This window comes from Ilyobacter polytropus DSM 2926, from assembly GCF_000165505.1.
GTDB classification, from domain to species: domain Bacteria; phylum Fusobacteriota; class Fusobacteriia; order Fusobacteriales; family Fusobacteriaceae; genus Ilyobacter; species Ilyobacter polytropus.
In genome coordinates, this window is sequence record NC_014632.1 from 1,785,951 (window position 1) to 1,901,293 (window position 115,343).

99 protein-coding genes, 3 tRNA genes, 3 rRNA genes and 1 riboswitch (2 of these 106 cut by a window edge) are annotated in these 115,343 nt (G+C 35.8%); of the genes, 17 read left to right on the forward strand and 88 right to left on the reverse strand.

Translation table 11 applies throughout. The features are described 5' to 3' along the window. The 15 genes from smpB to ILYOP_RS15830 all read right to left on the reverse strand — a co-directional run. Positions 1-89 carry the 5' portion of an SsrA-binding protein SmpB gene (gene smpB, locus ILYOP_RS08380; RefSeq protein ID WP_013388106.1) on the reverse strand. 355 nt of this gene lie to the left of the window's left edge, so only the first 89 of its 444 coding nucleotides appear in the window; the start codon lies at positions 87-89; its stop codon lies beyond the left edge, outside the window. A 31-nt stretch (positions 90-120) separates the two neighbouring features. Then, a complete protein-coding gene (rnr, locus tag ILYOP_RS08385; RefSeq protein ID WP_013388107.1) occupies positions 121-2,253 on the reverse strand; it encodes a ribonuclease R in 2,133 nt (710 codons plus the stop codon). 3 nt (positions 2,254-2,256) lie between these two features. Then, on the reverse strand, positions 2,257-2,823 hold the full coding sequence (yqeK, locus tag ILYOP_RS08390) for a bis(5'-nucleosyl)-tetraphosphatase (symmetrical) YqeK (RefSeq protein WP_013388108.1): 567 nt from the start codon (positions 2,821-2,823) through the stop codon (positions 2,257-2,259). 101 nt (positions 2,824-2,924) lie between these two features. Further along, entirely contained in the window at positions 2,925-3,503 is a 579-nt protein-coding gene (locus ILYOP_RS08395; protein ID WP_013388109.1) for a GerMN domain-containing protein, read from the reverse strand. A gap of 15 nt (positions 3,504-3,518) precedes the next feature. Further along, a complete protein-coding gene (locus tag ILYOP_RS08400) occupies positions 3,519-4,445 on the reverse strand; it encodes an N-acetylmuramoyl-L-alanine amidase family protein (RefSeq protein WP_245546501.1) in 927 nt (308 codons plus the stop codon). A gap of 151 nt (positions 4,446-4,596) precedes the next feature. Continuing rightward, positions 4,597-4,902: a preprotein translocase subunit YajC gene (gene yajC, locus ILYOP_RS08405; protein WP_013388111.1), complete on the reverse strand. Its 306-nt coding sequence runs from the start codon at positions 4,900-4,902 to the stop codon at positions 4,597-4,599. Between the two features lie 80 nt (positions 4,903-4,982). After that, positions 4,983-6,143, reverse strand: a complete 1,161-nt coding sequence (dnaJ, locus tag ILYOP_RS08410; protein ID WP_013388112.1) for a molecular chaperone DnaJ — start codon at positions 6,141-6,143, stop codon at positions 4,983-4,985. Positions 6,144-6,240: 97 nt separating this feature from the next. Next, complete coding sequence (locus ILYOP_RS08415; RefSeq protein ID WP_013388113.1) at positions 6,241-6,705, reverse strand: methylated-DNA--[protein]-cysteine S-methyltransferase; 465 nt, start codon at positions 6,703-6,705, stop codon at positions 6,241-6,243. 8 nt (positions 6,706-6,713) lie between these two features. Continuing rightward, positions 6,714-7,169, reverse strand: coding sequence for a GNAT family N-acetyltransferase (locus ILYOP_RS08420; RefSeq protein ID WP_013388114.1), 456 nt, complete (start codon positions 7,167-7,169; stop codon positions 6,714-6,716). Positions 7,170-7,882: 713 nt separating this feature from the next. Beyond that, positions 7,883-9,703 carry a molecular chaperone DnaK gene (dnaK, locus tag ILYOP_RS08425; RefSeq protein WP_013388115.1) on the reverse strand — a complete coding sequence of 607 codons (1,821 nt, stop codon included), beginning with the start codon at positions 9,701-9,703 and terminating at the stop codon, positions 7,883-7,885. A gap of 48 nt (positions 9,704-9,751) precedes the next feature. After that, positions 9,752-10,336 carry a nucleotide exchange factor GrpE gene (grpE, locus tag ILYOP_RS08430; RefSeq protein ID WP_013388116.1) on the reverse strand — a complete coding sequence of 195 codons (585 nt, stop codon included), beginning with the start codon at positions 10,334-10,336 and terminating at the stop codon, positions 9,752-9,754. Next, positions 10,337-11,359: a heat-inducible transcriptional repressor HrcA gene (hrcA, locus tag ILYOP_RS08435; protein WP_013388117.1), complete on the reverse strand. Its 1,023-nt coding sequence runs from the start codon at positions 11,357-11,359 to the stop codon at positions 10,337-10,339. Between the two features lie 126 nt (positions 11,360-11,485). Next, entirely contained in the window at positions 11,486-13,402 is a 1,917-nt protein-coding gene (locus ILYOP_RS15200; protein ID WP_222838857.1) for a sensor domain-containing diguanylate cyclase, read from the reverse strand. 345 nt (positions 13,403-13,747) lie between these two features. Continuing rightward, on the reverse strand, positions 13,748-14,737 hold the full coding sequence (gene galE / locus ILYOP_RS08445) for a UDP-glucose 4-epimerase GalE (RefSeq protein ID WP_013388119.1): 990 nt from the start codon (positions 14,735-14,737) through the stop codon (positions 13,748-13,750). A 98-nt stretch (positions 14,738-14,835) separates the two neighbouring features. After that, the gene (locus ILYOP_RS15830; protein ID WP_187288104.1) at positions 14,836-14,994 is read right to left on the reverse strand and encodes a hypothetical protein; all 159 of its coding nucleotides are present in this window, start codon (positions 14,992-14,994) and stop codon (positions 14,836-14,838) included. A gap of 342 nt (positions 14,995-15,336) precedes the next feature. Between ILYOP_RS15830 and ILYOP_RS08450 the strand changes: the two genes are divergently transcribed. From ILYOP_RS08450 to ILYOP_RS08470, 5 genes are all read left to right on the forward strand, one after another. Further along, entirely contained in the window at positions 15,337-15,912 is a 576-nt protein-coding gene (locus ILYOP_RS08450) for a TetR/AcrR family transcriptional regulator (protein WP_013388120.1), read from the forward strand. Positions 15,913-16,275: 363 nt separating this feature from the next. Further along, positions 16,276-17,676 (forward strand): MATE family efflux transporter, encoded by a 1,401-nt coding sequence (locus ILYOP_RS08455; RefSeq protein WP_013388121.1) that lies wholly within the window; start codon positions 16,276-16,278, stop codon positions 17,674-17,676. Between the two features lie 380 nt (positions 17,677-18,056). Beyond that, the gene (nhaC, locus tag ILYOP_RS08460; RefSeq protein ID WP_013388122.1) at positions 18,057-19,484 is read left to right on the forward strand and encodes a Na+/H+ antiporter NhaC; all 1,428 of its coding nucleotides are present in this window, start codon (positions 18,057-18,059) and stop codon (positions 19,482-19,484) included. Positions 19,485-19,516: 32 nt separating this feature from the next. Continuing rightward, positions 19,517-20,608: a histidinol-phosphate transaminase gene (gene hisC, locus ILYOP_RS08465; RefSeq protein WP_013388123.1), complete on the forward strand. Its 1,092-nt coding sequence runs from the start codon at positions 19,517-19,519 to the stop codon at positions 20,606-20,608. 32 nt (positions 20,609-20,640) lie between these two features. After that, positions 20,641-21,624, forward strand: a complete 984-nt coding sequence (locus ILYOP_RS08470) for a D-isomer specific 2-hydroxyacid dehydrogenase family protein (protein WP_013388124.1) — start codon at positions 20,641-20,643, stop codon at positions 21,622-21,624. Positions 21,625-21,677: 53 nt separating this feature from the next. On the opposite strand, the gene thrS is transcribed toward ILYOP_RS08470, so the two are convergent. Together thrS and ILYOP_RS08480 are read right to left on the reverse strand one after the other, a co-directional pair. Continuing rightward, entirely contained in the window at positions 21,678-23,600 is a 1,923-nt protein-coding gene (gene thrS / locus ILYOP_RS08475; protein ID WP_013388125.1) for a threonine--tRNA ligase, read from the reverse strand. 547 nt (positions 23,601-24,147) lie between these two features. Then, on the reverse strand, positions 24,148-27,753 hold the full coding sequence (locus ILYOP_RS08480; protein WP_013388126.1) for an LPS-assembly protein LptD: 3,606 nt from the start codon (positions 27,751-27,753) through the stop codon (positions 24,148-24,150). Between the two features lie 186 nt (positions 27,754-27,939). On the opposite strand from ILYOP_RS08480, the gene ILYOP_RS15205 reads away from it, so the two are divergent. Further along, positions 27,940-28,614: a hypothetical protein gene (locus ILYOP_RS15205; protein WP_013388127.1), complete on the forward strand. Its 675-nt coding sequence runs from the start codon at positions 27,940-27,942 to the stop codon at positions 28,612-28,614. Positions 28,615-28,843: 229 nt separating this feature from the next. Continuing rightward, the gene (locus ILYOP_RS08490) at positions 28,844-29,179 is read left to right on the forward strand and encodes a DUF3870 domain-containing protein (protein ID WP_013388128.1); all 336 of its coding nucleotides are present in this window, start codon (positions 28,844-28,846) and stop codon (positions 29,177-29,179) included. A 671-nt stretch (positions 29,180-29,850) separates the two neighbouring features. On the opposite strand, the gene ILYOP_RS08495 is transcribed toward ILYOP_RS08490, so the two are convergent. After that, the gene (locus ILYOP_RS08495) at positions 29,851-30,873 is read right to left on the reverse strand and encodes a branched-chain amino acid aminotransferase (RefSeq protein ID WP_013388129.1); all 1,023 of its coding nucleotides are present in this window, start codon (positions 30,871-30,873) and stop codon (positions 29,851-29,853) included. Between the two features lie 197 nt (positions 30,874-31,070). Between ILYOP_RS08495 and gdhA the strand changes: the two genes are divergently transcribed. After that, complete coding sequence (gdhA, locus tag ILYOP_RS08500) at positions 31,071-32,411, forward strand: NADP-specific glutamate dehydrogenase (RefSeq protein ID WP_013388130.1); 1,341 nt, start codon at positions 31,071-31,073, stop codon at positions 32,409-32,411. Positions 32,412-32,435: 24 nt separating this feature from the next. On the opposite strand, the gene trxA (ILYOP_RS08505) is transcribed toward gdhA, so the two are convergent. Beyond that, positions 32,436-32,750, reverse strand: coding sequence for a thioredoxin (gene trxA, locus ILYOP_RS08505; protein ID WP_013388131.1), 315 nt, complete (start codon positions 32,748-32,750; stop codon positions 32,436-32,438). Between the two features lie 54 nt (positions 32,751-32,804). Further along, positions 32,805-33,119: a thioredoxin gene (gene trxA, locus ILYOP_RS08510; protein ID WP_013388132.1), complete on the reverse strand. Its 315-nt coding sequence runs from the start codon at positions 33,117-33,119 to the stop codon at positions 32,805-32,807. 239 nt (positions 33,120-33,358) lie between these two features. On the opposite strand from trxA (ILYOP_RS08510), the gene ILYOP_RS08515 reads away from it, so the two are divergent. The 5 genes from ILYOP_RS08515 to ILYOP_RS08535 all read left to right on the forward strand — a co-directional run bounded on the left by ILYOP_RS08515 (position 33,359) and on the right by ILYOP_RS08535 (position 39,824). Beyond that, complete coding sequence (locus ILYOP_RS08515) at positions 33,359-34,063, forward strand: tRNA threonylcarbamoyladenosine dehydratase (RefSeq protein ID WP_013388133.1); 705 nt, start codon at positions 33,359-33,361, stop codon at positions 34,061-34,063. A gap of 21 nt (positions 34,064-34,084) precedes the next feature. Continuing rightward, positions 34,085-34,585, forward strand: a complete 501-nt coding sequence (locus ILYOP_RS08520; RefSeq protein ID WP_013388134.1) for a flavodoxin — start codon at positions 34,085-34,087, stop codon at positions 34,583-34,585. Between the two features lie 267 nt (positions 34,586-34,852). Continuing rightward, complete coding sequence (recG, locus tag ILYOP_RS08525; RefSeq protein WP_013388135.1) at positions 34,853-36,907, forward strand: ATP-dependent DNA helicase RecG; 2,055 nt, start codon at positions 34,853-34,855, stop codon at positions 36,905-36,907. Positions 36,908-36,922: 15 nt separating this feature from the next. After that, complete coding sequence (locus tag ILYOP_RS08530; RefSeq protein WP_013388136.1) at positions 36,923-38,032, forward strand: type IV pilus twitching motility protein PilT; 1,110 nt, start codon at positions 36,923-36,925, stop codon at positions 38,030-38,032. A gap of 79 nt (positions 38,033-38,111) precedes the next feature. Continuing rightward, positions 38,112-39,824 carry a proline--tRNA ligase gene (locus ILYOP_RS08535; protein WP_013388137.1) on the forward strand — a complete coding sequence of 571 codons (1,713 nt, stop codon included), beginning with the start codon at positions 38,112-38,114 and terminating at the stop codon, positions 39,822-39,824. A 155-nt stretch (positions 39,825-39,979) separates the two neighbouring features. Here ILYOP_RS08535 and ILYOP_RS08540 read toward each other — a convergent pair whose 3' ends face one another. The 4 genes from ILYOP_RS08540 to ILYOP_RS08555 all read right to left on the reverse strand — a co-directional run bounded on the left by ILYOP_RS08540 (position 39,980) and on the right by ILYOP_RS08555 (position 42,611). Continuing rightward, on the reverse strand, positions 39,980-40,732 hold the full coding sequence (locus tag ILYOP_RS08540; protein WP_013388138.1) for a YebC/PmpR family DNA-binding transcriptional regulator: 753 nt from the start codon (positions 40,730-40,732) through the stop codon (positions 39,980-39,982). A gap of 156 nt (positions 40,733-40,888) precedes the next feature. Beyond that, on the reverse strand, positions 40,889-41,470 hold the full coding sequence (locus ILYOP_RS08545; RefSeq protein WP_013388139.1) for a uracil-DNA glycosylase: 582 nt from the start codon (positions 41,468-41,470) through the stop codon (positions 40,889-40,891). Between the two features lie 5 nt (positions 41,471-41,475). Then, positions 41,476-42,252 carry an MBL fold metallo-hydrolase gene (locus ILYOP_RS08550; RefSeq protein ID WP_013388140.1) on the reverse strand — a complete coding sequence of 259 codons (777 nt, stop codon included), beginning with the start codon at positions 42,250-42,252 and terminating at the stop codon, positions 41,476-41,478. A 152-nt stretch (positions 42,253-42,404) separates the two neighbouring features. After that, entirely contained in the window at positions 42,405-42,611 is a 207-nt protein-coding gene (locus tag ILYOP_RS08555) for a hypothetical protein (protein ID WP_013388141.1), read from the reverse strand. Between the two features lie 170 nt (positions 42,612-42,781). Between ILYOP_RS08555 and ILYOP_RS08560 the strand changes: the two genes are divergently transcribed. Further along, positions 42,782-43,480, forward strand: a complete 699-nt coding sequence (locus ILYOP_RS08560) for a helix-turn-helix domain-containing protein (RefSeq protein ID WP_013388142.1) — start codon at positions 42,782-42,784, stop codon at positions 43,478-43,480. Between the two features lie 344 nt (positions 43,481-43,824). Beyond that, complete coding sequence (locus tag ILYOP_RS08565) at positions 43,825-44,730, forward strand: DMT family transporter (protein ID WP_013388143.1); 906 nt, start codon at positions 43,825-43,827, stop codon at positions 44,728-44,730. 65 nt (positions 44,731-44,795) lie between these two features. Here ILYOP_RS08565 and ILYOP_RS08570 read toward each other — a convergent pair whose 3' ends face one another. Both ILYOP_RS08570 and ILYOP_RS08575 read right to left on the reverse strand, forming a co-directional pair. Next, positions 44,796-45,767, reverse strand: a complete 972-nt coding sequence (locus ILYOP_RS08570) for an SPFH domain-containing protein (RefSeq protein ID WP_013388144.1) — start codon at positions 45,765-45,767, stop codon at positions 44,796-44,798. A 4-nt stretch (positions 45,768-45,771) separates the two neighbouring features. Then, positions 45,772-46,176, reverse strand: a complete 405-nt coding sequence (locus ILYOP_RS08575; protein ID WP_013388145.1) for an NfeD family protein — start codon at positions 46,174-46,176, stop codon at positions 45,772-45,774. Between the two features lie 203 nt (positions 46,177-46,379). Further along, a riboswitch (Lysine riboswitch) is annotated at positions 46,380-46,557 on the forward strand. Positions 46,558-46,736: 179 nt separating this feature from the next. Between ILYOP_RS08575 and ILYOP_RS08580 the strand changes: the two genes are divergently transcribed. Next, positions 46,737-48,467 (forward strand): Na+/H+ antiporter NhaC family protein, encoded by a 1,731-nt coding sequence (locus tag ILYOP_RS08580; RefSeq protein WP_013388146.1) that lies wholly within the window; start codon positions 46,737-46,739, stop codon positions 48,465-48,467. 54 nt (positions 48,468-48,521) lie between these two features. Here the strand turns inward: ILYOP_RS08580 and folP are convergent, their stop codons facing one another. The 53 genes from folP to ILYOP_RS08845 all read right to left on the reverse strand — a co-directional run bounded on the left by folP (position 48,522) and on the right by ILYOP_RS08845 (position 102,467). Continuing rightward, positions 48,522-49,736: a dihydropteroate synthase gene (gene folP, locus ILYOP_RS08585; protein ID WP_013388147.1), complete on the reverse strand. Its 1,215-nt coding sequence runs from the start codon at positions 49,734-49,736 to the stop codon at positions 48,522-48,524. Between the two features lie 13 nt (positions 49,737-49,749). Beyond that, positions 49,750-50,571 (reverse strand): NAD+ synthase, encoded by an 822-nt coding sequence (locus tag ILYOP_RS08590; protein ID WP_013388148.1) that lies wholly within the window; start codon positions 50,569-50,571, stop codon positions 49,750-49,752. Between the two features lie 10 nt (positions 50,572-50,581). Further along, positions 50,582-51,475, reverse strand: a complete 894-nt coding sequence (ylqF, locus tag ILYOP_RS08595; protein ID WP_013388149.1) for a ribosome biogenesis GTPase YlqF — start codon at positions 51,473-51,475, stop codon at positions 50,582-50,584. 16 nt (positions 51,476-51,491) lie between these two features. After that, complete coding sequence (gene rsmI, locus ILYOP_RS08600; protein WP_013388150.1) at positions 51,492-52,157, reverse strand: 16S rRNA (cytidine(1402)-2'-O)-methyltransferase; 666 nt, start codon at positions 52,155-52,157, stop codon at positions 51,492-51,494. Positions 52,158-52,214: 57 nt separating this feature from the next. Next, positions 52,215-53,516 carry a S41 family peptidase gene (locus tag ILYOP_RS08605; RefSeq protein ID WP_013388151.1) on the reverse strand — a complete coding sequence of 434 codons (1,302 nt, stop codon included), beginning with the start codon at positions 53,514-53,516 and terminating at the stop codon, positions 52,215-52,217. A gap of 6 nt (positions 53,517-53,522) precedes the next feature. After that, positions 53,523-54,329, reverse strand: coding sequence for a TlyA family RNA methyltransferase (locus tag ILYOP_RS08610; RefSeq protein ID WP_013388152.1), 807 nt, complete (start codon positions 54,327-54,329; stop codon positions 53,523-53,525). 20 nt (positions 54,330-54,349) lie between these two features. Then, positions 54,350-55,171 (reverse strand): HD domain-containing protein, encoded by an 822-nt coding sequence (locus ILYOP_RS08615; RefSeq protein WP_013388153.1) that lies wholly within the window; start codon positions 55,169-55,171, stop codon positions 54,350-54,352. Then, positions 55,158-56,975, reverse strand: a complete 1,818-nt coding sequence (gene dxs / locus ILYOP_RS08620) for a 1-deoxy-D-xylulose-5-phosphate synthase (RefSeq protein ID WP_013388154.1) — start codon at positions 56,973-56,975, stop codon at positions 55,158-55,160. Before dxs ends, ILYOP_RS08615 begins: the two co-directional genes overlap by 14 nt. 15 nt (positions 56,976-56,990) lie before the next feature. Next, entirely contained in the window at positions 56,991-57,452 is a 462-nt protein-coding gene (locus tag ILYOP_RS08625; RefSeq protein ID WP_013388155.1) for a divergent PAP2 family protein, read from the reverse strand. A 19-nt stretch (positions 57,453-57,471) separates the two neighbouring features. Further along, positions 57,472-57,777 carry a ribosome assembly RNA-binding protein YhbY gene (gene yhbY / locus ILYOP_RS08630; RefSeq protein WP_013388156.1) on the reverse strand — a complete coding sequence of 102 codons (306 nt, stop codon included), beginning with the start codon at positions 57,775-57,777 and terminating at the stop codon, positions 57,472-57,474. 11 nt (positions 57,778-57,788) lie between these two features. Next, positions 57,789-59,603 (reverse strand): ribonuclease J, encoded by a 1,815-nt coding sequence (locus tag ILYOP_RS08635; RefSeq protein WP_013388157.1) that lies wholly within the window; start codon positions 59,601-59,603, stop codon positions 57,789-57,791. Positions 59,604-59,702: 99 nt separating this feature from the next. After that, a complete protein-coding gene (mrdA, locus tag ILYOP_RS08640; protein ID WP_013388158.1) occupies positions 59,703-61,466 on the reverse strand; it encodes a penicillin-binding protein 2 in 1,764 nt (587 codons plus the stop codon). Between the two features lie 22 nt (positions 61,467-61,488). Further along, positions 61,489-61,908, reverse strand: coding sequence for a hypothetical protein (locus ILYOP_RS08645; RefSeq protein ID WP_013388159.1), 420 nt, complete (start codon positions 61,906-61,908; stop codon positions 61,489-61,491). Between the two features lies 1 nt (position 61,909). After that, positions 61,910-62,245 carry a ribosome silencing factor gene (gene rsfS / locus ILYOP_RS08650; RefSeq protein WP_013388160.1) on the reverse strand — a complete coding sequence of 112 codons (336 nt, stop codon included), beginning with the start codon at positions 62,243-62,245 and terminating at the stop codon, positions 61,910-61,912. Positions 62,246-62,258: 13 nt separating this feature from the next. Then, positions 62,259-63,239 (reverse strand): LytR C-terminal domain-containing protein, encoded by a 981-nt coding sequence (locus ILYOP_RS08655; protein WP_013388161.1) that lies wholly within the window; start codon positions 63,237-63,239, stop codon positions 62,259-62,261. Then, complete coding sequence (gene mtaB / locus ILYOP_RS08660; protein ID WP_013388162.1) at positions 63,220-64,533, reverse strand: tRNA (N(6)-L-threonylcarbamoyladenosine(37)-C(2))-methylthiotransferase MtaB; 1,314 nt, start codon at positions 64,531-64,533, stop codon at positions 63,220-63,222. Before mtaB ends, ILYOP_RS08655 begins: the two co-directional genes overlap by 20 nt. Beyond that, a complete protein-coding gene (locus ILYOP_RS08665) occupies positions 64,520-65,233 on the reverse strand; it encodes an RsmE family RNA methyltransferase (RefSeq protein ID WP_013388163.1) in 714 nt (237 codons plus the stop codon). The genes mtaB and ILYOP_RS08665 overlap by 14 nt, the downstream gene beginning before the upstream one ends. A 12-nt stretch (positions 65,234-65,245) precedes the next feature. Beyond that, positions 65,246-65,668: an RrF2 family transcriptional regulator gene (locus ILYOP_RS08670; protein ID WP_013388164.1), complete on the reverse strand. Its 423-nt coding sequence runs from the start codon at positions 65,666-65,668 to the stop codon at positions 65,246-65,248. Further along, positions 65,665-66,666 carry a Holliday junction branch migration DNA helicase RuvB gene (gene ruvB, locus ILYOP_RS08675; protein WP_013388165.1) on the reverse strand — a complete coding sequence of 334 codons (1,002 nt, stop codon included), beginning with the start codon at positions 66,664-66,666 and terminating at the stop codon, positions 65,665-65,667. The genes ILYOP_RS08670 and ruvB overlap by 4 nt, the downstream gene beginning before the upstream one ends. A 17-nt stretch (positions 66,667-66,683) precedes the next feature. Beyond that, positions 66,684-67,286, reverse strand: coding sequence for a DUF445 domain-containing protein (locus ILYOP_RS08680; RefSeq protein ID WP_013388166.1), 603 nt, complete (start codon positions 67,284-67,286; stop codon positions 66,684-66,686). A 193-nt stretch (positions 67,287-67,479) separates the two neighbouring features. After that, positions 67,480-68,286: a hypothetical protein gene (locus ILYOP_RS08685; protein WP_013388167.1), complete on the reverse strand. Its 807-nt coding sequence runs from the start codon at positions 68,284-68,286 to the stop codon at positions 67,480-67,482. Positions 68,287-68,548: 262 nt separating this feature from the next. After that, the gene (locus ILYOP_RS08690; protein ID WP_013388168.1) at positions 68,549-69,442 is read right to left on the reverse strand and encodes a glycine betaine ABC transporter substrate-binding protein; all 894 of its coding nucleotides are present in this window, start codon (positions 69,440-69,442) and stop codon (positions 68,549-68,551) included. A gap of 90 nt (positions 69,443-69,532) precedes the next feature. Further along, positions 69,533-70,423 carry a glycine betaine ABC transporter substrate-binding protein gene (locus ILYOP_RS08695; protein WP_013388169.1) on the reverse strand — a complete coding sequence of 297 codons (891 nt, stop codon included), beginning with the start codon at positions 70,421-70,423 and terminating at the stop codon, positions 69,533-69,535. 86 nt (positions 70,424-70,509) lie between these two features. Then, entirely contained in the window at positions 70,510-71,157 is a 648-nt protein-coding gene (locus tag ILYOP_RS08700; RefSeq protein ID WP_013388170.1) for an ABC transporter permease, read from the reverse strand. Between the two features lie 3 nt (positions 71,158-71,160). Then, positions 71,161-72,309: a betaine/proline/choline family ABC transporter ATP-binding protein gene (locus tag ILYOP_RS08705; protein ID WP_013388171.1), complete on the reverse strand. Its 1,149-nt coding sequence runs from the start codon at positions 72,307-72,309 to the stop codon at positions 71,161-71,163. 290 nt (positions 72,310-72,599) lie between these two features. Further along, positions 72,600-74,210 (reverse strand): S1 RNA-binding domain-containing protein, encoded by a 1,611-nt coding sequence (locus tag ILYOP_RS08710; protein WP_013388172.1) that lies wholly within the window; start codon positions 74,208-74,210, stop codon positions 72,600-72,602. Continuing rightward, complete coding sequence (ispH, locus tag ILYOP_RS08715) at positions 74,203-75,072, reverse strand: 4-hydroxy-3-methylbut-2-enyl diphosphate reductase (protein WP_013388173.1); 870 nt, start codon at positions 75,070-75,072, stop codon at positions 74,203-74,205. The genes ILYOP_RS08710 and ispH overlap by 8 nt, the downstream gene beginning before the upstream one ends. 9 nt (positions 75,073-75,081) lie before the next feature. After that, the gene (locus ILYOP_RS08720; protein ID WP_013388174.1) at positions 75,082-75,351 is read right to left on the reverse strand and encodes an HPr family phosphocarrier protein; all 270 of its coding nucleotides are present in this window, start codon (positions 75,349-75,351) and stop codon (positions 75,082-75,084) included. A gap of 21 nt (positions 75,352-75,372) precedes the next feature. Continuing rightward, complete coding sequence (gene ptsP, locus ILYOP_RS08725; RefSeq protein WP_041921032.1) at positions 75,373-77,097, reverse strand: phosphoenolpyruvate--protein phosphotransferase; 1,725 nt, start codon at positions 77,095-77,097, stop codon at positions 75,373-75,375. Positions 77,098-77,422: 325 nt separating this feature from the next. Further along, positions 77,423-77,770 (reverse strand): DUF1667 domain-containing protein, encoded by a 348-nt coding sequence (locus ILYOP_RS08730; protein ID WP_013388176.1) that lies wholly within the window; start codon positions 77,768-77,770, stop codon positions 77,423-77,425. Between the two features lie 22 nt (positions 77,771-77,792). Further along, positions 77,793-79,052, reverse strand: coding sequence for an NAD(P)/FAD-dependent oxidoreductase (locus tag ILYOP_RS08735; RefSeq protein WP_013388177.1), 1,260 nt, complete (start codon positions 79,050-79,052; stop codon positions 77,793-77,795). Positions 79,053-79,066: 14 nt separating this feature from the next. Continuing rightward, positions 79,067-80,494, reverse strand: a complete 1,428-nt coding sequence (locus tag ILYOP_RS08740; RefSeq protein WP_013388178.1) for an NAD(P)/FAD-dependent oxidoreductase — start codon at positions 80,492-80,494, stop codon at positions 79,067-79,069. Between the two features lie 239 nt (positions 80,495-80,733). Then, the gene (gene glpK / locus ILYOP_RS08745; RefSeq protein ID WP_013388179.1) at positions 80,734-82,245 is read right to left on the reverse strand and encodes a glycerol kinase GlpK; all 1,512 of its coding nucleotides are present in this window, start codon (positions 82,243-82,245) and stop codon (positions 80,734-80,736) included. Positions 82,246-82,285: 40 nt separating this feature from the next. Then, the gene (locus ILYOP_RS08750) at positions 82,286-83,005 is read right to left on the reverse strand and encodes an MIP/aquaporin family protein (RefSeq protein WP_013388180.1); all 720 of its coding nucleotides are present in this window, start codon (positions 83,003-83,005) and stop codon (positions 82,286-82,288) included. Positions 83,006-83,062: 57 nt separating this feature from the next. Then, positions 83,063-83,410, reverse strand: a complete 348-nt coding sequence (locus ILYOP_RS08755) for a DUF1667 domain-containing protein (RefSeq protein ID WP_013388181.1) — start codon at positions 83,408-83,410, stop codon at positions 83,063-83,065. A 261-nt stretch (positions 83,411-83,671) separates the two neighbouring features. After that, entirely contained in the window at positions 83,672-84,019 is a 348-nt protein-coding gene (locus tag ILYOP_RS08760; RefSeq protein ID WP_013388176.1) for a DUF1667 domain-containing protein, read from the reverse strand. A 22-nt stretch (positions 84,020-84,041) separates the two neighbouring features. Continuing rightward, positions 84,042-85,301, reverse strand: a complete 1,260-nt coding sequence (locus ILYOP_RS08765; protein ID WP_013388177.1) for an NAD(P)/FAD-dependent oxidoreductase — start codon at positions 85,299-85,301, stop codon at positions 84,042-84,044. Between the two features lie 14 nt (positions 85,302-85,315). Then, positions 85,316-86,743 (reverse strand): NAD(P)/FAD-dependent oxidoreductase, encoded by a 1,428-nt coding sequence (locus tag ILYOP_RS08770; protein ID WP_013388178.1) that lies wholly within the window; start codon positions 86,741-86,743, stop codon positions 85,316-85,318. Between the two features lie 239 nt (positions 86,744-86,982). Next, complete coding sequence (gene glpK / locus ILYOP_RS08775; RefSeq protein ID WP_013388179.1) at positions 86,983-88,494, reverse strand: glycerol kinase GlpK; 1,512 nt, start codon at positions 88,492-88,494, stop codon at positions 86,983-86,985. A 137-nt stretch (positions 88,495-88,631) separates the two neighbouring features. Continuing rightward, positions 88,632-89,351: an MIP/aquaporin family protein gene (locus ILYOP_RS08780; protein WP_013388182.1), complete on the reverse strand. Its 720-nt coding sequence runs from the start codon at positions 89,349-89,351 to the stop codon at positions 88,632-88,634. 402 nt (positions 89,352-89,753) lie between these two features. Continuing rightward, complete coding sequence (locus ILYOP_RS08785) at positions 89,754-90,320, reverse strand: glycerol-3-phosphate responsive antiterminator (protein ID WP_013388183.1); 567 nt, start codon at positions 90,318-90,320, stop codon at positions 89,754-89,756. Positions 90,321-90,516: 196 nt separating this feature from the next. Further along, a complete protein-coding gene (gene gltA, locus ILYOP_RS08790) occupies positions 90,517-92,823 on the reverse strand; it encodes an NADPH-dependent glutamate synthase (RefSeq protein WP_013388184.1) in 2,307 nt (768 codons plus the stop codon). A 199-nt stretch (positions 92,824-93,022) separates the two neighbouring features. After that, a tRNA-Asn gene (locus ILYOP_RS08795) sits at positions 93,023-93,098 on the reverse strand. A gap of 12 nt (positions 93,099-93,110) precedes the next feature. Next, positions 93,111-93,227: ribosomal RNA gene (gene rrf / locus ILYOP_RS08800) — 5S ribosomal RNA — on the reverse strand. Positions 93,228-93,300: 73 nt separating this feature from the next. After that, a 23S ribosomal RNA gene (locus ILYOP_RS08805) occupies positions 93,301-96,231 on the reverse strand. A 140-nt stretch (positions 96,232-96,371) separates the two neighbouring features. Continuing rightward, positions 96,372-96,447 (reverse strand) — tRNA-Ala (locus tag ILYOP_RS08810). A gap of 7 nt (positions 96,448-96,454) precedes the next feature. After that, positions 96,455-96,531: transfer RNA gene (locus ILYOP_RS08815), tRNA-Ile, on the reverse strand. 56 nt (positions 96,532-96,587) lie between these two features. Next, positions 96,588-98,109, reverse strand: a 16S ribosomal RNA gene (locus ILYOP_RS08820). The 16S, 23S and 5S rRNA genes sit together here with 3 tRNA genes alongside, the layout of an rRNA operon. 345 nt (positions 98,110-98,454) lie before the next feature. Next, complete coding sequence (locus ILYOP_RS08825) at positions 98,455-99,561, reverse strand: D-alanyl-D-alanine carboxypeptidase family protein (protein ID WP_013388185.1); 1,107 nt, start codon at positions 99,559-99,561, stop codon at positions 98,455-98,457. 103 nt (positions 99,562-99,664) lie between these two features. Then, positions 99,665-100,033, reverse strand: a complete 369-nt coding sequence (nifU, locus tag ILYOP_RS08830) for a Fe-S cluster assembly scaffold protein NifU (RefSeq protein ID WP_013388186.1) — start codon at positions 100,031-100,033, stop codon at positions 99,665-99,667. A gap of 22 nt (positions 100,034-100,055) precedes the next feature. Then, on the reverse strand, positions 100,056-101,228 hold the full coding sequence (nifS, locus tag ILYOP_RS08835; protein WP_013388187.1) for a cysteine desulfurase NifS: 1,173 nt from the start codon (positions 101,226-101,228) through the stop codon (positions 100,056-100,058). A 125-nt stretch (positions 101,229-101,353) separates the two neighbouring features. Then, the gene (gene nth / locus ILYOP_RS08840; RefSeq protein ID WP_013388188.1) at positions 101,354-102,013 is read right to left on the reverse strand and encodes an endonuclease III; all 660 of its coding nucleotides are present in this window, start codon (positions 102,011-102,013) and stop codon (positions 101,354-101,356) included. Continuing rightward, positions 101,991-102,467 (reverse strand): family X DNA polymerase IV, encoded by a 477-nt coding sequence (locus ILYOP_RS08845; RefSeq protein ID WP_013388189.1) that lies wholly within the window; start codon positions 102,465-102,467, stop codon positions 101,991-101,993. Before ILYOP_RS08845 ends, nth begins: the two co-directional genes overlap by 23 nt. A gap of 231 nt (positions 102,468-102,698) precedes the next feature. Here ILYOP_RS08845 and ILYOP_RS08850 point away from each other — a divergent pair, with 231 nt between their 5' ends. Next, positions 102,699-103,901 carry a pyridoxal phosphate-dependent aminotransferase gene (locus ILYOP_RS08850; RefSeq protein WP_013388190.1) on the forward strand — a complete coding sequence of 401 codons (1,203 nt, stop codon included), beginning with the start codon at positions 102,699-102,701 and terminating at the stop codon, positions 103,899-103,901. A 139-nt stretch (positions 103,902-104,040) separates the two neighbouring features. Here ILYOP_RS08850 and tyrS read toward each other — a convergent pair whose 3' ends face one another. The 9 genes from tyrS to ILYOP_RS08895 form a co-directional block, all read right to left on the reverse strand. Next, positions 104,041-105,258 (reverse strand): tyrosine--tRNA ligase, encoded by a 1,218-nt coding sequence (gene tyrS, locus ILYOP_RS08855; protein ID WP_013388191.1) that lies wholly within the window; start codon positions 105,256-105,258, stop codon positions 104,041-104,043. A 251-nt stretch (positions 105,259-105,509) separates the two neighbouring features. Then, positions 105,510-105,986, reverse strand: coding sequence for a GNAT family N-acetyltransferase (locus ILYOP_RS08860; protein ID WP_013388192.1), 477 nt, complete (start codon positions 105,984-105,986; stop codon positions 105,510-105,512). A 211-nt stretch (positions 105,987-106,197) separates the two neighbouring features. After that, entirely contained in the window at positions 106,198-107,610 is a 1,413-nt protein-coding gene (gene pykF / locus ILYOP_RS08865; protein WP_013388193.1) for a pyruvate kinase PykF, read from the reverse strand. Positions 107,611-108,012: 402 nt separating this feature from the next. Further along, complete coding sequence (gene eno, locus ILYOP_RS08870) at positions 108,013-109,320, reverse strand: phosphopyruvate hydratase (protein WP_013388194.1); 1,308 nt, start codon at positions 109,318-109,320, stop codon at positions 108,013-108,015. Positions 109,321-109,485: 165 nt separating this feature from the next. After that, positions 109,486-110,262: a TIGR00266 family protein gene (locus ILYOP_RS08875; RefSeq protein ID WP_013388195.1), complete on the reverse strand. Its 777-nt coding sequence runs from the start codon at positions 110,260-110,262 to the stop codon at positions 109,486-109,488. Positions 110,263-110,384: 122 nt separating this feature from the next. Continuing rightward, the gene (locus tag ILYOP_RS08880; RefSeq protein ID WP_013388196.1) at positions 110,385-112,112 is read right to left on the reverse strand and encodes a peptidylprolyl isomerase; all 1,728 of its coding nucleotides are present in this window, start codon (positions 112,110-112,112) and stop codon (positions 110,385-110,387) included. Between the two features lie 118 nt (positions 112,113-112,230). Beyond that, the gene (locus ILYOP_RS08885) at positions 112,231-113,619 is read right to left on the reverse strand and encodes a sigma-54-dependent transcriptional regulator (protein WP_013388197.1); all 1,389 of its coding nucleotides are present in this window, start codon (positions 113,617-113,619) and stop codon (positions 112,231-112,233) included. Between the two features lie 210 nt (positions 113,620-113,829). Further along, positions 113,830-114,135, reverse strand: coding sequence for a PG0541 family transporter-associated protein (locus ILYOP_RS08890; protein ID WP_013388198.1), 306 nt, complete (start codon positions 114,133-114,135; stop codon positions 113,830-113,832). A gap of 28 nt (positions 114,136-114,163) precedes the next feature. After that, positions 114,164-115,343: the 3' portion of a TolC family protein gene (locus ILYOP_RS08895; RefSeq protein WP_013388199.1), read on the reverse strand. Its footprint extends 83 nt past the window's final position; only the last 1,180 of its 1,263 coding nucleotides appear in the window; its start codon lies off the right edge, out of view; the stop codon is at positions 114,164-114,166.

Below are 115,343 nucleotides of genomic sequence, written 5' to 3' on the forward strand. Positions count from 1 at the left end.
ACTTCACTTCCGATTAATTCTATACCTGCTTCATACCTTTCATCTATAAAAAATTCATGAAATGCTTTTTTATTTTTGGCTAAAATCATCCCAATTACTCCCTTTTATCATTCTAGTATTTTATCTGTACCTCTTAAAATTGTCTTCCATTTCCTTTGTATAAGGGACAACTTCAACCTCTAGTTCATTGAGATCTGCCCTTGCGATCAAGACCTTCATTTTATCTCCTAGGTTCATTACATCTCCCTTATCACGGTTCTTCATAACATAATCAACTTCATCAAATTCATAATAATCGTCAGAAGATACCACATCCCAGAAACACTCTACATACTCCTCTGTTTCAAAGAATACCTTTTTATTGCTAAATCCTACTATTCTAGCATCATATACTTCTCCTACCCTATCCATCATATACTCCACCACTTTTATTTTTACACTTTCATCCTCTATCTTCATTGCATCTCTCTCAGTTTTTGAGATATGCTGGCATACACTGTCTAGAGTCTTAGACCACTTGGCTATATGCTTCTTAGAGGGGTATCCGTTTAGTGTCGTCCCGAGGATTCGGTGTACAAGTAAATCTGAGTATCTACGTATAGGGGAGGTAAAGTGTGTGTAATAATTTGATGCAAGTCCAAAGTGACCGGTATTATCTACAGTATATCTTGCCTGTTTCAAAGACATTAAAATGAACTTATGAACTATCATACTTATATCTTTGTCCTTAGAATCCTCTATAATTGACTGAAATCTCTTTGGGTGTAGGTCTTCAAAAGAGTGTATCCTGTAGTTGAATTTTGCCAGAGTATCATTTAGAGTTTTTATCCTTTCTGGATCAGGCTTGTCATGAGTTCTGTAAACAGAAGGTATCTCCAACCAGAATAATTTTTCAGCCACAGCTTCATTTGCCGATATCATAAAGTCTTCTATTATTTTTTCCGCCTCTCCTCTTTCACGTTTTTTGAGACTTTCAACTTTCCCCTCACTGTCTAGCACCACTTTTATTTCAGGTAAGTCAAAATCTATACTTCCTCTTTGATATTTTACATCTCTCAATATTTTAGAAAGTTCAAGCATGGTGAAGAGCATATCTTTTATGTCCTCATACTCTTTTGTAAGTTCTTCATCACCGTCTAATATTTTATTTACACCGCTATAGGTCATTCTATGAGCAGTTTTGATCACTGATTTATAAGTCTCACTGTCCACAACTTTTCCAGATGGATCTATCTCCATTTCACATGTAAAAGTCAGTTTATTTTCCCTAGGATTAAGTGAACACACACCGTTAGATATCTCCTTTGGAAACATCGGAAGCACTCTGTCTACCAGATAAACCGAGTTTCCTCTTTTTTGAGCCTCCTTATCCAACAGGATTCCGTCTTGGATATAATGAGATACATCTGCTATACTTACTATCAGCCTGTAATTCCCGTTTTTAAGTTTTTCCACATAAACTGCATCATCTAGATCCTTTGCATCTTCTCCGTCTATTGTTATTATCGGCAAATTTCTAAGATCTTTTCTTTTTTTAATTTCATCTTCTGTTATGGTTTCTTCTACATTACTTACTTCTCTTATTACCTCTGGAGGAAATTCTCCAGACATCCCTTCCCTCTTTATAAGTGCCTCTATCATTGTATTGGTATTATAGGGATCTCCTAAAACCTCTTCTACTTCTCCCTCTGGTTTTTTGCCCTCTCCTCCCCAGAAAGTTACCCTCACTAGTACCAGTTCTCCGTTTTTTGCATTTTTCATTCCCCTTTTAGGTATGAAAATATCTTTTCCAAAAGAATGAGTTGGCTTTACAAATCCAAAGCTTTCACTTTTTTCGAATATCCCGATTATTCTGTCCTTTGATCTTTTTATTACCTTTTCTACTTCTCCCTCTTTTTTCTTTCCTCCGTCTGTTTCCTTCGTTACACGTATCAGAACTATATCTCCGTCAAGGGCTGAATTGAATTTCGATCTAGGTATAAATATTCCCTCAGTTTCAGTATCTACAAAGGCAAACTTGTCCTTTATCACTGTAAAATTACCTTTTATAAATCCCAGGTTCTCAGGGACATTGTATTTACCTCTTTTATTTCTCAGTAGGTCACCACTTTCGATCCACTCCTCTAGTATCTCTCTATTCTGTTTTTTATATTTTGTAGACCATCCTAAAAATCCTGATATCTCATTGAGAGTCAGTGCCTTCTTCCCCCTGATATGTTCTTTTAATTTTTCCAAATCTTTCTCTTTATCCATATATTAAATCTCTCCTCTTTTTACTTTTGCAAGTAACCAGTTCCTCATATCCACTGTATTAGGATGAATCACTGCCTCTCTTTTTATAAGATATTCTATTTTCCTGTCTGCTTCGTGAAGTATTGCCATATCTATATTTTCAAAAGCCAGATGCCTTATATGCTCTACGTCAGCATAATCCCTATTCGGTTCTATAGCATCAGCAAGGTAGGTTATCTTTTCTACTAGAGACATATCCCGCCTTCCTATTGTATGATATCTTATAGCATCTAGTATCTCCTGGTCAGTTATTCCAAATTTCATTTTTGCATACACACTTCCTGCAAATCCGTGTATTAGCTCTCCCAAATGTCCGTAATTTTTTAAAGTCTCGTCACAGTCACAAAGTTCTCTCATCTTGGTAATCGTAAACTGTTTAGAGCAATCATGAAGTAAGGCTGCCTTTCTCACTTTCTCTATATTTGCACCGTATCTGCTTGCAAGCTCTATGGCCACTTCTTCTACTCCTAGTATATGTTTATATCTTTTAGGTGTGAGCATAGACTTTATGTCACTTTTTATTTTGTCCATCTTTTATTCCTCCAGTCTGCTGAAAATATTTTCATCTCAACCTCTAGCTATCTCAAAAGAAATATACTTTAAAATTAAAGGGTGACCTTTTTTAGGCCACCCTATATTTCAAGGTTTTTTTCATAGAACTTAGACAGCCTATAAAAATTAAGCTTATCTATCTCTTTGTTGTTAACAAGGATTTTTACTCTTTTATAATCTGATGACTGGGTAATGCTGTTTACTATAGAATATACTATCAATAATTCTTGTCCGGAAGTCTTCATATTCTCTTTAAACTTATAATTGAAATTAAGATAAATATCATTTCCGTCTCTGTAGATATTTAGAAGTTTTACTCCCCCATCTAAAAAAGGGGCTTCTAATTTATCTCCTGATTTACTCTTATAGATAAATTCATAATCCATCTCAGATTTTAGAAGTTCAAAAATTATATCTATTTCATCATAAGACTGATCATCTAGTTCTACCTCTTTCTCTTTTAATTGGAGTTTTTCGAGGTTCTCATCAGGAATATACAGAGTAAACTTTTCCTTCTTGAGCTCTTTTTCAAGATGTGGTTTTTCAAATATTACTTTAGGCGGGATCTTATAATATCTTCCAACTACAAGATAATATGCTATACCTGTGGTTAGAAGTACTGCTCCCAAGAATCCAAGAGCTATATTTTTCTTATTCAAATCTTCCACCTTTCATCAATAAAAATATTTTCTGATATTATCTGCTATATCTTTAGCCATCAACCGCTGATATTTTGATTGTTTCAGCTTCCATACATCATATTTATTACTTATAAATCCAAGCTCTAAAAGTACCCCAGGCCCATCAAATCCCCTCAGCACAGCAAAATTTGCCCCATGAACTCCACGATTTTTCATTTTTAGCTTTTTAGAATAAGTACTTGCCAGATTTTCTCCCAGTTTTATAGATTCTTCCTGATTTTTTTTATATGCCAGCTCACCCATTATCTGAGCTATATCTCCAGAATCTTCTCCATATTTTGCTCCGAAACTATTTTCAAATGAAGCTACTCTTTCTGCATAAGGTGATGATTTTTTAGAGAAATAAAAAGCCTCAAATCCTGAACCTTTTCCGCTCTTATCGGCATTGGCATGTATACTTATAAACATGTCACCCTTACTATTATTTCCTTTTCTTGGCCGCTGAGCTAGACTTACGAAATTATCAGTTGATCTGGTCATTATCACATTAAAATCTCTTAAAAGTTCATTTCGGAGATAATTTGCCACTGAAAAAACAATATCTTTTTCATGATATTTATTGAATCCCACTGCCCCGGGATCTTTTCCTCCGTGCCCTGCATCGATTACTATAGTATACTCTTTTTTGTTCACTTTTCCAGAAAAATCCATTACAACTCTTACAGGATCTGTTCTGTAGGATGTTTTAAAATTTACATTTTTATTTAGAAATGCAAAAACCCCAGTGGAGTTACTGTATTTTACTACACTTACTTTCTCTATATAATTACCATTTAACACTCGGCTTTTAAAATTATCTCCTGCCTCTGTACCTGGGAGCTCTATAAACAAAAGTCGACTGGCCTCATCGTAATCTATAGAAAATCTAGGTTTTATCGCCCCGTCTACATCTATAACCATTTGAGGCGGATTACCGTTAAACCTTATCCCTTTTAAGTTAATAAGTTGGGAAAATGATAATGTATATAACAATATTGTCAATAAAAAAACTAGATGTCGCTTCATAATCCGCTCCTTAATAGAGAAAAAACGACAATTATAAATTGTCGTTTTATTTGCTGTAAACATTTGCTATTGAACTCTTTTTCATAGTAAGGTTTACACCCTTATCTACTCTTATAACTACAAACTCATCATTTACAGATACTACCTCACCTTTGATTCCTCCAGCTGTGATAATCTGAGTTCCTGCATGAAGTGAAGACATCATTTCCTGATGCTGTTTCTGTTTCTTTTTGTTTGGTCTTATCAATAAAAAGTAAAATACAGCTGCCCATACAACAACAGTAACAATCATACCTGTATAGTTTGCAGGTTTAGCTCCATCTGCAGCATAAGTTATAAAATTATTTAACATTCTTGTCCTCCTTGGGTTCTAAAAACTACTCTATATTTTGAGTATATCACAGATAAACTGCTTTTTCAACTTAGCTGCTTTTATACAAATAAATTTTTTATTTTATCAAAAAATGTTTTTTTCATATTATAGTTTTTATCTTTTAGACTCTTGTCAAAGGACTTTAAAAGTTCTTTCTGGCTGTCATTTAGATTTGTAGGTATTTCAATTACTATCTTAACCAGCTGATCCCCTCTACCATATCCTCTGGTATTAGGCATTCCTTTTTCTTTTAATCTGAATACCTTTCCATTTTGTGTTCCTGCAGGTATTTTCATTTTTATTTTGCCATCAATAGTTGGTATTTCTAGGTCTCCTCCGAGAGTTGCGTGGGCATATGAAATAGGTATTTCACACACTAAATCATCATCTATTCTCTCAAAGATACTATGCTGCTTCACTTTTATATAAATGTAAAGGTCTCCATTTGGTCCTCCTGAAGGGCTAGCCTCTCCCATTCCAGAAAGTCTCAGTCTCTGACCGTCATCTATACCTGCTGGTATTTTAACAGTTTTTTCAACGACCTCTTTTTCTATACCTGTTCCGCCACAGTTACTACATTTCTTTTTAGGAACTTCTCCTTTACCATTACACTGATCACATTCCACTACAGTCTCAAAGTTCCCAAGCATTGTTCTCTGAGTCTGCTTGACTCTTCCCTGACCATTACATTTGCTACAAGTCTGCATACCTGATCCAGGCTCTGCACCTGTTCCGCTGCATTTATGACATTTACCATTTTTTTCATATTTTATATGTTTTTCAACACCTTTAGAAGCTTCTTCAAGAGTTATCTCCACACTATATCTTAAATCAGCTCCTGGCTGTACAGTTCTTCTTCTCCCTCTTTGATCTCCAAATCCGGAACCACCAAAAAACGAACTGAATATATCTCCTAAATCCTCAAAATCTCCGAATCCACCGAATCCACCAAAACCTCCGGCTCCTCCAGCTCCTCCCTGTTCAAAAGCTGCATGTCCAAATCTATCGTACTGCGCCCTCTTTTGAGAATCTGAAAGTACCTGATAAGCATCATTTAATTCTTTAAATTTTGCCTCAGCGTTTTTCTTTTCATCATCGTTGGCATTGGTAAATTTATCTGGATGGTATTTCATGGCGGCCTTTCTGTAGGCCTTCTTGATTTCAGCCTCTGATGCATCTTTTGAAATACCCAGTATTTCGTAGTAATCTTTTTTAGCCATAAAACGCTACCTCCGTAATTTATCACAAAATATTATAACATAAATTCAATTTTTTTTACAGGCTTACTTCCCCTCTATACATACCTTAAACAAGGTATTATCGACCTTTTATCTCTCCCTCTCTTTTGAGGAGATATTCCTTCCGCCATAGACCACTTGCATAGCCTGTCAGTTTCCCATTTTTCCCTATCACCCTGTGACAAGGGATTATTATGCTGATAGGATTCTTACTATTAGCTCCTCCCACAGCTCTGACAGCCTTGGGATTTCCTATATTTTCAGCCTGTACCTTATAAGAGATACTTTTCCCGTAAGGTATTTTAGACAGTTCTTTCCAGCATTTCACCTGAAAATCCGTTCCGTGCACATCCAATGTGACTGAAAACTTTATTCTGTCTCCGTAAAAATATTCTTCTAGTTCTTTTTTGCACTTTAGAACCAGAGGGCTTTTTATCTCTGATTTTTTACCATTTACAAACTCCACCGAGCTTATGCCGTCTGTTTCTTCACAGATCTCGATTATACCTAAAACAGGATGTTCTAAATAGACTCTTCCCACCATAAGAAGACCTATATTTTCTTATTCATATATACATCTGTTATCTCATAGCCCATTTTTCTGTAAGATGCTATTGCACCCTCATTATATCCGAAAGAGTGCAGATTTATTTTCTTGGCCTTGTATTCGTAAGATTTCTCTTCTAATGCTTCTACTACTTTTATCTCATAGTCATTTCCCTTAAATTCATCGTATATGCATAATGCATTTACAAACACAGATTTATTAAAAATATTAAACCAGATAAACCCTACTTTTTTTTCTTCATCTTTATATGCAGTCATTAGGTAGTGATTGTTTGTATCTACACCGTCTTTTAGTATTTTTTCCAGTGTTTCTTTAGAAAGTTCTATAGCTTCATTTTCCTGCCAGTGTCCTACTCTGACTTTTTCCTTAGCATAGTCAGATATTAGTTTACCTTTTATAACATCGTATTCATTTTGTTTCATTTTAACCAATTTAAGCATAGTATCAAAGCCTCCTTTTTTTAAACCTTTTCACTGAACATCTTACCATAAATCAAGTTTTTATTTAACTTAAGTTGTCTTTTGAATTCTAATTATATTATTGAATTTATCGGGATTCGTTACTTTTCTCTTGAAAGAAAAGTAATCAAAAGTTCAAGAATTTTCAAACGTCTAGGAAGTTGATATTTCCTTTATCGCCTTTGTAAGCTACAGTCCTAGGTTCCCTGCGGAACTTATTCTGTAGGACGGCTGAGTGCAGGTTCTTTCTTGTATAAGCCCTGCGACTTGAAATTCAAAAGACATAAAAATAATAAAGCCCAAACAAATAGCATGCACACAGTTATTTTTTAATTTTTGACTATTATTAATTCTGATTTTAGCCATAGTATAGGAAGAGGAATAAAAAACCTCTCGTAAAAGAAAATGTATATACTTTAGTCTTAACTCTGTGAAACTCTCTTTTTTTCTCTGTGTCCTCTGTGGCCAAAAGGTTTTATCTTTATTCGTGTTAATTTTTTTGCTTTTTATTGATTTTTATTCGTGACAAAATCCCTTGATTCTAATATTCTTGTAAATTCAGTAATTCATAAAAATCAAAAAAAACTTATATTTTCTATAAAAACTTTAGAATAATTTTCATAATTATCTTTGAAAAAGGGAATAGAGCCTAAAACTCTATTCCCTGTATTCTAAGCTTTTGCTTAAATATTTGATTAGTCTATGATTTCAGCTTCTTCTACGTCATCCTCAGATTTTTTAGTTTCTCCGCCTTCAGCTTCACCATCTGCTGTTGCATTTGCCTGAGCCTCTTTGTAGATCTCTTCAGCTAATTTGTGAGCTGCTTTAGAAAGATCTTCCATAGCCTTGTCTATAGCTTCTTTATCTTCACTGTCTTTTACCTTTTTAAGTTCCTCAAGAGCAGCCTCAATATTTTTCTTATCTTCCTCTGTTACTTTATCAGCATGATCAACTAGTGTTTTCTCTGTAGAAGAGATAAGCATATCAGCTTTATTTCTAGTTTCTACAAGCTCCTTAAACTTCTTGTCTTCTGCTTCGTTTGCCTCTGCATCTCTTTTCATTCTTTCGATCTCTTCTTCAGTAAGATTAGTCGATCCTGTAATAGTTACTTTATTTTCCTTACCAGTTCCTAGGTCTTTAGCACCTACATGAACGATTCCGTTAGCGTCGATATCAAATGTAACTTCAATCTGTGGTACTCCTCTTGGAGCAGCAGGGATTCCTTCTAAGTTAAATTCTCCAAGCTTGTGGTTGTCTGCAGATTTAGCTCTTTCCCCTTGTAGTACATTGATTGTTACTGCAGGTTGATTATCCACTGCTGTTGAGAATATTTGTGATTTTTTTACAGGAATAGTTGTGTTCTTTTCGATAATTTTAGTGAATACTCCACCAAGAGTTTCGATTCCTAGTGAAAGAGGAGTTACGTCTAGTAATAGTACGTCTTTTACATCTCCCATAAGTACTCCACCTTGAATAGCAGCTCCTGCAGCTACTACCTCATCAGGGTTTATACCTTTGTTAGGTTTTTTACCAAAGAACTTTTCTGCCCATTCTTGTACCGCAGGGATTCTAGTAGAACCTCCTACAAGAAGAATCTCGTCGATGTCAGAAGGATTAAGACCAGCATCTTTCATAGCTGTTTTTGTAGGTCCTTGAGTTGCCTCTACAAGATCAAGAGTAAGTTCGTTGAATTTAGCTCTTGTAAGTTTCATCTCTAAATGCTTAGGTCCAGTTGCATCCATTGTGATGAATGGAAGAGATATAGGAGTTTCCATTGTTGTAGATAATTCTTTTTTAGCCTTTTCTGCTGCATCTTTTAGTCTTTGGTATGCCATTTTATCATTAGAAAGATCTAGTCCAGTCTCTTTCTTAAACTCTGTTACAAGCCAGTCGATTATCTTCTTATCGAAGTTGTCTCCTCCAAGGTGGTTGTTTCCTGAAGTAGCTAGTACTTCTATTACACCGTCTCCTATCTCAAGGATGGATACGTCAAATGTTCCTCCACCAAGGTCAAAAACAAGTACTTTTTCTTCACCTTTTTTATCAAGACCATAAGCTAGTGCCGCAGCTGTAGGTTCGTTTATGATTCTTTTTACGTCAAATCCTGCGATCATACCGGCATCTTTTGTTGCCTGTCTCTGAGCATCAGTAAAGTAAGCCGGTACTGTTATTACTGCTTCTTTTACTGTTTCTCCAAGATATGCTTCTGCGTCACTCTTAAGTTTTTTAAGGATCATTGCAGAGATTTCCTGTGGAGTGTAATCTTTTCCGTGCATTGCTACTTTGTGATCCTCACCCATGTGAGTTTTTATAGATTGTACAGTCGAATCAGTATTTGTGATCGCCTGTCTCTTTGCAATCTCTCCTACTATGATTTCTCCGTTATCTTTTACGTTTACTACTGAAGGAGTAGTTCTTGCTCCCTCTGAATTACTAATGATAGTGAAGCTTCCACCTTCCATTACAGCTACACATGAGTTTGTTGTTCCCAAATCAATTCCGATTATTTTACTCATTCTTATTTCCTCCTAAAAAATTAATTTTTAATGTTTATCTGAAATATACTATTTTTTACAAACTTTGACCATAGAAGGTCTGATTACCTTACCTTTTAATTTATAACCTTTTTGAAGCTCTAATATTATATCATCATCTTCATGTTCAGGACTGTCCTCAGCGATTACAGCCATATGCAGATTAGGATCAAACTTTTGCCCCTCTGTTTTTATAGCCTCTACACCTTCTTCATTCATGATTCCGTGCATCTGACTTAGTGTCATTTCTACTCCCTTTACAAGTGAATCAAAGTCCTTTGTTTCTGATGAAGCAGCTACTCCTCTCTCAAGGTTGTCTACAGCTTCTATTACTTTTGACATTACTTTTTCAGAAGCATATTTTCTGAGTTCTTCTGCTTCTTTCTCTTTTCTTTTTGTAAAATTCTGAAAATCAGCTTGTTTTCTAAGGTAAGCCTGTTTCCACTCCTCTACTTCTGCTTCTATCTTGTCTATTTTATCAGTCAATGTTTCTGCCTCTCCATTTACCTCTTCTGCGTCCATTATTTTTTCATCTTTAGAATTAGCTTCTTTTTTTCCCTCTTTTTCAAGTTCATCTAAAATTTCATCGGATTTTTTCTTCATTTTTTCTGCCATTTACCTCTCCTTTTTATGCTCAATTTCTTCTATTACTTTATTCACCTCTTTAGTCACATACTTTACCAGACCCATGGTCTTTGAGTAAGCCATTCTTCTCGGTCCAATAACCCCTATAACTCCCTGGGACTCACCCATCTTATAGACTGAGTATACAAAACTAAAGTCCTCTAAGCCTTTTATATTTAACTCATCTCCGAAAACAACGTTTACATCTCCGTAATCATGTTCTCGGGATTTTACCAGAATTTCAAAAATCTCTTTCATCCCCTTTTTCTTATTGAAAAGTTCAAGGGTTTCTCTGGCCTCCTCTACACTTTTATTCTGAAATATGCTAGATGCATTATTCATATAAAATTGACCCTCTATATCCTGAAAAACTTCATTTTCAAGATTGCTAAGTACCGGGTTATCCTTTTCTAGAATAAAATCCTCAACTTCGTAACTTTTAAGCTCACCTTTTCTTAATTTTTCATTTAATTCCTTTGACACAGCCGCCACTTCTTCACGGCTCAATCCATGTTCGAGGGATATTTTTTTTGTTCTGACCGCCATGTTATCCATTACTATGACTGCCATTATCAAGTAGTCTTCTATATGAACCAACTCTACTTTTTTTATACCTTCTCTTTTTATATCTGGCTCTACAACTATCCCTGCATAGGAAGTAAGTTTTGATAGAAGAGTCGATGTCTTCTTGAGAATGTCCTCAAGTTCACTCACCCTGAGCTCATAAGCCATATCAATTTTTTTTCTTTCCTCTTTTGATATTTTCTCTACCTTCAACAACTCATGTAGATAAAACTTATAACCTTTATCAGTGGGAATCCTCCCTGAAGATGTGTGTGTCTTAGAGATATACCCCATATCCTCAAGATCCGCCATTACATTTCTTATAGTTGCTGAAGACAGCTCGATATTATATTTTTTTACCAAAGTTCTCGAGCCTATTGTATCCCCAAAGGTCAGATAATAATCAATTATGACTCCAAGTACAAGCTTTTCTCTGTCTGAAATAGCCATATCACCACTCCTTGTTAGCACTCATTTTGAAAGAGTGCTAATTCACGCTAATAATATAACATTTAAACTTATTTTTTGTCAAGGGTTTCAGCAAAAAAATTAGCCACCTTTTTACAAGGTGGCTAATCACTCTGTTCTATGAATCGTAATCATGTTTCTTCCATTTCTTTTGGCTGTGTATAAGGCTTTATCCACTTTCACAAAATATCTTCTGAGATCCAAATCCCCTTCAGGGACTACCCCAAAGATCCCTACACTGACCGTAAGCTGTTCTCCATTTTTATTTATAGGTATCTTAAGTTGCTCTATTTTTTTTCTTATATTCTCACCTATACCAATAACTTTTTTTTCATCCTTGCTTCTTACTCCTCCTACAAACTCATCTCCACCGTATCGACCTACGTATCCTTCTTTTAGTTCACTACTAAAAATCTTAGATGCTTCTATAAGTGCCCTGTCTCCAGAATGATGTCCAAAGTTATCATTTACTTGCTTAAAATTATCAAAATCTACAAGAATTATATATAGTCTCTCCTTGTTATCCCTTGCTTTTCTCCAATCAGCATGAAATTTTTCATAAAAATATCTTCTGTTGTAAAGACCAGTAAGGTGATCTGTTACAGATAAGGTTTTCAGTATCTCATTGGCACTTTGTAATTTTTTATGCTCCTGACTATTATTTACAGCTATACTCAAAGTTGGAATAATTTCATATAAAATTTCTAACTCATATTCACTGAAAAATTCTTTTCCAAAAGCTCTGCAGCTGAAACATCCCACAGTATTTTCACCAAATTTCAAGGGAATATGCAGCTCAGAAAAAGTTTCTTTCCTCACCACAAACTCCTTATTCTCCTTTATACACTTAGCTTCTTTACTCTCATGATCATCTAAAAGAAAATTTTCTTCCTCCAAAGCTTCTTTTTTTCCATAAGTATGGTATCTTATCACCTTTTGGTTTTCATTTATACCTATTCCTATGTTATAAGACCTCAACTCTTCCTCTAATATCCTGTGTATCTCTATTAGCATTTCACCTACGGTCTTTCTAGAAATAACTGTTTCTCCTATCTCCCTTACTATATTTAGTTTTTTGTTTATGGCACTTAGCTCATCTTGAGCTGCTTCTCTTTTTGCTATCTCCTTAGATAATTCCTTGTTATTCTTTAGTTTTACCAGTGCAGATACCAGCATTTCTCTGGCTGTACTTATAAAGTTAAACTTTTTACTGTCTAGAGAATAGTCTTTTTTTTCATCGCCAAATATCAGATACCCTATATGTTCTTTATTCTCCACAAGATACATAATCAAATCCTCATCATCTTTAGAGTAACTTTCCACATCACTTATGTATTTTATTTTTGAATCTAATGAAATCTTTCTTTTTACCGGAAGGTAGTTATTTTCTTCTAAATATCTATATTCAGTTATTTTACCCTCTTTCCAGATTATCCCCATGATCAGACTTCCTTTGTATTTTTGGAAATTTTTTAGATTTTTTACAAAATTATAACCAATCTCCTCTATACTTTTAGAATCATTAAAGTCCCTTGCCATTTTCCATAAAGCTTTCACATTGTGATAATTTTCAATGAGAAGTTTTCGCTCTGTTTTCTCCACAAAAAAAAGCTTAAGTACTCTTTTTGCAAAGTAAAGCATCTCCATATTTTCATCAGTAAAGGCGTCTTTCCTTTTAGACTGAATAGTTAGAAATCCTATTACTTTTCCATCCACCTCTATATCTGTAAAATATCCCGAACCCATTTTTTCCTCTGTGATGATCCGGTTAAAGGAATACTTTTTCATCCAGGTTTCGATATCATTAATAATGATATCTTTTTTATTTTTCAGACACCACCAGGAAACACTTTTTTCTTTGTCTAGCTCAACTGTTAAAGCCTCATTCCATTTCCCGTCCTCTATTAGATGTTTGTATTGGACCTCTCTCTTGTCTTCCCTATATACCCCAAGTCCCACAACGTTGACTCCGCATTTATTTTCCAGTAGGTCATAGACCTCCTTCACAACGCGTCCTCTTTCCATTTTTTCACCCCATAAAAAAATCATTATTACCCAAACCCCACATATACCATTATACCTATTTTTTTTAATTCTTCCAAAAAAAATATAGCTCTATCCTGAATTTTGGATAAAGCTATATTATATTACTAAAACGAATTATAAAACTAATTTGCAATAAAGTTGTACCATCTCACATGTATCTATATCTTCACCCATTATAACCGATTCAAACTCACTCAAGCCCAAAATATCCATAACGGAATTTCTAGATAGAGTATATCTTTTTTACATAAGGCCCTATTTTAATCCTAATTTATAAGTCTTTCTATCTAAACATTTATATTCATCACCAGGTCATTTAAAATTTTAATTTTTATACCCTTCTGAATTATTTTTATGCCATTTCCAGGCAGACTCTATTATTTTCTCCATTGTGTCATGCTCTGGTTTCCACCCTAGTTCTTTCATGGCCTTTTCTGAACTGGCCACAAGTTTTGCAGGGTCTCCTGCTCTTCTAGGCGCCACCTCAGCAGGGATAGGATGACCTGTCACCTTTCTGCTTGTTTCTATGACCTCTTTTACAGTGAATCCATTTCCATTCCCCAGGTTGTAGATGCTGCTTTTACCATTATTTTTTAATTTTTCTATCGCCAGAATATGGGCATCAACTAGATCCATAACATGAATATAATCTCTTATACAAGTTCCGTCATGGGTGTCATAGTCCTCTCCGTACATGAATATTTTTTCTCTTTTTCCAAGAGCTACCTGAAGTACCAGAGGAATAAGGTGTGTTTCTGGACTGTGGTCTTCCCCTATACGTCCAGACTCATGAGCCCCGGCCACATTAAAATACCTCAAAACAATATGATTTATACCATAGGCTTTTTCACACCATTTCAACATTTTTTCCACTGCCAGTTTACTCTCCCCGTAAGGATTCGTAGGCTCTGTCTTATCTGTTTCAAGAATAGGTATATTCTCAGGCTCTCCATAGGTGGCTGCAGTAGATGAAAAGACTATCTTATTCACCCCGAATTTTTTCATTGTTTTCAGAAGACAAAGGCTTCCGTAAACATTATTCTCATAGTATTTTAAAGGCTTTTCCACACTTTCCCCAACCAGGGAATAAGCTGCAAAATGCATTACAGCATCGATCTTATTTTCCTGAAAAACTTTATCCATAAACTTTTCGTCTGCCAGATTTCCTATACAAAGTTTTACTCCTTCTGGTACAGCATCTCTGTGCCCAGTATATAAATTATCCAAAACTACTACTTCTTCACCCTTTTCAACAAGTCTAGCTACTGCATGACTTCCTATATATCCTGCTCCACCACAAACTAATATTGTCATTTTATCCTCCTATTTTATAAAAAGTTTCCATTTATTTTTCTAGAGAAAATACCCCTATATTTAGAACATCTGGATAAACCTTAGTATCAATGTAGATTCTAATATTGTTTATTTTCACCAAGTTTCAGAGTATCTTTCAGACAATTCACCAAATAAAAAACAACTCTTTTCTGAGCTATCTCAAGTTCCATGGTTCTTTTACTTTCTAAATACTTGTTCTTATATGAAAGTATTATACCATTTTCTCTTTTTGACATCTTATAATTTTTTACTCAGTTCTTCTAGATCTCTGTAGATATTTTTTATTCACTTATTTTTATACAAATTGTATAACAAAATTAATTAATCCAGTCAAATTTTTATACAGTTTTTTATTAAAATTCCCTTTTAACATCTTAAAAAAACTCTCAATCAACTAAGAAATTCAGTATAAAATAAATTTGGTAGCTGATATTATTTATAAAAACTTATACTAATTCACATAATAATTAAATTATAAAAGATAAGCTATTATTTGAACTATAGATTATTTGACAAAAAAGTTTCTATAACTTAATATGAATGTACTAATATATATTCATAAAAAAAGGAAGGTGTTTATGCCTAAAATAATCAAAAATTTAAAAGAAAAAATACTTATAAGTGCTATGGAGTTGTTTAATGATTTTAAGTATAAAGATGTAACCATGAGTGGAATAGCCAAAAAAACTGGAATTGCAGTTGGTACCTTATACAATTACTATCCAAATAAAAAAAATCTTTTTGTGGATGTTTTCAAAATGAGTTGGGAAGAAACTTTTACAAAATTAGATGCTATATTGATTGAAAATATAACCTTTAGAGAAAAACTCGACAACTTTATTGAAATTTTATATACAGAGACAGCCAATAGAAAGGGTCTAGGAGAAGAACTTCTTAAAGTTGACGCTTTTAAACTAACAAATGTAGATCGTTCCAACGGTGCCTTTGGAATAAGAAAAGAAATTTATGAAAGAATCGAGAATATTATAGAAGAAATAAAAAAAGAAGAGAATCTCTCTGTAAATCCTAACTTTGAATTAAGGTTCAAAAAAAATATTTTTGACTATATCCTTGCAATTATAAAAGCCTTTCCAGATGAAAAAGAAATTAATATAGAGTATTTAAAACATCTGATAAATTCTGCTTTAATATAAATTTCAAAGCATCTAAATCGAATTTTATTGATTTTTTATGGTGGCAAATCTTTTGACTATAATATTCTTATAAAATATATACCAAGACTAACAGCTATCTCTTTAACATGGGAAATAGCTCTTTTTTTTTGCTCTTTTATCAAATAAACAGCCCCTGCAACATATATTGGTTGAATGGATATCGAACAAAGAATTAATTTTTTAAATATATCCATTGACAAATTATAAAATTTAATTTATAATGAATGTATATTCATAAAGAAAGTCGAGGAATAAATTTTAAATGAATACCCATTCACTTAGGGGTGTTGCAGTTATTTAAAGTGAAAATTAATCTTAACCAAGATCTGATGGAGGTGATGAATGAGTCACAATAATAAAATTGAAAAGACAAAAATGATGGGTGAAGGGGAGATCTCAAAGGTTCTGACAAAAATGTCTGTACCTGGAATAATTGCCATGCTCATAAATGCCATTTACAATATAGTGGATTCTATGTTTATAGGAATGCTTGGAAATACAGAAGCCATGGGAGCTACCTCTGTAATATTTCCTCTGTTTATGCTTATCGCTGCCCTAGGTCAGATGTTTGGTGTAGGAGCAGGGTCTTATATAGCCAGACTTTTAGGAGCAGGAAATAAAAATCAGGCAGAAAAAGTCGTTTCCACTACTTTTTATACAACTATCATTATGAGTATCTTATTCACAGTGTCAGTACTGACCCTTATAAACCCAACTCTAAGAATACTTGGTGCAACAGATACAATAATGCCCTATGCTTTAACTTATGGAAAGATTCTTGTAACAGGAGCTATTTTTACAATTATCAATATGACTCTAAACAATACCATAAGAGCCGAAGGCAATGCTAAGTATAGTATGATAGCAATCTCCCTAGGAGCAGTCTTAAATGTAATACTCGATCCACTCTTCATGTTTGGTTTTGATATGGGCATAAAGGGAGCAGCTATATCGACTGTACTATCTACATCCATTTCATCAATATATCTTTTAAGATATTATTTTTCAGGAAAAAGCTTTATTAAAATAACCAGAGAGAAATTCACTCCGAAACTTTCATTATATTCAGAGATAATGAAGGTGGGAGGTGCTACATTTGCCAGGCAGGCTTTAGCCAGCTTGTCTCTCGGAATTTTAAACTCAAAGGCGGCTTTTTACGGAGATTCCACAGTTGCTGCCATGGGAATATCTACTCGGGTTACAAGTGCAGTTCTCTATATCGTCATCGGATACAATCAAGGATTTATGCCAATTGCAGCTTATAATTACGGGGCTGAGAAATACGACCGTTTAAAATCTGCAATAAGAATATCCCTTATTAGACTGACAGTATTTTGCACCTTTGCTACTTTTATATTCATGTTTTTTACAGAAGATATCTTGAGACTTTTCAGCAGCGACCCTGAGGTTATAGAAAGAGGTAAGGCAATCTTAAGAGCCATGAGTATTTTGATTCCTACTCTGGGGTTTCAGCAGATATATGCTGTACTATATCAAGCACTTGGCAAGAGTGTGGGAGCCTTGGTACTTTCAAGTGCCAGACAAGGTACATTTTTAATACTTGCACTTATGATTTTACCTTCACTTTTAAATTTTAGAGGCTTAATCTACTCACAGGCATCTGCAGATATTTTTACCGTTATAACTACGTTAATATTTGCCATAAAAATATCAAAAGAAATTAAAGACAAAGAAGACATTTATAAGCCAAGTAATAATTTAGTTTTAGAATCCAACGGTTAAATTAAAATCCATAGAAAAATATCTTTCTAGAAAAGATAAAGTTCAGCTTTATTATGCCCTATAAAGATATTGTATAAATATGAGATTTATAGTAAAATTTGCTAATATTTTTAAACAAATAGAATATTTCAAGTAAAGGGCATCTTTCTAGAAAAGGTAAAGTCTAGCTTTATTATACCCTAAGAAGATATAAAGTCGTTTTACTTTCATTGAATTTCAGATGGGAGTATTGCGACTTTTTTTATTAAAAATTTTTATAAATCCGGGACTATTTCTAACAATTCATAATTCTATTCCTTTCTAAGCTCTTCTATCCTGACTTAGTCCTTAAAATAAAATAAGTCATTTTTATCTATTATTAAAAATTGGAGGGGATCAAAATGGAAAAAGAGAGAAATAATAAACCAACATTAAAAGAAGCGGTTTTAGGATTTATCATCACAATGGGAGTTATCGTATTAGGTTTGAGAATGAAGGCAGGAATGGAGATGCCTTTGATGCTAGGAGCAATTACAGCTGCAATGGTGTCACTTTATCTTGGAAATAAGTGGAATGATATCCAGGACAGTATAGTTGATGGTATAGCCAATACTGCAGTTACTAACATAATCCTTATCTTCTCAGGTATCCTGGTAGGAGTTTGGATTTTAGGAGGGGCTGTCCCAACTCTCATTTATTACGGTATTCAACTTATATCACCGAAATTTTTTCTTCCAATCACATTTTTACTGGCATGCCTAACCTCTGTTGCCACAGGAACATCTTTTGGAACAATAGCTACCATAGGTGTAGGTTCTTTGGGAATAGGAACAGGACTTGGTATTCCAACTGCAATGACTATAGGAGCTGTTGTTTCAGGATCATTTTTCGGAGATAAAATGTCACCTATATCTGACACTACAAATATAGCTCCGGCAATGGCAGGAGGAGATCTATTTGAACACATCGGTTCTATGCTTTGGACAACTATTCCAGCAGCAATAGTCGCGGCAGTTGCCTATACTTTCCTAGGATTAAAGCATTCCGGTGGAAATATCGACTATGAACTGATAAATCAAATTTCAGCAACACTGGATAATAATTTTAACATTTCATTATTAACTTTACTTCCTTTTGTTCTGTTGCTTATTTTATCCATAAAAAAAGTTCCAGGTATAATCACCTTAGCAGTAGTATCTGCCTTTAGTTATCTCTGTGCTATATTTACTCAAGGAGTAACATTTAGAGAACTTATGAAAGCTTCAGTTTCAGGATACAAATCACAGACAGGTATGGAACTTATCGACAAGATACTCTCTAGAGGAGGTATCTCTATGCTGATGGGAGTTATAGTTCTTATCATAATATCCACATCAATTGGAGGTATACTCGAAAGATCTAAAATACTTCAGGTAATAGTTGAGGCTATGCTAAAAAAAGTAAAAACTCATACAGGTTTAATTCTTTCAACTATGTTGTCTTGTTATGCTGTTGTCGGAGCTACGGGAAATATGGTAGTAGGTATGATCCTTCCAGGAAGAACATTTAGACCGGCTTATGAAAAAATGGATGTTCATTCAAAAGTTCTTTCGAGAACCTTAGAAGATGTATGCACACTTGGAAACTCTATTATACCGTGGGGAGGAGCGGCCCTCTTTATTCAGGGGGTATTTGGAACAGACCTTAGCTATATACCCTATGCAATTTTAAATTACACTGTACCTCTTTTCTCTATTATACTTGCAGTTACAGGTATAGGGGTTTGGAACAGAGAAGGTACTCCTGTTAATGAATTAAAAACTACAGCTATATTAGAAACAGAACATTAAAATATAATGTAAGGTAAAAAGGAGATAAAATTATGGATGGAATTATTTTAAGAGAAGAACTTGAAAATATAAGAGGTTATATTCCCGGTAGATCAATAGAAGAAGTTCAAGAAGAATACGGTTTAAGTGATATTGTTAAACTAGCTTCAAATGAAAACCCTATGCCTCCATCACCAAAGGTATTAGAAGCTATCCAAAAAGCTGCTTTGGATATAAATATTTATCCCGATGCACTTGGAGATGCACTTAGAAAAAAACTATCTGAAAAATATGGTGTAGAATCTGAAAATATAGTTGTGGGAAACGGCGGAATGGAAGTTATACTAGCCATGGCAGGTACAATAATAACTAAAGGTGACGAGATCATAATGCCTGCAACAACATTCCCGGGATTTGGATTTAAATCCAGTTTGCTCGGGGGTAAATTAGTCAAAGTACCCTTAAATAAATATGACTTCGATCTAGATAAAATGCTTGAATCTATAACGGAAAAAACAAAAGTAATATATATTTGTAACCCAAATAATCCAACGGGAAAAATTATACCAAAAAATAAATTAAAAGAATTTATTGATAAGGTACCAAAAAATATAGTTGTATTTATTGATGAAGCTTATTATTATTACGGGGTAAAAAATTCTGAATATTTAGATTCAGTAAGACTTCTTAAAGACAGAGAAAATCTTATTATATTAAGAAGTTTTTCAAAATCTTCAGGGCTAGCAGGTTTAAGAGTGGGATTTGGACTTACAAATAAAAAACTTGCAGAAAATTTCAGAAAAGCACTGGGACCTTTCACCGTCAATAAACTGGCTCAAGCAGCTGCTATAACAGCTTTAGACGATGAAGAATATTTAGAAAAAACAGTTGAATTAAATTATAAATCCTTAGGAATAATGGAAGATTTTTTCAAAAAAAATAATCTGGAATATATCGAATCCAATGCCAATTTTATATTTGTAAATGTGAAGCAACATTCAAAAATAGTTTTTCATGAACTTATGAAAAGAGGAGTTATCATAAGGCCAGGATTCCAGTGGGGATGGGATAATTGGATCAGAGTGAGTACAGGTACAGAAGAAGAGACTCATATGTTTATAGAAAAATTAAAAGAGATTTTATAAATAATACTTAAAATCAGAATTGGGAGAAGATCATGAAAATAATAGCTTTTGTTGTAAGGGATGACGAATTAGAAGCCTTTGATAAGTTTTCCAAAGAATTTAATATTCAGGTTGTTCTAAAAAAAGAAATACTGACCCTTGAAAACATTGACAGTATAGAGGGCTATGACGGAGTTTCTATAACTGGAAAATGTAAGCTTAATAAAGAAATTTTAGATAAGTTTAAAGAATATGAAATTAAATTTATTACAACTAGAACTGTTGGATATGATAATGTAGATATCGATTATGCCAAAAAATTAGGCATAAAATTTAGCAATGTTTCCTATTCACCTGATTCAGTAGGGGAATTTACAGTGATGTCCATATTGAGCCTTTTAAAAAAATTACCTTATTCCAGAACAAAAATGGACTCTAATGATTTCACCCTGTCTGGCTTACAGGGAAAGGAACTAAAAAGTCAGACAGTGGGAATAATAGGCACCGGTAAAATAGGTCAAAGTGTCATTAAAAACCTAAGTGGTTTCAGGTGTAAGATTATTGGATACGACCCATACCCTTGTGAAGATATGAAAGATTTAATTGATTATGTAAGCTACGAAGAGTTGATTTCTACTTCTGACGTTATAAGTCTGCATCTGCCTCTGACAAAAGAAAATTATAATCTCTTCAACAAAGAGGCTTTTGAAAAAATGAAAGATGAAGTTCTAATTATAAACAATGCCAGGGGAGATTTGGTAAATACAAAGGATCTAATTTGGGCCCTTGAAAACAACGTAATTTCAGGAGCTGCAGTAGATGTAATTGAATACGAAACTGAGTTTTTTAGGAGGGATTTTTCTTCAAAAGAATTATCTCATGAAGAATTGAAGATATTAAAGACTATGCCTAACGTACAGGTCACAGCACACCATGCTTTTTTCACAAAAGAGGTTGTTTCAGATATTGTAGAGGGTTCTCTTAAAAATTTGAAATCACTTTTTACCACAGGAATTTCAGAAAATGCAGTATGCTAAATTTATTTAATATACTCGATAAAAATCCGGGGTTTAAACCCCGGATTTTTTTATTATTTATTTTCATAAAATTTTATTTTAGATTCCTCTTTTATCATCTTCACAAAGTCATCTAATTTCATAGATTCCTGATCTTTAGACCCGAATCTTCTTACGTTTACCTCTCTGTTGGCAACCTCGTCTTTCCCAAGGATTACCTGTACAGGAACCTTAAATTTACCATTGGCTTCCCTTATTTTGTACCCTATACTTTCTGTTCTGCTGTCTATTTCTGCCCTTATTTCTTCCTCTTGTAGTTTCGCCATGATCTCCTTGGCATATGGCACTACCTCATCGTTTATCGTAAGAATTTTTACCTGTGTTGGTGCTATCCATAGAGGGAAAGCCCCTGCATAATGCTCTATAAGTATTCCTATAAATCTTTCTATAGAACCATAAACAACTCTGTGAATCATTACCGGTCTGTGCTTTTCTCCGTCTTCTCCGATATAGTTTATGTCAAATCTTTCTGGAAGATTAAAGTCTAACTGTATAGTTCCGCACTGCCAAGTTCTGCCGATTGCATCTTTGATTTTAAAGTCTAACTTCGGACCATAGAATGCACCGTCTCCAGGATTAATTTTGTACTCTTTTCCTAGTCTTTTCATAGCACCTTCTAGTGCAGATTCTGCTTTTTCCCATATTTCATCAGACCCTATTGCTTTTTCAGGTTTGGTAGAAAGCTCTATGTTGTATTCAAATCCAAATAAACCACTGTAAAATTTGTCTATCAGTTCTATTACCCCTATAATCTCATCTTCTATCTGCTCAGGAGTCATAAATATATGTGCATCGTCCTGGGTAAATGACCTTACCCTCATAAGGCCGTGAAGTGCCCCTGAGAACTCATGTCTATGAACTGTCCCTAATTCCCCTGCCCTTATTGGCAGATCCTTGTAAGAATGCATCTCCTGCTTATATGCAAGGACTCCTCCTGGGCAGTTCATTGGTTTTATGGCAAATTCAGTTTCGTCTATTTCAGAAGTATACATATTCTCTCTATAGTTGTACCAGTGACCAGATGTTTCCCACAGCTCTTTATTAAGCATAATAGGAGTCATTATCTGCTCATATCCCGCCTTAGTATGCTCTTTTCTCCAAAGGTCTATCAAAATGTTTCTTATTGTCATTCCCTTAGGCATAAAGAAAGGGAATCCCGGACCATATTCGCTCATGAAAAACAGGCCAAGTTCTTTTCCTATTTTTCTGTGATCTCTTTTTTCAGCTTCTTCAAGAAATTTCAGGTGAGCCTTAAGCTTCTTTTCATCAGAAAATGCAAATCCGTAGATTCTCTGAAGCATTTTATTTTTAGAGTCACCTCTCCAGTATGCTCCTGCTAGAGATTTTAGTTTAAATGCCTTTATATACTTTGTAGAAGGTACGTGTGGACCTCTGCAAAGGTCCATGAATTCTCCCTGTTTATAGAAAGAAAGCATCTCTCCCTTGGCAATATCTGTTATTATCTCAACCTTATAGTTTTCCCCTAGTTCTTCGAAGTGCTTTATAGCGTCTTCTCTAGTCATTTCTATTCTTTCGACTTTTATATCTTCTTTGACGATTTTTTTCATTTCAGCTTCGATTTTTACAAGGTCTTCCTCTGTAAACTGCTCTTTAGGGTCAAAATCATAATAATACCCGTTTTCTATTGCAGGTCCGATGGCAACCTTTGTTTCGGGAAAAAGTCTTATAACAGCCTGAGCCATAAGGTGGGCTGCAGAGTGTCTTATTACCTCTTCTCCCTCTTCTGTATCTGGAGTCACAAGTTCTACTTCTGCATCTTTATCTGCGATATATCTCATGTCCACATATTCTCCGTCTACCTTAGCTGCAATTGCCTTTTTTGCAAGGGAATTACTTATACTCTTGGCAACTTCAAACATATTTGGAGCATGGTCAAATTCTTTTATATCTCCGCTTGGAAGTGTTATCTTCACCATAATAATCTCTCCTTTTCTATCTTTAATTTTTTATTAAACTTCTCAAAATAATATCCAGTAAAAAAGACCACCTGGTTTTGTCCAGATGGCCTTTCTATCTTAACTTCTAAGATTTCCCCACATAGACACTCACCATTTTAATAATACAACACGGGCTCGTATCCTCAAAGATACAAACCCTTATTTGTTGGTCAATGTGGTTGTTGTGTCAAAAAATACACCGTACAACATAGAAATCTCTCCTAATATTACCTTTTTAAAAATAATATCAAAAACTACTTATTCTGTCAAATTTTTCCACGTGAAACTTGAAAAAATACACCATCTTAAAAGCCCTAAAAAAATCACTCTGAAGTCTTTTTTTGTCACGAATTACACATATAGATACGAATAAGAAAATAAATCAGAAGTCTTAATTATCTCATTATTCTTTATTTTATTCGTGTTTATTCGTGACAAAATCTTTTAACCTTTTATTAACTATATTCATCTGGTTCAATATTTTTATTTCAATTTTTAAATGACATCATAGAATCATTGAAGTTAATTACTCTATATCATCTACATTTACACCGTCAAATAAATAGGTCTGTGGCGATGTATTCTCTCCGTCATTTTCCGCTCCAAAACCAAATATAGGCATATTAGGAAAGGTAAGAAGTGTAAACTGAAGTGCAACTTCCCATTCATAATCATCCGAGGAACTTACATACTCCCTTGTCATAGCTACTGCCCACTCATAATATCCTTTTTCCTTACCTATTTCAACCCCTATACCATCTAAAGTTTCTCTGTTAGAGTCATCCCCAGAAATAGGCTCATTGATTCTTACAAATGTCTTTAGTCTCCATCCTTCACTTGGTTTACCAACCTTGGCACTTAGACTTATCTCATGGTCTCTGTCTGTCTCTGACCAATCGTCACTACTGTCATATTCAGCATCCTGATTAAACTCATAGCCTATACCCAGTCTGTTGTATGAATAGTATAAACTTGCATCTACACCCTCCATAGAATCCCAGTAATTTCCTGTTTCAGAATACCTCTCACTGTTTCTCTGGAACATAAGATATAGGGAGAACTTTTTCTTATATTCCCCGAGATCCATCTTCTCATCTCCTATGCTACTGAGGTTAAAGTCAAGAGAATTACTCTCTCTGTCCTCAAGGATATCACGTATTTTTTCTATGTCTTCCTGACTCAGTTCATCTTCATCTTTACCTGTTTCCTTTGATCCGTATTTTTTTAAGTCTTCTTCTGTAAATCTTTTATCCCTGTATTCATATCTGAACGATACAACATCAGATGAGTAAATATCATTTTCATCCTCGTTGTGCACATAATCTTCATAAGTTCCCTTGTAGTAATGCTCTACATCTCCTCCCTTTAAATAAGAAAGGCTGTATATCTGATTGTCTACATCTATATCTACCTCATCATCAGTCTCGTTATATCTGTAGTCTTCACCTCTTATGAATTCAAACTGCCATTTGTCCAAACCATTTCTAAGTTCATAACCGTATATATCCTCACTGATATTCTCTCTAGAGTCGTCAGTGTCCTCCATATCCCAGATATCATAATCAATTTTTTCCTTTTTATAGTAGAACTTGTGATCTCCCAGAGAATAATCTATACCATACTGTCTGTTTGTCAGATCATTGAAGTTTTCCTCTGATTCATTTTCATCTGTAAAATGTTCATCAAAGTTATAATAAATTTTTGCTATCTTTGTGTCGTCTATTTTCACATCAAGACTGTTTTTTATTAAATCTCTTTTTTTACGGCCTTCATCAGCTGCATCATAGATGTTGCTGTAGTCTATTGTGTATCCTGTCTCTGTGTTTCCCACACCCATTGTAAGGGTATCCTTGTATTGGAATATTCTGTCTTTATTTTTCAGCCTGATATCAGCAGCTTCATCAGCGTCTCCAAGGTCACTATCTCCCTCTTTATAATCGTAGTCCTGATAATAATAGGTAAATTCGTTGGCTAAATCTATATCGGCTTTTCTACTGTAATTTTGGGCATTATCATAAATATCAGTTTTCAAATTCAGTGTGAGTTGGTGTCTAAGAGTCTCATCTCCTCCGTTTGTGTAGCTTAAAGTATCGGGATTGTAACCGACATCATATTGATCATGCCTAAGGTTATACTTTACTCCGAAGTCCCCTAAGTAGCCAAGTCCCAGTCTGCTTTTTCCCACACCTACCTCATAATAGTCAGATTCATTTACGTATTTATTGTAGGCATCTCCCTCTTCATAGTCATCATAATCATAGATACCCTCTCTGTCCCAGAATTCCTCTTCAGTTCTTCCTGCAGCAAAGGTAAGTCCGAAGTTTTCACTTGAGAGATCCATACTGACCCTGTCCTCTTTTTTGTCCTCATAAACAACATCTTCAAATCTATTATACTGAGTATCTCTGCTGTTATCTTTATTACTGGTTATAGTTGAAGATCTGTAAGGATCTTCTGTGACATCAAGTTCTTTTTCCTCTGTCTTGAAGGAATAATTAATCTTATAATCTAAACCTGTATCTAAGAACTCATAATCCCCTAGTCCCAGATAAAGATTTTGACTGTCATTTTGAGAGTATTTTGAAACAGTCCAAGGTACATATTCCACATCATCTTCATAAATCCCAGATAGGTTTATAATATCATCTAGATTAGGATCCCTTTCCCAAGACCTAAGTTCCCTGTATTCATCACCTGTTTTCTCGTCATACTTTAAAGTCAGTTTATTATTTTTATCTGTTATTTCAAATCCAAAATTTTCTGCCTTTGACTGAAGATCGTCCTTTGTAGAACCTGCATCTAAATCATCAAGATACTCATAGTAGGCACTCATCTTATAATCATCGTTACCTTTTGAAATTCCCAACTCAGAGAATAAGTCGCTATCCATCTCTTCATCGTAATCTAGATCATCTAGCCTATCGTCAACAATCTCCTTGTATGAATCTTTGTCCTCTACAAGTTTTACTTTTCCATATATACTTGTATCTTCATTTTCTTCTAGTTTTTCAAGCTTTGTATCTAAAGAAACAAAACTCATATAATCTCCGCCGTCAGGTCTTTCCCCTATATAGTTTGAACTAGATGAATCATAGTATCCGTCATCTTCATTGTCATCTCTTATACTTTCTAGCTCACTTACCATATTTTCAGTGACATTTCTGTAGGTAAAATTCAGATATCCCTTATCACTGTTATAACTATGAGAATACTCTGCATCCCATCTGTCCTCTTCACTGCTGTCTTTTTTATATAAAAGAGCATCTGTTACGTCTAACTTTGCAGTACCGTAATTGTCTGTCTTATATTCATTTTCCCATCTTCCGACTAATATTCCCATTGTGTCAGCAAACTTTGGAGCAAATCCCCCCTTATATTTGCTGTCACTGTCTCCATAAAGAAGCCCCCAGCTGGTGTACCATCCGTAATCATCATCTGATCCCCACATAGGGAAAAGAGGAACTTCTGATCCTGATCTTATATTTACCGCATACCAAGGCATGGTAAATGGAAGTACGTCTTTAGATCCTATGTAAAGGTCTGTGTCTTTGAAAACGACCTGTTTATCAGGTTCTATGACTATCTCTTTTGTTCCAAGATGATAACCTGCACTGTTGATATCATCACTCTGGGTAATTTTCGGGTCTGTAGTGAACCAGGCATTGCTAAGAGTTAGATTTCCACCTCTATACTCAGCAGTTTCCCCACCGAAAAATATCCTGTCACTTGGTGCTTCTGCCCCTGTCAGGCTTCCTACCTTTAGATACCCTTTACTGTCATAAAATCTGGCATATTCTCCATCAAGGGAAACCTCAGCATCTCTCGTCTCAATCTTCCCCTGGGCTCCTCCTTCTTGAAACTCCATTATAACGTCGCCATTGGCCGTTACCTTGTTTTCTTCCTTATTTCTCTGAAGTTCATAGGCCTTCATTTTGAGGTTCCCGTATTGCAGGTTTACCCCTTCTTCTGATTTTATGGTCTCAGTTCCGAGATCTATCTCCACCTCGTCTGTGGCACCTGAAATTTCCTCAGAACTTGCAGCCTGATTAAGTGATTCTTCATACAAATTTTCCTGGCCAAATGCATATATACATGCTATTATAAATGCTGCCAAAGCTATTTTTTTTCTCATTGTCATCTTTCCCCCATCCAAATTAAGCATTACAAGTATATCACATATTTTATCGTAAATAAATTGGTGATCTTAAGGATTTTAGTTTTTTGCAGAATTAAATTTACTGCCTTGCTGTCTGCAGTGCTTTAATAAAATATAAATTTTAATTTTTTAATATATTATTTTTTAAAGGGAGGATTTGTTTTGAAAAAGTTTTTAATTTTATTCTTTATTCTAATCTCTACAACAGTTTTTGCAGAAGAAAAAGTTGAAAAGGAAAACCAGTATATTATCCGTTTGGTCCATGGAGAGGGATCATACTCGACTTTTGGAAATATCATATCACTCCAGGAAAACATACATGATGAACAAAACAGCTCATTAGACGGTATTCAGCTGGAAAAATACATAGCAAGAAATCTTGTCAACGATTCCTTGGATTTCACTCTTTTCACTAGCTTTTTCTACCACAGTCAGGATATTGAAAATCCAAATGGAAGTTATACTTCTCCAGAAACTCTTTCAGGAATAGATACATTTCAGGTAAACGGAGGAGTAAAAGCCTACTGGAAAAACTTCCCTTGGAAAAATTTCGTAAGAACAAGGGTCGGTCTCGGAGAGGGGATATCATACGTAGATGAAAAACTCGATCTTGAGATACAAAACACCAACAGAAAAGAGAGAAAAAGTGACTCTTATTTTCTCAACTATATAGATCTTACAGTCGCCTTTAACCTGCGAGACATCACAAGGTGGAACGCCTTAGAGAACTACTATGCAGGTATAGGGGTTTCTCACCGTTCTGGAATATTCGGAACAATAAACAATGTAGACGGCGGATCAAATTTTTACACATTTTTCCTAGAGGCAGAATTTTAAAAATTCTGCCTTTTTTTTATTTTTTTCAAAATTTCTTGTACTATATGAGTTCTTTAAATTCTCGTTGTAAACTTATTGTACTGATGAAAGTATATGTTTGATTAAAATCATTTTTTGTGGTAATATATACCTTATATATAATAAAAGGTCGAAAATTTAGTAATTATTGGAATATAGGATTGATGGTGTATTTATCAAAATATTTTATAATGATGTTGGGGTGGGCTTAATGGAAAATAAAGTTTTGGTTACAGGATATTCAAAAATTCCGGGGGGAATTGCAGGTTCTGACGTTTATTCAGTTATAGGCTTAAGTTTATTGGTAGATGCTACCACCGGAAAGATCTTAGAAGCTGACACCAATCTGGTTATTTCGTTGGCAAGACGGCATATTAATGACATTCTTGTGGGAGAAAAGATAACAGACCTTCAAGCTCTAGAGTACCGGTTTAAAAGCGAATATCATGGTTCTGCAAGAAAGGCTCTTATTGTCGCAATGAAAATATGCTATGACAGATATCTAAAGGCTATTGAAAACAGAAAGAATTTAGAAGAAAAAAATTAAAATTATAACTCTTAATTTTAAATACTCTTTCAATGATTTAAAGTAAAATTTTTTAGTCGGACCGCTTTTTTAACAATTCGTTAAAAATTCAGTCTGACTTTTTTATTTTATTTCGAATTTTTAGTAAATTACTGACTTTATCCAAAGTTCCGTTACTTTTCCTTGATGAAAAGTAACCAAAAATCAAGGCCTGTGAAAAATAAGCTAAATAACCTTGAAAATCCAAGAAAAACTCGAAACTCGCTTTGCTCAGACAGTCGATTTTTTCTAAGGATTTCACTGCGGTTATTCTTAACGCTTATTTTATCAATGGCCAAAAGAATTTCAAAAGATTTAAAAAAATTATTTAAAGATTTTAATTCCCCCCTTTAAAAAATACCGTTAAGAAATCATCTTGTGAAATCCACTTTCATTGAAATAAGGAGGTTTACCGACTATATTTCAATAGAAAGTTAGTTCAGAAGTGATTTTAGGTATTTTTTTGGGGTGCCTTTTCTTTGGTTACTTTCTTTGGGCAAGCAAAGAAAGTAACACAGCCTTTCGGAGAAATTCAATAATTTAATTAAAAATCAAAAAAAAGGAGCTCCTCAAAGGATAATAATTCTAAAAATCCCCTGGGAAACTCATCTCAAATTTCAATATAAAAATTTTCTATGTTTAAAAAATAAAATTTATAAATTTACCTTTTCTATCCAACCTTCAGGAGCTTCGACATCTCCAGTTTGTATTCCTGTAAGAGTGTTATATAATTTCTTTGTAACCTCTCCAACTTCAGTTTCACTGTAGAAAACATGTTTTTTCCCTTTGTGACTTACTGCTCCGATAGGAGATATAACTGCTGCCGTTCCACATGCACCGGCTTCGATAAACTCATCTATACTGTCTATAGGTACATCTCTTTGCTCTACCTTCATTCCCATATAATTTTCTGCAATGTATACCAATGATTTTCTTGTAATACTTTGTAAAATAGAAGGTGACTTCGGTGTTACAAAAACATTGTCCTTTGTAATCCCAAAGAAATTAGCTGCCCCAACCTCTTCAATTTTTGTATGTGTGGCAGGATCTAGATATATACAGTCAGCATACCCCTTTTTTACTGCTTCCTCATGTGGCATCAAACTTCCTGCGTAATTCCCTCCGACTTTTACAGAACCTGTTCCCATAGGAGCAGCTCTGTCATATTCTGTAGTTATGAAATTAACCGGACTCATTCCACCTTTGAAATAAGGTCCCACTGGCATTACAAAAATTCCGAATATATATTCCTTAGCAGGAGAAACCCCTATATTGTCACCTACACCTATAATATAAGGTCTTATATAAAGTGTGGCTCCGCTTCCATATGGAGGAACAAATCTTTCATTTGCCTTTACCACTCTCTTACATGACTCTATAAAAAATTCTTCTGGTATTGTAGGCATAAGAATTCTTTCACAGCTTATATTCATTCTTTTTGAGTTTTCATCAGGTCTAAACATGCATATTTCCCCATTTTTATGCCTGTAAGCCTTTAGTCCCTCAAAACACTGCTGTCCATAATGAAGACATGGAGAAGCCTGACTTATAGTTATCTTATCATCTGTTACAAGATTTCCATCATCCCATTTCCCGTCCTTGTAGTAAGCTACAAAACTATAGTCTGCCTTGATATAGCTAAACCCCAATTCTTTCCAGTCAATCTCTTTATTCATTGAAAATCCCCCCTGTTTAGTTTAACAAATCAAATATAAATTATACTATAATATGCTTCTTTGTCAAATTAATCAACATAATTTTTTCAACAATAAAAAAAGATAAATGCTATAATCTCTAATATATAATTTGGATAAAAAAATAAAACAGCTTCAAACCTGATTATTTCTAGCTTAAATATAAAGGAGGTCACAAAATGAGTATCTTATCAGAAGTTCTTTCAAATGTAAAAAAAAGAGATCCATACGAACCTGAATTTCACCAGGCTGTAGAAGAGGTTTTTGAATCATTAGAACCTGTTGCAAAAATGCATCCTGAGTGGGTTGAGGCAGGAGTATTTCAGAGAATAGTTGAACCTGAAAGACAGATTTTTTTCAGGGTTCCTTGGATAGATGACAATGGAAAAGTACAGGTAAACAGAGGTATGAGGGTTCAATTCAATAGTGCCATAGGTCCTTACAAAGGAGGACTTAGATTTCACCCATCTGTATATCCCGGAATTATAAAATTTCTGGGATTTGAACAGATTTTTAAGAATTCCCTCACAGGACTTCCTATGGGTGGAGGAAAGGGAGGCTCAGATTTTGATCCTAAAGGAAAGTCAGACAGAGAGGTAATGAGATTCTGTCAGAGCTTCATGCTAGAGTTATCTAGACATATAGGGGCCGATACAGATGTCCCTGCAGGTGATATAGGGGTCGGTAAAAGAGAGATCGGCTATATGTTCGGAATGTACAAAAAAATTAAAAATGAATTTACAGGAGTATTAACCGGAAAGGGTCTAAATTATGGAGGAAGTCTCGTAAGAACCCAGGCCACAGGTTACGGAGTATGCTACTTCATGGAAGAGGCATTAAATAACATCAAGAACAAGTCCTTCAATGATTCTATCGTTGTTGTATCTGGATCTGGAAACGTTGCTATTTATGCTGCAGAAAAAGCATCTCAGTTAGGTGGAAAGGTTGTGGCTATGAGTGATTCAAAGGGTTATATTTATGACTCTCAAGGAATCAATCTAGAAACAATGAAAAAAATAAAAGAAGTGGGAAGAAAAAGAATAAATGAATATCTGAAATACCACCCAGAAGCTGTATACACAGAAGGAAGTTCTAATATATGGAGTGTCAAATGTGACATTGCCCTTCCTTGTGCCACTCAGAATGAACTAGACGAAAATGCCGCCAAGACTCTTATTGAAAACGGATGCTTTGCTGTGGGAGAGGGGGCAAATATGCCTTGCACTCCAGAGGCAGTTCATCTTTTCATAAAAAAGAATTTAGTTTTTGCTCCTGGAAAGGCATCCAATGCAGGAGGGGTTGCTACTTCGGGGCTTGAAATGAGTCAGAATAGCATGAGATATTCCTGGACTTTTGAAGAGGTTGATTCAAAGTTAAAAGAGATTATGAAAGATATTTTTAAAAACACACATGAAACTGCAAAAAAATATGGCTTTGAAAACAATCTGGTAGCCGGTGCAAACATTGCCGGATTTGTAAAAGTAGCAAGTGCCATGTATGATCAAGGAATAGCATATTAAAAAAACTCCCACAAGGGAGTTTTTTTAATATGCTTCAAGTTTTTCTCTGAGATCATCCTTATGCATGAAACCAGTCAGTTGATCTATTTTATGGCCATCTTTAAATACCAGCATTGCCGGTATACTCCTAATACCATATTCAGATGCAATAGCCGGATATTCATCTACGTTTACCTTACATATTTTAGCATGAACTTCGTCTGATAGCTCATCAAAAAATGGTTCCATCATCTCACACGGACCACACCATGGGGCCCAAAAATCCACTAATACTACCCCTTTTCCTTCTAGTGCCTCTTTTTTAAAGGCAGCTTCATTTAGTTCTATAGCCTTACCCATAATTTATCCACCTACTCAAATTTATATATTAAAAAACTCCCTAAGGGAGTTTTTTTAATATGATTCTAATTTTTCTTTAAGAGCAGGCTTTTGCATAAGACCTACTAATTGATCTACTTTTTTTCCATCTTTAAATACTATCATTGTAGGTATGCTTCTGATTCCGTATTCAGCTGCAAGACCTGAATACTCATCAACATTCACCTTACATATATTGGCTGTAACTTCTTCTGAAAGTTCCTCTAAAATTGGTCCCAGCATTTTACAAGGTCCACACCAAGATGCCCAGAAGTCTACTAATACGACTCCCTTTCCTTCTAGTACTTCTGTTTTAAATGTAGCTTCGTCTAACTGGATAACTTTACTCATTGTTATTCCTCCTATCAATCAAATTACTACTTTGAAAACATTATATTCTCATAATGTATCATCCACTGAAACTTTTGTCAATCAATTCTACACTCATAATTCCTTTTAACTTTATATTAAATTAACCTTATTTTTCCTCTAAAAAACTTTGAAATATAAAGTTAATTATTGAATTTTTTTATAAGTTCCTGTATAATCTTTATTAAAAAGATAAATAATTATTTATTATAGGTGGTTATATGCAGTTTCAAAGATTAGAACTTTTAATAGGAAAAGAAAAAATAGAAAAACTGAAAAATTCTCACGTTATTATTTTTGGTCTGGGAGGAGTAGGTGGATTCACTGTTGAGGCCCTTGTTAGAGCAGGTATAGGGGAGATCTCAGTGGTGGATTTCGATTCTGTAGACATCACAAATCTAAACCGTCAGATTATCGCAACTCATGAAAGTATCGGAAGAAAAAAAGCAGATTTGATAAAAGAAAGGGCTCTTTCAATAAACCCAAATGTGAAAATCAATTCATACATAGAAAAATTTTCCAAAGATACAGAAGAGATGTTTTTTCAAAACAAAGACTATGATTATGCCATAGATGCCATCGACTTGGTGTCATGCAAACTTGATCTTATAGAGATATGCAAGAAAAAAAATATACCTGTGGTCTCTTCTATGGGAACTGGAAACAAATTAAATCCAACGATGCTGGAAGTAGCGGATATTTCCAAAACATCTGTTTGTCCCCTTGCAAAGGTTATGAGAAAAGAACTGAAAAAAAGACGTATTGGTAAAGTAAAGGTTATCTTTTCAAAAGAGGTCCCAAAAAAGCCTTTAAACGACCAAAACAGCAGAGAAAAAAAAATCAATGTTGGCAGTGCCTCTTTTGTCCCTTCTGTGGCAGGACTTATAATTGCCTCTGAAGTTACAAAGGATCTCTGCAGAATTTAATCCATAAAAAAGGAGAATTTTATGAAAAAAATAGGTCTATATTACGGATCCACTTCTGGAAAAACAGTAGGTGTGGTAGATGAGATAGAATTTAATCTAGGAGAACTTGCAGATGTACACAATGTAGTCGATGGAATCTCTGATCTTTCTAAGTACGAGAACCTTATTTTAGCTGTCCCCTCTTACGGAGTAGGGGAACTGCAGGATGACTGGGTAAAAGTCTTTGAAGAATTTAAATCGGTTGATTTTACTGGAAAAACAGTTGCCCTTGTGGGAATAGGAAACCAGACCACCTTTGGTGAAACTTTTGTAGGTGCTATAAAAATACTCTATGATACAGTTATTGAAAATGGCGGTAAAATAGTTGGTTTTACTTCAACAGATGGGTACTTCTTTAAAGAGTGTGAAGCTCTGGTAGACGGAAAGTTTATGGGCTTGGTTTTAGATGAAGAAAATCAAGATGACTTGACTCCAGACAGGATATATGACTGGTTAGAAGATATAAAACCATTGTTTAATTAAGGAGCTGATGCTCCTTTTTTTATTTCAGAAAAACCACTTATGGCAAGCTTTTTCCTGATATTACGTTTTTCATAAAAATAATCCGTTCATAAGTTTTAGAATATAGTCACAGGATATTTTAAAAATAGTGGTAAAATTAAATAATGGAATGAAAAATTTATAATTAAAATATGATCACCAAACTTATTTCGTTGAACTTTTGACAAAGATGACTCTTTAAGATAATATCTATTTAATATATGTATAAACCTTTGATTGGCGGTGGATATGGAAAGATACGACAGAGTTTTTGAACCCTTGGGCAACTTTGAACTCAAGGGTATTACAGATAAAAGCATAGAAAAACTAAAAAATCTTGGGATAGTTACCTTATACGACCTTTTTTACTATTTCCCCAGAAATTACGAAGACAGAACTAATTTTAAAAGTATTAATCAACTAAAAGAGGGAGAGTACGCCGTTATAAAAGGTAAACTCTTTGGTATAGAAACTTTGAGAACAAGAACCAGAAAAACCATGATAAAGGCAAAAGTCTCTGACGGAACAGGTTTTGTAGAACTTGTGTGGTTTCAGATGCCTTATTTGAAAAAATCCCTAAAAATGGGAGACGAATATATATTTATCGGAAATGTGAAAAGAGGATACAATTATCAGATGACTAACCCTGAATACAGAAAATATGCTGAAAGTAAGGGGGTTAGCAAGGAAATCCTGCCTATATATAGCTCCAACAAAGACTTCAACCAAAGATCCCTCAGAAAAATAGTAAAAACAGCTCTTGATTCTTATACTGAACTTTTCCAGGAAAACATTCCAGAGGAGATATTAAAAAAATACAGTATAGCAGACCGAAAAAAGGCTTTGAAGGATATACATTTTCCCAAAAACACAAGAGATATAGAGGAAGCTAAGAGACGTTTTGCTATAGAGGAACTCTTAATTTTAGAAACTGGAATTTTAGAAAAAAGATTTGCAATAGATTCAATGAATAATGAGATGTACGTTTTAGAAGACAATAAAAATCTCGTAAAAAAATTCCTAGGAAACCTGGGTTACAGCCTTACAAAGGCACAAAAGAGAGTCGTTACAGAGATTTATAAAGAGCTAAATAACGGAAAAATTATAAACCGATTGCTTCAGGGAGATGTGGGAAGCGGAAAGACCATTGTGGCAGTGATAATGCTCCTATATATGATAGAAAACTCCTATCAGGGTGTTTTTATGGCTCCTACAGAGATACTGGCCACCCAGCACTATCTTTCCATAGCAGATACCCTCCTCGAGCTAGGGATAAGGGTAGAGCTACTCACAGGAAGTGTAAAAGGCAGGAAAAAAGATGCCATTCTAGAAGATATTAAGAACGGTAAAATAGATCTTATTGTAGGGACTCACTCCCTTATAGAGGACAACGTGGAATTTCACAAACTCGGATTAATCGTTATAGACGAACAGCATAGATTCGGAGTAATTCAGCGAAAAAAACTCCGGGAAAAGGGAGTCATTGCAAACCTTATTGTAATGAGTGCAACCCCTATACCACGTTCTTTAGCCCTTAGCATCTACGGGGATTTAGATGTATCCATTATAGATGAGATGCCTCCAGGAAGGACTCCTGTAAAAACCAAATGGATAAATAGCAGCAGTGATGCAGAAAAGGCCTACTCTTTTATCCAGAAAAAACTAACGGAGGGAAGGCAGGCTTACTTTGTTGCCCCCCTTATAGAGGAGAGTGAAAAACTCAGCTTCAAATCGGTCCAAGAACTGTTTAAAGAGGTTACAAGAAGGTTTCCCCAGTGCAGGGCAGGTCTCCTCCACGGAAGGATGAAAAACAGCGAAAAGGACGAAATAATGCATTTTTTTAAAAATCACAAACTGGACATTCTGGTTGCTACTACAGTTATAGAGGTGGGAATAAACGTCCCCAATGCCTCTATAATGGTCATAAACAACACCGAAAGATTCGGTCTGTCTGCCCTTCACCAGCTGAGGGGAAGAGTGGGGAGAGGAATACATCCCTCCTACTGCTTTCTTTTTTCTGAGACAGACAATGACGTCTCAAAATCAAGGCTTATGATTATGGAGTCTACAACTGACGGATTCAAAATAGCTGAAGAGGACCTTCGCCTTAGAAAGCCAGGTGAAATCTTCGGTATAAGGCAAAGTGGTTTCAGCGACCTTAAGTTTATAGATATAATACATGATGTGAAAACAATTAAAATGGTCAGGGATATTGCCTATGAATATCTGAGAAAAAACAGCGGAAAGATAAAAAACACCCATCTCAGAATTGATATAGACAACAAGTTTCTAGAGAATCTTTAATTATTGGAGGTAGCTATGAAAATACAGATGTATACGCAAAAACTCGTAGATTTAAAAGGATCCGATCTTCACCTTAAAGTAGGAATCAGACCTGTAGTCAGAGTAAATGGTGAGCTGTTTTATCTCGAAGGAGAAACTATAACAAAAGATTATATGGAAGAGTTGATAACTCCCCTCATGAACCCAAAGAGGGAAAAAGAACTAAAAGAGGAGCTTACCACTGACTTTGCCTATGCAGTTCCAGGTCTTGCCAGATTCAGGGTAAATCTTTCCTACCAGAGAGGATCATATATGATGGTAATGAGAATGATAAATAATGATTCTCCTGATATCGATGAACTCAATCTTCCAGCTTCTCTAAAGGATATCGTCGATACGAAAAATGGTCTTGTTCTGGTAACAGGAGCCACAGGAAGTGGTAAGTCTACTACTGTTGCGGCTATGATAAACTTTATCAACAGCCACTATACCAAAAACATAATAACAATAGAAGACCCTATAGAATACCTTTTTAAAGATCAAAGCTGTATTGTGGCACAAAAAGAGATCGGTTCAGACGTGGTATCCTTCGAATCTGCCCTAAAGTACGTATTGAGACAGGACCCAGACGTGATCTTTTTAGGGGAGCTTAGAGACAGGGAGACTATGGAAGCTGCCATAAAGGCATCTGAGACAGGACACCTTGTTATATCTACCCTTCATACAATAAATGCATATCAGACAATCTCTAGAATAATAGATTTCTTCCCAGAAGAGAGACATAAGCAGATCAGATATCAACTTTCTGAAAATATAAGAGGTATAATCTCTCAGAGACTGGTTCCTACTGTAGATGACAAAAGAAGAGCCGCCAATGAAGTTATGATAAACTCTCCTACCATAAGAGAGCTCATCTTAACAAGTGAAGGAACTGCTCAAATACCAAAGTATATTGCCGACGGAAAAGACAGTAACGGAATGCAGACTTTTGATCAGTCTCTTATTGACTTATATAATGAAGGGGTAATCACATATGATACTGCCCTAAAATTTGCAACAGTTAAGAAGGATATCGAGCTTCTGAGAAGAGGTGTGAGCTTTTCTTCCATGGCAGATATGTTCAATGAAATGGTTGAAGAAAACTAAAAAATATAGTATACTGGCTAGGTTAAACTAAGGATTTATAAAGTTTTCACATACATAATATAGAAACGGAGGGAAGGGAATGAAATTTAGCAATCTTTACGTAAAGACGCTAAAAGAGACCCCTAAAGATGCAGAGGTAATCAGTCACAAACTAATGCTCAGAGCAGGAATGATAAAAAAACTAGCCAGTGGTGTTTATACTTACCTACCTTTAGGATATAAAGCGCTTAGAAAAGTTGAAAAAATCGTAAGAGAAGAGATGGAAAGAGCCGGGTCTCAGGAGATATTCATGCCGGTACTTCAGCCATCTGAAATATGGCAGGAGTCAGGAAGATGGGACACTATGGGTCCTGAAATGATGAGAATAAAAGACAGACATGACAGAGAGTTTGTCTTAGGACCGACTCATGAAGAGGTTATAACCGATATCGTAAGAAATGATATCTCTTCATATAAGTCCCTTCCTATGAACTTATATCAGATACAAACAAAATTCAGAGATGAAAGAAGACCTAGATTTGGTCTTATGAGAAGTAGAGAGTTTCTGATGAAAGATGCCTATTCTTTCCACGCATCTGAAGAGTGTCTTGATAATGAATTTGAAAATATGAAGGCAGCTTATACTAGAATATTTGAAAGATGCGGACTAAAATTTAGGTCTGTAGAAGCAGATTCAGGTGCTATCGGTGGATCTGGTTCTCAGGAATTCCATGTTCTTGCAGAATCTGGTGAAGATGAGATAATCTACTGTGACTCATGTGGATATGCTGCAAACCTTGAAAAAGCTGAAAGTGTAGCTTTTATTCCTGAATATGAGAAGGAATTACTGCAGGCAGAGCTTTTGGATACTCCAAACATCTCAAAAATAGAAGATATAGCAGAGCATCTCGGGATTGAGACATCTCAGACTGTAAAGGCTATAATGTTTAAAGATATAGGTTCTGAAAAGGTGTATATGGTTCTTATGAGAGGGGACTATGAAATAAATGAAGTTAAGCTGAAAAACCTTCTTAATGCAAGTGAATTGCTTATGCTTACAGATTCTGAACTTGAAGATCTCAATCTGAAAAAAGGGTACATGGGACCATATAATTTAGATGCTGATAATATTTTTCTCGTTGCTGATGAGACTGTACTTAAGATAGTTAATCACACAGCTGGCGGAAACAAAATGGACACCCACTACATCAACGTAAACTACGGAAGAGATTACGAGGCTGATATCATAGGAGATATCAGAACTGTAAAAAAAGATGAGGGATGTCCTAGATGTTCCGGTACTTTAAGCAGTGCTAGAGGTATCGAAACTGGACACGTATTCAAGCTAGGGACAAAATACTCAGAATCTATGAAAGCAACTTTCCTTGATGTAAATGGAAAAAGCAATGTAATGATGATGGGTTGCTATGGTATAGGGGTCTCTAGGACAACTGCAGCTGCCATAGAACAAAACTACGACGAAAACGGAATAATCTGGCCATCGGCAATAGCTCCGTATGTTGTAGATGTAGTTCCTGCAAACATGAAAAACAAAGATCAGGTCGCTCTTGGAGAAAAAATCTATACCGAACTTCTAGAAGCTGGAATAGACACAGTGTTAGACGATAGAAATGAAAGACCCGGGTTTAAATTTAAAGATGCAGACCTTATAGGATTCCCTTTCAAAGTTGTTTCTGGAAAACAGGCCGCAGAAGGTATAATAGAGATTAAAATAAGAAAAACCGGTGAAACTTTAGATGTTAAATCAGAAGAAGTTGTAACTACAATAAAAGAGCTTATGAAAAAATATTAATATATAAAAACATGAGACGGTCTTAAACCGTCTCTTTTTTTATTCTATATTTTTCAGATATCCCGAGAAATAGCATAGGAAATTCCGAAAAAATATTAATTTTCATAATATCCATAAAAATAAAAATACCTGTAAAATACAGGTATTTTTTAGATTTATCCCATTATTTTTTCCATTATCTCATCTGGAATGTCAAAGTTTGAGTAAACGTCATCTACATCATCGATGTCTTCTAAGGCTTCAAAAAGACCAAAAACTTTTTTCGCTGTATCTTCATCTGTTATCTCCACTTTGTTTTCAGGAATCATAGTTACCTCTGCTTCCTCATACTTATAGCCAGCTTCTACAAGAGAATCTAATACAGTCTGAAAATCTGCCGGGTCTGTAATCACTTCAAAGGTCTCATCTTCAAGCTTTACATCCTCTGCTCCTGCTTCTAATGCAGTCATCATAAGTTCTTCTTCATCTATTCCCTCAGCAGGTATTTCTATAAGTCCGTTTTTATTAAACATCCATGCTACAGCTCCGTCAGATCCTAGATTTCCTCCTCTTTTGGAAAAAGTAGATCTCACTGAAGATGCTGATCTGTTTTTGTTGTCAGTAACTACGTCAACTATAAAGGCAGTTCCTGATGGACCGTATCCTTCATATCTTATCTCTACGTACTCAACTCCTTCAAGTTCTCCGGTACCTTTTTTTATGGCTCTATCTATATTATCCTTTGGCATATTTCCTGATCTTGCTTTTTCTAAAGCCAGTCTAAGTCTAGGGTTGAAGTTTATATCTCCTCCCCCTTCTTTTGCTGATATTGTAAGTTCTTTTCCAAGTTTTGTGAATAATTTGGCTCTTTTTTTATCCTGAGCACCTTTTCTATGCTTTATGTTCGACCATTTACTATGTCCTGCCACGATAATACCTCCCAATTTTATTTAAAATTCACTAAATATTTTATCACATCATTTTTTATTTTTCAACTTAGCGAAAACTTATTTGTCTTTCTAGCTTCATATTATCAAAAATTATTTTTTAATAGACAAAAAGTCCCGTGTGTACAGGACTGGTTTTTAAATCTCAGTTTTTATCATTTTCAGATCATTCCAAAATTCCACAGCAGGTCTAGCTTTTTTCCCGTCAAGACCCCTCACACGTTTTACATATCCCGGATCATAGGTTGGAATGACTTTTATATTCCCCTCCCAGTTATAGACTTTACCTCTCATATCTGATATATTCGATTCCTCATTGAGAAGCACCGTTACTACCTCTGGTCCTAATGCCACTATTATTTTTGGTTTTATAAGAGCTATCTGCATATCCAGATACTCCTTCATAACTTTTTTTTCCTCTTCAGAAAGCTCTCTCCATTTTAGTATACACTTGGAAATATTTGTTATATAGTATTTTTCAGGCGATAAATCTGCCAGATCGCAAAGCTTTATAAAAAATTCTCCACTTGTTCCTGGAAGTACTCTCATGTTCTCATCTTCAAAAAGGTCTGGGTCATCCCCTATAAATAGAATATCCCCCTTTGTGTTCCCTCCTCCTAAAAGAAGTTTTCTGTCTTTGACTCCGTCTAATTTCGGCATCTTCATTCCGCCTAGATCAAACTTTAGCTCTTCCCACAACTCTCTAATCTCCAATTTCATCACCACTATACCTTAAATATATTTGTGTTCTTTTCCTGATATGCTATCTCAATCTCAACCTCTATACACTGCCTCTTAAGTTCATCTCTCACAGTATTTATAGCCGTTTCATAGCTATTACTGTCCCGACTCACATGAGCAAGATAGACTTTTTCAAGTCCAGGATGATTTATATCCCCTATAAACTTGGCTGCATCTGTATTTGACAGATGGCCGTTTCTTCCCTTGACCCTAGCCTTTAAGTCCCAAGGATAGGAGCAGCTCATAAGCATCTGATAGTCATAGTTGCACTCTATCACCACTATGTTTACATCCTTAAAATGTTCCCTCACTATATTGTTTATATATCCTATATCTGTCGAAATAGCCAATTTTTTCCCACGGCTATTTTCTATCTTAAAACCTATGGTTCTCTCTGCATCATGCATAACATCAAAGGGAGTTACTTTCACACTTTCCATCAATCTGAAGTCCCCGTCTACAAGCCTGAGGTTATTTTCTGAGATCTTCCCCAATTTTTCTGCACAGACTTTGTAACTTTCACCTGTAATATATATAGGAATATTATATTTTCTAGACAAAACTCCAGCTCCCAATATATGGTCTAAATGCTCATGTGTGATAAGCAGAGCTCCTAATTCCTCTATGTTTTCTCCTATAAGTTCAAGTTTTTCTTTTATTTTCTTACCGCTAAAACCTGCATCCACCAAAAATTTAAATCCGTCAACTTCTAGAAAGGTAGCATTTCCAGAGCTACCACTTCCCAGTATAGATATTTTCATATGATTTTTCCCCTCTAAACTCCTACTCAAAAAATAAAAAAAGCAAGTAGGGTTACTACTTACTATATATTAAGATTTTTATTTTGTCAAACTGTGAAACTCTAGAAAAATCAATCTCTGAAAGATACAGCATACCTATAATCACAATGAGTCTAACAGTAGTTATGGCTGTTCCTCCTGTTAAATATTTTTTCCAGTGTTTTAAAAGTTTCATCAAGGTAGTGGGTTTTTAATCTTATTCTTTTATTTTCAAGGGAAAAGGTAACTATAAAGAGATCATCATTTTTTTCAATATCACACTCTAAAATCATCGTGTTAAAAGATACCAGCCATTTTTCATTTTTTATTCTGATTTTCAAAACACCCACCACCTCAAAAAGTTATCTATATTTATATATAACTAGTATAGCTTCCTTATCTATGATTGTCAATAGATTTGTATTTTTTATCTCTAATCTAAGATAAAAACTTGAAAATAAAAGGTAAAAATACTATACTTAACTATAAGTATGTATAAGGAGATGAGAATATGGATTTTAAAAAATTCCTTAAAGACAGAAGAAAAAATTTGGGATACAGTCAGAATAAATTTGCAAAGTCTATAGGAATAACTCAGTCCTATTTCAACACCATCGAGAGGGGAGAGGTAAAAAATCCTCCCAGCGAAGAAGTTTTAGACAAAATATCACAAGGGCTTCAGCTAAATGAAAAAGAAACTGAAACGCTGAAATACCTTGCTGCCCTAGAAAGAACACCGGATATTATAATGAAGGAACTTTCAAAACTAAAAAAAGAGCTTACTTCGGCAGAATCTTTAAAGGCAAATATCAACCTAAAGGAAAGTCTCCCTCTGATAAAGGGAATACCCGTGTATGAAAGAATAAGTGCAGGTATAGGGGCTATAAACGATGGAGAAGTGACAGACTATCTCTCTATCCCAGGGATAAAAAATGCCCAGGAAGTCTTTGCTGTTAATGTTTGGGGTGATTCTATGGAACCAAATATAAAAGATGGATCGGTTATCATATGTAGAAAGGATGTTGAGATCAGAGACGGAGAGATCGGAGCGTTTTTATTAAATGATGAGGCTTACGTTAAAAGAATAAAGGTGACCAACCAGTATGTTGCCCTTATGAGCGATAATCCAAATTATCCTCCTATTTTTATCGGACCTGGAGAAAATCTGATAGCTGTGGGAAAAGTTATAAAAGTATTGAGTGATATATAAAAAAACAGGTATTCAAAACCGGACTTACCTCTTAGGAGATAATTGATCCAGTCTTGAATACCTATTTTATTTACTCGCTTTTGTAAAATAATGTTGTCTTTTAACAGGCGAGCTTTCCGATAAAAATACAAAGTGTAACTTCAGAATACTGGCTCTCAGTTATCCCAGCTTGATCCCATTCCTAATAAAAAGACTATCACCTTAAATATATTTTGTCAATAGATAATGTTATTTTTTTATTAAAGAAATAAATTGACTTCTCAAAAATTAGGAACTACAATGGTTTGTGAACTTTATGTTCAATTTTTTTTAATATATACATTAAAAGTTTCTAGGAGGATTTAATGAATAAAAATCATAACAGTATCTTTGCAGACATTGCCCTTCTTCTCGTAGCTGTTATATGGGGTTCTGGATTCACAGCCACTCAGGTGTCATTAGATAGTGGTTTTCTTCCCTTTACCACAATGGCTATTAGATTTGGAATTGCTGCAATTTTAATGAGTGTTATATTTATAAAAAAACTAAAATATATAAACAAAAAAGACATTATAGCAGGTTCAGTGGTTGGTTTTTTTCTTTTTACAGCCTTTGCATCCCAGACAATAGGACTTCAGTTTACTACTCCCTCAAAAAATGCGTTTCTTACAGCTACCAACGTTATTTTAGTTCCTTTTATTTATTGGTTTATGTCCAAAAAAAAACCTGATATTTATTCTGTCACAGCAGCTTTTATTTGTGTCTGCGGCATAGCTTTTATCTCTCTAGAAAAAGATCTGACTCTTGGTATAGGAGATTCCCTGTCTTTACTGTGTGCAATTTTATTTGCCTTTCATATAAGTTCTACCGGATTTTACAGTCATAAGGTGGATACTACAGTGCTTTCTGTTACCCAGATGTGGTTTGCATCAATCTTATCCTTTATAGGGGCTTTTTTCACAGAAACTTTTCCTAATTCAGTACCTGTAAATGGTGTCTTATCAGTAATTTATATAGGGGTTTTCGGTACCATGATAGCTTTTTTTATCCAGACCACAGCACAAAAATATACAACACCTACAAAGACAGCTATTATATTGTCTACCGAAGCTCTTTTCGGAACTATCTTTTCAGTTATAATTTTGAAGGAGATAATAACAGCTAAAATGATAATCGGTGGAATCTCAATATTTCTAGCTATAATTACCGCTGAAACAAAATGGAAATTCTTTTATAAAGGAAAAGCAAAAATTATAAAATCAGACCTCTGATATTCAATTTCTTTATCAAAAAAAATTAAAAATAAGGCCTTCAGGGTATGAAGGCCTTATTCAAATCATAAATTATTGTTTTTTTCCTGAGTATACTTATCTTCATTCTCTTTTTTTTCTTCTGTATCTTTGTTTATATTTTCTTCTTTGGTGTTTGTTATCTCAGTAAAGGCTGTTGCTATATTTGCAATACTTTGAAGTTCAGATGGTATTATGATCTTTGTAGATTTTCCGTCTGCCACTTTTTCAAAAGTTTCCATAGCTTTTAGAGAAAGAACCTCTTTAGTTGTATTGGCAGCATTAAGCATTTTTATCGCCTCTGCCTTGGCCTTTTGAGTTTTGAGAATAGCCTCTGCTCTTCCTTCAGCTTCTCTTATATAGGCTTCTCTTTTGGCTTCTGCTCTCAGTATGGCAGCTTCTTTTTCTCCTTCAGCCACAAGGATTGCAGATTTTTTCTGACCTTCTGCTCTCAAAATTGATTCTCTTCTTCCCCTTTCTGCCTTCATCTGCTTTTCCATGGCGTCTTGTATCTCTTCAGGAGGAAGGATGTTCTTTAGTTCCACCCTGTTGACTTTTATTCCCCAGGGATCTGTTGCCTCATCTAAAATCGCCCTCATCTTTGTATTTATAGTATCTCTAGAGGTTAATGTTGTATCCAACTCCATCTCTCCTATTATATTTCTAAGTGTTGTAGCAGTTAGATTTTCAATTGCATTAATAGGATTTTCTACTCCATAGGTATATAGTTTCGGGTCAGTTATCTGGTAATACACCACAGAATCGATTTGGATTGTTACATTATCCTTCGTTATTACAGGTTGAGGAGGAAAATCAACTACCTGTTCCTTTAAGGATACTCTTTTGGATATTCTATCCAAAAAAGGAATAAGAATATTCAGTCCTGTTTCCCAAGTTGTAAGATACGCACCTAGCCTCTCTATTACATAGGCCTTTGACTGAGGGACTATTTTTACGTTGAATATTATAAGAAAAACTATTACCAGTATAAATAAGAAAAATATAAGCATTTGAAACATTTTATCACTCCTTCTCCAAAATTAATTTTATTCCCTGGATTCTAAGAACCCTGGCTTTATCTCCTATATGAAGCTCCCTATCACACTTTGCTTTCCAGTGTTTACCGTCTAAGTAGGTCTCATACTCCCCAGAAGAGATAACTTTTTTTATCTCTACAGTTTGACCGATTATCCTGCTCTCTATCTTCTCTTTTCTCTTAGAAAGAAGTTTCTTACTGAGTGGCCTGGTAACTATTATAAAGACAAACGAAAGAGCCACAAAAAAATAAAACTGCTTCATTATATCTGGAATATAGCCAGAAGTTAGAGTCAGAATACCAGCTGCCAGAGCAAACCATATACTTATCAGTGCTGTGGTGTAACCTTCCAAAATTAAAAATATTACTGTTAATATCAGCCATATATACATTTTTACCCCTCCTATTACTTATAATTCGTATTTTAAAGATCATTTCCTTTTGATAAACATAAATATTATATTGTACTATTTTTATACAATTTAAAGTCAAAACTTTTGTTTCCAAAGATTTTTTTACATTATTCTGTATGGATTTTCACTTTTTTGATTGACACTAGAACTGCCTTTTGTTATAATTAAGCTAAATTTAATATTTTTAAGATAGAGGTGCAGTGTTCAAAAGTATCTACTGGAATCCGGGCAGGATAATGAAGGTAAGAGAAAGGGAAGGCTGCCGAAGGAAAGACTATAGCCCATTGTCAATCCTGGTGTTACCGATAATATTGATAACACTGTCATTAAGTTTTCACCTGATGAAGTGCTATCGGAATTTTGTTGATTGCAAGGTTGCCGTATGTATTTCGGCAGCCCTTTTTTTTATTTTTTCAATATTTAATTTGCAAAATGAAAATTATATGTAGAAAGCACGAGTTTTAAATAGGGCTATTGATCGAAAACAGAACTTGTTCCAACATTTTATTAAGTTTCAAACTATTTTTTAGGAGGATTTTATGAAAAGATCTAGTATTTCATTACTTTTATTTTCACTAGCTCCTGCCATAGCAATGGCTGGAGATGCAGCTGCAAATGCTGATCATTATGGTATTCTTACACTTTTACCGCCAGTTTTGGCTATAATTCTGGCATTTACTACAAGAAACGTTATTTTATCACTTTTCATCGGGATATATTCCGGTGCCTTTCTATTGGGAGTTCAGAACAACGGAGTCCTTGGTGGATTTTTAGATGGATTTCAAGATATTATAAGCAGAGTTATTAACTCAATGGCTGACTCATGGAATGCAGGTATAATACTTCAAGTGCTTACAATAGGTGGTCTTATCGCACTTATTTCAAAAATGGGTGGAGCCAGAGCAGTAGCAGAAGCTCTTGCAAAAAAGGCCAAATCACCTGTATCTGCCCAGCTTATCACATGGCTGATGGGAATCTTTATATTCTTTGATGACTATGCTAACGCTCTTATTGTAGGACCTATTATGAGGCCTATAACTGATAAAATGAAAGTTTCAAGAGAGAGGTTAGCCTTTATTATCGATGCCACTGCTGCACCTATAGCAGGACTTGCCTTGATATCAACTTGGATAGGTTATGAGATCTCTGTTATAAAAGAAGGATACGCCATGATCGGTATGGAAAACATAAATGCGTATAGTGTTTTCGTAGAAACTATACCTTATAGATTTTACAATATTCTTATGCTTGCATTTGTATTTATTTCTTCTTTTCTGTCTAGAGATTTTGGACCTATGCTAAAAGCGGAAAAAAATGCAAGAGCAAATGGTATCAGCAGCAACTCTAAATCAAAAACTGTAAGTGCTGATGATCATATATCTGCTCCTAAGGAAGGAATAACTTATTCCATATATAGCGCTATTATACCTATAGGGGTATTAATTATAGCATCTTTTGTAGGTTTCTATTACAACGGTTTATCAACTCTCGAGGGAGATGTTCTAACTGCTGTTAATGCTTCGCCACTTTCTATTTATGCCATTAGAGAGACCTTTGGAGCATCTGATGCATCGGTGGTTCTTTTCCAGGCTGCCCTGTTTGCATCGATAGTAGCTATAGTCATGGCTCTTGCCAAAAGAACCCTTTCATTAGGAGAGGCTTTGGAAACATGGGTAAACGGAATGAAACCTCTTATGATAACTTGTGTGATATTACTTTTAGCATGGTCTCTTAGCTCTGTTATAAAAGACCTAGGTACTTCGACATATCTTGTCTCCCTTTTATCAGATACTATACCAAAACAGGCGCTTCCAGGTATTGTATTCGTTATGGCTTCCTTTATAGCCTTTGCTACAGGAACCTCTTACGGTACCATGGGAATCTTAATGCCTCTTTCCATTCCTCTTGCGAATGCAATAGGAATTACTGGAGGATTAGCTGCAGAAGACCTTCACAGCTTCACTGTTGCCTCTATAGGAGCTGTTCTAACAGGAGCAATCTTCGGGGATCACTGCTCTCCTATATCTGACACCACTATTATGTCATCTATGGGTGCTGGTTGTGACCACCTTGAGCACGTTAGAACACAGCTTGTTTATGCTTTGGCTGTTGCTGGTATCTCTCTTGTATTCGGATACCTTCCTGCAGGACTAGGCTTACCTATCGGCATGATTTTACCTCTTGCTGTCCTGGCAGTTTATCTCTTAGTTAGATTTGTAGGAAAACCTGTAGATCAAACAGAGGCAGAAATTGAAAGTGTAATTCAATAACATAAATATAAAAATCCGCCTTTCAAGGCGGATTTTTATATTTAAATAATAAGTTTATTTTATCCTGGTATTTTTGATTGCATCTGCTACCTTTAGAACCTTTGCTGTTTCCTTCACATCGTGAACTCTGAGTATAGAGGCACCTTTAGATGCAGATATTGCAGCTACTGCCAGACTTCCCTCTAGTCTTTCATTTACTTTAGATCCTAAAATATCCCCTATAAATTTTTTTCTAGATGCTCCCACCAATATAGGCTTCCCAAGAGTTTTAAACTCTTCAAGTCTGTTTATAATCTCAAGATTGTGATCAAATGTTTTTCCAAACCCAATTCCAGGATCTAAAATTATATTCTGACTTTCAATACCTGCTTTTTCACCTATATCAATACTTTTTTTAAGTTCATATATAAGGTCATCTATCAGATCATCATATTTAGGATTTACCTGCATAGTCTTAGGTGTTCCCTGCATATGCATTAATATACAGTATGCACCTGATTCTGATATCACTTTTGCCATCTCGCTATCGCTTCTTAGTCCACTTATATCATTTATTATATGCGCCCCTTTTTTAAGGCACTCTTTGGCAACTTCAGATTTATAGGTGTCAATAGATATCGGTACATCTATCTCCTTTACGAGTCTTTCTAAAACAGGGAGAATTCTGTCTAACTCTTTATTTGCAGGAATATATTCTGCACCAGGACGTGATGATTCACCACCTATATCAATTATATGAGCACCATGTTTCACCATCTTCTTTGCGTTTTTGACAGCCTCTTCTAAAGAAGTGTTTTTCCCCCCGTCAGAAAAGGAATCTGGAGTTATGTTGAGTATCCCCATTACATAGCTTTTCTTTGCAAAATCAAACTCTTTTCCACCTATTACAACAGGAGTGATTTTAGTATCGTATTTTATAAGGACATTTTTTATTTCTTCTGCTATCCTTTTAAGGTTCATCCGACTTTCAAAAAGTTTATGATAGAGTCTGTTATATTGTGACAGATTTGCAGAAATTACAACGTCTGTCATCTCAATATTCAATTCTCCTAGTTCCTTTGCAACAGATGCATCAGCCCCCACAGACAAGGTCATCTGCTTGATTGCATTGGCACTTCTAGAATCTAGATTCTTTATTTTGAGATTTCTAAAGACAGATTTTTCAGCCATCTCTCTTAGTTCTCCATCGTAAACCCCTATACCCTGAAGCTCACGTTTAGCTTCATCTAGATTTTCAAGATTTATTACTCTGGTATAATAATTTTTCATATAAAACTCCTCTCTATATACCCCAGTCCCTAGGATAACGGAACTCTCTTCCTATAGTTCTTCTTGATATTTTTGCTATCAAAGGAAGTTTTCTTTTATATTGGGAAAGCTTTATCTTTCTTATTATAGTATCTACTATCCACTCTTCGAAGCCTTCTTCTATAAGTTCACTTCTCTCATATCTTTCATCTATAAGTCTATAGAGTATCCTGTCTGCCATATTATAAGAAAATCCAAGTTCATTTTCGTCACTTTGACCCTCCCAAAGGTCGGCACTTGGCTTTTTAGCTATTATCTCTTTAGGCACTCCCAGTCTTTCAGAAAGCTCCCATACATGCGTCTTGTAGAGGTCTCCTATAGGATTTATGGCAGAAGCCGAATCTCCAAATTGTGTGCTGTACCCAAGTAAAATCTCGGTTTTATTAGATGTCCCCAAAACAAGAGCTCTTTCCTTTGCAGACCTGTCATATAAAATTGTCATTCTTTCTCTGGCCATCTTATTTCCCTTCCTCATATTATCCATATCAGGATTTTTTTCAAAATAAGCATCCACCATATCAGTTATTTCCATAAGCTCAGTTTTTATTCCAGTTGCTTCCACTAGAAGTTTGGCATGTTCTACACTCTCTTTACTAGAACTTTTATAAGGCATCATTACACCTAATACATTTTCAGGACCTAAAGCCTTGGCTGCAAGTGCCGCCACCAGTGCCGAATCTATTCCACCTGAGAGTCCTAGTACCACTTTTTCAAATCCTGCCTTGCCTATTTCCTCTTTGATAAAATCAATCAATACATTTTCTACTGTTTCCATATTGAGTTTTAATTTTTCCATACGTCCCCCGTTAATTTTCTATTATATCTTTTTGAAGCATCTCATTATCCAAAACAAATTTACCTAGTTTTGAGTTTCTATAATCTCTCAAAATTGTAAGTGCTGCCTGTATAAGGTTAACTTTATCACCTTTTACCAGCATGTTCATTCTATATCCGATTTTTTCAAGAACTTCCTGAGGAACCCCATCAAAATCTTCCTCATGAAGCTTATACTTTTCTTTAAGGGTATTTTTCATACCAAGTGAAAGCATCTTTTCTATTAGTTTATATGCCACCTCTTCCACAGGAATTACCTCATCTTTTATAGCTCCTGCTATTGCCAAGCTGTAACCTACCTCATCATTTTCAAATTTAGGCCAAAGTATCCCGGGAGTATCCAAGAGCTCTAGTCCCTCTTTTATTCTAACCCACTGTTTACCCCTTGTAAATCCAGGTTTATTACCTACCCCTGTACTTTTTTTACCCACTATTCTATTGATTAGCCTTGACTTCCCGACATTTGGTATTCCTGCCACCATAAGTCTAGTATTTACTGTTCTCAGACCTTTTTTCATCATCTTTTCTTTTTTCTCTTTAGACAATTTCTCAATTATTGCAAAGAGTTTTTTTACATTAAATCCTGTTTCAGCACTTAATTCTATAACCTCTTCTGCAAAATTATTTTTTATAAAATAATCTTTCCATACTTTCAAATCCTCTTTGTTTACAAGGTCAGCTTTATTTAAAATAATTATTCTTTTTTTGTTTTTAGCAAATTTTACGATATCTGGATTTTTACTAGAAAGTGGTATTCTAGCATCAACAATTTCCAAAACTATATCTATTATTTTCATATTTTCCTGGATCATATCTTTTGTTTTTTTCATATGTCCGGGATACCAGTTTATTTTTGCATTTGACATTTCTAAAGTGTACCTCCTAATTTTCTTGAGCCTTTATTATAAGTACAATTTCACCCTTTATAGGCTTTTCCTTGAGTCTCTTGGCAACTTCAGTTGTAGTTCCCCTTATTATTTCTTCATAAATTTTAGTTATCTCTCTCACAATAACTATCTCTCTTTCTCCTATAAATTCATGGATATCTCTTACTGTTTTTTCTATTCTATGAGGAGATTCAAAAAGTATAATTGCTCTTTCTTCACTAGCTAATTTTTTCAACAAAGTCTGCCTTCCCTTTTTTTTAGGAAGAAACCCTTCAAAGGCTATCCTTTTCATGTTTAGACCGGCTACAGAGGCAGCCGCAGTCATAGAGCTAGGCCCAGGTACAGGAACTACCTTTAAATCATTATTAAGAGCTACGTCAGCTAACTCAAATCCAGGATCAGATATGCACGGCGTTCCTGCATCAGTTACTAAGGCGATGCTTTTTCCACTCTTCAAAAGATTCATTATATTTTCTATCTGGTGCCCCTTGGTAAACTCATCATATCTATAAACTATAGTTTCTATCTCATAGTGTTTGAGAAGTCGTTTTGTCACTCTCGTGTCTTCTGCAAAGACATAGTCAGCTTCTTTTAATATTCTAACGGCTCTATAAGTTATATCTTCGAGATTTCCTATTGGTGTCGCTACTATGTACAGCATTTCAGACCGCCTTTCAATTATTATTAAAGAGTGAACTCACGCCCACTCTTTAACTTTTTATTTTTTATTATTTAGAAGTATCCCTTTTAACACTCCTATTGCACTTTCAAGCTGAATATCTTTCTGATTCTCTAGTTTCTCAGCTTCCTCTTTACCCTTGAGTTCTTCCAATAATTCCTTTTTGTTTTCCTTTGTTTTTTCCTCATCTATGTTGGTAACGAATCCGTCAAAAAACAGATAATCAGAATCTTCTACCACTTTTATATCGGGCTCTATACCTACTCCGTGGATGGATATTCCACTAGGAGTATAATATTTAGCAATTGTAAGTTTTATACCATCTCCGTCTGGAAGCGGTAGCAGACTCTGGACACTGCCCTTACCAAAACTTTTTTCTCCTAAAAGAACTGCCCTTTTATTATCTTTTAAGGCTCCTGACACGATTTCAGAGGCTGAGGCACTTCCTTCATTTATAAGTACTACCATAGGAAAATCTCCATAATATTTTCCTTCTCTCATGTAAATCTGTTCCTCGCCTGTTTTTCCTTTTACACTTACTACTTTTCCCTCTTTGATAAACATAGAGGATATTTTTATCGATTGATCCAAGGCCCCGCCTGGATTACTTCTTAAATCCAGTATCAAAGCTTTCATTCCTTGTTTAACTAGTGAATCCATAGACTTTCTTACATCAGGATATATATCTTCTCCAAATTGAGTTATTCTGAGATATCCTATTTTATTGTCAAGCATCTTGTTTTTTACATATTTCAGCTCTACGATGGCCCTTGTCAGAATTATCTCTTTAGATTCTTTAGATGAATCTCTGTATATTTTAACCTTAACTTCTGTACCAGGTTCACCTTTTAACTTTTTCACACATTCGTTGCTTGTAAGGGTATAAGTAGATTCTCCGTCTATCTCTATTATTTTATCCTTAGGCTTTATCCCGGCCTTATATGCTGGGGTATCTTCTATAGGCGACACAACAACTAGTGGGTCGTTTTCCTTTTTCTGTATGACCATACCTACACCGGCATATTTTCCTTGTATATCTTCCTTAAAGCTTTCCATCTCAGTTTTATCAAAGTATGTAGAATATGGATCGTCTAAAGATTCCACCATTCCTTTTATAGCCCCATGCATCAGCTCTTTTTTACTTGTTTCTTTTTCTCCTACATGGTTTGCCACTATTATATCCATAATATCAGAGACCTCTTTCAGATGGTTTAGATTTGAAAGAAATCCTCTTTTGGTGTTCGTCAGTTGTTTGTCTGTTTTAGTATTTGCATACACCAAGCTAAATATTACAATAGACAATACAACTACGATTATTTTCATTCTGGTATATTTTTTCATTAAAATTTACCCCCCGGTTTTTAGAGATTTACCCATGTTTATAACCTCATCTATATCAATTTCATTATTCCCATTTTCTAGAGAAAAAAGAGATAAGTATTCCACATTTCCTTTACCGCCTGTTATCGGCGAATAATCTAAAAACTTTAAATATAGACCGTGGGAATTTGCTGAATCGATTATTTTTTCTATAGCCATCTTATGTTTTTTAAAATCTTTGACTATTCCGCCTTTTTCTATATTTTCTCTTCCCACTTCAAACTGAGGTTTGATTAGGGCCATTAATTCAGAGTCACTTTTCATAAATTTTATAAGATGTTCAAAAACCTTAGTTATTGATATAAATGATACGTCCATTACCAAATAGTCAGCCTTATTATCATCTAAATGTTCAAGTGTAAGATCTTTTATATGGGTATTTTCAATAGATTTTACTCTCTCATCATTTCTGAGTTTCCAGTCTAGTTGATTAGATCCAACATCTGCTGAATACACATATTTTGCACCATTTTGAAGGGCACAGTCTGTAAAACCTCCAGTTGAAGCCCCTATATCCAAGACAACCTTGTCCTTTATGTCCAGCCCAAAAACTTCAATGGCTTTTTCAAGTTTCAGTCCACCTCTGCTGACATATTTCAAAACTTGCCCTTTTATTCTTATTTTAGGTTCCTTATCTATTTTTATCTGTGTCCCTGGCTTTTCGATTTTTTTATCATCTACAATCACAATTCCAGCCATTATAGCTCTTTTTGCTTTTTCCCTTGTTTCAAAAAAACCTTGTTCCACCAGAAGCACATCCAGTCTTTCCTTCATAAAACACCTCTTAGTTTTAATTATTCAAAAATCTTATCATCATCCAAGTATTTTATAAGTATGGAGTTTTTTATAAGATTCCTAAATCCTACCTTTTCAACTGAATTAATAAGTCTCGAGGTTTCTCTTATTCTCTTTGTAAAAAAATCATCACCAATTGGAATTCTTTTATTTTTACCGTAATAATTCACAAGCTGTTTGGTACTCTTTAGTCCCAGTTCTACCTTTGCTCTTTTGAGCCTGTCCTTTAATATCCCACTTGTACAGTCTAACTTTTTGCAGATTTCATCTGTCTGCATTCCCTCTGCCATATGCCTTAGTATCTCATCGGCACCTATAGGGTTTATTCTGTGGTACTTAGCAGAATAAACATCTGCTTTATGAACTATGTTGGCCTCTTTTGTACTAGGCTTTATTTTCCCCCATTTACCATGGTGGGATATTACTATATGAACAACATTCTTTCTTATTTCATCATGAATCTTAAGACCTGTTTCTTCCTCAATATCGTCCATGATTTTTTCAGTCTCTCTTATTATGTAATCCGGCCTTTTTATCATCATTTGAGAATGGGACAGTTTTTCTCCATTGATCCTTATGCTACCCTTACTTATATCGTGTATTATTATCCCTACAATGATTGCAAAAACGTCTATTGTTTTTGAATATTCATCAAGGCCTATAAACTCTCTTTTCATCTCATCCTCAGATATTTTAAGTACGTCATAAGTATGTGTAGAGACTTTTACTCCTTGATCTTCTACAAGCTCTAGCTGACGCACGAGAGGATGTTGAAGGAGAGAATTTATATACAGTTGTGCCTTTTTATTATTTATTTGCATTTATACACCCTTCTATCCTATCAACTAATTTACTTCCTCTAAGACCATTTTCAAAGAGGAGGTCATCCCTTTTCCCATGAGGTATTTTAGCACTTTCAAGGGAGATTTTATAAACTTTTTTATATAATCCCCTGTCATTTAAAAATTCTAAAATAGAAGTTCCAAAGGAATTTTTGTCATAGGCTTCTTCCAAAACAAAAATATTATCATAATTCTTCACATTATCAACCAAATAATTTTCATCTAGAGGGCTTATGAAAGCAGCACTCACAATGGTTCCCCCTATACCTCTCTTACAAAGCTCATCTTTGACTACCATAAGCTCATTTAACATACTCCCTGTTGCTATGTAAAGGTTCTTTTTACCCTTTTCCATTTCTTTCCATTTACCAAACTCCAAAGGTTTGTCTCCATCTATATCATAGCAGGTAGACCTCGGTATTCTTATCGCCATAGGCCCATTTGTATGGTTTCTAGATATTTCTAAAGCCTCTTCTAATTCTCTGCACGTAGTCGGTGCAATTACTGTAAATCCCTCTATACTCAGAAAATAACTTATATCATAGACTCCCTGGTGTGTTTTTCCGTCTTCTCCTACTATTCCAGCTCTGTCTACTATAAATCTCACAGGAAGATTCTGCAGTGATATATCATGTATAAGCTGACTGTAGGCCCTTTGAAGAAAAGTTGAATATATTGCAACGTAAGGCTTTTTTCCTGAGATAGCTAGACCTCCTGCAAAGGTCACAGCATGTCCTTCAGCTATGCCTACATTATGGCTTCTTTCTGGAAACTTTTCAAAAAAATTAACTAACCCTGTACCTTTTACCATCGCCGCTGATATTGCATAGATATCCTTGTCTTTTTCACCCATCTGGCAGATCTTTTCACCAAATATTTGAGAATAAGACGACGATCCCTTTCTTACATTACCCGTCTGTACATCAAAGGGAGATATTCCATGAAATTTTTCCTGATTTTTCTCAGCAAATGAATATCCCTTACCCTTTTGAGTTTTCACATGTATCAGTATAGGTCCTTCCATGATTTTGGCTTTTTCAAAAGTTTCAATAAGCTCATTTGAGTCATGGCCGTCAATTACTCCTAAAAATTTAAATCCGAGGTCCTCGCATATGCTCATAGGTGCAAAAAATTGTTTTACAGAATGTTCGGCCCTTTTCAAGACACCTCCCACCCTTTTCCCGATTTTAGCCTTTCTCACGAGAGTTCTTACTTCATCCTTGAGGTTCATATAGGTCTTACTCACTAGGAGTTTTGAAAAAAATCTTGAAAGCGATCCCACATTCTCCCCTATAGACATCTCATTGTCATTTAAAAGAATTATCAGGTTTCGGAATCGGCCTCCTATATCATTTAAAGCCTCTAAAGATGTCCCGTTTGCTATAGATGCATCTCCTACTACCACAATGACTTTTGAGTCTGGATTTGCTGCCGCTATTCCGCTAGCCGCAGAAAGTCCAGAGCCTGCATGACCCGATATAAAAGCATCGTGTTCACTCTCTTCAGGGTTTAGAAATGGACCCACCCCACCTCTTGTTCTCAAGGTGGAAAATTCTTTGTCCCTTCCTGTGACAATCTTATGAACATAAGACTGATGTCCTACGTCAAAAAGTATTTTATCCTTAGGAGAATCAAAAACTTTATGAAGTGCAAGAGTTAATTCTACAACTCCTAGATTTGGAGCTAAATGCCCCCCGTTTTTACTTACAACATCTATGAGCTGCGTCCTTATCTCTTGAGCTAATTTTTCAATTTGATTTATGTTCATCTCTTTTATATTCATAGAAATTTTCCTACCTTAGGCTAGCAGATATTTTTTCATAAGAAGTCCCACTATAATTCCTAGAAGAGCACCGATCAAGACTTCAAATGGTGTGTGCCCCAGTAACTCCTTTAGATTCTCATCATGAATTCTTTCCTCAATTTTCTGAGTAAGTCTTTCTACTATCTTATTTAATACCCCAGCTTGTTTTCCTGCGGCTCTTCTTATACCGGCTGCATCATACATGACTATTCCCGAAAAAATTACTGCTATTGCAAAATAGCTGCTTGACATCCCCTCGACTATAGCTATGGAAGTTGCCAGAGACGTGGCCGTAGATGAGTGAGAACTAGGCATTCCCCCAGTCCCCCAAAATCTTTTAAAATCCAATGTCTTATCAAAAATTATGGCACTTATTACCTTGTAAAATTGAGCTATAAACCACGCAATAAATACAACATCGATTATCCTATTTCCAAAAATTATTCCTGGTTTCATAATTCTCTCCCAATATAATTTATATTTTTTTCAATACCTCTGAAACAACAGGATTGTCTTTGTTTTCCTTATAAAATATCAGTGTCTTACCAATTATTCCCACAAGTTCAGATCCGGTTTTTTCTGCCAACTCAAAGGCGACCTCTTTTTTATCTACTTCAGAATTCTGAAGGATCTTCACCTTTATAAGTTCTCTAGACTCTATTGCTTGAAGAAAACTCTCTACAAGGTTGTGCGACATACCGTCTTTACCAATCCTTACAATAGGATCTAGGTCGTGGGCCTCTTTTCTCAAAAAATCTCTTTGTTTACTGTTAAGTTTCATTTTTCTCCTCTCTATACTTCCATTATTATCGGTAAAATTACCGGATTTCTCTGAATTTTGTCATAAAAATATTTAGATGCGACATCTTTTGTCACAGTTTTTAAGGCTGCCCATTCTGTAATTTTCTTTTCTTCGTAAGATTTCAGTTTTTCTTTGATGCATAAAGCTGCCTCATTTATCATCTTTTCAGACTCTCTAGAATATACAAAACCTCTTGTAACTATATCAGGTCCTGCCAGTATCATTCCAGTTTCTTTAGATATAGTTAGAACCACTATTACCACTCCGTCTTGTCCTAACTGTTGTCTGTCACGAAGAACGATATTCCCTATATCACCGACTCCTAATCCGTCTACGAGAATTGCTCCGGCACTTACCTTTCCTGCTATTTTAGCATAGGACTTTGTAACCTCTATTTTGCTTCCGTTTACTGCGATAAGTATTTTCTTCTCAACAACCCCTGTCTCAATAGCAGTTTGTTTATGAGCCTTAAGCATCTTATATTCTCCATGAACAGGCATAAAGTGCCTTGGTTTTATGAGATTTAACATCAGTTTCTGCTCATCTTTACTAGCGTGTCCCGACACGTGTATTCCAGCTATTTTTCTAAATACAACTTCAGCATCATGCTTTAGTAGATTGTTTATATTATTATATACAGCCCTTTCATTTCCAGGTATTGGAGTTGCAGATATTATTACAGTATCTCCCTTTCTGAGCTTTATATGTTTATGCATGTCTTTAGCTATTCTAGAAAGTGCAGCAAGTGGTTCTCCCTGTGTACCTGTACACAGTATAACTACCTTGTCCTCTTTTAATTTTCCCACTTCATGAAGAGACACCATAAGTCCCTCTGGAATTTTTAGATATCCCAGCTTAGAAGCTATCTCAAAAACCCTAACCATGCTTCTTCCGTCTATGGCTATTTTTCTTTTATACTGGTGAGCCACATCTATTATCTGTTGAAGTCTGTGTATATGTGAAGCAAAAGAAGCTGCGATTATCCTTCCCTTGGCTTTTTCAAACTCCTGTCTAAAAGCCTCTCCCACACTTTTCTCAGAAGGTGTAAATCCCTCTACTTCTGAGTTGGTGGAATCTGAAAGAAGTAGATCTACTCCTTGATCTCCTAGCTGTGCAAGTCTTGAGAAGTCTACTCCTACTCCGTCTACAGGGGTAAGATCTATTTTAAAATCTCCCGTATGAACTATTACTCCTGCAGGTGTTGTTATTGCAAGGGCATAGGCGTCAGCTATTGAGTGAGTTACCTTTATAAATTCAACTGTAAAATATTTACCTACCTTTATCTTGCTTCTTCCTTTTATCTCTTTCATTTTAGGGAGTACTTTTGAAAATCCAGGATTGTCAAATTTAGACTTTGCAAGGGCTAAAGTTAGCTTTCCCCCGTACATAGGAACTGATTTATCTATCTTATTATATAAATAAGGAATTCCACCTATGTGATCCTCGTGCCCGTGAGTTATAAACAACCCTTTTATCTTATTTTTATTGCTTTCAATATATGAAAAATCAGGAATTACAAGGTCGATTCCAAGAAGTTCATCATCTGGGAAAGTAAGTCCAGCATCTAAGATGATTATCTCATCTCTGTATTGAACCAATGTCATATTTTTCCCTACTTCATCTAGTCCTCCTAGAGGAATCACATACATTTTCTCCTCTTTTTTTGCTTTTACCACCTCTGAACTGTCCACAACTTTAACTGCAGACACCTCTTCCGTTTTAGGTTTTTTTATATCTGTATTTTTTTCTCTACGTACAGCAGGTCCCTTTCCATGGACCTCCTTTTGTTGATTTTTTATGCTCATGCTTTCCCTCCATAAATAATAGGAGAGTTTTAAAACGGTCCCCTACACTGTTTTAAAACCCACCTTCATTTTCTATTATAATTAAAATGTTCAAAAAAACTACTCTTTTCCTTTTAATTCAAGATACTTGTCCACCATGGATTTTGCAGCAGGTCCGGCTATACTTCCTCCGCCCCCTGCTCCTTCTGCAAAAACAACAAACACAACCTCAGGATTATCTGCCGGAAAATATCCAGCTACCCATGCATGGGATTTTTTATACTGAGAATTTTGTGCTGATCCTGTCTTTGCTGCGACTTTTATACCTTGAGTTCTGAGGGCTTTTGCAGTACCGTTGTCTTGTTCCACCGTTGCTATCAGATCTTCATTTAATATATCAAAATATCTTTGTGAAACATCAGTTTCCATATATTTATCTCTTAAAACAGATTCTATACTATCAGAACCTTTAAAATAATTTACCACGTGAGGTCTGTAGGCGTATCCCTTGTTTGCAAGAATACAATATGCCATTGCTGCTTGAAGAGGTGTCATAGTAAGGTATCCCTGTCCTATAGAGAGATTTACCGTATCTCCCCTATACCAGCCCTCTTTTACATATTTTCTTTTCCACGATTCGTCAGGAAGTCTTCCGGATCTTTCTCCTGGAACGTCTATTCCTGTTTTTTTACCTATACCAAACTTTGTAGCCGTTTTAACTATAGGCTCATAACCCATCTCATCCCCAAGCTTATAAAAATAAGTATTCACAGATTCAACCAGGGCTTTTTTCAGATTCACAAATCCGTGTCCGCCGTGTTTCCAAGATTTCCACTTCCATTTACCGATCTGATAATATCCCGGGTCATATATAGTTTCGTCTGGATTCAGGCCTTTTCCAAGAAGAGCTGTAGCAGTTATTATCTTAAATATTGACCCCGGAGGATACTCTCCCGTTATAGCTCTGTCACTTAGAGGTCTTCTTCTATCGTTTGTAATCTTACTCCATTCTTTAGGTGAAATTCTAGAACTAAACATATTCAGAGAATATGTGGGATAACTTACCATTGCGAGAATTTCACCGTTTTTGGGATTAATAGCAATAGCAGATCCTTGTAGTTTCTTACTTTTAAAATATTCTTCCATATGACTCTGCAGCTCTTTATCTATCGTTAGATAGATATCCTTTCCTTGATCAGGTTCTCTGGTCTTGAGTTTCTTCACAATTCTGTTAAGAGCGTTTACCTCTATATATTCATACCCTGCCTTACCTTGAAGTTGTAGATCATACTCCTTTTCCACGCCGTTTTTTCCTATTATATCTCTTTGTGTATAACCCAATCCCTTGAGTTTTTTGTACTCTGCTGCTGAGATTTTTTTTACATACCCTAAAACGTGTGAAGCCAGAGTATCATAAATATACTTTCTCTTAGAATATGTCTGAACCTGCAAGTAGGGGTAGTCAGAAAGTTTTTCCATTATTCTATGAGCTTCTTTTTCATCAAGGTCTTCTAAAAGTATATTTTCTCTTGTATAGGGAAAAATTTCCCCGTATTTTATTCGTTTTTCTATATATTCTTTTTCAAAACCTGTAAGATGAGATATTTCCCTTACTATCTCATCGTCAAATTTTCTTTCTTTCATATAAACTAGCCTGTAGCCAGCCTCATTTGTTACAAGTAACTTTCCTTTAGAATCAAATATTTTACCTCTTGGAGCCTCGATTCTTTTTAGTTTAACTCTGTTTTTCTCAGAAAGATTTTTGTACTTTTCTCCCTTTATGATCTGAAGATAAAATAGCCTAGACCCGAGAAGTGCAAATATCACAACAACAAATATCTGAAATATGTTGCATCTGCTGCTATTGTTTTTTCCAAGTCTCACTTCAAAACTTTTTTTTTCTTCATTACATACTCCCGAAAAACTTATCGTCTTTTTTCATGTATAGATAATTAAAGATCCCGTATGACATCATCAGTTTAATCAATATAAAAAACGTGAAATAACCTGTCTTAAAATATACCATTCCACAGTATAGTACTGCCTGAATTAATATAATAAAGGGAAGGTTATATTTTTCATAGGCTATAATTTTAGATACCCAGTGAAAAACAAGATAAAATACTGTCCCTGCCATAGCTGCAGTTGTAAAACTTACACTTTGAAATGACACTATAAAGGCCACTAAAAGAATAAGAAAAATAGAATCCACATTTTTTTTATAAACTAGATAAGTTATATAGGGAATAGCTATAAAATTATAAGGGTAATCCAAAGCCAGACTATTTTCCAAAAATATCAGTATCAGGGAGAAATAATTTATCATTTTATCTCTTGATTATCTCCTTAGCTTCATTCCAAAGGACTTCAAGTTTATAATAATCCCTGGTTTCTTCATCCATAATATGGACCACTATATCGTCTAGGTCTACTAGAACCCACTTAGCTTCATCGTATCCCTCTATACCCAGTCGAATCTCCCCTGACTCTCTTATTTTTTTGTCCACTTCATCAGTTATTGCCTGTATATTTCTGTTAGAACTTCCTGTGCATATTACAGCATAGTCACATAATGAACTTTCCCCTTGAAAATCAAGTACTAATATGCCCTTTGCCTTTTTACTTTCTATTGCATCAACTACTGTTTGTAACTTCCCGGTCATTTTGCCTCCCGAATTATTTTATGAAAATATTTATTTTGTTTTTTAACTCCTTATTTTCAACCATATTTTTTATTCCAAGCTTTTGAGAAAGTTTGTATCCCGTATAATAATCTTCACTGTTATACTCTATAAGACTCTCTTCTGCTTTAGATGAATTCTTGTTAGCCTCTACATTTTTATAGCCTATCTTCTTTAATTTTGCTACGGTTTCACCTGTTCCTTTAGAATCTCCAAACACGTCTATTTCAAGAAGCCCCTCTTGCTCTTTTCCTAGCACAAATACTACATTTGCAAGGGTAGGAAGACTTCCTTCTTCCTTTACTCTAAAGTACTTCTCGTCTAATTCTAAGATCATCTCTTTCAATTTATCTTCAGGAAGATCTTTATTCATAACATAACTATACTGTTCAAAGGCCTCATAGTTAGCGCTATTATACTTTACAGAAAAAGCATCTTTCAGCTTTTCTCCAGCCTGTCTTGCGTAACCTCTTCTTCCGTTGGCATTCAATATATCAACTATGGCATTTTGTACCTCTCCGCCTCCGGTCACCTCATAATAAAGCGCTAGAAACATTGAGTTCAGGCTAGACGTCAGCACATACCTTTTATCTCCCATTGATATCTCAGGGATATTTTTCATATGTTTTGTATTTACATCTACCTCTTTTCTTTTTACTACTTTAAAGTTTTCTACCTTTTCAGGAAGTATCTCATTTAATCTTCTTACAACTTCCTCATAATTTTTAGTATTAACAATATCTCCTAGAGTCTCATTCTTATTGATGCTGATCTCAAAGGGTATCTTAATGGATAATTTTTCTCCGTATACTACAAAAGTGTTTTCTTTTCCTATTACTATATATTTATCCCACTCCTGAAATTCCTTGTCATTTCTTTTTCCTACATTTACAAGGAGAGTTACTGTTAGAATCAAAATCACAGAACAGATAAAGAATAAAAATTTAACCTTATTTTTATTTAATCTTCTTGCCACCTCTTAGCCTCCCGTTTTCTACTCCAGATATTAAGACTTCAACCAGTTCATTTACTTTGCCTAAATAATCTACTATTTCAACTTTTATATAATTCCTGCTGTATCCATATGTGTTCCCATTTTTAGTCTCTTCTACCAAGACCTCCATTGTTTTCCCCACATATCTTTCTCCTAGTAATTTCTGCATATTTACTTTCAGATTTTCTAGTTTTTCAGCTCTTGATTTTTTTGTTTTAGAATCTACCTTTTCAGGAAGTCTGCTAGCTGCTGTATTTTCTCTATCAGAATACTGGAATATATGAAGATCCGAAAAACCAACCTCTTTTATCACAGAAACGGTGTTTTCAAAATTTTTCTCATTTTCTCCTGGAAATCCCACTATAACATCTGCAGTATATTCTATATTTTCCACAGTATTTTTTAGCTTCAGCAGCCTTTCTTTTATTAGTTGACTGTCATAATTCCTGTTCATAGCCTTCAAAATTTCATCATCACATGACTGAAGGGAAATATGTAAATGTGGCATAAGTTTTGAATTATTTTTCATAAGTTCTATAAATCTGTCACTTATTTTATCAGGATACATCGACCCTATTCTGATTCTCTCTATTCCGTCTACCTTAGATATTTCGTCTAAAAGAGTTTCAAAGTCTCCGTTTTCAGGGATATCTTCTCCGTAAACACCAAGGTTTATCCCTATTATTATAATTTCTTTGAATCCTTCTTTGGCAAGAATAACAGCCTCTTTCAGTATGCTTTTTAGTTTTCTAGACCTGCTTTTTCCCCTTGCAAATGGAATTTTACAGTAAGAGCAGAAGTTATTGCATCCATCCTGTATCTTTATATATGCTCTAGACATTTCTCTGAGAGTTGAAAATTCAAGTTCTTCATATTCTTTTGCATCAAAAATATTTCTATGTATCACACGCTCTGAGGTCTTCTCTGACTCTATATTATTTATGAGATTTATTATCCCACTTTTATCACTGTTACCTATTACATAGTCTATCTCTTTTATTCCCTCTAAATCCTTTGCATTGGTTTGAGCATAGCATCCTGTGGCTATCACCAGAGAGTCTGGATTGTTTTTTTTTGCCCTTCTCAGCATATTCCTTGTTTTTCTGTCTGCTATAGTTGTCACCGTACATGAATTTACTATATATACATCTGCCTTATCATCAAAATTTACCTCATCATATCCTAAATCTGACAGCTGTTTCTTTATACTTTCTGTTTCATACTGGTTTACCTTGCACCCTAGAGTACAAAAAGCCGCCTTTTTATTCGAGATCATTGATCAAAACTCCTCCTACTACAATTGCCGCTGTTTCCGCTCTGAGAATTCTTTTCCCCAGAGTAATTACCTTTGCATTATTTTCTTGAAGGTAAGCTACTTCTTCTTCCGAAAAGCCCCCTTCAGGTCCGATAAGATATAAAATTTTCTTCAGAGTTTTTTCAGAGTTATTTAAAACATCTTTTATTCTGGTGTTTTCAGCACATTCATAAGGTAGAAGCACCAAATCATAATCAGAATATTCTATTTCTGAAAGCTTTAGAGGTTCACTGATCTCCACTAATTTTACCCCTTGACACTGTTTCAAAGCTTCCTTTGAGACTGTGTCCCATTTGCTCTTTTTCCCCTTCAACTTTACTATAGTTCTCTTAGTAAGAGTTGGGATTATTTTATTTATACCTATCTCTGTTAATTTCTGTATTACCAGATCCATTTTATCATTTTTTAAAATTCCCAAGGCTGCATCTATTCTTATTTTAGAAGAGTATTCATCACTTTTTTTATCATTTATTTCCGCAGTAATCTCTTTTTTTTCTAAAATAACTATAGTACAAAAATATTCATACTCTCCGTCTACAACTCTTAGTTGGTCGCCCTCTTTCATTCTAAAGACATTTTTTAGATGATTTACATCGGCTTTTTCTGTTATCTTTATAATATTTTCAGATATATTTTCTTTTTCTACAAAAACACTTATCATATTTACAGACCCCTACATCATTTCTTTATTGTTAATAAGGTCATCAAGTGTAGTCTCTTTTAGAATATCACTTAGAGCATTATCTAGCCTGCTCCAAAGACACGATGTTCTGCACTTTTCCTCTACACAACTTTTATTCTCTGTGTTTTCATTGCAGTCTACGATTTTTACATCTGAGTCAAGTATCTCATAAAGTCTGAATACATTTATTTTTTTGGGGTCTCCTATCAGCTTATACCCTCCGTTAGGTCCTCTTTTTCCCTCTATAATATTTTCCTTTTTAAGCTTAAATAATATCTGCTCTAAATACTGTACAGAGATATTTTGGTCCTTCGATATCTCTTTTATCCTTACTAGTCTATCAAAATCTCTATTTTGTTCAGCAATGTATACCAAGGCTCTGAGTCCATATCTGATTCTAGTGCTTATTTTCATTTTTGATTTTTCTCCTTTATATTTAAATGTTCATAGGCTTTTGGGGTTACCACTCTTCCTCTGTGGGTTCTTTTTATAAAGCCTATCTTCACAAGGTAGGGCTCATAGACCTCTTCGAGGGTTTTTCTGTCCTCACCCAAAACAAGAGACAGAGTCTCTATCCCTACAGGTCCTCCGCCGTAATTTTCAATCACTGCACCTAGTATCTCCCTGTCAAGTTCGTCTAGTCCGAACGAATCAATTCCTAGTAAACTCATAGCTTCTTTAGCAAGAGGTTTGGTTACAACTCCGTCTCCTCTTATCTCAGCATAGTCTCTTACTCTTTTCAGAAGTCTGTTAGAGATTCTAGGAGTTCCTCTGCTTCTAAAAGCTATCTCTTCGGCTCCTTCTAACCTTACGTCAACCCCTAATATGCTTCCGCCTCTTAGTATTATTTTTATAAGTTCTTCACTTTTATAGTAATCCATCCTGTGAACCACTCCAAACCTGTCCCTCAAAGGCGAGCTCAGAAGTCCGGCTCTGGTGGTGGCCCCTATAAGTGTAAAATTAGGAAGTTCTATCCTTATAGAACGGGCAGAGGGACCCTTTCCTATTATTATGTCAAGCTCCCTGTCTTCCATAGCTGGGTATAGTATCTCTTCTACAGAGGTGTTCAGCCTGTGGATTTCATCTATAAACAATATATCGTTTTCCTCTAAGGATGTTAGTATTGCAGCTAGGTCTCCTGCCTTATCTAATACAGGCCCAGAAGTTATCTTGAGGTTGACCCCCATCTCTGTTGCTATAACTCCTGCCAGTGTTGTTTTACCTAGTCCCGGAGGACCGTAAAGCAACACATGATCCACAGCTTCTCCTCTTCTTTTAGCAGCCTCTATAAAAATAGACATCTTTTGTTTGAGGTTATCCTGTCCTATATATTCATCAAATCTCTTTGGTCTCAAACTCTTTTGAATATCAACCTCGTTTTCAAATTCTCCGGCAGATAGCACTCTGTCCATAATTTACTGACCACCTTCTACAAAAAGTAACTTACTCCAAACTGAACCGCACCTATAATTGCACCTAATACCGCTCCTACAACCTCTATATGTCTCAGTTCATTCTTTGCTATTTTAAAAGTCATCTCCTCCATGTAATCCAGAGAAAACCCTTCCATTTTATCCACTACCATTTTTTTTATGTCTACATTTTCCTCTAACTTGTTTATTACTATTCCCACAAACTCATTTTTATTTTCTTCTATAGCCTCTTTAACGATGCCCTTGATCTTGTCCATAAGGGATCCGTTCAAAAACATCCCTGCCATTGGAAACTTAGCCATTATCTCTTTTTTAAGTTTTGTGTCTACCACAACGTCTACTATCTTATCTATTTCGTCTTCTATCTCTATAGAATCAAGTGTTGCAGTTATATCTTTCATCGATATTAGCTCTGCATCTATTGTTTCAGCTATGCTTTCGGCAATTTCTGTCCTTCTTTTAGGTATCAGTCCCTGTATTTTAAACCCCAAAATATTTATCTCTCTGTGAGGTCTAAACAGCATCTTAATGGCAAAAAAATTCGTAACCCATCCTATCAAGGATCCTATCAGTACAATCAAAATTCCCTTTATCAACATCTTTTCTTTTCCTCCGTTTATCTGTGTATAACTACATACTCGTCAGTAAAGTATTCTATCATAATTTAAGGTTTTTTTCAATTCCCTTATTTTTTAGTAAAGATTTTTCTGGCACATTTTATAAAGACTTTTTGATGCAGTTTATACTCTTTTATACAAAACAAAGGGCAGGTATAATCCTGCCCTTTCCAATCTATTGTATTACAATTTCTTTTATAAAGTTTAAAGTGGTTTCTCCTGTCTTACTGTAACTTTCAAGCTCTAAGACCACTACATTTTCATATTCAAGGGTTTTATATATATCCCCGTTGCTGTATTTTTTATTAAAGAGATTTTCATCAGAATTAAATGAACATACTTTCTTGAATATAAGTTCCTGAAGATTTTCATAAAAATAAGCCAATACATCCTCCTCAGCCAAGGATATATAACCCAATTCATCTACACTCTCTTCTAAAACCTCATTTTTACACTTTATTATAAATTCACTACCCTCTCTGGTAACAGGTAGAATCACAAGATAATCATTTTTTTTCAAGAATATATCAACTCTTAAAACCTCAGACTCATTCCACTGAAAATCTATATTTTGTAAAAACCAATCAAATTTTTTCAGTTCATCAAAATTTTCAAGATTTTCAATCATCTTTCTGTTTTTTATCTCATACTTCATTCTCATATCGTTTTTTAGGCTGCTCTCCAGAAGAAATTTAGTTTTATTTAAACTCTTCCATTTACCAGCTAGTTTTTTAAATACAGCATCTGCTTCTTCTAAGGAGGAAAACTTTTCAAGCTTATAAGCCTTTCTTCTCTTTACCATATTTATCTTTTCACTTTTAAACTTAGTAAGAAGGTATCTCAGCTTATCGCTAGAGTTCTTCCCTATACCTTTTTTGTCCAAAACCTTTAGATCTTCCATAGAAAGTCTGAAGTTTGCAACCTTCAGCACCTCTTCTTTAGGTTTTCTTCCAGCTCCTAAACGTGCTCCGCCTTTTGACATATCTATATCCTCCTAAAATAAACATACAACAATACCCTGGCAATCTACCATACCATTATTTTTTTGTCAAACATAATTTAAGTTAAAGTAATACTGAATTTTATTATTACACCATTCTTTTCTACTTTCTCTACCGCTGCTCAGCTATCTACAACTATATTAAAGTTGTAGACAACAAAACATCTGTCATTTAAAATCAAAGCATCGGAACAATTTATGTCTCCGATGCTCTGCAAAAATAAATTTGAAATTCAATTTAAGATTATTTTATAAGTCCTCTTTCCTTCAAAAATTCCTCTGCAACTACTCTAGCAGGAAGCCCCTCTTCATCAGCTCTGTAGTTTAACTGCTGCATCTCGTCTTCGCTGATCTGACCCGCTAGTTTTTCAAGAGCTGCTACAACCTCAGGATGACTGGCTGCAAATTCCCCATTTAATAATGGTGCTACATAATAAGGAGGGAAGAAATTCTTGTCATCTTCTAATATAACAAGGTTATATGTGATCAGTTTCCCGTCTGTAGAGAACGCATCGGCAACATCAGTTTTACCGTCTTTTATAGCCGTATAACGAAGTCCACCGTCAAGACCTTTTTCATCTTTAAACTCCATACCAGGATAAGTTTTTTTAAGCCCTAGCATACCATCTTCTCTTTCAAGGAATTCCATTGTAGCTCCTATTACTAGATCTCCTGCATTTTCTGCTATATCAGAAAAAGTTTTCAAATTATATTTTTCAGCAGTTTCAGGTCTTACTGCCAAAGTGTAAGTATTGTTGTAACCTAATGGATTTAGAAAATCTAAGTTGTCATTCTCTTTTAGTTTTTCCTTTACATGGTTATATACCTCATCTGGGTCCTTCATTCCACTTTCACCTAAAAGTGCTCCGTATACTGTTCCGGAATATTCTGGATAAAGACTGATATCCCCAGTTTTCAAAGCTTCATATGCAATCTGTGTTCCCCCGAGTTCTCTTACATCGGTGTTATAACCAGTATTGTCCTCGATCATAACTGCGAAAAGCTGACCTAGCACCCTTGCCTCAGTATAGTTTTTGTGCCCTATAACGATTGTCTCTACCTCAGCCTCTTTTTTACCACAAGCAGCAAATACAACTATTGCAGCCATAAGCAAAATAGTTCTTACTAATTTAATCATTTTGTTCCTCCCTCTTTTTTTATAAAAATAAAATTTATGATCACTCCCGCTATACATTTACTCTGACCTAAAAATCAACAAACTAAAATCTTATATAAATCCTTTTTCCTTTAAGAATTCTTCTGCCACAACTCTTGTAGGAATTCCCTGCTCATCAGCTCTGTAATTCATTTTCTGTATCTCTGCCTCATTGATCTGACCAGAAAGCTTTTCTAGAACTTCCACTACATCTGGGTAAGCCTCTGCAAATTTACCGTTTAAAATTGGTGCCACATAAGCTGGCAGAAAGACGTTTTTATCGTCTTCTAGTATTACCAAGTTGTACTCTAAAAGTTTCCCATCTGTAGAGAAGGCATCTGTAACATCTATCTTAAGCTCTTTTATAGCAGTATAACGGAGTCCTCCATCAAGAGGTTTTTGCTCTTTAAACTCCATACTCGGAAACGCTTTTTTCAGACCTAAGATTCCATCTTCTCTTTCTAGAAATTCCATAGTTGCTCCGATTACCAGTTCACCAGAAACTTTTTCTATATCTGAAAATGTTTTCAGATTATACTTTTCAGCCGTTTCAGGTCTTACTGCCAAAGTATACGTATTATTAAAATTTAATGTATTTAAATAATCTAAATCGTACTCTGCTTTCAGTCCCTCTTTTGCCAACCTATAAACTTCATCAGGATCTGTTAGTCCACTTTTACCTAGAATAGCTGCGTAAGCCGTCCCGCTATACTCAGGATAAAGATCTATATCTCCGTTTTTTACCGCTTCAAAACAAATCTTTGTTCCACCTAATTCTTTTACATCGGTCTTATAATCAGTATGATTCTCAATCATAACTGAAAATATCTGTCCAAGTATCCTTTCTTCAGTAAAGTTTTTATGACCAATCTTAATTGTTTCAACCTCAGCCTCTTTTTTACCACAAGCAGAAAATACAACTATTGCGGCTACTATTAAAATATTTCTAACTAATTTACTCATTTTGCCCCCCAAAATTTTTTAAAAAATAGATCGGCTTTAAAAATAAAAATCATTTATTTACTCTTATTCCCAATTCTAAACTTTAATTAAGCACTCTTTACCCCAAGAGGAGTAAGTTTGTTTTCTAAAATACCCAGTATAAAATCAATTGATATGGCTAGCAGTGCTGTAGGAACAGCTCCTGCAAGTATCATGTTGTTGTTACTCATAGATATACCCTTAAATATAAAGTCTCCCAATCCTCCTGCTCCGATAAGTGCTGCTATCGTTGCAGTACCTATATTGATTACTGTAGATATTCTTATACCACCCATTATAATAGGAAGAGCCAGAGGTATTTCTACCATTGTAAGTATCTGAGACTTTGTCATACCCATTCCCTTTCCTGCTTCTATTATAGAAGGTTCTATACTGTTTATTCCTATATAAGTATTTTTTATAATCGGAAGTAATGCATAGAGAAAGAGTACAAATATAGCAGGTTTAAACCCTATACCCATTATCGGTATTATAAGACCAAATAACGCCAAACTCGGCAGTGTCTGAAATACATTGGCAGTATTTAAGACAGCAGAGGAAACTTTTTTATTTTTTGTTATGTAAATACCTAGAGGCACACCTACAATAACTGCCAGTAAAACCGCAATTCCTGTTATCCTTATATGTTGCCCCGTCAATTTAAAAATATCCGCACTTCTATATTTTAAAAATTCAAAAAAACCTAATTTATTCATATCTTACAGCTCCCCTCCCTCAATAGTTGGCGATATCTCAGTAATAACGTTTAGCAGACTCACTGGAGTAACTGCTCCAACTAAGAATCCCTCATCATTAACTATTGGTATTGATCTAAAATTTATTTTTGACATTATGTTTAGCACTTCTACCATATTTGTATTTTCATGCACCATGAAATCATTACTCGATTCCATTATATCTTTCATTTTTATACTGTGTAACGTGTTTTTCATTATCATATTTCTTGTTACTACTCCAACGGGCTTTTGTCTGTTTACACCCTCTTTATCAACTACTATAAGAGTATTTATCTCTCTGTCTTTCATTATCTCAATAGCTCTTGCCGGACTTCCGTTAATTCCGATTTTACCAAACTTTTTCTTCATTATATCCCTTGCAAGAAGCATCTCAGGAGTTTTCCACATTCTGTCTTTTCCTAGGAAGTATTCTACGAATTCATCCTTAGGATTTTTCAGAATTTCCTCTGGAGTATCAAATTGAATGACCTTTCCGTCTTTGATTACCGCTATCTTATCTGCAAGCTTCAAAGCCTCATCCATGTCATGAGTTACAAAGACAATTGTCTTTCCTAACTCATCCTGAAGCTTCATCATCTCGTCTTGAAGTTTTTCTCTGGTTATTGGGTCTAGAGCACTAAAAGGCTCATCCATAAGAATTATGTCAGGGTTTACAGCCAAAGCCCTTGCTATACCTATTCTCTGCTGTTGACCTCCACTTAACTCACTTGGATATCTGTCATAAAAATCTTCTCCTGGAAGATCCATAAGTTCTAGAAGCTCAATCGCTCTCTCTTTTTTATCCTCTTTTGACCACTTATTAAGGGTAGGTACAAGTTCTATATTCTCCCCTATAGTCATGTGGGGAAACAATCCCACCTTTTGGATAACATAACCTATATTTCTTCTCAGGTCTTTTACATCCTTACTTTTTACACTTTCTCCGTCTATAAGGATCTCTCCTTTTGTGGGTTTTTCCAAGAGATTGATCATTTTCATGGTTGTTGTTTTACCACATCCACTTTCTCCGATCAAAACTACAAATTCTCCCTTTTCGATTTTTAAATTAAGATTGTCTACCACTTTATTTTTTCCATCGAAACTTTTCGTTACATTTTTCAATTCTATCATGTTATATTTTCCACCTCTCATTTGACATATTTCAATTTAATAATAACACTTTTTCAAAACAAAGTCAACATTATTTTGAAAAACGTATTTCAAAATTCAAATTAAGTATTTTACACCCCATTTTCTAACAAAAAAATAGATTTTCTCTTTAATTTTACCTCTTTTAAAAACTGTTTGGTATCTTAATAGTAAATACTCGCCTAATACAATTCTGCAAATAACAGATTTTTCCTTTTTATATTTCTGATATATTTATAGATAAAAAAAAGACCTGTTTCCAGGTCTTTTAATTACTCTCCTACTGTTCCGTACTTTTCTATAAGTTCTTGAGTTTCTTTCTTTTCATCAGCTATTTCAGCTTTTTTTATAGATAGTTTTACTCTTTTCTTTCCAGTATCTATCTCGATGATTTCAGCCTTTACCTCTTCTCCCACTTCAAATCTGTCGCTAAGGTTTTTTATGAAATCCTTAGATGCTTGAGAAGCATGGATCATCCCGTCTACACCTTTTTCCATTTCCACAAAAAGTCCAAAATCAGTTATGCTTGTTATTTTTCTGTCTACTATATCTCCAACCTTGTAATTTTCGATCAAGCTGTCCCAAGGACTCTTTACAAGCTGCTTTATTCCACCTTTTATTTTTTTCTCACTTGCATCAAAAGACAGTACTTTAAGCTCCACTTCATCCCCGATCTCGTATCTAGGCTGAGTTTTTTCCCAAGAGAAATCAGATTGATGGATAAATGCATCTATTCCGTCTTCTAACTGTGCGAATATTCCGAAAGGTTTTATCTCTACAACTTTACCTTTTACAATACTTCCCTCTCCGTATTTAGATTCTGCTGTATCCCAAGGATTCTCAGAAAGCTGCTTGATACCAAACTTTAGTCTCTTAGCAGGTTTATCCATTTCTATAACTTTAACCTTTACTATGTCTCCGACTTTTACAAATTCAGAAACATTTATCTTCTTTTTGTTCCATGTGAAATCAGAAAGATGCACAAGTCCTTCTACACCTTCTTCTAGTTCAACAAAAGCTCCGAAAGAAACTAATTTAGTTACCTTTCCTTCTATTTCAGTTCCAACTGGATATTTTTCATCTGCAGTTACCCAAGGATCTTGAGTCAACTGTTTTACAGATAATTTTAATGATTTCTTTTCTTTATCTAAAGATATTATTTTAGCCTGAAGCTTATCTCCAGTTTTATATATATCAGATATCTTATCTACTTTACCCCAAGATAATTCTGAGATGTGGATAAATCCATTTGATTTTCCTACTCTTACAGATATTCCAAAGTCTAGGATGTTTTTAACTTCTACTTCCATTACATCCCCAAGATTAAGTTTGTTGAAAAACTCCCCTTGTTCCTTTAGACGGATATCTTTTTTGGAAACTAGGATCTTCTTTCCTCTTCTATCTTCTTTTACATCTTTAATCATTACCTCTATATCGCTGCCTACGAATTTGTCTCCGTCCTTCATAGGTATTTCAGATAGAGAATTAGGAAGGAAAGCCTGTTGGAAAAGTATATTTACAACATATCCACCCTTTACTCTTTTAGCTATTTTACCTTTTACTATATCTTTATTTTCAAAGGCTTTTACAAGTTTTTCCCAGTTTTCTTCCATATCTATTTTTCTTCTAGAACCAATCAGAAAATCTCCGTCTTTCGTCTCTCCCATTAGAAGAATCTCAACTTCGTCTCCCTCTTCGTATCCTTCTAATTCCTCGGTTCTTACTCTCACAGCTGTGGCTTGGCCTACTACATCAAGATAAGTATAGTTTCTGTCTACCTGAGAAAGTATTCCTTTAACTTTTTTACCTGTTTCCTCTTCATCTGGCAGGTAGTCGTTTAGTAGTGCCTCAAACTCGTCGTAAGCATTGTTATTATCAAACATCAATAATCCCCCTTAATTTATTTTCTATTTTTATTATTATTTCTTCTGGTGTTGATGCACCGGCTGTTATACCTATCTTTTCAATTCCGACAAGCCAGTCCGTGCATATATCTTTCGCCTCCTGGATCAGGTAGGTGTTAGAGTTTATACCCTTTGATATATCATATAATTTTCTTGTGTTAGAGCTCCTCTTTCCTCCTATTACAAGCACCAAATCTACCTCGCCTGCAAGTTTTTCAGCAGCTTTCTGCCTTACAAAAGTGGCTCCACATATCTTGTTAAATATCTCTGCATTAGGGAAATAATTATTGATGTACTCCCTTACTTTTTCAAAATTATTTTTATTCAAAGTAGTCTGAGTCAATACGGCATATTTGCCGTTTTTATCAATTCCAGAATCTATAAGTTCATTTAAATCCTTAAAAATATAGACTCTTTCTCCAAAAGATATTATTCCCTTAACTTCAGGATGATTCTTGTCACCAATAAAGATAATATCATAACCTTTTTTTTCCATTTCAACAAGGGTATTTCTTATCTCAGTAACAAAGGAACATGCTGCATCATGTACTTCTACTTTTTTTTCTTCCAGTCTATCATAAATTTCCTTTATTGTTCCATGGGCTCTTATTATTACAATATCACCCTCTTTAAGATCATCCTCATTTTTAAGGAGTGTTTCTTCTTCTAGTATTTCTATGCCTTTATTTCTCAGGTCTTCTATTACGTGTTCATTGTGCACTAGCATTCCAAGCATAAAAATCCTTTTGTTTTTTTCTTTTCTAGAGAGAGCCTCTGAAAGTTCTACAGCTTCTCTTACTCCAAAACAAAAACCCATTTTTTCAGCTCTTATTACTTCCATATCTGCCGATTACTCCTCATTGAATTTTTTGACTTCTATGAGATCTCTCAGTGCTTCCAACAAATGATTTTCATCTTCTCCGTCAGCCTCGAGAACTAGAGTTCTCCCTTGCTCTGCAGCCAAAAGCATAAGACCCATTATACTTTTACCATTAACCTCTTCATCATCACATTTTACTGTTACATCTGAATCAAATTCGCTAGCAGTCTGAACAAAAAGAGAGGAAGGTCTAGCATGAAGTCCGGCCTTGTTTTTAATCTGTACCTCTATACTCTTCATAAAGTGGTCCTCCTAAATATATCACATCACATAATTTTTTAACAAATCTTTTACTTCATTCGAATCCCTACAGGATAATATTTTATTCTTTAATTTTCTTATATCATTCATATCGCTGTTTCTTATCAAGTGTTTCGCCCTTGGTAAAAAAGAAGCGAGCATACTCAAATCCTTAATTCCAAAACTCATAAATGCTATTATAGCCATAGGATCTCCAGCCATCTCACCGCAGACACTTACTTTTTTCCCGTGTCTTATCCCGGCTTCTGCCACCATATTTATTGCCCTTAGTACTGCAGGGTCATAGCAGTCATAGATATGAGCTACATCGTCACTCAGCCTGTCTGCAGCGAGTATATACTGCGTCAGGTCATTGGTTCCTATACTAAAGAAGTCTACCTTTTCTCCAAAAACATCTGCCAAAAGTGCAGCAGAAGGAACCTCTATCATTATCCCTACCTCTATATCATCTTTATAATCTACTTTTGCAGCCTTCAATTCATTCTTGACCTCTTGTAGAATTTTATCAGCTTCTTCTATCTCCCATAGATTTGTCACCATAGGATACATTATCTTGATATTTTTTCCGTAAGCTACCCTCAGTATCGCCTTTAGTTGCTCTTTAAATATACTTTTATGGGATAAAGTAAACCTTAGACCTCTAAGCCCTAGAAATGGGTTTTCCTCATCGTTCATCTCATAGTAGGATAGATGTTTATCTGCACCTATATCTAGAGTCCTTATTATTACAGGTCTGTCTCCACCTAGATCATTATAGACTTTTTCATATATTTCCATCTGTTTAGTTTCACTTGGAAAAAATTCAGAATCCATGTATATAAATTCCGACCTAAAAAGACCTATTCCGTCGGGGTTTTTCTTTTTCAGATCCAGCATATCCAGATCTCCGCCAACGTTTATACTCAGATCTAATTTCCCGCCGTCCAAAGTCTCAGCAGGAAGTTCTATTAATTTTTCAAGTTCACAGACCTTCTTGTAAAGCTCTTCCTGTTCATTTTCATAACCTTCAAAGACCTTGTCTGTCGCATCTATTATAACACAAGAGCTTGATTTTCTGGTATCAAGTATTATTTTACCGTCCCACTCTCTCTGCATTATACTTTTAACACCCATCAAAGTTGGGATTCCCAAAGCCTTAGCCAAGATTGCCACATGGGATGTCTCTCCACCATATTCAGTTATTATACCTAGAATATTTATATCAAAGTGATGTATTTTTAGCAATTCTGTTGGAAAAAGTTCTTTTGTTATTAAAATTTTACCTTCTATATCCTCTAATTCCCCTTCTTCACTTAGGAGGTTCCTTATAAGCTTTTCACCTACATCTTGTATATCTAGACCTCTTTGCCTATACACAGGATCATTCAATTGATTAAACATGTCCACATATTTTTCAATTACACTTTCCAATATTTTTTCCACATTTATCAGATCCGATGTTATACGGGTGTTTATCTCTGATAAAAGTACAGGGTCATCTAGAATCATCAAATGCACATTTAAAATTTTAAGCTCATCACTATTTATTCTCCCCTTTAGAGATTCTATGAGAAACTTTATCTCCTGTTTCGTCTCCTTGAGGGCGAACTTAAATCTGTTGATCTCTTCATCAACTTTGTCTTCGTCTATTTTATACTCTGTAACGTCAACCTTTTTCTTTTTTCTCAAGTAAGGCTGTCCTATTACAATCCCTTCAAATATAGATTTTCCTTCTAGCCTTTCCATGGACATAACCCCTTCATTAAGCATAATCACTTAAATACATTATATCCTATTTTAAAGTAATTTTCAATTTATTTGAATCTCTTTAATGTACAAATCCAAGTACAAACTAACCTTTTTAGCACTTTATTTTCAATGGCCTGCAAACAAACTGTACTTTTTACAGGATAACAATTTTTTTTATCCCTCTTTTATAGGGCTATTTTTTTATCCAAATACCCTTTTCAAGACATTTTTTTCTATAATTTCTCTTTTCTGTCTAAAACCTTTTTATCTCTAAAAAAGCAGAGGATTAACACCCTCTGCTTTAATAATTTTATTTTTTTTACTACATGTTACGGGTGATTACAAGATTTACACCTGTTCCAAAAATATCCTCAGCTATTACATCACCCATTTTTACCGGTCCCTTTGCTGATATACTGTTTATCAGTTCCATGCATTTTACATTTAGTTCCTTTGGTATTGCTCCGTCTGTTTTTACAGGAACTCTGTTATGCAGTCCGTCTGTTATCTTTATCGTAGAAGTTATTACTCTTGTAGGTGCTGTAAGCTCTACAAATCCATATTTTTCTCCTCTAGGACATAGATTCCCTGTCACTTTATAATCATTTTCTACATCTACTTCCAAGTGACATCCCATAGGACACACTATACAAATCAATTCTTTTTTCATCAAATATTCACCTTCCTTTTCCTTACTTAACTTCAGCTATTGATACCTTTAATTCGTCTCCGATTATTTTATCAAGTATTTTTTTAGGTAATATTATTTTCTCCATCTCTCCTGGAGCAAGATGTTTTTTAGTGAGGGATACAAGAGTCTGATCTCCGTCTTTTACCTCTAATTTTACATCTCTGTAGACATTATTTACTCTCATAAATATTTCTAATTTATCATCTATATTTTCAAGTCTGATTTTCTGTGGAACAGTATAACTAACTCCAAAGTCAGCCTTAACTTTTTTGTATACATCACTCTGTTTTACATTTCCGCTTATATATTTTGCGGCAGCTTTTCCTGCTCTTCTAGATTCTGCGCTCACAAAGTCTACAAGGTCATGTACGTGTACTACGTTTCCGCATGCAAATATTCCTGGAACACTTGTTTCCATTAGTTCATTTACAATAGGTCCCGAAGTTCTCTGATCTATATCTATTTTTGCAGTTCTAGAAAGTTCATTTTCAGGTATTAGTCCCACTGAAAGTAAAAGAGTGTCACAATCATAATTTATCTCAGTTCCAGGAATAGGTCTTCTGTTGGCATCTACCTTAGCTACAGTTATCCCCTCGACTCTCTCTTTTCCCTTTATATTTGTTACAGTGTGGCTAAGTAAAAGTGGTATGTCATAGTCCTCTAGACACTGTACTATATTTCTTGTAAGTCCTCCTGAGAAAGGCATAAGTTCAACCACTGCCTCTACCTTAGCACCTTCTAGAGTCATTCTTCTGGCCATTATTAGACCTATATCTCCCGATCCCAAGATTACTACTTTTTTACCTACCATGTAACCTTCCATGTTTATGAATCTCTGAGCGGCTCCTGCTGTAAATACTCCTGCAGGTCTGTCTCCAGGTATAGAGATCGCTCCTCTTGTTCTCTCTCTGCATCCCATGGCCATTATTATAGCTTCAGCCTCAACTTCCATATATCCGTCTACAGTATTTATCAGTTGAAGCTTTTTACTGTTATCCATATGCAGTACCATAGTATCTAGTTTATATTCTATCCCTAGTTCCATCATTTGATTTATGAATCTCTGGGCATATTCAGGTCCTGTAAGTTCCTCTTTAAATTCATGAAGTCCGAAACCATTATGAATACACTGCTGTAAAATTCCGCCTAATTCTTTATCTCTCTCTATTACCAATATATCTTTTACTCCGTTATTCTTTGCCTCTATTGCCGCTGCAAGACCAGCTGGTCCTCCTCCTATAACTACAAGCTCACGTTTCATTATATAATACCTCCCTATTTCGTTTCCCCTGTTAGGATGTAAGAGTTCTTCTTATCCAAAACAACTTCTTCCAAGCTTACATTCAGTTCTCTTGCCAATATCTCTTGAACTCTCGGACCGCAGAATCCTCCCTGACATCTTCCCATACCAGGTCTGCATCTCTTCTTAACTCCGTCTACAGTTCTTGCTCCTACTTTTCTATGAATAGAGCTTACTATTTCACCCTCAGTTATATTCTCACATCTGCATATTACTCTTCCATACTGTGGATTTTCTTTTATCAGTTCTTTTTTCTCTTCTGCATTTAGTTCCATAAATATTATCTGCTCTCTTTTAGGATTGAAGTCTGATTTTTCTTTTACTTCTCCTAATTTTTCTACCGCCATCTTAGCAACGTCAAGTCCAATAGCAGGCGCCGCAGAAAGTCCTGGAGATTTTATACCGGCCACATCAAAGAATAGTGGCGCACCAGGTGCTTCCTCTATTATGAAGTCTCCCCTGTCTCCTTCAGCTCTAAGCCCTGCAAAACTTCTTATTGACTCTCTGAAGTGAATTCCAGGAACAGATTTTACTGCATGCTCCTTTACAAATTCAAGTTGTTCTGTAGTTGTAGAGATATCATCTCTGTCATCCATATCCTGCGCGTCAGGTCCTAACAATAGGTTCCCGTGAACTGTAGGAGTTACCAGTATTCCTTTTCCAAGTTCTGTTGGACACTGGAATATTACCTGCCCTACAAGTTCTCCCTGTGTCTTATCCATTACAAAGTACTGACCTCTTCTAGGTTTTATCTTAAAAGTTTCTTCAGATACCATGTTGTGGATTTTATCTGCATAAACTCCAGAAGCATTTATTACTACCTTTGCCTCAAAGTTTCTTTCTTGAGTTATTATTCTGTATCCTGTTTCTAGCTTTTCTATATCAACAACGTCTTGATTTAATTCTATATTCACACCATTTTCTGCTGCATTTTCAAGCATCGCTATAGTCAGTTCCCAAGGTCCTACAATCCCTGCTGTTTTAGCGTGAAGAGCTGCTACTACCTCATCACTTATGTTTGGTTCTAGCTTTTTTATCTCATCTTTTTCTAATAATTCCATTTCAGGTATATTATTTACGATTCCTCTTTTATACAGTAAATCTAAGTGTTCTCTTTCCTCTTCAGAAAAGGCAAGAACCAAAGATCCGCATCTCTCAAAAGGAACAGACAGCTCATCGCATATTTTATCAAACATGGCATTTCCAAGAGCGTTGTATTTTGCCATAAGTGTTCCCTCATGAGCATCATATCCAGCATGTACAATCGCAGAATTTGCCTTTGTTGTTCCGTTCGACACATCATTTTCTTTTTCTATAACTACTACATTCAGGTCATATTTAGAAAGCTCCCTAGCAACAGAAGCACCTATAACCCCAGCCCCAATTATCGCAACATCATACATATCTCTTCTACCTCCCTAATAAATAACTACATTCAAGGATCTTTATCTAAGAAAGAATACCAGATCAATAAAAAATGCCAAGTAAACAGGAAGGTACAATGGTACCCCTGCATACTTGGCTCTCATAATCTCTCTTGCCTTTATTATGTTCTTTTTTATATTATACTATTCTTTTGCTCACAGTCAATGTTTTTTTATCTTTAAATTTCCTAAGGCATAAAAACCAAGTTCTGTTTAGACTATTCTTTTTCTTCCCAGGCCATTGATCTTTCTACAGCCTTTTTCCATCCTTTGTACAATTTCTCTTTACGTTCTTCACCTATAGCCGGATCAAACTTAGTTTCAACCTGCCATCTGTTTCTTATCTCTTCTTTACTTTTCCAGAATCCAACAGCAAGTCCAGCCAGATAAGCTGCTCCTAAGGCTGTTGTCTCAGTTACCATTGGTCTTAGCACGTCTGTTCCTAGTATGTCTGATTGGAACTGCATTAAGAAGTTATTCTTTACTGCTCCTCCGTCTACTTTCAGAGCCGCTAGTTTAATGTTAGAGTCATCTTCCATTGCGTCTATAAGGTCTCTAGATTGATAAGCTACAGATTCTAGAGTTGCTCTGATTATGTGATTTCTGTTAGCCCCTCTTGTAAGACCAACTATTGTTCCTCTGGCATACATATCCCAGTATGGTGATCCTAGACCTACAAAGGCAGGTACTACATATACACCGTTACTGTCCTTTACCTTCTTGGCAAAATACTCTGTGTCTGCTGCGTCATTTATAAGTCTGAGTTCATCTCTAAGCCATTGTACAGAGGCTCCTCCTACAAATACACTTCCCTCTAAGGCATATTCTACCTTGTTGTCTATACCTATTGCTATTGTTGTTAGAAGTCCGTTTTTAGACTCTACTGCGTTTTCCCCTGTATTCATAAGAAGGAAACATCCAGTACCATATGTATTTTTAGCTTCTCCCTTTTCAAAACAAGCCTGTCCAAATAATGCCGACTGCTGATCTCCTGCAGCTCCTGCGATTGGTACTCTTATTCCGCCTGTTCCTCCTACTCCTCCGAGGTTAGCCTGACCATATACTTCACTGGAATTTTTCACTTCAGGAAGCATAGATTTTGGTATGTTGAGCTCTTCTAACATCTTTTCATCCCACTTAAGATCTCTTATGTTAAATAACATAGTTCTTGAGGCATTTGTATAATCTGTTACGTGAACTTTTCCGTTAGTCAGTTTCCAGATAAGCCATGTATCTACAGTTCCGAAAAGTAAATCTCCTTTTTCAGCTTTTTCTCTCGCACCCTCTACGTTGTCGAGAATCCACTTAACTTTAGTTCCGGAGAAATAGGCATCTATTACAAGACCTGTATTATGTCTTACGTACTCTTCTAAACCTCTTGATTTCAATTCATCACATATATTTGCAGTTCTTCTGCACTGCCAGACAATTGCATTATATACAGGTTTCCCGGTATTTTTATCCCATACAATAGTTGTCTCTCTTTGATTTGTTATTCCTAGAGCTGCTATCTCGTCATTTGTTATTCCAGTCTTAGCTATTACCTCTGTTACAACTGAACTCTGGCTTGCCCATATTTCCATTGGATCATGTTCTACCCATCCTGCCTTTGGATATATCTGAGTAAACTCCTTTTGAGATACTCCTACTTCATTTCCGTCTTTATCAAACACTATTGCCCTTGAGCTTGTTGTCCCTTGATCCAATGCGATTACGTACTTTTTATCCATTTAACTTGACCTCCCAGAATTTTTTTATATAAAAATCAACTTAACTCCAAACACTTAAACATATCATATATATATTTGCCCCTATAACTCCTCCCACAATAGGAGCCACTATTGGAACCCATGCATATCCCCAGTCAGAATCTCCCTTTCCTTTTATAGGAAGTAACGCATGAGCTATTCTAGGTCCCAAATCTCTTGCTGGGTTTATAGCATATCCTGTAGGTCCTCCAAGACTTAGACCAAGTGACCATACAAGTATACCTACAAGTAAGGCAGCCATAGGTCCTACATTGTTATTTCCGTTTGTTATCCCCATAACTCCCAAAACAAGCATAGCTGTTCCTATTACTTCAGTTATAAAATTCCATTTGGCTCCTCTTATAGCAGGACCCGTAGAAAACGTAGCAAGTTTACCTCCAGCATCCTCTGTCTCATCATAATGCTGTTTATATGTGAGATATACAAGAATCGCTCCGGTGAATGCCCCGGCCACCTGAGCCACTATATATCCAGGAACCATCCCCCAGTCAAAAGCTCCCACAGAAGCCAATCCAATAGTAACCGCCGGATTTATGTGAGCTCCGCTTACCCATCCTGTTACATATACCGCTATTGCAACTGCAAAACCCCAACCAGTCGTTATAACTATCCATCCACTGTCGTTACCCTTACTCTTGTTCAGAACCACATTTGCAACCACTCCGTTACCAAGTAATACCAGGATCATCGTACCTATAAACTCTGCTAAATAAACCCCCATTTTTCTGTTCCTCCTTTTTTATTGTATTTTAAACAATTTATAAAATTATATTCTTAGCTACATATCCCGTGTTATGACAAGGTTTACCCCACTACCCAGGATATTTTCCACAACTATATCCCCCATTTTCACTGGAGCCTCCACTTCCAACTCGCTTATTATCTTCATGCATTCAAAATTAAGCTCTTTCGGTATCCCACCATCTGTTTTTACAGGAACAACTTTATGAATGCCTCCTTTTACTTTTATTGTAGAAGTTATAATTCTCTTCGGTGCAGTCAGCTCCTCTTTTGCATATATTTCACCTCTAGGACACTTGTTTCCACTGACTTTAATTCCATCACTGTCATCAATTGTCATATGACACCCTATAGGGCATACTATGCACACCATTTCTCTTATCATTACTCCAACCTCCTTATAACAGTCGTGTCAAAATTTAAATATTATTTTCTAATTAAAAATTTATTGTCCACTTATAAATCATTAAGTTTTTATTTCAGTCAAATATCATTCACGATTTATTCTTTCTACACTTTCACAATTTTTCATTTTTTTTATTTGTTTTTTTTTATTCTTTATAAATCAGCTACATTTTAATTCATTACATCCATAAAAAAAAGCAGAGGATCAATACCCTCTGCTTTAATAATTTTATTTTTTTTACTACATGTTACGGGTGATTACAAGATTTACACCTGTTCCAAAAATATCCTCAGCTATTACATCACCCATTTTTACCGGTCCCTTTGCTGATATACTGTTTATCAGTTCCATGCATTTTACATTTAGTTCCTTTGGTATTGCTCCGTCTGTTTTTACAGGAACTCTGTTATGCAGTCCGTCTGTTATCTTTATCGTAGAAGTTATTACTCTTGTAGGTGCTGTAAGCTCTACAAATCCATATTTTTCTCCTCTAGGACATAGATTCCCTGTCACTTTATAATCATTTTCTACATCTACTTCCAAGTGACATCCCATAGGACACACTATACAAATCAATTCTTTTTTCATCAAATATTCACCTTCCTTTTCCTTACTTAACTTCAGCTATTGATACCTTTAATTCGTCTCCGATTATTTTATCAAGTATTTTTTTAGGTAATATTATTTTCTCCATCTCTCCTGGAGCAAGATGTTTTTTAGTGAGGGATACAAGAGTCTGATCTCCGTCTTTTACCTCTAATTTTACATCTCTGTAGACATTATTTACTCTCATAAATATTTCTAATTTATCATCTATATTTTCAAGTCTGATTTTCTGTGGAACAGTATAACTAACTCCAAAGTCAGCCTTAACTTTTTTGTATACATCACTCTGTTTTACATTTCCGCTTATATATTTTGCGGCAGCTTTTCCTGCTCTTCTAGATTCTGCGCTCACAAAGTCTACAAGGTCATGTACGTGTACTACGTTTCCGCATGCAAATATTCCTGGAACACTTGTTTCCATTAGTTCATTTACAATAGGTCCCGAAGTTCTCTGATCTATATCTATTTTTGCAGTTCTAGAAAGTTCATTTTCAGGTATTAGTCCCACTGAAAGTAAAAGAGTGTCACAATCATAATTTATCTCAGTTCCAGGAATAGGTCTTCTGTTGGCATCTACCTTAGCTACAGTTATCCCCTCGACTCTCTCTTTTCCCTTTATATTTGTTACAGTGTGGCTAAGTAAAAGTGGTATGTCATAGTCCTCTAGACACTGTACTATATTTCTTGTAAGTCCTCCTGAGAAAGGCATAAGTTCAACCACTGCCTCTACCTTAGCACCTTCTAGAGTCATTCTTCTGGCCATTATTAGACCTATATCTCCCGATCCCAAGATTACTACTTTTTTACCTACCATGTAACCTTCCATGTTTATGAATCTCTGAGCGGCTCCTGCTGTAAATACTCCTGCAGGTCTGTCTCCAGGTATAGAGATCGCTCCTCTTGTTCTCTCTCTGCATCCCATGGCCATTATTATAGCTTCAGCCTCAACTTCCATATATCCGTCTACAGTATTTATCAGTTGAAGCTTTTTACTGTTATCCATATGCAGTACCATAGTATCTAGTTTATATTCTATCCCTAGTTCCATCATTTGATTTATGAATCTCTGGGCATATTCAGGTCCTGTAAGTTCCTCTTTAAATTCATGAAGTCCGAAACCATTATGAATACACTGCTGTAAAATTCCGCCTAATTCTTTATCTCTCTCTATTACCAATATATCTTTTACTCCGTTATTCTTTGCCTCTATTGCCGCTGCAAGACCAGCTGGTCCTCCTCCTATAACTACAAGCTCACGTTTCATTATATAATACCTCCCTATTTCGTTTCCCCTGTTAGGATGTAAGAGTTCTTCTTATCCAAAACAACTTCTTCCAAGCTTACATTCAGTTCTCTTGCCAATATCTCTTGAACTCTCGGACCGCAGAATCCTCCCTGACATCTTCCCATACCAGGTCTGCATCTCTTCTTAACTCCGTCTACAGTTCTTGCTCCTACTTTTCTATGAATAGAGCTTACTATTTCACCCTCAGTTATATTCTCACATCTGCATATTACTCTTCCATACTGTGGATTTTCTTTTATCAGTTCTTTTTTCTCTTCTGCATTTAGTTCCATAAATATTATCTGCTCTCTTTTAGGATTGAAGTCTGATTTTTCTTTTACTTCTCCTAATTTTTCTACCGCCATCTTAGCAACGTCAAGTCCAATAGCAGGCGCCGCAGAAAGTCCTGGAGATTTTATACCGGCCACATCAAAGAATAGTGGCGCACCAGGTGCTTCCTCTATTATGAAGTCTCCCCTGTCTCCTTCAGCTCTAAGCCCTGCAAAACTTCTTATTGACTCTCTGAAGTGAATTCCAGGAACAGATTTTACTGCATGCTCCTTTACAAATTCAAGTTGTTCTGTAGTTGTAGAGATATCATCTCTGTCATCCATATCCTGCGCGTCAGGTCCTAACAATAGGTTCCCGTGAACTGTAGGAGTTACCAGTATTCCTTTTCCAAGTTCTGTTGGACACTGGAATATTACCTGCCCTACAAGTTCTCCCTGTGTCTTATCCATTACAAAGTACTGACCTCTTCTAGGTTTTATCTTAAAAGTTTCTTCAGATACCATGTTGTGGATTTTATCTGCATAAACTCCAGAAGCATTTATTACTACCTTTGCCTCAAAGTTTCTTTCTTGAGTTATTATTCTGTATCCTGTTTCTAGCTTTTCTATATCAACAACGTCTTGATTTAATTCTATATTCACACCATTTTCTGCTGCATTTTCAAGCATCGCTATAGTCAGTTCCCAAGGTCCTACAATCCCTGCTGTTTTAGCGTGAAGAGCTGCTACTACCTCATCACTTATGTTTGGTTCTAGCTTTTTTATCTCATCTTTTTCTAATAATTCCATTTCAGGTATATTATTTACGATTCCTCTTTTATACAGTAAATCTAAGTGTTCTCTTTCCTCTTCAGAAAAGGCAAGAACCAAAGATCCGCATCTCTCAAAAGGAACAGACAGCTCATCGCATATTTTATCAAACATGGCATTTCCAAGAGCGTTGTATTTTGCCATAAGTGTTCCCTCATGAGCATCATATCCAGCATGTACAATCGCAGAATTTGCCTTTGTTGTTCCGTTCGACACATCATTTTCTTTTTCTATAACTACTACATTCAGGTCATATTTAGAAAGCTCCCTAGCAACAGAAGCACCTATAACCCCAGCCCCAATTATCGCAACATCATACATATCTCTTCTACCTCCCTAATAAATAACTACATTCAAGGATCTTTATCTAAGAAAGAATACCAGATCAATAAAAAATGCCAAGTAAACAGGAAGGTACAATGGTACCCCTGCATACTTGGCTCTCATAATCTCTCTTGCCTTTATTATGTTCTTTTTTATATTATACTATTCTTTTGCTCACAGTCAATGTTTTTTTATCTTTAAATTTCCTAAGGCATAAAAACCAAGTTCTGTTTAGACTATTCTTTTTCTTCCCAGGCCATTGATCTTTCTACAGCCTTTTTCCATCCTTTGTACAATTTCTCTTTACGTTCTTCACCTATAGCCGGATCAAACTTAGTTTCAACCTGCCATCTGTTTCTTATCTCTTCTTTACTTTTCCAGAATCCAACAGCAAGTCCAGCCAGATAAGCTGCTCCTAAGGCTGTTGTCTCAGTTACCATTGGTCTTAGCACGTCTGTTCCTAGTATGTCTGATTGGAACTGCATTAAGAAGTTATTCTTTACTGCTCCTCCGTCTACTTTCAGAGCCGCTAGTTTAATGTTAGAGTCATCTTCCATTGCGTCTATAAGGTCTCTAGATTGATAAGCTACAGATTCTAGAGTTGCTCTGATTATGTGATTTCTGTTAGCCCCTCTTGTAAGACCAACTATTGTTCCTCTGGCATACATATCCCAGTATGGTGATCCTAGACCTACAAAGGCAGGTACTACATATACACCGTTACTGTCCTTTACCTTCTTGGCAAAATACTCTGTGTCTGCTGCGTCATTTATAAGTCTGAGTTCATCTCTAAGCCATTGTACAGAGGCTCCTCCTACAAATACACTTCCCTCTAAGGCATATTCTACCTTGTTGTCTATACCTATTGCTATTGTTGTTAGAAGTCCGTTTTTAGACTCTACTGCGTTTTCCCCTGTATTCATAAGAAGGAAACATCCAGTACCATATGTATTTTTAGCTTCTCCCTTTTCAAAACAAGCCTGTCCAAATAATGCCGACTGCTGATCTCCTGCAGCTCCTGCGATTGGTACTCTTATTCCGCCTGTTCCTCCTACTCCTCCGAGGTTAGCCTGACCATATACTTCACTGGAATTTTTCACTTCAGGAAGCATAGATTTTGGTATGTTGAGCTCTTCTAACATCTTTTCATCCCACTTAAGATCTCTTATGTTAAATAACATAGTTCTTGAGGCATTTGTATAATCTGTTACGTGAACTTTTCCGTTAGTCAGTTTCCAGATAAGCCATGTATCTACAGTTCCGAAAAGTAAATCTCCTTTTTCAGCTTTTTCTCTCGCACCCTCTACGTTGTCGAGAATCCACTTAACTTTAGTTCCGGAGAAATAGGCATCTATTACAAGACCTGTATTATGTCTTACGTACTCTTCTAAACCTCTTGATTTCAATTCATCACATATATTTGCAGTTCTTCTGCACTGCCAGACAATTGCATTATATACAGGTTTCCCGGTATTTTTATCCCATACAATAGTTGTTTCTCTTTGATTTGTTATTCCTAGAGCTGCTATCTCGTCATTTGTTATTCCAGTCTTAGCTATTACCTCTGTTACAACTGAACTCTGGCTTGCCCATATTTCCATTGGATCATGTTCTACCCATCCTGCCTTTGGATATATCTGAGTAAACTCCTTTTGAGATACTCCTACTTCATTTCCGTCTTTATCAAACACTATTGCCCTTGAGCTTGTTGTCCCTTGATCCAATGCGATTACGTACTTTTTATCCATTTAACTTGACCTCCCAGAATTTTTTGATGTAAAAATCAGCCGAATTATCAAATGTTAATATAAAAACACCGTAAATAATTTGATAATGAACCTCTTTATATCTTTAAAACCTTTATTTTTATCTTTAAAATATCAGATTAACTCCAAACAGCTAAGCAGGCCGCATATAACTGTGCCCCTATAATTCCTCCTACAATAGGAGCCACTACAGGAATCCATGCATAAGCCCAGTCAGAATCTCTCTTTCCTTTTATAGGAAGTAATGCATGAGCTATTCTAGGTCCCAAATCTCTTGCTGGGTTTATAGCGTATCCTGTCGGTCCTCCAAGACTTAGACCAAGTGACCATACAAGTATACCTACAAGTAAGGCAGCCATAGGTCCTACATTGTTATTTCCGTTTGTTATTCCTAATACACCCATAACCAGCATAGCAGAACCGATTATCTCAGTTGTTGCATTCCATTTAGCTCCGCTTATTGCAGGACCTGTAGAAAAAGTAGCAAGTTTACCGTCTGCATCTTCTGTTTCGTCATAATGTTGTTTATATGTCAGATATACAAGTACTCCTCCAGTAAATGCCCCGGCTACCTGAGCCGCTATATATCCAGGAACCATTCCCCAGTCAAATGCACCTATAGTTGCAAGTGCTACTGTCACCGCAGGATTGATGTGAGCTCCACTTACCCATCCTGTCACGTATACTGCCACTGCCACTGCAAATCCCCATCCTGCTGTGATAACTATCCAACCACTGTTGTTACCCTTACTCTTGTTTAGAACCACATTTGCAACCACTCCGTTACCAAGTAATATCAGGATCATCGTACCTATAAACTCTGCTAAATAAACTCCCATTTCATCACTCCTCCTGTTTTTTTATATGCATTTTTACAAATAAAAAAACCACAAAAATTCAGACACCCAAAGTGCCGTCCTCTTGTAGTTTCTCCATTCTCCTACTACATATATTATTTTAAAATTCCAATTCCAAAAAAATTAAATGTCCACTTTTAAAAAGCTTTAGATCTTTTTTTAGTCATAATGTGGTCATTCCTTACACTTTTATGTTATTACACTTTGCTGCTATTGTCAATGAAACAAGTTAAAAATATTTTTTTCACTTTGATTTCTTATATATCTTCTAGACTGCAACCCCTGGTATCTCTCTATTCGATCAAAAATAGAAAATAATATAATTTCAAAATAAAAAGACGAAGTTCAAGAAACCTCGCCTTAATAATATAATCATATTTTTGACTATACATCCCATAGTTGTGTTTTGGTCGTGGACACCCCAGAAGCTCCAGCTCCAAGAGCATTCATTATATCTTCTTTATCAGTTATCAAGCCCCCTGCTATTACAGGAAGATTTAGTTCGTTCGAAAGTCTTTTTATTATCTTTGGCATAAGTCCCGGCAGTATTTCCACTGCATCAGGTTTTGTTTCTCTAGCATATTTCAGACTGTTTTCCAAAGATATCGAATCCAAAAGAAAAAATCTCTGGATTACTCTTACATTTAGTTTTTTAGCGGTTTTAATCAAGTTGTATTTAGTGCTTATTATTCCATCTAATTCCGTATTTTTTATAAGATATTCCAAAGCGTATGTAGAATGAGACAAGCCCTCCACTAAATCTGCATGTACAAAAACAATTTTACCTTTCTCCTTGAGCTCTTCCACCATGCCTTTTATATTAAACAAATTTGATGTAAGTATAAATACAATTTCACTTTCTTCCATTAGAGCCTTTTGAAATCCTTTCTCGTCCTTTATTGCCGGTATCACAGGATTTCTTTCAAGTATTTCTTTGATAAAATTTGACATATATTCCTCCTTAAAAAACAAGTAATTCTTACAAAACTAAAGAGATTTTTACTCATTAATTTTGTGTAGAAATAATACCTTCACTTAATTATAACACTGAATATCCTTTATTATAAGTCTAAAATAAAAAGTAGAGGAGTTGCCTCTACTTTTTAACTTGTATATTCATGAAATTATCACAAAACTTTTATAAAAACTATTTTTTCCTATTTTTCTCCAAATATACCTCTATTTCAGCTGCTGCTTTTTTTCCAGCTTCCATAGCTAGAATTACCGTAGCTGCACCTGTTACTGCATCTCCACCGGCATATACACCTTCTCTCGAGGTTCTGTAGCTTCCCTCTTCTGTAGCTATACAGTTCCATTTGTTTATATCAAGACCCTCAGTTGTAGACGGTATCAAAGTATTCGGTTTAGTTCCTATGGCCATTATAACGCTGTCCACTTCCATCACAAATTCAGATCCTTCTATTTCTACAGGTCTTCTTCTTCCTGATTGGTCAGCCTCTCTTAGTTCCATTCTGACACACCTCATCCCTTCCACTGCTCCTGTAGAATCAACAATTATTTCTACTGGATTTACAAGGACATCCATTATTACGCCTTCCTCTTTTGCATGGTGTACCTCTTCTACCCTGGCAGGTAGTTCAGACTCACTTCTCCTGTAGACTATGTGAGTTTCAGCACCTAGTCTGGCTGCAGTTCTGGCTCCATCCATGGCCACATTTCCTCCACCGACTACGGCACATTTTTTTCCCACAGCGACAGGAGTCATATAATCAGTTTTATGTGCCTTCATCAGATTTACTCTCGTTAGGAATTCATTTGCAGAAAATACTCCATTTGCATTTTCACCTGGAATCCCCATAAAGTTTGGAAGTCCTGCACCGCTTCCTATAAATACGGCACTGTAACCCTCTTTTTCCATTAAATTATCTATGGTGAACGTTTTTCCGATCACTGCGTTTGTTACTATCTCTACTCCTAGTTTTTTTACATTATCTATCTCTTTTTGTACCACTTTTTCTTTAGGTAATCTAAACTCTGGTATACCGTAAGTCAATACTCCACCAGCTTCATGTAATGCCTCAAAAACTGTTACTTTGTAACCCAATTTTGCTAGTTCACTAGCTGCTGCAAGACCTGCAGGTCCACTTCCGACTACGGCCACTTTTTCAGGCTTTTCCTCTGCCTGATCAGCCTTTGTTCCATGCATTAAAGCATAGTCTCCAACAAATTTTTCTAATTTACCTATTGATACAGGTTCTCCTTTTATTCCAACTATACATTTAGCTTCACATTGGGATTCCTGTGGACATACTCTTCCACATATTGCAGGGAAACACGAACTTTCAAATATTATTTTGGCAGCCTCATCTATGTTTGATTTTTTTAGCTCCTGTATAAATCCAGGTATATTTATTGATACAGGACACCCCTCTATACACCTGGCATTTTTACAATTCAGACATCTTTCTGCCTCACATATGGCCTCTTCTAGAGTGTAACCTGTACACACCTCTTCAAAGTTCTTAACTCTTATTTCAGGGGCTAGGGAGTGTGCTATAACTCTTTTTTTCTTGTCTCTTTCTACCGGTTGTTCTTCATTATGGTCATGACATCCGCATCCGCCGTGGTGATGTTCGTGCCCACTTTCATGATCCTCTTTTTCTAGGACCTTTCTACCTTCTTCACTTTTGTACATTCTCTGCCTTCTCATAGCCTCATCAAAGTCCACTTGATGTCCATCAAATTCAGGACCGTCTACACAGGCAAATTTAACCTCATCACCTATTGTTACACGACATGCTCCGCACATTCCCGTTCCGTCAACCATCAGTGGGTTCAAGCTGACAATTGTAGGTATGTTGTATTCCTTGGTTTTAATTGCTGCAAACTTCATCATTATCATAGGTCCTATTGCAACAACCTCATCATATTTTTTCCCCTCTTTTTCTACTAACTGCTCTAAAAGGTCGGTTACCTTTCCGTGTACTCCGTAACTTCCGTCATCAGTACAGATATAGAGGTTCTTAGATACTTCTTTAAACTCATCTTCTAATATAAGTGTATCTGCACTTCTAGTCCCTATTATTACATCTACATCTATGTTATTCTCTTTCATCCATTTTACTTGTGGATATACAGGTGCAGTTCCTACTCCCCCTGCTATAAAAAGAAACTTCTTTTTCTTTAATTTATCTATATCTTCATTTACAAATTCACTTTCATGTCCTAGAGGTCCTGCTACATCTATAAAATAATCCCCTTCGTTCATTTGAGCCATGCTTTGAGTACTTTGTCCAAGCACTTGAAAAACAATAGTTACAATACCTTGTTCTCTGTTGTAATCACAAACTGTAAGAGGGATTCTCTCACCTTTTTCCTCATTTCTGACTATAAGGAAATGTCCTGGCTTAGCCGAGTTAGCTAGAGCTGGAGCATATATGTCCATCAGGTATATGTTTTCAGTTAGTTTCCTTTTTTTCTTTATTTCAAACATTGTGTTCCCCCTATTTTTATTTTTTATGAAAAGTATACCCCTATACCTTTTTTTCTTATACTTGTAGCCTTATTTTACATTCCTTTATTGAAAACATTTATTTTTATTAGTTAAAATTATATCACAATATCTCTGGTTTGACCACTTTTAAAAGCTGAAAGAGCATTTGATTTTATAAAAAGTCCAAAAAATAAAAAAATGGCGCTTCCAGCTGGACTCGAACCAGCGACAACGCGATTAACAGTCGCGCGCTCTACCAACTGAGCTATGGAAGCACATATTTAAAAGCTTGGCAAGTACCTATCCTCCCAGAGGGCTGCCCCTCAAGTACTTTCAGCGTATGCAGGCTTAACTTCTGGGTTCGGAATGTGACCAGGTGTACCCCTACAGCTATTCTCACCAAGCTGTTATCAACATTTATATATTGATATCATATTCTTTTGTCTGTCATGGACATTCAAAACTATATAGTAGATTTAGGTTAAGACTTCGACATATTAGTATTGGTCAGCTAAAAACCTCACGGTCCTTACACCCCCAACCTATCAACCTCCTAGTCTCGAAGGTGTCTTAGTTCATATAGAACAGAGTACTTATCTCAAAGCTGGCTTCCCGCTTAGATGCTTTCAGCGGTTATCCGTTCCAAACGTGACTACCCAGCTGTGCCACTGGCGTGACAACTGGTACATCAGAGGTTTGTCCATCCCGGTCCTCTCGTACTAAGGACAGATCTTTTCAATACTCTTGCGCCTGCAGTGGATAGGGACCGAACTGTCTCACGACGTTCTGAACCCAGCTCACGTACCGCTTTAATGGGCGAACAGCCCAACCCTTGGGACCTTCTCCAGCCCCAGGATGCGATGAGCCGACATCGAGGTGCCAAACTTTGCCGTCGATATGGACTCTCGGGCAAAATCAGCCTGTTATCCCCAGAGTAGCTTTTATCCGTTGAGCGACGACCCTTCCATTCGGAATCGCCGGATCACTATGTCCTGCTTTCGCACCTGCTCGACCTGTCAGTCTCGCAGTCAAGCTCCCTTATGCCATTGCACTCTTCGGTTGATTTCCATCCAACCTGAGGGAACCTTTGAACGCCTCCGTTACTCTTTCGGAGGCGACCGCCCCAGTCAAACTGCCCACCTAGCACTGTCTCCATGCGTACAAAGCACAGATTAGAATTTCAAAATTACGTGGTTGGTATTCCACCAGCGACTCACACACAGCTAGCGCCATGCCTTCATAGTCTCCCAACTATCCTATACACGTAATGCCAAAACCCAATACCAAGCTACAGTAAAGCTTCATGGGGTCTTTCCGTCCTACTGCAGGTAACCGGTATCTTCACCGGTAGTACAATTTCACCAGGCCTCCCGCCAAGACAGCTCTCAAGTCATTACACCATTCGTGCAGGTCGGAACTTACCCGACAAGGAATTTCGCTACCTTAGGACCGTTATAGTTACGGCCGCCGTTCACCGGGGCTTCAATTCGGAGCTCTCACTCCTCCTCTTAACCTTCCGGCACTGGGCAGGTGTCAGCCCATATACATCGCCTTTCAGCTTAGCATAGACCTGTGTTTTTGCTAAACAGTTGCTTGAGACTCTTCACTGCGGCCACCAATCGCTTTAGTTCGCTTGTAACTATCACAATCAGTGGCACCCCTTCTCCCGAAGTTACGGGGCCATTTTGCAGAGTTCCTTAGCGAGAGTTAGCCTGTACGCCTTAGGTTTCTCACCCTGAACACCTGTGTCGGTTTCGGGTACGGGCGGTTATAATTTAACGTTTAGAAGCTTTTCTCGGCAGCGTGGGATTTGCACCTTCGTCCGAAGACTCCGCGTAACACCTCAGATATAACCTGGCGGATTTTCCTACCAAGTCACCCTACATGCTTGCACATGGACAACCGTCGCCATGCGCGCATACCCTTCTGCGTCCCTCCATCACAAACTATAACCGGCGCAGGAATATTAACCTGCTTTCCATTCGCCTACGCAATCTAGCCTCGGCTTAGGTCCCGGCTTACCCAGGGAAGACAAACTTTACCCTGGAACCCTTGTTCTTCCGGCGAGGGGGATTCTCGCCCCCTTTCTCGCTACTCATTCCTGCATTCTCACTTCTGATACCTCCAGGGTCCCTTATCAGTTCCCCTTCAACGGCCTACAGAACGCTCTCCTACCAATCCAACTTAAAAGTTGAATTCCACGACTTCGGTTTATAGCTTAGCCCCGTTACATTGTCGGCGCAGAGACTCTCGACCAGTGAGCTATTACGCACTCTTTAAAGGTATGGCTGCTTCTAAGCCAACCTCCTGGTTGTTACAGAATCTCCACCTCCTTTCCCACTTAGCTATAATTAGGGACCTTAGTCGGTGGTCTGGGCTGTTTCCCTTTTGACCATGGATCTTAGTACCCATAGTCTCACTCCTAAGCTCTAGAACTATGGTATTCGGAGTTTGATTGATTTCGGTAAGCGGTACGCCCCCTAGACCATTCAGTGCTCTACCCCCATAGTTGAACGCTTAAGGCTGCACCTAAATGCATTTCGGAGAGAACGAGCTATCTCCTGGTTCGATTGGCTTTTCACCCCTATACCTACCTCATCCCCCGGCTTTTCAACGACGGTGGGTTCGGACCTCCACTGTGTCTTACCACAGCTTCATCCTGGACAGGCATAGATCACCAGGTTTCGCGTCTACGACCAGCGACTGTATCGCCCTATTCAGACTCGGTTTCCCTACGGCTCCGTTATACTTAACCTTGCCACTGATCGTAACTCGCAGGATCATTCTCCAAAAGGCACGCCATCAGTCCGAAGACCTCTGACCGCTTGTAAGCACACGGTTTCAGGTTCTATTTCACTCCCCTCCCGGGGTTCTTTTCACCTTTCCCTCACGGTACTATTCACTATCGGTTAACAAGAGTATTTAGCCTTACGAGATATGGTCCTCGCAGATTCACACAGGGTTTCACGTGTCCCGTGCTACTCGGGAGAGAACGCACAACTTAAAGAGTTTACCTGTACGGGGCTATCACCCGCTACGGCGGAACTTTCCAATTCCTTCCAGTTACGTCTTTAAAATTGCCGGATACCTTGTAGTTCTCCAGGCGTTCTTCCCACTACCCCAATACAGCAACGGCTACATCCTTGACACTGTATTGGTTTAGGCTCATCCCCGTTCGCTCGCCGCTACTTAGGGAATCGTTTTACTTTATTTTCCTCGGGTTACTTAGATGTTTCAGTTCACCCACTTACCTCTTTCGCGCTAGATCTTCAATCTAGCAGGTTGCCCCATTGGGAAATCTGCGGATCAATGCTCAATTGCAGCTAACCACAGCTTATCGCAGCTTATCACGTCCTTCATCGGCTCTTGTTACCTAGGCATTCTCCGTGTGCCCTTAATATCTTAACCTAAATTGTTCATCAGCTAACTCTCTTTCTTGACAATTTTTACTTCGAATGAAATAAATTCATCCTCGAAAATTTCGTCAGAAAAAAAATTTTATGTTGATTTCTCTACTATATAGTTTCCAATGTCCATACATAAAAAAATGGTGGAGATAAGCGGAGTCGAACCGCTGACCTTCGCAGTGCAAGTGCGACGCTCTCCCAACTGAGCTATATCCCCATACCTATGGTGCGTTCGAGTGGACTCGAACCACCGACCTCACGCTTATCAGGCGTGTGCTCTAACCACCTGAGCTACGAACGCGTTTTAGTAATGAGAACACTACCAAATAAATAGAGAAGGTCGTCTGTGCTCCTTAGAAAGGAGGTGATCCATCCGCACGTTCCCGTACGGATACCTTGTTACGACTTCACCCCAATCGCTAATCACACCTTAGGAACATCCCTCCCGTAAACGGGTTAGGCCTGCTACTTCAGGTGCAACCAACTCTCGTGGTGTGACGGGCGGTGTGTACAAGACCCGAGAACGTATTCACCGCGACATTGCTGATTCGCGATTACTAGCGATTCCAACTTCACGCAGTCGAGTTGCAGACTGCGATCCGAACTAAGAACAACTTTCTGAGATTGGCTCCCCCTCGCGGGATCGCTACCCTCTGTATTGTCCATTGTAGCACGTGTGTAGCCCAGCCCATAAGGGGCATGATGACTTGACGTCATCCCCACCTTCCTCCTGCTCGTCGCAGGCAGTCTCGCATGAGTCCCCAACTTAATGATGGTAACATACGATAGGGGTTGCGCTCGTTGCGGGACTTAACCCAACATCTCACGACACGAGCTGACGACAGCCATGCACCACCTGTCACCAAGTTCCTCCGAAAAGGCACCTAAGCATCTCTGCCTAGTTCTTGGGATGTCAAGGGCTGGTAAGGTTCCTCGCGTTGCGTCGAATTAAACCACATGCTCCACCGCTTGTGCGGGTCCCCGTCAATTCCTTTGAGTTTCATACTTGCGTACGTACTCCCCAGGCGGATCACTTATCGCGTTAGCTTGAGCACGGAGGTTCGACCCCCCACACTTAGTGATCATCGTTTACGGCGTGGACTACCGGGGTATCTAATCCCGTTTGCTCCCCACGCTTTCGCGCTTTAGCGTCAGTATTCATCCAGTGAGCTGGCTTCCCCATCGGCATTCCTACAAATATCTACGAATTTCACCTCTACACTTGTAGTTCCGCCCACCTCTCTGATACTCTAGCCTTCCAGTTTCCAACGCAATACGGAGTTGAGCCCCGCATTTTCACATCAGACTTAAAAGGCCGCCTAGACGCGCTTTACGCCCAATAATTCCGGATAACGCTTGCGACATACGTATTACCGCGGCTGCTGGCACGTATTTAGCCGTCGCTTCTTCTGGTGGTACCGTCACTTTCTTCTTCCCACCTGAAAGCACTTTACGATCCGAAGACCTTCATCGTGCACACAGAATTGCTGGATCAGACTTTTAGTCCATTGTCCAATATTCCCCACTGCTGCCTCCCGTAGGAGTAAGGGCCGTGTCTCAGTCCCCTTGTGGCCGATCACCCTCTCAGGCCGGCTACCCATCATCGTCTTGGTAGGCCATTACCCTACCAACTAACTAATGGGACGCAAAGCTCTCCTCTAGCGCATATAGCCTTTCATAGTTCCGCGATGCCGCAGTTCCATAATATCCGGTATTAGCTGTCGTTTCCAACAGTTGTCCCAGTCTAGAGGGCAAGTTCTTTACGCGTTACTCACCCGTCCGCCACCGTACTATCACCCGAAGGTGAATTCCAGTCGACTTGCATGTGTTAAGCATTCTGTCAGCGTTCATCCTGAGCCAGGATCAAACTCTTCATTCAAAAAGTTTATTTAAATCTCTTGCGAGATTATTAACACCTAACTGTGTCCAAATCTTGTTTGGACTTCTTTGTCATCTATGATGACGATTTTGACTTCCTTCTCTATTTAATTGCTAATGTCCTTTTGTTTTCCAAATCTCCAGCTGACTTGCCATCTGAAGTTTCGTCTGTCCTTTTCTCTCGCGGACAAGAAATATAATAACACAACTAAAAAGATGAGTCAACGATTTTTTTGTTTTTTTTAACAAAATTTTATTTAGAATAACCTATTAAAGTTCACATCTCAATAAAACCAAGGTTTTTAATTAAAAAAGCGCCCTTTAAACATAACTAAAGGGCACTCATTTAAAATATCTTTTTAAATTTATCCATAAATTTTTCTTTTCCTACACTCTCTGCAGCGTAAATCTTTCCCTCTTTAACTTGTTTACCATTTACAATAAGCTGATAACTTCCTAGTATCCTTCCTTTTTCTACAGGAGCCTCTATACTTTTTATATAAGTCTTTCTTGTCTCCACTCCCCAATTTTTACTAATTAACTGTTCAAATTCTTCATCTGGATAACCCTGTACAACATCTTTTTTACCATGTACAACTTCTATTTCGATCATTGGTTTTGAAGTGTCTATTAGTTTTTCCAAGTGATATTCATCATAAAATTTATCCAATGAGTCAGCTACGGTTTTATCTCTTATTTCCTCTTTAGGAGATCCGAACACGATTGTTATAGTTGTTACCTCATCTCTTTTGGCAGCGATACTGATATTATAACCAGCTTTAGAATGATGCCCTGTCTTTATTCCGAAAACCCCATTTTCTTTTGAAAGAAGCTTATTTCTGTTAACTATACGCTGAGTACCATCTTGGATAAAATCCTCTTTTAATGAGGCGATAGTTATATACTCTGGATATTTCAGTGCCTCTAGAGACAGTTTGTAAATCCCAAGAGCTGTTCCTCTGTCCATAGGTTTACCCGTCATAGAAGGAGGAAGGCCCATAGGAGTGTAAAACTCAACTTCATCTCCTAGCCCAAGATCCTCCGCCTTCTGGTTCATAAGTTGTACAAAAAAATCCACATCCCCTTTACCGATATACTCTGCAAGGGCATAGGCTGCATTATTGGCTGAATAGATTGCAGTAGCCTTCAGAAGATCTCTTACCGTCAACTTAGATCCTTGTGCTATCCAGATCATGCTTCCTCCAACAGATCTTGCCTCCGGAGATATCTCCACTCTGTCCTCTAGGCTTATATCTTTATTTCTGATATGATCATAGACTACCATGACTGTCATCATCTTAGTAACAGATGCTAAAGGATGCTTTTCATGTAGATTTTCACTATAATATATGTTTTCATCTTTATCTCCTACCAATAAAGATGTATAGTCTTCATTGGAAAAAGTTGTCAAAAACAATATTACAGATAAAAATATCCCAATTTTCCTTCTCAATTATTCTCAACTCCTGTTTATTTTCAATTGAAATATTATATCACTTTAAAAAAAAATTTCAAAATAAAAAGAGAGGGGATAATCCTCTCTCATGGTTACATTCCTATTTTTTACCCATATAATCTTCTATAGCAGCTTTTATACCCTCTTCTGCAAGAACAGAGCAGTGCATTTTTGCAGGCGGAAGTCCGTCTAGTGCCTCTGCTACCGCTTTATTAGTAAGCTGTAAAGCTTCACTTACATTTTTATTCAATATCATTTCTGTAGATATAGATGAAGTTGCTATAGCCGATGCACAGCCAAATGTTCTGAACTTTACATCAGTTATAATGTCATTTTCTATCTTTAAAAAAATCTCCATGACATCTCCACATGAAGGACTTCCTACTTTTCCATATCCATCTGGATTCTCTATTGTTCCTACATTTCTTGGATTCATAAAATGATCCATTACTTTTTCTGAATACTGCATCTGTTCCAGCTCCTTTTATTTTTTATTTTCCAGCTTTAAATTCATTCCAAAGAGGCGATATCATTCTCAATTTTTCAATAATAGGCGGAAGTTCCTGTATTACATAATCAACTTCCTCTTTAGTGTTATACTTACCAAAGCTAAACCTTATGGTTCCGTGAGCTATCTCTACAGGTATTCCCATTGCCAATAAAACATGTGATGCCTGAAGGTCATCTGAAGAGCAAGCAGACCCAGAACTAACCGCTATCCCTTTGTAATTGAGACTAAGAAGTATTGATTCACCCTCAAGATACTTAAAGGTAATGCTAGAAGTTCCAGGAAGCCTCTTAGCACCCTTTGCATTTATTTGTATTTCAGGCACTTTATTGAGAAGTTCTCTTTCAAAATAATTTCTCAACTCTTCTTCTCTTTTAAATTCTTCATCTATATTTCTGTATGCCACTTCTAGGGCTGTTGCCATACCTACCATTCCAGGTACATCAGATGTTCCAGGTCTCAGTTTCTTCTCTTGACCCCCTCCGGTAAGCACCTTTCCAAGCCTTGTTCCCGATTTAATAAACAGTCCCCCTATACCCTTAGGACCATAAAATTTATGTCCTGAGAAAGTAAGAAGGTCTATTCCCATCTCTTTAGGTTTTATATTTAACTTTCCAACAGTCTGCACTGCATCTACATGAAAAACAATTCTGTTTTCTTTAGCCAATTTACCGATCTCTTCCACTGGCTGGATACTTCCTACCTCATTGTTACCATGCATTACTGTTATCAGTATCGTTTCTTTTTTTATAGCCTTTTTCAGCTCATCAAGGTTTATGACTCCGTTTTCATCTACAGAAATATAAGTAACCTCGTATCCCTCTTTTTCAAGTTCCCTGCATGTATTTCTTACTGCAGGATGCTCTACGGAACTAGTTATTATATGATTCCCTCTTTTTTTATATGCCTTTGCTACCCCTCTTATTGCTAGGTTATCAGATTCTGAACCTGAGCCTGTAAATATAAGTTCATCTGTCTCTATTCCAAAAATTTCTGCTATTGTCTTTCTAGCTTCAACCATCGCTTTTTTAGATTCATTTCCAAAACTATGCATGCTCGACGCATTGCCATAAATTTCACTAAAATAAGGAAGCATGGCTTCGAGAGCTTCCTTATCCATCTTTGTTGTGGCGTTATTATCTAGATACACTCTCATTATTCATCCTCTCCCCTATAGAAATTAAATTAATAATACCATTCTTTATTCCCAATGTCAAGAATTTATTTGCTCTATTTTCAACCTGACTTCACTTAGTTTCTAAAGGGTTCACAGGAAAAAAATTAATTTTTTTCACTACTTTTTCTCATCATCTTTCTTCCGTAATTACATAGATGGTTTATTTCACACGCACTGCATTTAGGCCTTCTGGCTATACACACGTCCCTACCCTGAAGAATTAGATAATGAGAAAAGTCTATCCATCGTTTTTTAGGAACTATTTCCATAAGTTCCCTCTCTATTTTTTCTACATTTTCTTCTTTTACAAATCCTATGAGATTACTCAGCCTTTTCACATGTGTATCCACAGTTATTCCGTCTGAAAGACCCCATATCTCACCTCTTACTACATTGGCAGTTTTTCTTCCAACACCTGGAAGAGCCACCAGGTTTTCCATTTTAGAAGGAACCTCTCCGTTATATTTCTCTACAAGCTCTTTGCTGCACATTTTTATATTCTTAGCCTTATTTCTAAAAAAGCCCGTACTCTTTATATGAGTTTCAATATCTTTCAAAGGCATCTCCATGAAAGCTTCAGGTGTATTGACGACTTTAAACATCTTTTCGGTTACCATATTTACCCTGACATCCGTGCACTGAGCCGAAAGAATTACAGCTACCAAAAGTTCAAAATCCGTATTATAATTTAATGCACAGTGAGGTTTCCCAAATTTTTCATTGAGTATTTTTATTATTTTTTTAGATTTTTCTATCTTGGTCATTTTCCACCTCCTGAAGTTTATACCTTTCTTCAGGCTTTATATATTCAATGCCTATTTTACTGTATATTTCATCTTCATGGATATTTTCCTCGATAATTTCAATACCTTTTTCAGCATAAATTTTTTCTATAAACTTAACATGGGATTTCGGACCTGTGGAATGCCACAAAGTAAAAGTGTATTTACTGCTGTTTTCAGGTATTGCATGGATGCAGATTCCGCTTTTTAGCATAAATTCATATTTATTTATAGGTTTTTCTATCTGAGAGTACAAGGCTATTATCTCTAATACCATTTTCTCGGGCCCCTCTATAACAAAGTCTATATCCCCAACGTCTCCCTTTTTCCTTCTAAGACTTCCACTAGCATCACATCTAAAACCTTTTTCTTTTATATATCTATAAAGTTTTTTATACTCTTTTAAAGCAAACTCATATTCAAATCTTTTCTTCACCCGTCTTCTCCTTGAAGAATTTTTAACTATTATATCACACCTTAATATCCTATAGAAAAAAAATTATATTATTTTCACTATAGTAAAATTCCTTTTTTTTTGATAAGCTAGAGAATAATATTATTATTTTTATTGACTCTTAGTATGACTAGATACAAACTATATTCCAATTAATTTTTTATATAAAATAAATATTCATATACAAACAATTATTAAAGGAGGCTTTTTTTTATGAATTATTCAAGTAGAGTCAAAGATTTAAAAACCTCTCCAATAAGGAAACTTTTACCTTTTTCAATAGAGGCAAAAGCAAAGGGAAAAAAAATTTATCACCTGAATATCGGTCAACCTGATATAAAAACACCAGAATCTTTTTTTACATCTATAGCAAATGCAAAACAAGAGGTCTTAGCATATTCAAATTCTCAAGGAGATCCTGACCTTATACAGGCAACTATTGATTATTATAAAACTTACAACATGGAATTTGAAAAGGATGAAATACTGATCACTAACGGAGGAAGTGAAGCTCTTCTTTTCGCTCTTATATCTACGTGTGATCCAGGAGATAATGTTATTATTCCAGAACCGTTTTATTCCAGCTATACAGGTTTTGGATCTATAGTAAATATAGAGGTTTCTCCAGTTACAACAAAGGCTGAAAATGGATTCAGACTTCCTACAAAGGAAGAAATGGCTAAATCTATAAACAAAAAAACAAAGGCAATTGTTATTTCTAACCCTGGAAATCCTACTGGTGTTATCTATACAAAAGAAGAGATCCAAACCCTTGCAGAATTAGCAGTAGAACATGATCTTTTTATAATATCAGACGAAGTATACAGAGAGTTTGTTTATGACGGTGAATATACAAACTTTAACGACATAGAAGAGGTTAAAGATAGAGTTATCATCGTAGACAGTATCTCAAAGCGTTACAGTGCATGTGGTGCCAGAATAGGATCTGTTGCCAGTAAAAATAAGGAACTCATGGCACTTATGCTAAAGTTGTGTCAGGGAAGGCTTTGTGCACCTACACTTGAGCAGATAGGAGCTACGGAACTTTATAAAACACCTTCAAGCTATTTTGAAAAAGTCAATGCTGAGTATAAAAGAAGAAGAGATGTTCTTTACAACGGCTTAAAAGATATAGACGGAGTAATCTGCCACAAACCTGCCGGAGCATTCTACACCATTGCAAAACTTCCAATAGAGAGTGCAGAAGATTTTGTTATATTTATGCTAAAGGAGTTTGAATTAGACGGTGAGACAGTTATGATGGCCCCAGCAGAAGGATTCTATTCCACTCCTGGAATGGGTAAAGATGAAGTTAGACTGGCATATGTATTAAACGAGGAAGATCTTAAAAAAGCACTTAAAATTTTAAAAGCAGGACTTGAAAAATACAAATCTATTAAAAACTCTCAAAAATAATTGTAAGCAAAAATTTTACAAACCAATATAAAAACACATCAATATTATATAAATCTTTAAACTTAGACAATCTGACAAATCACAAAAGGGCTTCTTTTCAGAAGCCCTTTTGTATATAAATCAATTTTAAATTAATATGTTACTTTATAATTTTTACTATTTTTTTCTTTCCTGCTCTTACTACCATTCCATCCTCTATCTTTATTACTGCCTTTAAATCTTTTACCGCTTCATCATTGATTTTGAATCCACCTTGACTTATCAATCTTCTGGCTTCAGATGTAGATTTAAGAAACATTAGCTCTTTTACCAAAAGATCTATTGCATTTATCTCATCAGCCTCTATTTTTACCTCAGGAAGGTCTACAGCCATATTTTTGTTAGAAAACACATTTTCAAACCACTCTCTGGCCTGTTTTCCAGCTTCTTCAGAATGATATATTTTTACAATCTCTTCTCCAAGTCTTTTTTTGCAATCCATAGGGTGAATTGTCCCGTTGGCAACTCCCTCTTTTAGGGATTTAATTTCTTCTAAAGCAACATCTGTTGCAACTTCATAATAATTCCACATTAAATCATCAGATATTGACATTACCTTACCAAACATATCATTAGGAGCTTCTGTCACCCCTATATAATTCCCAAGAGACTTTGACATTTTTTCAACTCCGTCAAGCCCCACGAGAATAGGCATCATCATGCACACTTGCTGTTGCTGTCCTGCATTTTTCTGAAGATCCCTTCCTCTTAAAATATTAAATTTCTGTTCTGTGGCTCCAAGCTCCACATCTGCCTCTATAGCCACAGAATCATACCCCTGAAGAATTGGATACATGAACTCTACAAGAGATACAGGTTTTCCCTCACTTAGTCTTTTGGAAAAATCTTCTCTTTGAACCATCTGAGCAACTGTAAACTGAGAAAGAAGCTTGAGTACATCTTCAAGAGAAAGTTTCTCTAGCCAGTCTCCGTTATATACAACCTCTGTTTTTTCAAGATCAAGAATAAGTTTTACCTGCTCAAGATAAGTCTCTATATTTCTCTGTATATCTTCAGAACTAAGCATTTTTCTAGTTTCAGATTTCCCTGTAGGATCCCCTATCCTTGCAGTGAATGTCCCTATCAAGAATTTCACTCTGTGTCCTAGGTCCTGAAACTGTCTGAGCTTTCTAAGGGGAACTGCGTGACCTATATGAAGGTCCGATCCAGTAGGATCTATTCCTAGCTTTATCACTAAAGGTTTTCCTGTTTCTAAGGATTTTTTTATTTTATCTTCTAGTTCCTTTTCAGATATTATCTCCTCTACACCTCTTTTTAGGATTTCCATCTGTTTTTTTACTTCTTGTTCAATATTCATAAATATACACTCCCTTCACAATTTTTATAATTAAAAAGCCTCATAGGATGCACCTATGAGGCTTATATATACTAAACTTTCCTCAACCATAGATACAGACCCTTTTTTATCATTACAAACAAGGTCTATACTTTAAAGTACAGCCCTTTTTAATGGTAATAATAATAGTATCCGTTATAGTTGATTTTTCTATTCATTTTTTCCTCCAAAAATCAAATCCTAAGAAAGTATATCATATTATATTAAAACTCTCAAGACTTGAGTTTTTTTACATAAAGAAGGTGTTCTATACCGTGGTAATCCTCTTCTTTTTCAAATATAAAGCCTGATTTTTCAAAGGTTTTTATAGAAGCTTCATTCTCTTCCAAAATATAAGCCAAAACTATTTCTATATTTTCCGAATATAAGGTCAACTCTTTTATACCTTTTAATATAGCGGCTTTACCCATGCCTTTTCCCCTTATTGACTTTGACAGATATATACTCAGTATAGCCGTTTCTCCATCAAGCTCAAACTTTAGCTGACCCAAAAACTGTCCCCTTGAGTCCTCTAAAATATAAAGTAAAAAGTATGGAGAGTTTATCAGAAATTTATACCATTTTTTATGATTTTCCCACTCTCGTTTTTCATTTTCTGTAAAATACTTTTTCACATAGTCCCTGTGAAGATGCTCATATATTTCTGGTATATCACGCTCTTCTGCTCTTCTCAAAACAACATCTTTCAAAAAATCACCTTATCAAAATTAAACTTAAATAAATCTACCGTACAACTTTAACAGCCTTGATTATAACATATATAATTTTTTTTAACAAAAACAATATAAGCTTATATTAGTAATTCAAGGTCTTATTATTTTAATAAATATTTCCTTTCTCCACAACTATCCATTCAAAAAGAGACAAAAAAAACGCCCCTATAAAAGGGACGTAATTGTTCTATTTTACAACTATAACTTTAAATGAGTTTGTAGTTCCAACTTTGAATACTTCTTCTCCGCAAGTTGCTACAATTATATCTCCAGCTTTTGCAAGTCCTTTTGATACAGCTTCTTGCTCTACTACTGCGTAGAATTCGTCTAAAGTCATTACATTTTTTCCTACGAAAGATTCAACACCTCTTGAAAGAGCAAGCTGATTTGCAGCCTTCGTGTTGTTTGTAAGAGCCAATATGTGAGCAGTTGGGAAGTATTTTCTTAAAGCTCTTGCTGATCTTCCACTCTGTGTTCCCACAGCTATAAGTTTTGCATTCAATACCTCTGCTGCATCTACAGTTCCTTTTGCTACGGCCTCTGTTATGCTTATCTCCCCTTCAAAGTCCATGTCATATGCTGGGATCATTGAATCTGTTTTTTCAGCTATCTGTGCCATTATCTCTACAGATTCTACTGGATAACTACCTTTGGCTGTTTCTCCAGAAAGCATTACTGCATCTGTACCATCAATTATTGCATTCGCTACGTCTCCAGCCTCTGCTCTTGTAGGTCTTGGATTTTTTATCATTGAATCTAGCATCTGAGTTGCAGTTATTACCATTTTTCCGATCTCGTTACATTTATCTATCATCATTTTCTGAGCAAATGGAACTTCCTCTACTGGAATTTCTACCCCTAGATCTCCTCTGGCAACCATTATTCCATCAGACAGCTCCAATATCTCATCAAAATTATCTACACCTTCTTGATTTTCTATTTTAGAGATTATCTTTATATCTTCTCCGCCATTATCATCAAGAACTCTTCTTACTTCTCTTACGTCATCTGCCTTTCTTATGAAAGAGGCAGCTACGAAATCTACTTTTTGCTCACAACCAAATTTAAGGTCCCCTTTATCTTTCTCAGAAAGAGCAGGAAGCTGAACAGACGTTCCAGGAAGGTTTATTCCTTTATTTTCTCCAAGTTCTCCCGTATTATTTACAAGACACTTTACTTCCTTGTCTGATACTGATTTTACAGTAAGTTCTATAAGACCGTCGTCTACAAGCACTGTATCTCCTGCTTCAAGATCGTTTGCTATTCCTTCATAAGTAACAGCGACAATGTTTTTATTACCTATAACACTTTTATCAGTTGTTATTGTAAACTCCTGTCCTGCTTCAAGAGTTACGTCTTTTCCGTCTTCTAGTTTTATAGTTCTGATTTCAGGTCCTTTAGTGTCTAAAAGAATAGCTACTCTAGCTCCTGTTTCTTGATTTACTTCTCTCATAGTCTTGATTCTTTCCCCGTGCTCTTCATAGTTTCCGTGGGAAAAATTTAGTCTCATAACATTCATACCTGCGTTAACAAGATTTGTAAGCATCTCTTTACTTTCTGACTTAGGACCTATCGTACATACTATTTTCGTTTTTTTCACTTAGTGTTCCCCCTTAATAATTTTCATAATTCGACATTTCAACTTCCAAAATTTTTCTAGTTAATATATAGACTGTATTTTAAAAAATTAAATTGATTTTTAACTCACTATTAATTCAATCACCTATTCCAGTGTACATTAAATTTTATCCTTTTATACTTTTAAAGTCAAGAAACACATCGGATGATATTTAAACTTTACGAGATCAAAAAAAGACCTTTATTTTCATTTTTCGATATTTTGTTTCATATTATTTCACTTATCAATCCAATTATTGACCATACCAAGCATCAATCTTCACTTATATTATTTACTTTATATTAGAGACTTCCTTTATTAAGACAACAATATTCTTAATAAATACAAATAAAAAAGGCTGCCCATTAAGGCAGCCTATAATTATTATTTTTTAATGTTGTAAAAAGCGTTCATTCCAGCGTATATTGCAGTTTCTCCAAGTTCTTCTTCAATTCTAAGAAGTTGGTTGTACTTAGCCATTCTGTCTGATCTTGAAGCTGATCCAGTTTTGATCTGTCCAGCATTAGTTGCTACTGAGACGTCTGCGATAGTTGCATCTGCAGTTTCTCCAGATCTGTGTGATACTACTGCTGTGTATCCAGCTTTTTTAGCCATTTCGATAGCTTCTAAAGTTTCAGTTAAAGTTCCGATCTGGTTTAATTTGATTAGGATTGAGTTAGCTGATTTCTTCTCTATTCCCATTGCAAGGTACTCTGTGTTAGTTACAAATAAATCGTCTCCAACTATTTGAGTAGTCGCTCCTACTTTTTCAGTAAGTTTAGCGAATCCAGACCAGTCATTTTCGTCAAGTCCGTCTTCAATTGAAGTTATAGGATACTTTTCGATAAGACCTGCATACCATTCGATCATTTCGTCAGTTGTTCTTTTTACTCCGCCTTCTCTTTTGAAGTTGTATACTTTATTTCCATCTTCTCCACCATCGCAGAACTCAGAAGCTGCTGCATCTAGTGCTAGAGTTACATCTTTTCCAGGCTCGTATCCTGCTGCTTTGATAGCTTCAATTATGATATCAAGAGCGCCTTCAGTTCCCTCTATTTTAGCTGGAGCATACCCTCCTTCGTTTCCTACGTTTGTAGAGTCACCATTTGCTTTAAGAAGTTTTCCAAGGTGGTGGAATACTTCAGTTCCCATTCTTAATCCTTCAGCAAAAGTTTTTGCACCTACTGGCTGAACCATAAACTCTTGTACGTCTACAGCAGAATCTGCATGAGATCCACCATTTAGTATGTTCATCATTGGAAGAGGTAATTCTTTAGCATTAGTTCCTCCAAGGTATTTGAATAAAGATTGACCTAAAGCCTCAGCTGCTGCTTTTGCAGTTGCAAGAGATACTCCTAGTATTGCATTAGCTCCTAATCTAGCTTTTGTTTTAGTTCCGTCAAGGGCGATCATTACTTTATCGATGGCAACTTGCTCAGTGGCGTCCATTCCTAAGATAGCCTCTCTGATTTCAGTATTTACGTTATTTACTGCAGTAAGACAACCTTTTCCAAGGTATCTTGATTTATCTCCGTCTCTAAGTTCTACTGCTTCTCTTTCACCAGTAGATGCTCCAGATGGAACAGCTGCTCTTCCCATTGCTCCACATTCTAATCTTACATCTACCTCTACAGTTGGATTTCCTCTTGAGTCCAAAATTTCTCTAGCTTTTACGTCTACTATTGTCGTCATTCTTAAATACCTCCATACTATATTTATGATTACTATAAGATAATAACACATTTATTTTCCTTAGTAAAGACAGGGCTTTGTTCTATTTTTAATCATATGTTACTCATTAATAACCCAAAAAAAATTATGTGTTATTTCAAACTCAAACGTTCTGTTATAGTTTTATTAATCCCTGTCTAATATTCCTCCAAGAATTCCACCTGCAACAGCTCCACTTAGGAGAGTTCCTCCAGAACCTCCCCTTTCTCTAGAACTACCCATGTTTGCATAAAGTCTTTCTGCAAGTTTGGATATAGGCATACTCTGAATATAAACTCTCCCTGGGCCCTCAAGTGTTGCCAGAAAAAGTCCCTCTTTTCCAAAAAGTGCGTTTTTAAATCCCCCTACAAATCTTATATCATAGTCTACACTCCTTTCAAAACCAACTATACATCCGGTATCCACTCGAAGAGTCTCTCCAGCCTTGAGTTCTTTCTCTATGATAGATCCTCCCGCATGGACAAATGCCATACCGTCTCCCTTGAGCCTCTGAAGTATGAAACCCTCTCCACCAAAAAACCCGGCTCCCAGTTTTTTTGTAAAAGCAACATCTATGTCTATTCCATTAGCTGCACATAAAAATGAATCTTTCTGGCATATAAACTCTCCGTTAAATTTATTTAAATCTAGAGGAATTATCTGCCCCGGGTATGGAGCACTGAATCCCACTGATTTTTTTGCTTTTCCGTTATTTTTAAATGTTGTTATAAAAAAACTTTCTCCTGTGATCATTCTTTTGAAGCCTCCAAAAAGACCTCCTCCGGCCCCAGTTTGCATCTCAATTTGAGATTCCATATAAGTCATAGCTCCGGCCTCAGCCCTAACTCCCTCTCCTGGATCTAGTTCTATCTCAACAAGTTGCATGTCGTGTCCGTAAATTTTATAATCTATAACATCTGCCATACTTTTACCTCCGTTATTTTGTTTTACACCTAATCTTACACCAAAAATTATAAAATTCTCAAGAAAATAATTTTATAATTTAAAATATAAAAATAGGCCTACTAAAAAGCAGGCCTAGATTATTAATTTTCAATTATTTTTTTCAATTCTTCTTGGGATTTTATATTTAGAAGATCATACTTAACTCTGTCCTTTACTTCTTCAAAATCCGCTTTTTTATATTTCACTTCTTTTATTTTTTGGAACACATAGATTTCTCCCTGAGATTCTACAAACTGAAACTTATTAAGTTCACTTTTAAATATCTCCTTGGCAAGTTCTATTTTATATCCTAGTTCCGGGATATATCCACCCTCAGTTATTCCGGTATAGGCTTTACTAGCTACTATATTTTTTCCGCCTTTTGATACTTCTTCAAATGTCAGTTCTTTATTTTGAAGTTTATCAACTACTGATAAAGCTTCATCTTTTAACAATTTTTTAGTTTCATCAGATATTTTATTGGTAATAAGAATATGTCTGGCTTTTGCCTTAGACTCTTCTTTTTCTTCTACATATATAATATGATGTCCAAATTGTGTTTCCACTATTTCAGGATAGACTTTTCCAGATTCTCCTTTAAATACTGCATCTTCAAAAGGTTTTACCATCTGTCCTTTTTCAAACCATCCTAAGTCCCCTCCTTTTGGTCCAGAAGGTCCTTCAGAATATTTTATAGCAAGTTCTTCAAAGTTTTCAGGAGTTGCTTCTTTTAGTATCTCTTTGGCTTTTTCTAAGGCCGTCTCTTTATCTTTTTCTGAAACTTCTGCTTTAAACTCTACAATATTAGCATCACTACTTGCTGCTGTATCATAAGCCAGTTTATTTTTTTCAAAGAAATTTTTGAGTTCATCCTCACTTACTTTATAAGAATCTTTTATGTCTTTTTCAAGCTTTGTTCTGAGTCCGTAAAGCTTGTCTGTTGTAGAAAGATTCTCTTCTACTGACAATCCTCTTTTTATTGCCTCTTTTGCTATTTTTATATCCGTTTCGAAGGATTGTTTTGTCATCTCCTCTGCCTGAGTGACTTCGCCTCCTGTGGCAAATAAATTTCTGATAGTTCTGTTAGCCATATCAACATTAGTTATTACAAAACCATCTTTTTCAAGTGAAGGCTGCTCTAGATACTTCACATATTCTTCATCTACAGCTTCTAATTTCATATTCTCTTTTTCTTCATGTAAAAGGGCAGAATATTTTTCGATACCTTTTTTATCTTTCAGTTGAGCCTCTAGTTCCGGTTTAACTTCTTCGTAAGTTTTTCCGAGATATGTTCCATATTTATTTTCCTCATACTCTTCTTTTAATTCATCTTCACTAGGGATATACTGCTCTTTTATAGCTGCAATGGTCTTTTCTAAAAGCAGTCCTTCTTCGATCTCTTTTTTCAGAGTCGTTTTTGTATACCCTTGTATTTGAAGCATCCTTTTAAATTGTTCTTTGTCATTTATTGAGTTTACGATTTTATCATATTCAGCATTTATCTCTTTTTTAGGAACTTTTACCTTAAGCTTTTTCGCTATCTGCATTGTCAGTTCCTTTTCAATCACTTGATTAAAAGCGATTAAATTGCTAAGTTCTTTATCTAGATTAGCACCGAAGTATTGTTGATAAACCCCCGAAAGGTTAGTCATAGTTCTCTCTACTTTTAAAGTTTCTACTTTTTCCCCGTTGATTTTGAATGCATAACTCTGATTTCCCATTCCCATTCTGATATTTGATACAATAACCGTTAGCATAGATACAAAAAAAGCTATAGTTATCACCCAAATTATCGGCTTCATATTTTTCCTGAGTTTTCTGACAGCCATTATGTCCCCCTTAATATTTTTAGTATTTCTTCAATTATAGCAACTGATAATTCAATTTTCAATCTATTTAATAAAAAAAGGCCTAAAAGGCCTAATTTTGATCAAGTAAATTTTTCTATTATGCTTTTTGGTCAAGATTGTATTTTCTTATTTTCTCATACAAAGTTGTTCTTCCTATTCCTAGAAGTTTTGCAGTTTCCTGTTTATTCCATCTAGTCTTTTGCAGAGCAGTTGCTATTACTACCTTTTCTACCTCTGCTAGATCATATATTTCCTGTTCAAGGATATCCTTTAGAGGTCCTACACCTATAACTGTTTTATTCTCTAAAGTATCAGACTTCATCTTTATCTCTAACGGAAGATCTTCTACGCTTATTGCTTTTGTATTAGAAAGGATTACCATTCTCTCCACTATGTTCTTGAGTTCTCTGATATTTCCAGGATAAGAGTATTCCATAAGATATTTCATAGCCTCTCCAGAAATTACAGGCATCTCTCTATGAAGTTCAAGGATTATCTTGTTTAGGAAATAATTTGCAAGTAAAGGTATATCTTCCCTTCTGTCTCTTAGAGGTGGTACTTCGATTGGGAATGCCGATAGTCTGTGGTAAAGATCGCTTCTGAACTTACCTTTTTCAGTCTCCTCTTTGAGGTTTTTATTGGTAGAAACTATAAATCTGACATCTACTCTTCTTGATTTATTCCCACCAACTCTTCTAAATTCTCCATATTCTATGACTCTGAGAAGTTTTGCCTGAGACTTAAGATCCATTGCAGAGATCTCATCTAAAAATACAGTTCCTCTGTCAGTTTCTTCTAAAATTCCCCTTTTACTTGAAGATGCTCCTGGGAATGCACCTCTTTCATAACCAAATAATTCTGATTCTATAGATTCAGAAGGCAAAGAAGCGCAGTTTATTATTATAAAGTTGTTTCTTCTTCTGTCACTTTTCTTGAATATCTCTTTTGCTATAAGCTCTTTACCTACTCCGTTTTCTCCACTTATAAGTACAGTAAGGTCACTTTCAGCAACTCTCTCTACAAGATTCTTTACCTCTTTTACCTTCATAGTCTGACCGACTATTTCATTTGCCTCCTCTACATAAGAAAGCTTCTCTTCTAATTTTCTTTTTTCTTTAAGAAGTTCAAGATTTTTTAAAGCCGGAATTATTATCCTATTCATTTCTTTAAGATTTACAGGCTTTAGCAGGTAGTTATAGACATCTGCATTTTTAAGTTCATTTATTATCTCTTCTTTTTCTTCGTCTATAAGACCTACTATGACAAAGTCCTTACCTATTCCACCGAGTTTTCTTTTTACTTCTGAGAAGCTAAACCATGTCATGTACTCATCTAGTAGTACGATATCAAAATCACTTTCTCTAAGCATATCCAATCCATCTAAAAAATTATTAAATGTTATTACTTCATATTCTTCAGAAAGTTCTTTTCTTATTTGCTTAAGAGTTTCTTTTCTCTCCGAAATTGCCAAAATTGACTTTTTCATATCTATTTTTCCTCCTGAGTTGTTCTAAAATAAAGCGTTCTATTTTCGCTTGTTAGTTTTATATCTGTATTATAATAGATATTATCAATTTCTTCAATACAATTATTAAAAAAATATATAAAAATAAAACAAAGAGTTTATTTTTTGGCAGTTAAAAAAAATTAGTGTACTCCTATAGAAGGTGATTTCATGTACATTTTACGTATTAAATTATTTTAAGTATAAGTCTACAGAAGTCACAAGTATTTTAAATGTAATATAATAATCCATCGATTCTTTTTTCATTTTAAATTTTTCAATAATTTTTTCGCATCGATTCTTTTCTAAAACAGTAAAAATAATACTGTCTGTCCCTGGCCATACATGGTTGTCCAGATGCTTTTTAGTTTTCTCCCAAGAACCTTTCAGCGACGGAAAAATTGTATATTCCTCTATACCCTCTCCCGCCAAAATCCCAACAAGCTCATCCTCTAGTGAAGAGTCACATATTATTCTAAGCAACTTATACTCTTCCATATCACATCCCCCTATTTAGTTTCCACCCCTATTTTAGATACTCATAGTATCTTTCGTAGGCCAGATAATAATCTAAAGCTGCCTCTAGAAGAGATAGCTTCGCTTCTCTAAGGTCACTTTCTATCTGGAGTAAATCTACAACACTTACCAATCCATTTTCATACCTTCTTTTTTCCACACTGTAATTCTCATATGAAGACTCTACAGCTGCCTGCTGTTCTTTTACTGTTTCCTTCAGTCTGATAAGTTCCGAAAAATTACTTCTGAGAGTTACCTCTATATTATCCCTTGCTTTACTCTCAAGATTTCTGGATTTTTCAGTTTCATTTTTATACCTGTTATATGCATCTACATTTTGTCCAAATTCAAATAAGTTCATCGTAACAGTTATTCCTGCATCCCACTTCCAGTCTTCTGAAGCTCCGTCAAAATCACCATCTTCTCCTGTATATCCAAAATTTAAATCAACTTTTGGAAAGAACTCTGATCTAGCCAGAGATTCATTAGCCTTTGTAATTTCATAATCCAACCTTGCCATCTTTGAGTCCCTGTTATTTTCTCTAGCTAAATCTACATCGGCCTCTATATCTATTCCTGACAAATCATAATTCATTGAATCAATAGGCTCAAGTTTTAATTCCGTTTTTCTGTGAATTCCAATTTCATTTTTCAACTCCAGCTCCGTGATCTTTATTTCATTTTTTATTCTTATAATATTTGTCCTGATATTCCTGACTCTAGTGGCAAATGGAAGAACATCTGCCTTTGAAAACAGTCTAAGTTCATATTTTCTCTGAGCTTTTTTATACTGTCCATTTACATCTTTCAGAGAAGCCTGGTAAACCTCTAGCCCTTTTTGAAGTTTTAATATATTTAAATATTTTTCTATTACCAAAAGTCTCAAATCACTTCTAGATTCTAAAAATTCATAGTCTGAAAGTTCTCTTATCTTTTTTGCCGCTTCTATACCGGCTCCGATTAAGCCTCCCCTATACAATGGCTGTATAAGCTCTATCCTATTATAATAGTTGTCATTTCTGTCTTGGTTGTCTCCATAGATACTTTCATCATTTTTATCATATAGACCGGTATAGCTTATTTTTGGAAGTGCCTCCTTATAGGCCTCTCGTACCTGAAGTTTTGAGTTTTCTAGATCAATATCTGCATTCTTTATAGTGTAACTACTAGACAAAGCTCTTTCTATACAC

Coding starts and splice junctions, on each gene's coding strand:
- rnr (WP_013388107.1), bottom strand. CDS start 2,253: ATGGATAAAGAGAAAGATTTGGAAAAATTAAAAGAACATATCAGGGGG.
- yqeK (WP_013388108.1), bottom strand. CDS start 2,823: ATGGACAAAATAAAAAGTGACATAAAGTCTATGCTCACACCTAAAAGA.
- ILYOP_RS08400 (WP_245546501.1), bottom strand. CDS start 4,445: ATGGTTATAGATGTAGACGGGGCGATAAAACCTAGATTTTCTATAGAT.
- yajC (WP_013388111.1), bottom strand. CDS start 4,902: ATGTTAAATAATTTTATAACTTATGCTGCAGATGGAGCTAAACCTGCA.
- dnaJ (WP_013388112.1), bottom strand. CDS start 6,143: ATGGCTAAAAAAGATTACTACGAAATACTGGGTATTTCAAAAGATGCA.
- ILYOP_RS08415 (WP_013388113.1), bottom strand. CDS start 6,705: ATGGTGGGAAGAGTCTATTTAGAACATCCTGTTTTAGGTATAATCGAG.
- ILYOP_RS08420 (WP_013388114.1), bottom strand. CDS start 7,169: ATGCTTAAATTGGTTAAAATGAAACAAAATGAATACGATGTTATAAAA.
- dnaK (WP_013388115.1), bottom strand. CDS start 9,703: ATGAGTAAAATAATCGGAATTGATTTGGGAACAACAAACTCATGTGTA.
- grpE (WP_013388116.1), bottom strand. CDS start 10,336: ATGGCAGAAAAAATGAAGAAAAAATCCGATGAAATTTTAGATGAACTT.
- hrcA (WP_013388117.1), bottom strand. CDS start 11,359: ATGGCTATTTCAGACAGAGAAAAGCTTGTACTTGGAGTCATAATTGAT.
- ILYOP_RS15200 (WP_222838857.1), bottom strand. CDS start 13,402: ATGGAAAGAGGACGCGTTGTGAAGGAGGTCTATGACCTACTGGAAAAT.
- galE (WP_013388119.1), bottom strand. CDS start 14,737: ATGACAATATTAGTTTGTGGTGGAGCAGGATATATAGGAAGTCATGCA.
- ILYOP_RS15830 (WP_187288104.1), bottom strand. CDS start 14,994: ATGTCAAAAAGAGAAAATGGTATAATACTTTCATATAAGAACAAGTAT.
- ILYOP_RS08450 (WP_013388120.1), top strand. CDS start 15,337: ATGCCTAAAATAATCAAAAATTTAAAAGAAAAAATACTTATAAGTGCT.
- ILYOP_RS08455 (WP_013388121.1), top strand. CDS start 16,276: ATGAGTCACAATAATAAAATTGAAAAGACAAAAATGATGGGTGAAGGG.
- nhaC (WP_013388122.1), top strand. CDS start 18,057: ATGGAAAAAGAGAGAAATAATAAACCAACATTAAAAGAAGCGGTTTTA.
- hisC (WP_013388123.1), top strand. CDS start 19,517: ATGGATGGAATTATTTTAAGAGAAGAACTTGAAAATATAAGAGGTTAT.
- ILYOP_RS08470 (WP_013388124.1), top strand. CDS start 20,641: ATGAAAATAATAGCTTTTGTTGTAAGGGATGACGAATTAGAAGCCTTT.
- thrS (WP_013388125.1), bottom strand. CDS start 23,600: ATGGTGAAGATAACACTTCCAAGCGGAGATATAAAAGAATTTGACCAT.
- ILYOP_RS08480 (WP_013388126.1), bottom strand. CDS start 27,753: ATGAGAAAAAAAATAGCTTTGGCAGCATTTATAATAGCATGTATATAT.
- ILYOP_RS08490 (WP_013388128.1), top strand. CDS start 28,844: ATGGAAAATAAAGTTTTGGTTACAGGATATTCAAAAATTCCGGGGGGA.
- ILYOP_RS08495 (WP_013388129.1), bottom strand. CDS start 30,873: ATGAATAAAGAGATTGACTGGAAAGAATTGGGGTTTAGCTATATCAAG.
- gdhA (WP_013388130.1), top strand. CDS start 31,071: ATGAGTATCTTATCAGAAGTTCTTTCAAATGTAAAAAAAAGAGATCCA.
- trxA (WP_013388131.1), bottom strand. CDS start 32,750: ATGGGTAAGGCTATAGAACTAAATGAAGCTGCCTTTAAAAAAGAGGCA.
- trxA (WP_013388132.1), bottom strand. CDS start 33,119: ATGAGTAAAGTTATCCAGTTAGACGAAGCTACATTTAAAACAGAAGTA.
- ILYOP_RS08515 (WP_013388133.1), top strand. CDS start 33,359: ATGCAGTTTCAAAGATTAGAACTTTTAATAGGAAAAGAAAAAATAGAA.
- ILYOP_RS08520 (WP_013388134.1), top strand. CDS start 34,085: ATGAAAAAAATAGGTCTATATTACGGATCCACTTCTGGAAAAACAGTA.
- recG (WP_013388135.1), top strand. CDS start 34,853: ATGGAAAGATACGACAGAGTTTTTGAACCCTTGGGCAACTTTGAACTC.
- ILYOP_RS08530 (WP_013388136.1), top strand. CDS start 36,923: ATGAAAATACAGATGTATACGCAAAAACTCGTAGATTTAAAAGGATCC.
- ILYOP_RS08535 (WP_013388137.1), top strand. CDS start 38,112: ATGAAATTTAGCAATCTTTACGTAAAGACGCTAAAAGAGACCCCTAAA.
- ILYOP_RS08545 (WP_013388139.1), bottom strand. CDS start 41,470: ATGAAATTGGAGATTAGAGAGTTGTGGGAAGAGCTAAAGTTTGATCTA.
- ILYOP_RS08550 (WP_013388140.1), bottom strand. CDS start 42,252: ATGAAAATATCTATACTGGGAAGTGGTAGCTCTGGAAATGCTACCTTT.
- ILYOP_RS08560 (WP_013388142.1), top strand. CDS start 42,782: ATGGATTTTAAAAAATTCCTTAAAGACAGAAGAAAAAATTTGGGATAC.
- ILYOP_RS08565 (WP_013388143.1), top strand. CDS start 43,825: ATGAATAAAAATCATAACAGTATCTTTGCAGACATTGCCCTTCTTCTC.
- ILYOP_RS08570 (WP_013388144.1), bottom strand. CDS start 45,767: ATGTTTCAAATGCTTATATTTTTCTTATTTATACTGGTAATAGTTTTT.
- ILYOP_RS08575 (WP_013388145.1), bottom strand. CDS start 46,176: ATGTATATATGGCTGATATTAACAGTAATATTTTTAATTTTGGAAGGT.
- ILYOP_RS08580 (WP_013388146.1), top strand. CDS start 46,737: ATGAAAAGATCTAGTATTTCATTACTTTTATTTTCACTAGCTCCTGCC.
- folP (WP_013388147.1), bottom strand. CDS start 49,736: ATGAAAAATTATTATACCAGAGTAATAAATCTTGAAAATCTAGATGAA.
- ILYOP_RS08590 (WP_013388148.1), bottom strand. CDS start 50,571: ATGGAAAAATTAAAACTCAATATGGAAACAGTAGAAAATGTATTGATT.
- ylqF (WP_013388149.1), bottom strand. CDS start 51,475: ATGTCAAATGCAAAAATAAACTGGTATCCCGGACATATGAAAAAAACA.
- rsmI (WP_013388150.1), bottom strand. CDS start 52,157: ATGCTGTACATAGTAGCGACACCAATAGGAAATCTCGAAGATATAACT.
- ILYOP_RS08605 (WP_013388151.1), bottom strand. CDS start 53,516: ATGAAAAAATATACCAGAATGAAAATAATCGTAGTTGTATTGTCTATT.
- ILYOP_RS08610 (WP_013388152.1), bottom strand. CDS start 54,329: ATGAAGGAAAGACTGGATGTGCTTCTGGTGGAACAAGGTTTTTTTGAA.
- ILYOP_RS08615 (WP_013388153.1), bottom strand. CDS start 55,171: ATGCAAATAAATAATAAAAAGGCACAACTGTATATAAATTCTCTCCTT.
- dxs (WP_013388154.1), bottom strand. CDS start 56,975: ATGAATATAAAAGAGATGAACATAAATCAAATTGAAAAATTAGCTCAA.
- ILYOP_RS08625 (WP_013388155.1), bottom strand. CDS start 57,452: ATGAAACCAGGAATAATTTTTGGAAATAGGATAATCGATGTTGTATTT.
- yhbY (WP_013388156.1), bottom strand. CDS start 57,777: ATGAAACTTAACAGTAAACAAAGAGATTTTTTGAGAAAAGAGGCCCAC.
- ILYOP_RS08635 (WP_013388157.1), bottom strand. CDS start 59,603: ATGAGCATAAAAAATCAACAAAAGGAGGTCCATGGAAAGGGACCTGCT.
- ILYOP_RS08645 (WP_013388159.1), bottom strand. CDS start 61,908: ATGATAAATTATTTCTCCCTGATACTGATATTTTTGGAAAATAGTCTG.
- rsfS (WP_013388160.1), bottom strand. CDS start 62,245: ATGACCGGGAAGTTACAAACAGTAGTTGATGCAATAGAAAGTAAAAAG.
- mtaB (WP_013388162.1), bottom strand. CDS start 64,533: ATGATCTCGAATAAAAAGGCGGCTTTTTGTACTCTAGGGTGCAAGGTA.
- ILYOP_RS08665 (WP_013388163.1), bottom strand. CDS start 65,233: ATGATAAGTGTTTTTGTAGAAAAAGAAAATATATCTGAAAATATTATA.
- ILYOP_RS08670 (WP_013388164.1), bottom strand. CDS start 65,668: ATGAAAATAAGCACTAGAATCAGATATGGACTCAGAGCCTTGGTATAC.
- ruvB (WP_013388165.1), bottom strand. CDS start 66,666: ATGGACAGAGTGCTATCTGCCGGAGAATTTGAAAACGAGGTTGATATT.
- ILYOP_RS08680 (WP_013388166.1), bottom strand. CDS start 67,286: ATGTTGATAAAGGGAATTTTGATTGTACTGATAGGATCCTTGATAGGA.
- ILYOP_RS08685 (WP_013388167.1), bottom strand. CDS start 68,286: ATGTCAAAAGGCGGAGCACGTTTAGGAGCTGGAAGAAAACCTAAAGAA.
- ILYOP_RS08690 (WP_013388168.1), bottom strand. CDS start 69,442: ATGATTAAATTAGTAAGAACTATTTTGCTTATGGCTGCAATAGTTGTA.
- ILYOP_RS08695 (WP_013388169.1), bottom strand. CDS start 70,423: ATGAGTAAATTAGTTAGAAATATTTTAATAGTAGCCGCAATAGTTGTA.
- ILYOP_RS08700 (WP_013388170.1), bottom strand. CDS start 71,157: ATGAATAAATTAGGTTTTTTTGAATTTTTAAAATATAGAAGTGCGGAT.
- ILYOP_RS08705 (WP_013388171.1), bottom strand. CDS start 72,309: ATGATAGAATTGAAAAATGTAACGAAAAGTTTCGATGGAAAAAATAAA.
- ILYOP_RS08710 (WP_013388172.1), bottom strand. CDS start 74,210: ATGTTTGATAATAACAATGCTTACGACGAGTTTGAGGCACTACTAAAC.
- ispH (WP_013388173.1), bottom strand. CDS start 75,072: ATGGAAGTAATAAGAGCTGAAAAAATGGGTTTTTGTTTTGGAGTAAGA.
- ILYOP_RS08720 (WP_013388174.1), bottom strand. CDS start 75,351: ATGAAGAGTATAGAGGTACAGATTAAAAACAAGGCCGGACTTCATGCT.
- ptsP (WP_041921032.1), bottom strand. CDS start 77,097: ATGGAAAGGCTAGAAGGAAAATCTATATTTGAAGGGATTGTAATAGGA.
- ILYOP_RS08730 (WP_013388176.1), bottom strand. CDS start 77,770: ATGAAAAAAGAATTGATTTGTATAGTGTGTCCTATGGGATGTCACTTG.
- ILYOP_RS08735 (WP_013388177.1), bottom strand. CDS start 79,052: ATGAAACGTGAGCTTGTAGTTATAGGAGGAGGACCAGCTGGTCTTGCA.
- ILYOP_RS08740 (WP_013388178.1), bottom strand. CDS start 80,494: ATGTATGATGTTGCGATAATTGGGGCTGGGGTTATAGGTGCTTCTGTT.
- glpK (WP_013388179.1), bottom strand. CDS start 82,245: ATGGATAAAAAGTACGTAATCGCATTGGATCAAGGGACAACAAGCTCA.
- ILYOP_RS08750 (WP_013388180.1), bottom strand. CDS start 83,005: ATGGGGGTTTATTTAGCAGAGTTTATAGGTACGATGATCCTGGTATTA.
- ILYOP_RS08755 (WP_013388181.1), bottom strand. CDS start 83,410: ATGATAAGAGAAATGGTGTGCATAGTATGCCCTATAGGGTGTCATATG.
- ILYOP_RS08760 (WP_013388176.1), bottom strand. CDS start 84,019: ATGAAAAAAGAATTGATTTGTATAGTGTGTCCTATGGGATGTCACTTG.
- ILYOP_RS08765 (WP_013388177.1), bottom strand. CDS start 85,301: ATGAAACGTGAGCTTGTAGTTATAGGAGGAGGACCAGCTGGTCTTGCA.
- ILYOP_RS08770 (WP_013388178.1), bottom strand. CDS start 86,743: ATGTATGATGTTGCGATAATTGGGGCTGGGGTTATAGGTGCTTCTGTT.
- glpK (WP_013388179.1), bottom strand. CDS start 88,494: ATGGATAAAAAGTACGTAATCGCATTGGATCAAGGGACAACAAGCTCA.
- ILYOP_RS08780 (WP_013388182.1), bottom strand. CDS start 89,351: ATGGGAGTTTATTTAGCAGAGTTTATAGGTACGATGATCCTGATATTA.
- ILYOP_RS08785 (WP_013388183.1), bottom strand. CDS start 90,320: ATGTCAAATTTTATCAAAGAAATACTTGAAAGAAATCCTGTGATACCG.
- gltA (WP_013388184.1), bottom strand. CDS start 92,823: ATGTTTGAAATAAAGAAAAAAAGGAAACTAACTGAAAACATATACCTG.
- nifU (WP_013388186.1), bottom strand. CDS start 100,033: ATGCAGTATTCAGAAAAAGTAATGGATCATTTTATGAATCCAAGAAAT.
- nifS (WP_013388187.1), bottom strand. CDS start 101,228: ATGAGAGTGTATCTAGATAATAACGCCACAACAAAGATGGATAAGGAA.
- nth (WP_013388188.1), bottom strand. CDS start 102,013: ATGACCAAGATAGAAAAATCTAAAAAAATAATAAAAATACTCAATGAA.
- ILYOP_RS08850 (WP_013388190.1), top strand. CDS start 102,699: ATGAATTATTCAAGTAGAGTCAAAGATTTAAAAACCTCTCCAATAAGG.
- tyrS (WP_013388191.1), bottom strand. CDS start 105,258: ATGAATATTGAACAAGAAGTAAAAAAACAGATGGAAATCCTAAAAAGA.
- eno (WP_013388194.1), bottom strand. CDS start 109,320: ATGACGACAATAGTAGACGTAAAAGCTAGAGAAATTTTGGACTCAAGA.
- ILYOP_RS08875 (WP_013388195.1), bottom strand. CDS start 110,262: ATGGCAGATGTTATAGATTATAAAATTTACGGACACGACATGCAACTT.
- ILYOP_RS08880 (WP_013388196.1), bottom strand. CDS start 112,112: ATGGCTGTCAGAAAACTCAGGAAAAATATGAAGCCGATAATTTGGGTG.
- ILYOP_RS08885 (WP_013388197.1), bottom strand. CDS start 113,619: ATGAAAAAGTCAATTTTGGCAATTTCGGAGAGAAAAGAAACTCTTAAG.
- ILYOP_RS08890 (WP_013388198.1), bottom strand. CDS start 114,135: ATGGAAGAGTATAAGTTGCTTAGAATAATATGTGACTCTTCACTAGAG.